We start from the raw sequence: 115343 nt of genomic DNA, 5'->3' as shown, positions 1-115343 counted from the left end.
TATAAAAAGGTTGGGGAAATTTTCATCTTCCTTATTGCTTACTAAAAGGCCGACCCTAGCGCTTCCGCCCAAATATAAATTTTTAAAGAGTTCAGCTTTTATCCCTACAACAAATTCCAGCCAAGCAGCATTCAATCCATCATATTCTTGGGCTATATCAGAGCCAGATGCAAAATCATCCTCATACCAATATCTATCGGAATTGAAATATTGATAATCGTTCAAGGTCTGACTGAAACTACTGAAGGCAAGTCTACCGCCTATAAAAATGGAATTGTCCATTCCATACCAATTTTCATAGGTGTTGTAGTCTATTCCTGCTTTCAAATAACTTCCAGAAGTCGTGAAATTATATAGATCTTCTTGTTTGGTTTTATCTTCCGTTCCCAGTTCCGCAGCTAGATAAAGTTTTTGGGAAAGCCTATAATCACCAACGATTTCCAATCCCTTATAATCGTCACTGGTTTGGGAAATTATAATCCGACTTAAATCGACACCAACCCTTAAACCGTAAGATTGTTTATGTACGACCGTATCCTTAGGTTGAAGGTCTATGGGTTCTTTTTGTGCCCATCCTGCGAATACACATAAAAGAAGACTAAGGCTAGTGAAATATCTTAACATGGGCTGAGTCTGAATTTTCAATGGAGGTGTTGACTATTTCGATACTTTGTATCCAGTTATCCGCATCTGAGGTTAAACTGTCACTAAGATTTTCGTAATTTGCGATATATCCGCAGGCACGGGAAATAAAAACGGACTTTGTTTCATGTGAGAAAGTAAGTACATCAATATTCTCGGTGTCTTCCCCTGATAATTGTCTGGATATCACAAATGAAGTGAAAGTGGAAGTGGCTCTTAATGGAAGAGCGATGGAATCCAAGTCGGCATTGTCGATGATGTCCAATGTGTCGGTTTCCGAAAGTCCCCTAACTTCAAGACTGGTAACATCTTTTAATTCGGTGGTATCCGAAGCATCATAAAACCGAATAACCAATAAAGGTTCATCACCATCTACACAGATATCATCTTTTTCACATCCTGAAAAAGAAATTACACCAATAATCAGGATTAGAACTGCAATACTTATTTTTTTCATGTGGCTATAACTTTTCCAAAAGTACAACATTTTCTACGTGATGTGTTTGCGGAAACATATCTACGGCCTGTACTTTGGTTATGGCATACATATCTTTCATTAGGGCCAAATCCCGAGCTTGTGTGGCACTATTACAACTGACATAAACTACTTTCCTCGGGGCAATGTTCAATATTTGCTGTACAACATCTTTATGCATACCATCCCTAGGAGGGTCGGTAATAATGATATCGGGCGTACCATGTTTTTCTATGAACTCAGTATTGAAAACATTTTTCATGTCACCAACATAAAAGTCCACATTTTCTATTTTGTTATTGGCTGCGTTGGCCTTCGCATCGGCTATGGCCTCTGGTACAGATTCTATACCCACAACTTTCTTTGCTTGTTTAGAAACGAATTGGGCAATGGTGCCTGTACCCGTGTAAAGGTCATAAACCAGTTCGTTTCCTGTTAGCCCGGCAAAATCCCTAGTCACTTTGTAAAGTTCATAGGCTTGTTTGGAATTGGTCTGGTAAAAGGATTTTGCATTTATCATGAACCGTAGTCCCTCCATTTCCTCTATAATATGGTCCCTTCCTTCAAAGCATATGATTTCCTGGTCATATATCGTATCATTCTGTTTCCCGTTGATTACATATTGCAATGAGGTAATTTCAGGAAACCGTTCTTTTAAATGGTTCAATAAAAGTTCTCTTTGAACCTTGTTGTCTTCGAAACACTGGAGTACGACCATGATTTCACCTGTAGAAGCGGTTCTGATCATTAGGGTGCGAAGCATTCCATGTTGATTTCGCGGATTAAAAAATGTAATGTTGTTCTTTAAGGCGAAATCTTTCACTGCCAATCGAATGGCGTTCGATGGGTCGGCCTGAAGATGACACTTTTTAATGTCCAGTATTTTGTCCCACATTCCTGGGATATGAAAACCTAAAGCATTCCTGTCTTTAATTTCAGCGTCCGATTGAATTTCTTTCAAGGATAACCAACGGCTATCCGAAAACGAGAACTCCATTTTGTTGCGATAAAAATACTGGTCCTTAGATCCTAGAATGGGGTTGGGTTCGGGCAGTTCTAAGTGACCAATACGTCTTAAATTGTTCTCAACTTCTTTGTGTTTGTAAAATAGTTGGTGTTCATAGCCCATATGTTGCCATTTACAACCACCACAAACCCCAAAATGTTCGCATTGGGGTTCGGTTCGTTTATCCGAATAGGAATGAAAGTTCGTGGCAATACCTTCGAAATATGATTTTCTTTTTTTTGTTGTTTGCACATCCACAATATCGCCCGGTACCGTATTGGTTAAAAAAATAACCCGGCCATCGGGAGCCTTGCCAATGGTTTTTCCTTTGGCCCCGGCATCGATAACTTCAACATTTTCGAAAATCTGTTTTGTTTTCTTTTTCCGCATGCAGCAAAAATACTAATAGCTTTGCATTTATTACGGGTATCTTTATTAGGATAGTAATAAAAATATCCTAAAAGATATTCCTTTCATGTTTTCCAGTGGTTTTTAGAATAATTGAACATTCCACATAACCAATATTTTCAAGCAAGGATCGGGTATGGATAAAAAAAAAGGGATTCTGAATTTCAGAATCCCCTAGGTTGCTAAATACAAATAATCTATACGATTATTATTTCTTCTGGTTGAACTTATCCAAGATACGTTCCATTTGTTTGCCGGCAGCCGCTCGCCCTCCAAGACCAAAGGAAAGAGCTATGGTAATGGCGACGGTAGCCAAGGTAATACCGAATGCCATATTTATTATTTCGTCCCCGATCCCCATAGTTTTCAGACCCATGGCCAAGAAGATGGCGAGTACACAAATCCTAAGTATGGAAGCGACAAATTGGTTGTTATTGCTCTTTGAAAGGCTTTTGTAGGCGATACCCGAAATCCAATTACCAATAATAAGGATTATCATTCCGAAAAGGATGTTGCCCGCTACACCGGCTATGTTGTTTAGTATTTCGGTTAGCTTAATGAACTCTAATTTTTCAATGGCGGTCATTAGGCCAAAAAGTACGATAAAGAAGAATGCAAGGTTACCTACCAATTTAGGAATATTGGTTTTGGCGGTTATCCCTTCGAGGTTCATACTGCTCAAAAGCTCGTTTATTTTTAGGTTTTCGAGAAGGTCACTCAATAATTGAGAAACGAAACGGCCACCGACAACGAAGAAAATCAAAATGATAACAGCGACAAGGATTCTTGGTATAGCGGCGAAAAATTGCTCTAACATTACAGTTGCCGGTTCTGAAATCGTATCCATGTTCAAGATGTTCAAAGCCGTGATCAGCATAGGAATGAAGATGAAGATGAAAACCAATTTTTTTAAAATACCCACAAGATTCAGGTTGTTGGGCAGTCTTAATTTAGGTACGAAATTCTGAATCGTATCACCTGATAGCCCGACCAATTCAGAAACGATGGTCGCTAACATGTAGCCAATGTAGCCTACAAGACCGGCACCTACGATATTGGGAACAAAGGCCAAGAAATTGTTGAGCAGATTCTTAACGGGATCCAGTACATTGGTCATGCCTAGTTTTTCAAGGGCAAGCATGAAAACGAATATCATGGCGAGAAAATACACCAGTTTTCCTATGAAACTCGAAAGTTTCATTTTGTCCGAGCTAAGCCTATCATCTATTTTGGTTCTTTTGATCAGCTTTGTAATCAATCTTTTTATAAAGCCGGCAATAAGTGAGCCTATGATAAGGATTAAAATGGCTGCAATCGTATTGGGTAAGTAATCACCAAGCGAACTGGATAAACTGTTCAAGGTGTTTTGTAGATAATTCATTAGTAGTGTTTGTTTAATGGTTACGTTTAAAATTATGATATTTGTAAAGGATTAAATCCTGATTCAAATTCGTTTAGATCCAAATCGACAATGGCCTATAAATGATCGATGAAAGGATATAATTTCTATTTTTGTTTTCTACAGTAGGATGATTTCTCTCCCAAAGAAGGAATTGCTAAAGTTTTATATTAAAAAATCAATTAACATGTCAGTCTTAGAAAAAATGAGTTCTAAAGAGGCTATCGCTTTGGAGGAAAAGTATGGAGCGCATAACTACCATCCACTACCTGTTGTGTTGAGCAAAGGGGAGGGAGTTTATGTTTGGGACGTTGAAGGAAAAAAATATTATGATTTTCTTTCCGCGTATTCTGCAGTAAATCAAGGGCATTGCCATCCTAAAATCGTTGGTGCATTAAAATCACAAGCCGAAGAATTGACCTTGACCTCAAGGGCATTTTATAATGATATGCTCGGAAAATATGAAAAGTATGTTACCGAGTATTTTGGTTTCGACAAAGTTTTACCAATGAACACAGGGGCCGAAGCGGTTGAAACCGCTATTAAATTGGCACGTAAGTGGGGGTATGAGAAAAAGGGAATACATGCGAACCAAGCGAAGATCATTGTTTGTGAAAATAACTTCCATGGTAGAACGGTTACCATTATTTCGGCATCTAACGATCCGGTGGCAACTGAGAATTTCGGACCTTTTACTCCGGGAATCGTTTCTATACGTTATAACGACATCCAGGCCTTGGAGGAAGCTTTGGAAGATGAAAATGTTGCTGCATTCTTGGTTGAACCTATACAAGGCGAGGCAGGTGTTTTTGTTCCTGATGAAAACTATCTAAGTGAAGCTTTACAATTATGTAAGTCGAAGAACGTATTGTTCATAGCAGATGAAGTGCAGACCGGGATTGCAAGAACGGGTCGGCTTTTGGCCACCTGTGGCAATTGTTCATGCACGGATAAATCATGTAGTGGCGTTCCTGAGGTTAAACCTGATGTACTTATTTTAGGTAAGGCGATTTCAGGAGGGGTATTCCCGGTTTCCGCTGTATTGGCCAATAATGATATTATGGAGGTGATACGTCCCGGCAATCATGGTTCTACCTTTGGGGGTAATCCTTTGGCCTGTGCAGTGGCCATTGCTGCCTTAGAGGTTGTGAAAGAAGAAAAACTTGCTGAAAATGCAGACCGATTGGGTAAAATTTTCAGAAGTGAAATGGAAAATTTGATCAAGCAGACCGATTTAGTATTAAAGGTTCGGGGCAAAGGTCTTTTGAATGCCATTTTGATCAATGATTCAGAAGACAGTTCCACTGCTTGGGATATTTGCATGGCCCTAAAGGAAAACGGACTTTTGGCCAAACCAACGCACGGAAACATTATTAGGTTCGCACCACCTTTGGTAATGACCGAGGAGCAATTGATGGAGTGTGTTTCAATTATCTCAAAAACAATAAAAGAATTCAAAAAGTAAAATAAAAAATCCCCTGAACATCTGTTCAGGGGATTTTTTTAAATCAAAATTGTACTTTCTATAATGCAAAATCAGATCCAGATGCGGATCCTGCAATTATTGCGGCAATTACCCCAAAATAAATGATGGTGAAGACCAATAATATCGCGGCCAATGCAATACCGATATAAGAAAGGATTCTTCCGGTTTTTACATTTTCATATCCATTATATCTATCAGGTTCAACATTGTAGATGCGTTCGGCCTTTTTAGCCTTAGATAAGGCGATAATGCCGAAAATACCCCCAAATGGGCCACAACAAAAGATAGTCAAAGCAATTGACAATATGCCAAAAGTCAATACATTCCCCGAATCGGGTAAAGTTTCTCTATTCATATTCATTATTAAATCGATTGGTTTATTGCCATTGATCCATCATGTCCTGCACTTGTTCCATATAGGCATCCCAACCACCCATTTGTTGTACGGAGTAAATGGTCCATATTAGTGAAATAACCCCTAAGACAAGTCCTATGATTGCCACGATTTTCGCTGTTTTCAGGGTGCTGAAATTACTGTAGTTTTCAGGGTTTTGCTTATAAAGGTTTTCATCTTTTTTAGTTAAGAGTAAAGCAATACCAGAAAGGATTATACCTCCGATCCCGGCACTAAAGCAGCAGCAAATAAAAGATACTATCGATAGTACTATCGATATTGTTACATTAGGTAGTTTTTGTTGTTCCATAATTTTAAGGTTTTTGGTTGTTATATAAATTTTAAAATATAGTTGCCGAGTATCAACACAACACTCGATATCATTAAGGTGATAATAATCTTATTTGCATATTTGATTGTAAAAAAACTGTCAGCCAATAAAAAACCCAACAAGGGAATAATGGTATATATGGCAGGGTACATGGCGAATGCATCAGCAAACTCTCCATGAAGCAGAAACGAGATAGCACGCTGGGCACCGCAACCAGGGCAATCGAAGCCAAATAATTTCTTGTTTAGACATGGAAGCATATAATCATCCAAAGAAATCATGAAATTCGCCAATTGCATTTTTACATTTATTATTGATTGGGAAAATTAACTATTATTTTTGGGGTATAAAACAAATTTATGCGGCTTTTTAAAGTAGGGGACAAAGTAGAGGTGTTAGATGAAATGTTAAGTGGGGTAGTGGTTTCCGTTACCGATACTGGAATCACCGTTGAATCTGAAGATGGTTTTGTCTTGCAATTTGCACCCAATGAACTGGTTAAGCGTTCCCCTGCCGATGACATACGTGTTACAAATTATGAAGTGGCCAAAGTAAAGGCTGAAAAAGAGACTGCCAAAAAGAAAAAAGCAACCATACCCAAGACAAAAGAACGCAATGCACCGAGAATGGAGGTTGATCTACATATTAACCAATTAGTAAAATCCCCAAAGGGGATGAGCAATCATGAAATGTTGAACCTACAAATGGAAACGGCCAAACGACAATTGGAATTTGCCATGCGTAAGCGCATTCAAAAGGTAGTTTTTATCCACGGTGTTGGTGAAGGTGTGTTGAAAGAGGAGCTTAACTTTCTTTTTGGAAGGTATGACAACGTTAAGTATTATGATGCCGATTATCAGAAATATGGCTTAGGGGCAACAGAGGTCTATATTTATCAAAATAGTTAAGCTATTCCACTGTTGTAGTCACTGTTCCAAAATCATTGATGCTCAAATCGGTAATACGGCTATCGTCCGAAGTAATGAAAGAAATCTCACTTAAGGTGATTGTATGGGTAAAGGTTATGGAATCTTCAGTTGTTGTATTGATCAGTACAGATCCGCTTTCAGCTTCAATTTCATCAATAACGCTTGGGGTTGCTTCCGGAATATCGCTACAAAAATAATCACTGTCCACATCATCGGAAAAAAGACGATAGGTTAGGAAGGATTCATCATTTACCTCACTGGTTATCGTAGTTTCCGAAACCTCATTTTTTAACACGTCATCGGGCAATACTAGGATCAAGGCCTCATCATCGTTAATTTTGAAAAGTACAGTGCTTTCGCCAACGGTAACATCATCACAATATTCGATATCCTCGCTGTCAAAATCTATGGTCTCTATTTGTAAATCACCGTCATTACATGATGCCAGCAGGGTGAATAGGCTTAAAACGAATAGGTTTTTCATGCGTCAAATTTAAATGAAATAAACAAGAAGTTTATCTTCTTTGGGATAGATTTTACATTTTAATCCGTTAATTTTGCCTCAATTTTAGCTTAGCGCGTACCCATGAAAAATGTTTATTTAGACAATGCGGCCACTACCCGAATACGGGAAGAGGTCATAAGGAAGATGCAAGGGGCATTGGCTGATTATTATGGTAATCCTTCATCGACCTATGGTCTTGGTCGTACGGCTAAAACGGCTGTGGAAACGGCGCGTAAGAACATTGCCAAACAATTAAAGGCACACCCATCAGAGATTATCTTCACATCTGGAGGTACCGAGGCAGATAATATGGTACTTAGGAGTGCTGTTCGTGATTTGGGGGTCGAAACCATTATAACCTCTAAAATAGAGCATCATGCAGTATTGCATACTTCACAGGCTCTGGAAACCGAATTCGGTATTGCGTTAAAGTATGTTGACTTAGACGAAAATGGGAGTCCTGAACTTTCACATTTACGGGAATTATTGCAAGCAGACGATACTAAGAAGTTAGTAAGTCTAATGATGGTGAACAATGAAATCGGAAATTTATTGCCATTAAAAGAAGTGGCGGAACTATGCAAGGCAAACTCAGCTTTATTTCATTCCGATACCGTACAGGCTGTTGGTCATTATTTGTTGGATGTTAGTGAGATACCTATAGATTTTATGGCTGCCTCGGCACATAAATTCCATGGGCCCAAAGGCGTCGGTTTTGCATTTGTCCGCAATAATTCAGGTCTTAAACCCATGATTTCGGGAGGTGGTCAGGAAAGGGGACTTAGGGCCGGTACGGAATCTGTACACAATATAGTGGGTTTGGAAGAGGCATTTAAAATCGCTTATGAAAATCTTTCTGATGAGCAATCCTATATAGAAGGACTAAAAAAATATTTTATTGATCAACTCACAGAACAAATACCGGGCGTGTTTTTTAACGGATTTTCCAAATCTTTGGGAAAAAGTACCTATACCCTGGTGAATATTGGTTTGCCCGTTGATGATGAAAAATCGAAAATGCTTTTGTTCAATTTAGACATGAAAGGGATTTCCTGTTCCAAAGGAAGTGCTTGCCAGTCTGGTAGTGATGCTGGGTCACATGTTTTGAATGAAGTACTAAGTAAGGAAGAAATGAAGAAAACGTCTATGAGATTTTCTTTTTCTAGCTATAATACCACAGAAGAATTGGATTATACGATCAATACGTTAAAACAGCTTATTGGGATTTAGGCTTTACTCTTTTTAATCTTGTCTTTTTTCTTTTCACGGTCATAGGGGAATTTACGTGTAGCAAGTTTCATCATCTTATCAATAAGGTCATAGGTGTTCTTGCCTGTTTTTTTGTCTATTTTTTTCTCATATTTCCAAAGTAATTTGCCTGAATCGCCATCACTGATCTTAATACCGATTCGCCCATAGTTGGAATCTCCCAAGAAATAATCCACAAAACTGAATTCAGTGGGTATTCCTTTCGAAAGAAGAATGTTGAGGTCAATGCTCCCACTTATCAGGCCATCAACTTGTAAAATCTCACTTAGTTGCTTCGTGGTGTAGATGTCAATATTCTCATAGGTGATGTTGTTCTGGGCCAAAATGGCATTGGTGTTCTTTGTGTTTTGGAATTCGACTGAGAATTTCTTTTTTTTCTTTCGGTTTGAGAAATAAGTTTCCAAGGCACTTTGAACGGCATAACCTTCCCTTTCTTTTAAACGCTCCAATTCTTCCTTATCGATATCATGTTTCAATTCCAAATTGGTAAGAAAAGGAAGAATGGCCAATACTTTATGGTTTTGACTCAGATAGTCGAAATTTTTATGCTCATAGATGTTTTTTTGGGCACTCGCCAACATGCCGGATAAAAAGAGCATCAATACAAATAACTTTTTCATTACTTTTATTTTTAACGGCTGCCTCATTTTTATTACATCCGCATTTTAAGTCGTAGGTTCAGTACCCGACTCGTCATATAATTGGGGACAGCAAATTCATTTTTGCTTTCCACATCCTTGACCCACGTATTGGTAATCGAGTTTTGGTTGTTGAAAAGGTTAAAGATTTCAAAACCAAGACTCAGTTCCTTTATCCTGTGTAACCAGTGATTTTTAGGATACCTTTTTTCCGCGGATACAAAAATATGGGAAATTCCTAAATCAGCACGCTTATAATCTCTTAATCTATTCTGAAAATCATATGGGTCTGCATAGCTCGGGGATCCTCCGGGAACCCCGGTATTATAGATCAGGTTGAGATACATTTTTAAATTAGGGATGGTAGGAACGTAATCTTGAAAAAGAATACCCAATTTCAGGCGCTGATCGGTTGGTCTTGGTATGTAGCCCTGATTGTCAATATTTTCCTTGGTTTGCAAATACCCCAGGCTGACCCAAGATTCCGTCCCGGGAACAAAGGCTCCGTTCAATCGAACTTCTGCCCCATAAGTATATGCCTTTGCATTGTTTTCCGCTGCGTAACGAATGCGCACATCATTCAATGTGTATGGGTTTACATTGTCCAATTTTTTATAGTACGCTTCACTGATTAGGGTAAAAGGTCGCTCCCAAAGTTCAAAGCTATATTCATTACCGATGACATAATGAATGGACTTTTGTGCTTTCACATCTGGATTTATATTTCCTGTGGCATCCCGTAATTCCCTATAAAATGGGGGTTGGTGATAAACACCTATAGATGTTCTGAAAAGCATATCCTTTTTCCATTTAGGTTTAAAAGAAAACTGTCCCCTAGGGCTGAAAACGATTTGGGAGCCATTTGATATACCTTTTCCGCCCACATGCCAATAATGTGTTCTTACCCCTATATTGTAATACATATCACCCATGTCCAAAGACTTGCTCTCACCAAATTGTGTGTAGGCTGAAAGACGATTGGTTTTTACAAAGTTCCTCGCCGATATTCCTTGATAGGGCACAAGGGGGGAAACAAAAGGGGTTTCTGGTTGGTTGTTCACGTATTCGGCAAATGGAGGGCGTACTGAGAAACCTGCGGAATCCAGAAAAACCGATTCACGTAGTTGATCCCGTATATCTTCGTGTGTGTATTTTATTCCCCATTGTAATTTCTTTTTTCCTGTAGAGAAAATACCGCTTTGTTCTAGATTGAATATCAAAGCGTCCAATTCGTTTCGTGCCCTTGAGAATTGACCCCCCACTCCGCGTGCTATGGTTACGTCACCTAGATTTTCGCTTCCCAAATCAGTATTGACCTGTCCTATGGCGTAACGGGCAACGACATCGGAGTATTCTTCTTCAGTGGTATGGTAAAGGGAGGAAATCAGTTTTAACGTTACTGATTCATTCAAGTGGTAGTTGGCTTTTATGGCACCAAGTGCCGTGGCATATCTATTGTTTTCGCTACCTGAATAACGGATTAGAAGGGTTTTTGGGTCAGAAATGGTCCCAAAATTAGTCTGTCTGTCCAACGGTTCATTTTGATAGTCGTTGATTGAAAGGTTTCCGAAAAAATCTAAATGTATTTTGTTCGATATACGATAGGTGAGATAACTCTGGACATCCGCAAATGTTGGCTTAAAATTAGTATTGGTCTGTTGACTATTGACTAATAGGCTGTTGTTCCTATATCTTATTCCCGTTACGTTGGAGATTTTTTTGTTTTTGGAAAGGGTCTCCATGGCAAGGCTTGCACCTAAAAGACTTACATCTAATTGCGCACCGAATTCGGTTGGGTTTTTATAAGTGATATCCAAAACTGAAGAAAGCTTGTCCCCATATTTTGCCTGAAAACCACCAGCGGAAAATTCTACCTTTCGCACAAGGTCGCTATTCACGATACTGAGGCCTTCTTGTTGTGCGGCCCGGATTAAAAACGGGCGATAGACTTCAATTTCGTTGATGTATACCAGATTTTCATCATAGTTGCCCCCACGTACCGAATATTGGGTGCTGAGTTCGTTATTCGATGTTACACTCGGTAAAAGTTTTAGAATATTTTCAACCCCGGCATTGGCCCCAGGAATTTTCCTGACCATTTGTGGGGAGATACTTTTTATGCCTTCTACTTTTTTTTCACCACTCGCCGAAATGGTGACCCCTTCGATTTGGGTTATTTTGGTGTTTAGAACCGGATTGAATTCGTAGATTTCATTCGAGTTAAGAATCAATCCTTCTAAAATAACCTTACCATGGCCTACGTGTGAGAAGGTAATTTTGTTCTCTTGATCGGCAACGATATGTAAGAGATAATACCCTTGTTCGTCGGTTGTTGTTCCTTGGGCGAGGCTTGTTATGTTTACGGCCGGTAAAGGGTCATTGTTTTCATCAAATACGATACCTGTTATAGTTGCTGTTTGCGCTTTGGTGTTTGCGAACAGGCAAAGGAAAAATAGCAGGAATACTGTCTTGGGACACTTCAACGTGTTATTTTCTAAAAAAGGTGACCTCGTAAGTGGTACTGTTACCTACGTTATCTTTAACATTGACCTTAAGCAAGCATTGTTTTTTATCCAAAATCTTATCGTCAAAGTTATAAGTAAGGGTTCTTGTTTTGGGTTCGTACTCCATCAATATCCATTCCCCGTTCAAAGTTGCGGAATATGTATCTATACCGCTGAGATCATCTGAAATCAGCAGGCTCAGGTATTTATAATTGGTAAGCCATTGTTTGTTCTTAAAGTTTTTTGTCCTGATTGTTGGGGCTATGGTATCCTTTGCCAGGGTGTACGTGCCGAGATAGCGGGTGCGTGTGCTGAATGTGTTGCCTCTTTTGTAAGTAGATGTATAACTAGGTTTCAAATCCTTGTCCAATCGGGCAATGAAAAGCTGTTTTCGTTCTTTAGCTGTATATTTGGTAACATCAAAGGTCAAGGTGAAATTCTTATGTGCCGGTACTCGATTATTATGAATCATTACCGTATCGGTTCCTTCCTTTAGATCCATATAGAAATTCTCATAGAAAGTATTGGCAGGGAAGTACACTTTCGCTATTCCCAAGTCAAAATTGTTGGGGCGTTTGGCAATTATGTAGTTCTCCGTTTTAGGAGTTTCGTCCTTGATCTTTAAAATTTGTTTTTTGCCCTCTACGGGAATAACCAATTTGGTCAAATTACCTTCCAGGTCATAGATCAATATTTCAACGGTATAGGATAATCCTTCATTCACTTTAATCTTACCATCATTGACCAAAGTGTTGTAAATACTTAAATGGTTTCCGGGGCTCTTGAAACATTTTTGAATACGTTGTCGATATTTACCAAAATGGTCATAATCGATCAAGGTGTTTATATAACGTGTTTCAGCAAAAGAGAAGCTTTCGAAGTCATAATCGGTATAAACTTGTCCGTTTACCAATTGCCGAACCGAATAGACACCATTTTTGTTCGCGGCCAGGTCTTGGCGGTCAAAACCGACAAAACCAAAACCAATGGTTCCTAGGGCAGTTACTTTATCAGCAAGAAAAGAACCATCTTTTTGTTTTGTAAAATTAATCTGGGTTTTAGTGGCACTTTGGTTTAATTGTGCGTTTTCGGAAAGCGGATAACCGTATAGGCCCAATAAGGTGGGATTGGTAGCATCCCTAACCTCTAGTCCATATAAAAGCGGGTTTGTGGGTTTTTCAGAAATACTGCTTCTGATTTCAAAATGTAAATGAGGTCCCGATGAACCACCGGTATTTCCACTATAGGCAATGATTTCGCCTTTCTCTAATTTGATTTCACCGTATTCGGGAAAAGCTTCTACTTCATATGATTTTTTGTTGTACTGGATCTTTTTAATGTATTCCTCGATCTTAGGGGAGAATTTTTGCAAATGGCCATACACCGATGTATAACCGTTGGGATGCGCAACGTAAAGCACTTTTCCGTATCCCCATAATGCGACTTTGATGCGGGTCACGGTACCGTCCCCTATTGCATATACCGGTAATCCTTGTCTTTGTTGGGTCTTGATGTCTATTCCGGAATGAAAGTGATTGCTTCGTAGTTCTCCGAAAGTACCGGCCAGTATTAAAGGAATGTCCAAAGGTGAACGAAATTCGTCTTGTGGGTAACGGGTATCTTGGGCAGAAATGGCCAAAGGAAAAAGTAATAGAAATATAAGAAATCTTCTGCTCATACTATTTTTTAGTTGATCATGCAGTGACCTAAATCGGCACTTACATTTTAAGAATGTGTTATTGCAAAGCGCAAATAAGCGATAAAATTAAACAGATGTATACAATTAACCGCCTTCTTCTTCAAAAAACTCTTGCGAATTCATAATGTTTCACCTTTTATGCCTCTTAATATCAGGATTTAAAGTATTACTTAAAGATTATTTTGAAAAAGTATTGCCCAGTCTTTATATCTATGTTAACTTTGTGTAATACGCATTGAGTATTGTCTATGAGTGAATTGGTTAAAATTGTTGATTCCTTGGAAAACAAAATCAGTAAGTTGTTACATCAATTGCAGATGTTACAGCATACTAACGATAAGTTGAAAGAGGAGTTGGTTTCCACAAGGAACCAAATGCATTTGACCGAGAAAACTGTTTTCGAATGGGAACAGAAATATAATTCGCTAAAGCTTGCAAACTCGATGCTTGGCAGTAATACAAATAAAACAGAAGCTAAGCTTAAGATAAATACATTAATCAGGGAGTTGGACCATTGTATAGCCCAACTTGCTGAGTAACGTTAAAAATTGGAATGTCAGAAAGGCTCAAAATCAAACTTTCAATTGCCGATAGGGTGTACCCCTTGACAATTGACCCTAGCCAAGAAGAAGGGTTACGTAAGGCAGCAAAGAATATTGAGCAACTGGCAAAGAAATTTGAACAGAATTATGCCGTTAGGGACAAACAGGACGTACTCGCAATGTGTGCTTTACAGTTTGCCTCTAAAATAGAACAACGCGGTATAGAACAATCTGAAGGTAACGAGGAAGCCACGGCGCGATTAAAAGCGTTGGATGAACTGTTATCCTCAAAGCTTGGTATAAAATAAGTTCTTTAAAATAGCATTAAGTTACTGCCCACATTGGTATTATCTTTTGACAAACTCAACATTAATTTGTTTAAAAAGGGTGAGTTTAGATTGTAAAAGCAGGCCTTACTAGTATAAGGATCCTTGATCAGTCTGTTAGCCCTAAACCTGTTTTCTGGAGTTTGTACAAAACTTCCCCAATGTGGGTTTTTTTTTACATTAAATTATTAAATTATGGACAGTACCACACTTATATTAGTTGCATTAGGAGGCCTCATCATAGGATTCATTGTGGCGAAGATCATGGAAAAAGGGAGAGCCTCTAAGACCATTTCCAACGCTAAAAAGGAAGCTAATGCTATTCTTAAAGAGGCAAATCTTGAGGGGGAGAACGTTAAGAAAGATAAGATATTACAGGCTAAGGAAAAGTTCTTGGAGCTTAAGGCAGAGCACGAAAAAGTAATTATCAACAAGGATAAAAAAATTGCCGAGGCCGAAAAGCGTACTAGGGATAAGGAGTCCCAAGTGAGCAATGAGCTTGCAAAGAATAGAAAACTGAATGAGCAGTTAGATAGAAAAATCAAGGATGTGGCCCATAGGGAGGAATTCTTCAATAAAAAACAGGAAGAGCTGGATAAGTTGCATAGCAACCAAGTACAGCAGCTGGAAGTTATTTCAGGATTGTCTGCCGAAGATGCGAAAAGCCAGTTGATGGAGTCATTGAAGGAGACTGCCAAAACAGATGCCATGGCTTATCTACAAACTACCTTGGAAGAAGCCAAGTTAACGGCCCAACAAGAAGCACGGAAAATAGTCATCAATACCATACAACGGATCGGTACGGAAGAAGCAGTGGAAAACTGTGTGTCCGTTTTCAATTTGGAATCGGATGATGTCAAAGGTCGTATAATTGGTCGTGAAGGACGTAACATACGCGCTATAGAAGCTGCCACTGGCGTAGAGATCATTGTAGATGATACACCGGAAGCCATTATTCTTTCCTGTTTTGATTCCGTTAGAAGGGAAATAGCAAGATTGTCGTTACATAAATTAGTAACTGATGGAAGGATCCATCCGGCACGTATAGAGGAAATCGTTCGTAAGACCGAAAAACAAATTGAACAGGAAATCGTAGAAATCGGGAAACGAACCGTAATCGATTTAGGTATCCATGGCCTACATCCCGAATTGATAAAGGCAGTAGGTAGAATGAAATATCGTTCCTCTTATGGTCAAAACCTATTGCAACACTCCAGGGAGGTTGCCAAACTTTGTGGGGTAATGGCGGCAGAATTAGGATTGAATCCTAAATTGGCGAAAAGGGCCGGACTCCTACATGATATAGGTAAGGTACCGAATACTGAAGCTGAGGTAGAAACACCACATGCCATTTTAGGTATGCAATGGGCAGAGAAATATGGAGAAAAACCAGATGTTTGCAACGCAATCGGAGCCCACCATGATGAAATTGAAATGAAGACATTGATCTCGCCTATCATTCAGGTTTGCGATGCGATCAGTGGTGCCAGACCAGGAGCCAGACGCCAGGTGTTGGATTCGTATATACAACGTCTTAAGGACTTGGAAGAAATAGCTTTTGCTTTTAACGGTGTTCAAAAAGCCTACGCAATACAGGCAGGTAGGGAACTTCGTGTGATTGTTGAAAGTGAGAAAGTGAGCGATGATAAGGCAGCGCAACTTTCTTTTGAGATTTCCCAAAAAATACAGACCGATATGACGTATCCTGGACAGGTTAAGGTAACCGTGATCAGGGAAACACGATCGGTAAATGTTGCCAAATAAGGCATAAAGACCATACAATATGAAAGGGGCCATTTGGCCCCTTTTTTTTGGTATACCGATGTGCAATTAGGACAAAGTATGATCTATGTCATCTTTTTATAGGGTAGATCGGTTTAAATTTGCTGGTATTTTAATTTTTTGTGATGAACCTTAAGGAAGAAATTGAAAAACTCAAGAAAGAAAAGAATGCGGTGATTTTGGCGCATTATTATCAGTATCCCGAAATTCAGGATATTGCCGATTATGTCGGTGATAGTTTAGGTTTGTCCCAAAAGGCGGCTGAAACCAATGCGGATGTTATCGTATTTGCAGGGGTGCATTTTATGGCGGAAACCGCCAAAATACTGAATCCTGAGAAACAGGTATTACTCCCAGACCTAAATGCAGGTTGCTCATTGGCAGACTCTTGTCCGCCAGATCAATTTGAAGCGTTCATCAAGGAACACCCTGGTCATACCGTAATTACATATGTCAATTGCTCGGCGGAAGTCAAGGCTCTGACAGATATTGTTTGTACCTCTTCAAATGCCTTGAAAATAGTGGAATCCTTACCTAAGGATGAACCCATTATATTCGCACCGGACAGAAATCTGGGCAAATACATACAAAAGGAAACAGGCAGGGATATGGTGCTTTGGGATGGCAGCTGTGTTGTGCACGAGGCTTTTAGTCTAGACAAATTATTGGAGTTGTATAAAAAACATCCAGATGCTTTGATCATTGCACATCCTGAATCTGAAGAACACATTTTGAAAACAGCCAATTATATTGGTTCCACTGCGGGGATGATCGATTTTGTTAAAAAGCATCCAAAGAAAAAATTCATTGTGGCCACAGAGGTTGGTATATTACATAAAATGCAACAGGAAGTCCCTGAAGCCGAACTTATTCCTGCACCCGTACAAGAAGACAATACATGTGCATGTAGTGAATGTGCCTATATGAAAGTGAACACGCTTCAAAAATTACATGATTGCTTAAAAAACGAATCTCCTGAGGTAAATGTACCTACATCTATAAGGGAGCGGGCTTTATTGCCTATAGAGCGCATGTTGAAACTTTCCTAGAATTATGGTTGAAAAGAATTTTCTGGTCATTGGATCAGGTGTGGCAGGTTTAACCTTTGCGGTAAAAATGGCCGAAAAGCATCCTGATAGGAATGTAATTATCGTCACTAAGGGCGATGAGGATGAATCTAATACGAAATATGCCCAAGGAGGTATAGCGGTAGTTTTGGATATGGAAGAGGATTCCTTTCAGAAACACATACAGGATACGCTGATCGCAGGTGATGGACTTTGCGATAGGGAAGTGGTTGAAATGGTCGTGAAAGAAGGTCCACAAAGGTTAAAGGAACTCATAGCATGGGAGGCCAATTTTGACCTGAATTCGGAAGGTGATTTTGATTTAGGCAAAGAAGGAGGCCATTCCGAATATCGTGTTGTGCATCATAAAGATGTTACCGGCTATGAAGTGGAAAGGGCTCTTTTGCAGCGTGTGCACCAATTACCTAATATAGAACTTTTATCACATCATTTTGCCATTGATTTGATAACCGATCACCATTTGAATTCCAAAAACGATAACGACATCTCTTGCTATGGTGCCTATGTATTGAATCAAAAAAATGGTGAAATACTAACGATAAAAGCCGATAACACCTTACTGGCTTCAGGAGGTATAGGTAGGGTATATGGGCATACGACCAATCCTATTATAGCTACAGGCGATGGCATTGCGATGGCCTACAGGGCGAAAGCAAAGATTAAGGATATGGAATTCATTCAATTTCATCCTACGGCATTATATAACCCGGAAGGCGGATCTTATTTTTTAATTTCTGAGGCTGTAAGGGGATTCGGGGCATATCTACGTAATAAGTCGGGGTATAGATTTATGCCCGATTATGATGATAGGGCAGAATTGGCTTCTAGGGACATTGTTTCCCAAAGTATAGATAACGAGTTGAAGAAAAGTGGGGATTCGCACGTTTTTCTTGATTGCACACATTTGGACATGGTGGCTTTTAAAAAGCATTTTCCGAATATCTATGATAAATGCAAGGAGTACCATATCGATGTCGAGAAAGATTGGATCCCTGTCGTTCCCGCTTCGCACTACCTTTGTGGAGGTATTGTCGTAGATAAGCAAGGAAAGACCTCGATAAGTAATTTATATGCCTGTGGGGAATGTTCAAAAACAGGATTGCATGGTGCCAATAGATTGGCATCGAACTCACTTTTGGAAGCCTTGGTATATGCCCATAATATTTTCAAAGCCCTTAGTGTTGATTCGCAAGAGTCGAGGCAATTGAGCATCCCCGATTGGAACGATGAAGGTACCAGTATCCCCAAGGAACATATTTTAATACAGCATAATCTAAAAGAATTGCAAGCCTTAATGCGCGATTATGTAGGTATAGTTCGCAGTAACAAGAGGTTGCACAAGGCCATTACCCGTTTGGATTTGATTTATAACGAGGTTGAAGAATTTTATAAAGAATCCAAAATAACCACTACGCTTTGTGAATTACGGAATATGGTAAACGTAGCGCATTTGATTATAAGCCAATCCTTGGAACAGAAAGAGAATAGGGGAGGTTACTTTAATTCGGACAATATATAAGGTTTTATTTATCTGAATAAAGTAAGCCCTTAACAAGTTTAGGCGTTCGGTCTATCTTGAACAGTCCCCAATGTTTCTCAAGTTCTTGTACTTCACGAGATCTTATCCAACGTTCATAGATAGCCTCAAAAACAATTGTTAGGATATCGGGCGGATACACCATTTAACCAAGTCATCGTATTAAACTATTTGATGTTCCCCACTAACATTGGTTGGACATATACCTTTTCCATTGGAAAAAAGTTGTACAACCCGCTTCGGTAATCACTACAGGTTTATCGGGATGGGTGTCCGCTACGCTATATTAATATTGTTTGTCTATTCTAGGGCTTCATGAATATTCTTGTACTCCCAATGTACTTTTTCAATAACAGATATCCTTTGGTATATTTAATCTACAACGGATAGTGGGCTTTGGTGGTCTTTTTTGCGCTTTTCCAATTTTGCCCTAATCTCATTGGCACGTTCTTCTGTAATATCATAATTACGCATAATCAGCATAGCGCCAATTGTTCCTAGTACAGGGAAAAAGCAGAAAAATGCATGTAAAATATCAACAGCGGATTCCTGTTCAGTTGTCACTAAATCCGGATTAAACCCTGCAATAGATATAAATACTCCGCTTAAGGCGCCTGCGATAGCAAAACCAACTTTTACCATCCACCAGTAAATTGCGCCGAAAATACCTTCCCTACGTTTACCGGTATTGAGTTCATCAATATCGATGACATCTGCAGTCATCGACATCATAATGGTAAATAAACTACCAATCCCGAATGAAAAAAATGGGAGAGCTATAATATACATCCACGGCTTACCTGGAACAAAAAGAAAATACATCATCGCATATCCAATAACAGAAATACCTTGACTGAGCATAAAGGCTTTTTTCTTACCTATTTTTTTTGACATTCTCGCAACAATAGGAATTACAATAAAAGTGGTTCCAAGAGCACTTAAACAGCCAAACAAAGAAACCCAAATTCCAGAAGCCTCTACATCACCATTAAATAGCTTGTATACAATGACAAACAAGGTAAGTGAAGATACTGCCATAAATGCGTTGTAGATTAAAAACGTTGCACCACAAAGTTTCCTAAATTGTTTCATTTTAAAAGCTTCGACAAAACTGTAGAGTATTTTGCCTAAACTTTTTCCAATATTGGATAAATTCATTGGTTCATAGTCATTTCCTAGGGTAGATTCACCTTTAATAAAAAAAGCAGGAACCATGGCACAAATTGCACAAACAATAGCAACCCAAATCGAAAGTTCTCTTACAGCAACATCGGCAGAAGAAAACCATTCAGGATCGTACATGATAACCCAAAACCAAGGGGCAATTACCCAAGCCCATTGTCCGATCCATTGGGATATAGCCATGATGTTAGTACGCTCGTGAAAATCATCACTCATTTCATAGCCCATAGCGACATATGGAACACTAAAAAAGGTTAGTCCTAGGTAGAAAATAATTGACCAGATAAAAAAGTACCAAAAATTATATTGTAAAGAATTTTCGGCATAGAGTTGCCACATAAAAATAAAGGCAACCCCCATTATTAGTCCGCCTAGAAGAACATACTGTTTTCGTCTTCCCCATTTTGATTTCGTATTATCCGAAATAAAACCCATGATAGGATCAGTAATGGAGTCAAAAATTCTGGGAAAAAAATAGATAAGTGACCACATCCAACCTGGAAACCCTAAATCTTGTACTAAAACAACCATGAAAATCCCTAGAATAGCAGGAAACATTTGGTTGGCGAACATACCAATTCCGAAGGCTACTTTTTGCCCGAACGGGACTTTATTGATCGTTGTTGACATGTTTATTGGTTTTTAGGTATTACTATTGTTTGTATGGCTTTTGGTGCTATAATGAATTCAACGGATTTCCCATTTAATAGTAAACCGATACTTTTTTCTTTTTCGGTTTCATTAAATATCACGACCGAAATGTTTCCATTGGGGTTTTCCGCAGCAGTAACCAATAGGTCCTTGTCTGAGTTGTCAACTCCAATTACCTTGGCGTTAGGTCTAATGAATTTACTAAAGTGCGACATCGTGAAAAAGAGTGGGGTAAAATAAACCTCATCGGCTTCAGGGTCTACGATTACAGGTGCAATGCACCAGTTTTTAAACCAATTGGGTCCCCCTTGTTTGTCAAGTACCATATTCCAATCTACCCAGCCATCGACCCTATTGTTGAGGCAACCGATTATATCCCTAGCATAGCGGTTAACGGGCGAATATTTTGGATGCAGGTGTTTATCTTTTTCAGGTGCCCAGTCCCAACCCCAATCGGTAGCTTCTTTGGACCAGTACCAATTATCATCTTGCCATACGGGGATTTCAGAATCAACACAAGCTTCTGCTTGTATTAAATATTTATTGGGCGCTTTGTTATGTGCATACTGCAACTCTTCGGGAAAAACTTCAAAGGTGCTGGCATACCAATGTATGGCCGTACCTGCGAAATATTTTGAACTTGCCTCATTTCGAAACATTTCATCTACCCATTCCTTTAGGTGTTCACGATTTTGGTCGTATCCTAGAATTTTCAGATCCCCTTTTCCATCGGCTTCCAATTTAGGTCCTAAATGGTACTCGACGAAGTCGGTCATTTCTTTTGGGCTAAAATGCATGCTTTCCCAGTTATTGCCATTGCCAAGAGGTTCATTCTCTACTGTGAAACCCCAAATATCAATCCCTTCATTTTTATAGGCGTCAACGTATTTTGAAAAAAACAATGCCCAAGTATCATAATATTCGGGAAGCAATTTGCCACCGACCCAATTGTTGTTGTCTTTCATCCAAGGAGCTGCCGTCCATGGCGATGCGAAAATTTTAAATCCATCTTCAGAGGCGGCCATTGCATCCTTGATCATTGGGATAAGGTCATCTTTATCTTCTTCTATAGAAAAGTGTTCCAATTCTTTATCTCCTTCGACAGGACTGTAAGAGTAATTGTCCAATGAAAAATCACAAGAATTCATATGGGTTCTTGTTAGGGAATAATTCGCTCCGTCCTTACTGAAATAGGCATCGATGATTTTTTTACGATTCTCTTTGCCGAGCTTGTTTAATAGGTAGGCAGAAGATTCAGTGAAAGCACCCCCAAAACCTGTTATGGTCTGAAATTGCTCATTGGGATTCAATTTTATCTGTATGGGGTTCCATACTTCCGGAAATTCCGTAATACGCTTCAATTGGTTGCCCGAAGCTGAGGTTTCATATACCTCTACCGTTAATTGTTCTTCTTTTTCGTTACAACTTACCATAACTAGGATAAGTAGGGTTAGTAGGTAGAAACTATTTTTTATCATCGTGAAGCACTTATAATTTATCAATGAAAATTGTTATTTTCGTTTAGGGTGGGTTAGGCCCGTATAGATTTTCTTTATTTCGTAAAAGGTTTCTTTTTTCTTCCTGTCAATATCGACCATACCCCAAAATTCCTCATTGGGAGTGCCGTCATAGGGCACGCCGGTACTATTCGGAGCCCAGCCACCTGGATCTTGGGTTTCCGGATTTCCTGCTTTCCACCATCCATCCGTAAAGGAGAACAGGGTTACGCCTGAGCATATATCGGTGTTGTTAAAGACCGCGTTTAAAATGCTCGTATTGGCATCGGCCTGTGCTTTTTGGTTGTTGCCCGCTTCATATCCATCTTTTGTGATGGTCATATAGCTGTCCCCACCAGCTTCGGACAAATACATGGGTTTTGGGCTAATTGCACTCCATTCGGAAAAAATAGCTGAGGGATCATCAAAACGATAGACGTTCATACCCCAAACATCGATGTTTTTAGATAGGGACAACGCTAAGGAATCGGGTAATTCGCCATGGGCGGTAGCAACCGGATGTGAAAGGTCGTTTTTATGGATAAGCTCGGCAGCATTGTCCATTGCGTAATACCAGTTCTTGACATCACCATTAAACCATTCGGGGTGGTAGTTGTATTCATTTCCCAACTCCCAGAATAATATGGCATCGTGATCTTTATATTTATTTACATAATCGATGAAAGACCCGGAGCGTATATCATAAAATCCCTTTTGGTTATACCCGAAACCAATGATGACTTTAATGCCAGCTGTTTTTAATTGGTCAAGCACAACGACATCATCTATGGGCTCATAAATCCTTATTGTATTAATACCGGCTTCTTCCATTATGGCAATATCCTGGGTTAAATTGCCAAGGTCCCTTTTTTCACTTCCTTTAGGTACAGGGTGATAACAGATTCCTTTAATTAAATATGGGGATCCATTTACTAATATCTGTCTCCCGGAAACAGTTACTTTTTCAGTTTTAGGGACACTGGAACATGAGCCAAGAAAAATTATCAGGAGCATAAAAATGCCATTTAGATAATTGGATGAATATGTTTTACTCATAATCCACTTTTTATTGAATTGCCCTTTTAATGGTATATTATTGGTTTAATGTCGTTGCGTTATTCAGGTTTTGTGATTTCACGGGCCAATGGTGGTACCATAACATCATTCATGAGGGCGTCTTTATCGCCGTTATAGGTTTTTGTTATTGGCCGTCCGTCTCGCGTCAATCCATTAAAGACACCTGCATCAACCAAATTCCATATGGGGAATTTTGCTTCACTCTTTAAATTGATCAATCCGAAATGGTTTTCCGATCCCATGGGATTTTCGGCATCTTTCCATTGTTCATCAAAACCTTCAAAATAAAAGCATGAAATACCATTGGCGTTGGTCCAATCCCGCATATGTTTATAATACAAGCCTTGTTTGTATTCATCGGTAGCCCTGGAACCGCTAGGACCATAGAATCCGTCAGACATCGTAGCCCATCCGGTTTCACCGATATGAATGGGTTTTTGCACGCCCAAACTTTTCATATATCCAGAAACACTATCGTATTGTGATTTTGCGAACTGTAGGGCACGTAGCATGGCCGCATCTATTTTTTCAATATCCGTTAGGCTTTCTTCATTTTCCGGTACGCCCCAAAAAGCTGGATTATAATGGGTATTGTGATAGGGGTAGGTGTGCATGGATATATAATCGACCGCACCGATCAATTTTTCAAGGTCTTTTGTGTGGTATTCTGAGCCGCCGCCGCCCCATGAGGAAAAATCGTCCGAACTGGTAATCCATAGATTTTTGGGTAACTTACCTTCTTTTTTTAGATTTTGAAGGTGGGTAACCCATTTCAAGATCACGGCAGGTTGCACATAATAACTGGCCGCCCATTTGACCATGGCTTCGTTCCCTACCGCGATTATCTTAACGATATCGGGATATTCGTTCGCCAACCTAACGGCTTCTTCAATCTGCCAAGTATTGGCTTTGCTTTCCTCATTGTGGTCAGGTTCTTGATCTGTCCATGCATTTTTACAATCGATCCAGGCGCCTAGCATAACATACATTTCAAAACTTGGGTCTTTTTGCTTCAATTCACTAATGGCCTTCAATAAATTGGCTGCCTGTGGTAAGTGCACTTTGTAGGTGCGCACGATTTTTATGCCCATGGCAGACAAAAGCTTCATGTCTTCTTTGAGTTCATCCAAAGTGGGCTCAATATCGTGATCTACATGCCTGTATCCACCATAGGATATGGCCAAGTATTCCGGATTTCCGAGAATATCTTTTGCATTTTTACTTGCGGTCTCTTTCACTGTTTTGATATTCGGTGTTTGCTTGGCATTCTCCTTACATGAAAAAGCCATTAGCACCAAAAGCATCATAAAGCAGAATCTAAAATATTCTTTCATCGCTTTTATTTTTTTAGGGTTACGACGATTTGTTTTATTTCACCGGTACGTTCAAAAACCATTTTACTGGTCGGAGCATCAAGGTTTCGCCCGTTTAATTCGAGAATTGAACCTTCGCTGAAATGTATGTTCAATCCTTCTTTTTCGGACAATTTGTAGATTATCGGGATTTGACAATAGGTAAAGGCCAGTGATCCTTCTTCAAGTTGTATTTTTTCAACTTCATTGTTTATATCATAATAACTAAAGACTTTTGATGCCTTTAAAAACTCCTCGACCCGAAGCAAACGGGGGTTGAAGAAGATTTTTCCGTCATTGACATAAACACCAAGTTCCCCAAATCTACTTAGTATATCTTCTTTTACCTGTCCTGTCATTCCTGGTTGCTGTGCGCCTTTTCCTGCCGGTGTATGTGAATAGGGATCAGTTGGGAACGCGCCATAGAGTTCAGGGGATTTATGAATACCTATACCTGCTTCTATTTCATAATAATGATCAAGTAAACGTCCGATAATCGATTCATCTTCCTTGTCGGCAACTGCTCTTATACAGATTTCCTGTACCGCCAACAACAATTTTGAGACCATGTGCCAATAAATTGAACCCAAACCTTCATACCCGAAGAAGGTTCCCGATCTACCGGTAAAGGCCTTATGGTTGAATACTTCTTCAAAAGTATCCAATAGCAATGGGGTGTCTTTTTCAACATAGGAGCCATATTGTTCCGGTAAATTTGCCAATGCCTTTTTAAGACTACCTGCATTGTTGAAATTTCCGTTGAAATGGTAATTTCCCAAACCATCTTTTTCAACGATTTGAGTATTGCCGTCTTTGATCAGTTGTTTTATCAAACTTGAGTTCCCGATTTTCTCGGATGGAATGTTGTTTTTATCATAGAAACGGGGAAGTTCCTTGTTCGGATAAAGTATATAGCTGTATTGATCAGGTCTGAATAAGGCACTGTTTTTTAAGGCGTCCAATAGTTCAAGAGCATCTTCACCAACGATATAACCGGAACTTAAAACGGCTACCTGCCCTTCCAGCATTTCGGAAAGGTAAGAGATGGATACTTCCGAATCATTTTCAACGGTCATTAAATTATAGGCATGATACAATTTGTCGTCCCTTTTGTTGGCCCTTATACTATGGTCCAAGTACTTTTTGGAAACTTGTAGGAAGTGCAACAGTTCATTTTTTGTAATGCGCTCCTTATTGCCCTCAAAACCATTTCCATAAATGGTGCTCCTATAGTCGCTACCTGCATTTCCCAGTCCGTCTAACACTGTTTTACGGTCTTTATCGGAAACTTTTCCGGTAAGTATATGGGCATTGCTATCGAAAGTGCCTACTACCTTATTGAAGAACACAGAAAGTTCCTTGGATATTTCACTATCTGCATGGGGCATATTTTCTATTACTCCTTCAAAGAAATCGAGGAACCTTCTTAAATAATACAGGGTAACCATTGATACACCATTGCCTACTAGGGCATTGTTCGCATCGTTCCATTCTGGTCTTTGGGTGTTCATCCAAATACCACCTTCAGGGATGAAGTTGGAAATCTTGGCCAATAGGGTTGCCAAGAGTTTTTCAGTCAGGTTGGCCTTGTAAATCAATGCGTTTTTATCGCTTAACAGCGCTCCATCTGCACCTAATTCATTTCTTTTTTGATTTATTTCAGCGTCTAGACCATCATCGAAAACGATTGTATCCTTAGGATTGGCCAGGATATCTTCATAGCTTTTTATTTTATACGGTACATTGGCGTAAACGAAAATCTCTTGGTTAAAATATGAGGCCAATCTCTTGGGATAATAGCGTTCTATGAATTCCAGGAACTTTAAAAGGTAGATGATCTGGTGATCACCCCAATAACCAATATAGGACCAAGGATCGTCCGGTTCTATGGTTTCCCAATCAAACCCGTCTTTGGTTACACGGTAAGGGTTGTAACCATCGAAGGTTGTTGCGTTCAGGAACTTATGGATCATGTTCTCGATAAACTCGGGATACGAATGTGCCAAGGCTTCCCAGTTTTGGAAAATATCGCGCCAGTTTCCTTCATAATCCAATATTTTGGAACCATCTTCATTTCTTGTGTTGATTGAAAATTTGTTCCAAGGTCTACTGGGATCTCCGTGCCTTCTGCTGAATTTCAACGGCATGTATTCAAAAGCCAGTCTAATAAAATCAGTGTCACCATCTTTGATCGAAAGGTCTTTTAGATCATTGAGTGCAAATTTTTCCGAAAGGCCGGCCAATTCCTTTTCTTTATTATTGAAAACCAATATGTTCGCTTTTTTGAGGTATTTGATGAAATCATTTTTCTCAATTTCATAATTATCATCAAAAATACCCCCTCGCATGATGTTGAAAAGGGTATTGGAAAAATGCCTTGTATTCCTCAGAGTATCCGCTGTCATTTGTAAACCGTCTGCAGCTCCGTTCAGCTCTACCAAAAGCTTAGATCCCAATTCTATATCTTCTTGAATCAATACGGCCAAATTATTCTCCTTCTTCAATAATTCGGAGACCTTGTTGATCGTTACCATCGTTTGGTTAACGTCGGCAATAATCATCCAGTTCTTCAATTCTTTTGACTGCAAGGAAATATCAGCACAGATAAAATAGGCTCCTTTTTCGGCCTTTATATCTTCTTCTTGTTTTATGGCTTTTCCTTTACGGAAAGCATCAAGCTGTTTGGAAGAAACCAAGTGTTTTGCATTTTTAATCCCTGTAGACCATGCAATGGATGCTTTCAATGCCTCACTTGGTTCGGCCTTGTCCACAATAATGGCACTTAGTCCATAGATGCCAATACCGACTTCGGTATCAAGTTCATTTCTTTTATAGGCATCTACCAAGTTACTTTGCCTATTCTGTAATTCGGATGAAACACCATAGGGAAGAATGTTTTGGATACCGTCCAAAATGGTTACGTTCTTCACTGAATCGGTATTGTTGATCAGCGTTGATTTCCTTACAAATCCAAATTTATCACTGGAACACCATTGGTACCTAAAAGTAAGTCCCAGATCTTCATTGATTTCCTCAAAAACAACTTTATTGCCATATGCATTTTTATACAGGTTTCTTTGGGTCTTGTATATGCCTGTATACCTATCGGAAAAGGGTTCCCATAAAAAGGTTTTATCATCCGTATGTACTTGGAGAATGGTTTTACTACCCGTGATATCGGCAGATTCGGTAATTTTATCATCGGTATAATATGGAAAAAGTGATGATTCACTGTTTTTTCTTCCTGCGGTTAAACCTCCATTGCTCGAAATGAACATCCAATGGTTTGAATCGCTCACAATGCTCATGAAGAAAGGTCTCATGCTGTCACTATTTGAAATTTTGTAATAACTTTCGTTATCAAAATTCACCAGTTCCCCTTTTATTTTATCGGCTTCAAAGGAAGCAATGTTTTTTCCTAAATACATGTGGTTTACTTTTATTTTATCGTCGATATTCTATGTTAAAGGCCCCTTCAAAAAAATGGAAAGGGTTTGTTTTTATTTTTTGCTCAATTTTAAGGTAGATCTTCTATAGCTACCGTTAGTTCTATTTTCGTGTCAATAATTCTTCAACTTCTTCCAATGTTCTGCCCTTGGTCTCAATAACAAATTTGTAGACAAAGAGAATGGCGCAAAAAGAGAGTAGGGCATAGATGGCAAATGTCATTGTTGGCCCAAGGTTTGATAACTCCCAAGGAAAAACCTGGGTTACCGAAAAACTTACCAATGAATTAAAAAAGCCAACTACCGATATGGCTATACCTTTGATCCTACTCGGGAAAATCTCGGATATCAATGCCCACATGACAGGCCCGAGTGAAATAGCGAATGAAGCTACATAAAGCAGTATTGCCATTAATACCAACGTGGCGTTGATTTGGATGAAATTGGTAATCTGATTACGCTTAAAGTCCAAGAACTGTTCTTGGTTCAACTTTGGTTCAATTTCAGAAAAAAGGGCAGCCTGACTGTCAAAGGAACTTCCGTTCAAGTCGGCCAAAGCAATTTTGATTTCGGTGTCGCTGATTTTGTTAAGCGTATCATCGTTAAAATTATAAGTGGCATTATTAAAGGCCATGGCGGCCATTAAAAGTGCTATGGTCATGAATGATGTTCCTATTAACAATAGTGGCTTTCTTCCCAGTTTATCGATCAACCATATAGCTACAAGTGTAAAAACCAAATTTGTGAGTCCTACCACTATAGCCTGTAGAAAGGACGAATCGGTACTGCCGCCAGCCTGTTCAAATATGGTAGGGGCATAATAGAAAATGGCATTGATACCGGTTATTTGTTGAAAGAATGCGATGCCCAATGCTATGATCATTATGGTCGCGTACTTATTTTTGAATAAATCGGATATTTTACCTTTTTCTTCTTTTTTGGCTATTCCTCTTTGAATCTCCGAAATGGTGACTTCGGCATATTCTGCGCCACCGATTTTGCTCAATGTTTTTTGTGCAGATGTTACATTGTTTAATTTTAAAATCAACCATCGTGGGCTTTTTGGAACTACCCAAAGGGACAGAAAGTAAATGGCAGCAGGTATGGCCTCAACGCCCAGCATCCATCGCCAGCTTTCACCTTCAAGGTTTACCAAAAAATAATTGGAAAAATAGGCGACCGATATACCGATAACGATATTCAATTGGTTAAAAGAAACCAAGCTGCCCCTTAATTTTGGAGGGGCAATTTCAGCAATATAAATCGGGGCGATCAAAATGGCACCTCCAATTCCTATACCGCCTATAATCCGTGCAATAATGAATTCAGTATAACCTGTGGCCATTGCCGACCAAGTGGCCGAGATGGTAAAAAATGCGGCTACTATTATGAGTATTTTTTTTCTTCCAAAAAGATCCGCCAAAGGCCCAGCCAATAAATTGCCGGCCATAGCGCCAAAAATCACACACCCGACCGCAAAGCCTAGCATGGAATCGGTCATTTCAAAATAAACCGTTATACCCTTTACCGCCCCAGAGATAACAGCACTATCGAACCCCAATAAAAAACCACCAAGAGCGACTATTAAGCTAATAAGAACGGTATAGGATTTGTTCGTTTTTGGTACTGCATCTACTTTCTGCATGGTCCTGTGATTTAGTGGTTAATTAATCTTTATTAAAGGATTTAATGTTCTATAATTTATGACTTTTATTTGGATAATAAGACCGTTTGAATGGCCTGTTTCTTATCTATTTATCTTCGCTGAATTTTATTCAATTGATAAATATATTAGCTTGGGTTCAACTGTTACGGATTCTATATTTTTCTTCTTTGTATTGGTGCGATTCACCTTGGTCAATGGTAAAAGTAGGATCTCTATGACAATGTGTAATAGACGACCTTTTTTTTAAGTTTTTCATTGTTTTGATATTTAGGATTATTTCCTGTAAAACCAAATGAATGATCTTGGCAATGCTTTGTTAAAAAAATATTAGAAGAAAAAGGTTAGTTTGGACACTAACCTTTTTCAAAACTCAAACAAAAACTCAATCTAACTATTATTGGTAAACCCTTATATAATCTACTTCCATTGTTGCTTCTGTAAAAGAAGCATCTATAGCCCCTCCGAAGTTGCCACCCATGGCAACATTCATGATAATAAACTGGTCCGCATCAAAGGGCCAAGTGTCTCCATCTTTTGTATCCGGGCTATAGGTATAGAATATCTCATCATCTACTAAGAATGAAATCTCATCTTCCGACCAGTTTACCGAATAAACATGAAATTCGGAAGTAGCATCGCTAACCGTAACTTCCCCGGTATTAACGGTGGCACCGGAACTTGAGGTATTGTGGATCGATCCATGAACGGTACCTTCCTCGTTACCCACATGCTCCATAATATCTATCTCGCCACAAGCGGGCCAGCTTACTGTTTCAAAATTGGCTCCCAACATCCAAAGCGCAGGCCATGTGCCGCCCCCTGCTGGTAATTTTGCTCGAACATCGACCCTGCCATGGGTAAACTCGAACAAGTCTTGGGTTTTCATTCTAGCGGAGGTATATTCCGATCCTTCGTAACTTTCCTTTTTGGCCGTAATCTTTAACGTACCTTCGGAAATGGTTACGTTATCGGTTCTATTGGTGTAGTATTGGGATTCATTATTGCCCCATCCATCGGAGCCTTTTCCAATATCATAGGTCCATTTGGCAGAATCCGGTTCCCCGTCGGTATCGAACTCATCTGACCAAATTAAATTGGAATACGTAACATCAACGGTAGTTTCTTCATTTGTAGGTTCATCTTCCGAAGTCAATATTCCGAACCAACCAAGACCATCATTACCAATGGTTTTGATGAACATTTCAGTATCCGTTCTTGAGATTATTTGATAGCTATGGTCACCGCCCACATAAAAACCATGGAATCCGTTACCATCGAATGTTAAGGTCTCTTGGTCGTTTGGTGCGGTTAATGACCAAGTGTCAGTGAAATCGGAAACCGGATAGTTTTCATATTCCCCGTTGGAATTTTCATCCCAAGAAGTTCCGAAATCTGCAAGTAACGGACCGGATTGACCATAAATTGTCTCATTGGTCACATACGTTACCGTACCATCGGATTTAAATGTTATCCTATCGTCATAAGCGCCTAGACCAGCCTTGTCATAAGCTCCCGCAGACCACCAATCGGCAGAAATTCCGTCAGCTGGGCCAACTCCGAAATGCCCTACAGATTCCGCTTTTATCCTCCAGGTTTTTTCACCATCACCATACAGCATCTCCAATAGATCTTCAGGTGGTTCGTAGGTTGCCAAAACTTCTATCTGGATCGTTTCCGCTGAACTTGTTCCTGCAGTGCCATAGGCCAGTACGGTAACATCATATGTATTGATTCCAACGGTTGAAAAACTTATATCCAATGCACCTAAGGGAGCTATTTCTTCCTTACCGTTATAGATGAACTTATAAGTAATGGCATTGGAAGCGGATGCGGTTAAACTTACCTTGCCCGTCCCGTCACCATAGGGGTTATCAGTGTCCAATCCTTGTATGTCTACAGTTACCTGCAGGTTCGTCGGTGCAACAATGTCACCGAATTCATACTCTTTTTCTTCGCACGAAACCATAAGAATCGTGATTATCAAGAAAATGGTTTTATAAAATGTTCTACTATTTTTCATAAGTACCTTAATTATTTAGACTTATTAGTTTTGTGAAATATCATCAACGTAGATGGTATAATTATCGGTTCCATCTCCCATGGTCCCATTATCCATTATCAATACTAAATTGTAATAGTCGATATTCGAATCTACTCCGGTGATGTTATAGGTTAATTCCTCCCAACTATTGGCTACTGTAGTGGCTACGGTAATTTCATCAGTGGCAGCGGTATCTGGCCAAGCAGCAGCATCCTCGAATTTCATCAATAAATTCAATCCTGCACGTGGTGACCATACCTTGATCTTGATCGTGGTGCCTTCTTCAATATCGAAAGGTTCTTCTACTGTAATTTTTGATCCGGCCCATGTTTGACCGGCACCTTTGACCAACTGTGCTACTGTAGTGGAAGTATTGCCAGTCGTATCTGGGTTTTCAACCGCGGATATTGACCCTCCATCAAAAGAACTCATTGCGTAATTTTCTTCAAAATCCAAGAATGTGGCAATTGAAATATCATCTACATAAATCGTATAATCACTGCTGCCGTTACCAACGGTTCCATTATCCATAATCAATACCAAATTGTAGTAATATAGACTGGAATCAACACCTGTAATGGTAAACGATAACTCTTCCCAGGCATTGGCAACTGTTGTAGTCGCAGTTATCTCACTTGTGGCAGAGGTGTCGGGCCATACGGCTTCATCCTCGAATTTCATCAATACATTCAATCCTACTCTAGGCGACCATACTTTCATGGTAACTACAGTGTTTTCCGAAATATCATACGGTTCTTCCACTGTTATTTTAGATCCAGCCCAAGTTTGACCGTCGCCTTTGATCAATTCAGCCACGTTTGCCGAGGTGTTCCCGGAAGTATCTGGATTTTCGACCGTTGCAATCGACCCACCATCAAAGGAGCTAAATACATAATCAGATTGAAAATCTATAGGAAGCGAACCACTTACCTCTGAGGTAGATGCCCTATAGAAATATAGGTTGTCTATAAAGACTGTTCCACCAGCCCATGGGTCACCTACGAATTTAAGTTGATGTATGTCGGCTACGGTTAAACCTTGGTCTGTAAAAGCTGATATTGGAATATCGATACTTGTCCATTGATCAGCGTTTAATTCCGAAACCACTGGTTTTTCACCATTGGTTAAGCTGATCAACGAGGTTTCGATGGTGGTTACATCTGCAGTCCAAACATCCATATGTAAATATTCCATTTCTGATAAGTCCTCTGCTGCGGCAAATTGGATGCCCTGATAACTCAGGTTAATGTACTGTAACATGGTATCTCCATTCAAATCGAATTCAGCATAACTGCTACCTTGCCCTGATTGTCCCCAATCCGGGTTAAAATCAACTCCAGAAATATCGGTATACTTAGAACTGTAAACAGAGATTACATCGTTGACATTTCTCGTTGGTGGGGTAGTTGCAGACGCTATAGGCTGCACAATGGCCACCGCTTCAAATTCCTGGGAATATTCTGTTGTTTCAATAGCACCACCTTTGGCAACAACTCTTATGGTGTACGTGCCAGGTTCGGTATATACATAAGAAACCGTTTCACCTATATTTCCAGAAACGGGATCGTCATTGCCTTCCTCCCCAAAATAAACATCAAAGGAAATGGCGTAATCCGCAGTAGCGGTTACATTGACCTGTTTTGAAACCGCTTCATCATTTGCAATGGTGACCTCTAAATTTTCAGGGGCCTTGAACGATACCTCTAAAGGCAATGTGATTTCCGAACTTAAACCTGTAATTCCGATAGCTTTGATCACTACATTATATGAGCCTTCAGCATATATATGGGTCGTACTTTCACCTTGTGAAACAGTTTCTGCTTCTGCGGTGTCATCACCGTATTGAACGCTATAAGAAACGGCACCTTCACTATTCGGGGTTATCGTTACGCTTCCCGTGTTGTCTTGCGTAACTCCGAACAATGCGGAAACATTTGTGGGAGCAACCGCGGATTCAACGAAATCGAGGTTGTCAAAACTATTATCCTCGCAACCCCAAGCAGTGGTCAAAAGGACAATAGCACTTAAAATATATTTTAATGTTTTCATTTTAAAGTCTTTTTGTTATTAATAACCATCGTTTTGGGTGAGATTGGAAATTTCAATTTCATTCTGTGGAATGGGGAAAAGTCCATTAGTTGCTGGGTTATATCCACTTCCTAAAACTGTAGCGGCTTGTCCCGTTCTTACTAAATCGAAGAAACGATCACCTTCCATGGCCAGTTCCAAACGTCTTTCGTTCCAAACGGCATCAACTGTGGCAGTAACCCTATGGTCAGAATCGCCGAAGGCCCTGTCACGTACTTGGTCTAAGTATCCCTGTGCTTTTGAGGCATTGGGAGAGGAGGATCTTAAATTAGCCTCCGCAGCCATTAACAATACGTCCGAGTAACGAATTATACGTTGGTTGTTTTCGTAATTCAACTCTACTTGTCCGCTTGTTTGCCCTTTTCTTGGTAAATACTTTTTATTGTATAAATCCGTGTTTTTATATGGGGCTACTTGGTAGGTTACTCCTAAATCCGGATTGTTGGTTGCATAAGCTTCGACATCAAAAGTTGTAGCATCTTTTCTTTGGTCACCATCTTCATAAGCAGCGGCAAGGTCTTGGGTTGGTAAGTTAGTGCTCCAACCTGCATTGTAAGGCATCTCTGCCGTTCCGTTCAAACCTCTTACACCGCATTGTTGTACGGCATAATTTCCTTGGCCTCTGGTTTGGCCACTCCAGTTATAATAAGGTTGACCGTTCGAATATTGTACTTCGTATATGGATTCTGGTCCGTTTTCACCTTCCAATAAAAAGATATCATCAAAATTGGAGACTAAGCTAAAGGGCCCGTTAACGACATTCTCTAACATAGAGGCAGCTTCATCAAATTTTTCCTGATATAAATAAACCTTTCCCAATAAAGCTTGGGCCGCATACTTAGTAACCCTTCCTTGTTGTGAGGCCGAAGTAGGCAAAACGCTTATGGCACTAAGCAAGTCTGTTTCGATTTGGGTATAAACATCCTCTTTCGGAGATCTTTGTAAAGTGCCGAAATCAGAAAGTCCCAGTTTATGGTCTGTAAAGAGAACAACGTCGCCGAACATCCTAACCAAGTTGAAATAGTAATATGCCCTTAAGAAATAGACTTCACCATATAGGGCTTCCTTACCATCGAACTCTACTGTTTCGCCTAGTAAGTTAACGTCTTTGTAACTAATAAGGTAATTGGTTCGGTTAACACCTTCGTAGGCCGATTTCCATAAATCTTCAAGGGTGCTGTTATTGGTTAAAATGGTGTAATCGTCTATTTGTTGCAATGCCACAACATCGGAAGCATTTTCACCACCGGCCACTGCATTGTCAGAAGCTATATCGCCGATTACCACTAATTGGTTAAGCCATTGTGTCGGCGTATAGCAGCTTACTGCCATGGTTTCATAATCAGATTCTGTTTGTAGATAATCTACTTCAGTTACTTCGTATTCATCATGCGGATCAAATTCAACCACGTCTGAACAACCGACGAAGATTGAAAGTATGATGATCAAGCTTATACTGTTTTTTATATTTTTCATACTAGTTGATTTTCGATATTAAAATTTAAGGTCTAAACCGAGTAAGATCGTTCTTGCTTGTGGATAGGCACCTCTGTCAACCCCTGTTTCCAAAATTCCGGAATTACCTGAGTTGTCTGATATTTCGGGGTCATAACCTGTGTAATCCGTTAATGTCAACAAGTTTTTGGCTTGTGCATAAATGCGGATTTTACTGAAAAAGTTATTTGATGATTCCGGTAGGGTATAGCCCAATATCAAACTTTTGATTTTTATAAAGCTTCCATCTTCAACATATCGGTCAGAAGGTCTAATGTTACTGTTGGTATCTTCAAAAGTATACCGTGGGTTATTCGCATCGTTAGTGGTACCTTCCCCGGTCCATCTGTCAAGAATATTCCTGAATTTGTTTGAGTATTGGGCATTACGTTCATAAGCCCGGTAGATGTCATTGCCTACAGAAGCATATGTGAACATGCTTAAATCGAAATTTTTATAATCGAAACCTAAATTCCAGCCAATTGTAAATTCTGGGAAAGGATCACCGATCTTCGTTTTGTCATCATCATCGATTACCCCATCATTGTTATAGTCAACAAACCGAATATCGCCCGGTTGGGCTCCATCTTGGGTGGCATGGGCATCGATTTCTGCTTGATTTTGGAATAATCCGTCTGTTTTATATCCATAAAAATATCCAGGGGTATAACCTTTTTCAAATCGAGTTATATTATGGCTTTGACCATTGAAATATGAGCCTCCAGACACAAATGCCGTACCATCGCTATTCGTTTCGGTTACTTTATTCTTAGAGGTAGTAAAGGTCACTGATGTATTGAATTTAAATTCCTGCGCCCCACTGTTCCTGTACCCTATGGTTAGATCTATACCTTCACTTTCTGTACTTCCGATGTTGGATGTTACCGGTTCAGATGTACCTGCATATAATGGGGGTGCATCTGTGAACAACAATCCATCCACTGATTTGTTAAAGTAATCTGCGGTAATGGAAATATCCTTGAACAAAGTGGCATCAAAACCCATGTTATATTGGGTCTGTTCTTCCCAGCTTAAAGTTGGGTTATCAAAAGAATTTACCGTGGCGCCGGAAACGAATTCAGTGCCAAACGTATATCCATTGCTATTTGCGGTGGAATTATAGCTTGGTCCACCAATTGTTATCTTTACATATTGAGGGTCTACTATTTCGTTACCCACCGTACCATAACTACCTCTTATTTTCAGGAAATCAATAGCATCTAGGTTATAGAAGTTTTCATTGGATACGACCCAACCCAAGGAACCTGCGTAAAAATTAGCGAACTTATTATCATCACCAAAAGCAATTGAACCATCTCTACGAGCAGAGAATGATGCTAAATACTTGCCTTCGTAATCGTAATTGATCCTGCTGAAATAAGATACGTTCCTGCGTTCCAGGTCTTGATAACTATATCCCGTATAAGCATCGGTGTTCAACTCGGTATTAACTCCAGTAGCAGCACTTATATCTGCCCATTCCCATGAATTGTCCCGAACATCCTGTCTGGTGGTACCAAAACCTTCACCTGTGGATTTACTTCTGGAAATACCCAAGACCACATCAAAGTTGTTTTTTTCCTCTATTTGAAAATTATAACTAGCAAAGGTCTCAAAAGTATAGCTGAAATTGGATACCGTACTTTCGGTAACACTATTATGAAATGAAGGAATAGTGGTAGTTGTGCCATCACCGTTGTCTACTTCCTGTGTTTTCACCGTACCATCAGAATAATAATCACTTGAAACATTATTAGGGCCGTAATAGGCAAGAGGGGTAAAGCTTTTGCTTACTTGGTCCCATTTGGTGTAACCGAAACGCGAAGTAATTTTAAGATTATCCAATAGATCGTATTGCAATTCGAATTTGCCATACAATTTATTGCCGTTGTTTTCATTATGGGTGTCTTCCAATCTTTGTACAGGATTGAATATTTCGGATAACAGTAAGTTACTGTACCCATAAGTAGCAAAATCATTCGGGTCTGTATTGTAAACAGAAACCGTTGGGTCAAAGTTCAACGCATTACCAATAATGGAGTTGAATGAATTTTCGGCAACGGTTTGACTTTTAATATTGGCATAGCTCGAATTGAGTATGAATTTCAATTTAGGTGTCAATTGGATATCAACGTTGGCCGTAAAGTTCAATCTATTAAAATTGGATTTGTCATTACCACCTACGATACCTCCTTGACTTAAATAACCAGTGGATAAGAAGTAACCTATATTATCTGAACCACCTCTGGCAGAAAGTGAATAGGAAGTAACGGATGCATCTTTGAAGACTTCATCTTGCCAATCGGTACCTTGTCCTAAAGAGGATAGGTCCGAGAAAATTAAATCACCTCCTGCGGCAACGCTACCTTCATTTATTATACCGGCATATTCAGTGGCGTTAAGAACCCCAATTTTTTTGATTACAGATTGAAAACCGGTGTAAGTGTTGAAACTGAATTCTGCCTTCTCGTTTTTCCTACCGTTTTTAGTGGTAACCACTATAACACCATTACCACCCTTAACACCATAAATGGCAGTAGAGGCAGCATCCTTTAAGATGTTCAGTGATTGAATGTCGGCTGAGTTGATAGAATTCAAATCATCTAAACTCTGGGGTACGCCATCGATAATCACTACGGGGTCTGAGCCTGAAAATGAGGGAATACCTCGAACTAATACGGTTGGTTTACTGCCTGGGGAACCACTTTGGATAACCGATACCCCAGAGGCACTACCTTGAAGGGCTTCTTCAACCCGCAACGGTTTCAGTTTTTCGATAGATTCTGACTTTACCGTAGATATTGCACCGGATACTTTGGTTACCTTTTGTGTACCATAACCGATAACCACTACTTCTTCCAAAGCTTCAGTGTCTTCTTGCAATATGACATTAAAGGTTTGGTTTCGACTGGTAACTTCGATTTCTTGGGACTGAAATCCTAAATAGGAGAAAACCAAGGTTGAATTGATAGGAACATCATTTAGGGCAAATACGCCATCAAAATCTGTTGCTGTTCCCTTTGTCGTGTTTTTCACGATAACATTCACCCCCGGAATCGGCATGTTGCCTGAATCCGAAACGGTGCCCGATACATTGGTCGATTGACCAAATGTAAACGATGTTACCAAGAACAATGTGAGAAATAAAATTTTTGACTTCATCTGTTAATTTTTGTTAGTTTTTAATTCTTCAGATGGAATTCGCATAAACAATGTTTCTTTTTGCATTGAGATAGTCGTTATGCGCATTTCATTTATGATTACTTTTTATTAAGGTAAATTTAACGGCAAGAGTTAAGGATTCCTTAAAAAATACCACTACAAAAAACATACATCTTAAAAAAAACTTCTTAAAATGCATTATCCTCACCCGTTTACCGTGTAAGATATATGGGTTAACGGGGTGTTGAAAGCTGTTGAAATACTGTTGATTACGCTATGAAATCGTTTTTGTATGGGTAATGTTGTGGTGATGAAGTACCACCTGTGTGGTCTCTAAAGATTCAGGATGTAGTCCGTTAGCCCTGATTCGTGCTGTAGTTGCATTTTTTTTCGAAGTCGGTAACGCTTTACCTCCACACTACGAACAGATATGTTCAATAAGGGGGCTATTTCTTTAGAAGAAAGGTTTAGTCTTAAGTAGGCGCAAAGTTTTAGGTCGTTTGGGGTTAATTCAGGATGTAGTTTTTTGATCTTCTTCAAGAAGTCCTTATCCGCATTATTAAAGGCCTCTTCGAAAAATGACCAATCGTCGCCATTGTTAATGTTCTGATTTATAGTTCTTATAACAGATTTTATTCCGGGATTGTCCGCATTTTCCTTCAATTGGTCCCTAATCGCACTCAAAAACTCGTTCTTTTTAATGATACTCATTGTTGAAATGGCCAATTCCCGATTTTTATTCGTTATATCTTGACGTAGTTTTTCATTTTTAATCTCTACGATCTTTCTTTGTGCCTTGAGTTTTTTTCGCTTAAGCTTTTTTGTGTTTTCTTTCAATAGGCGGGCATGTTGCTTTTTATAGTAGGCCTTGTATAGTTTATGTATTAAAAAGGAAATTAATGCTAGAAATAGAAAATAGCATAAAATGGCGCCATTTGAATAATACCAAGGTCTTTTGATTACAAATGAAAATGACGCGATATTCTTTGATAATCGATCACCTATTTTCGCCCTAACGTTAAATGTATAATCGCCAAAACTTAAATTCTCGAAAGAGATATCTGGCTGGGAGAGCCAGTTACTCCAGTTGTCATTAAGTCCATCAAGTTTGTACTGATAGCTTACTTCCGCATATTTATCATAATTAGGGACACTGTAAGAGAATTCAAGATTATTTTCTTTAAAGGCCATTTCCGGTTCAGTGTTCAATGGAATATCTGTTCTTGGGGCATTTATCGATTTTTTAAATGCTGAGGTTATTCTAATGCTATACTCTTTGGTTTTAACCTTGTCTAGGTCCAATAATGTATAACCATTTGAGTCTCCGATTAGATAGGTGTTGTCGGTTAAGTGCGAAATATTCTCAAAACCTGTAATACCTAAACTTCTCCTGAAGTTTAGGGGAATTGGAATTTTCACTACTTCAGGTAAATCACTTAATTTGCCGGGAGTGGTATAGATGATGTTTTTGTCGCCGAATCCCCAAAGTTTATTGGTTTCATTGTCGGGTATTAAAATGCCTTGCAGGTTGTCTTCAGGACCATAGAACATTTTTGATAATACCGTGTCGACTACGAAATTATGCTGGTGATGATCGTATTTTAAAATTCTTTGGTTAGAGTTTTCAGTGTAAAGTAGGGTATCGTCATGAAGAACCAAGCTTGATCCAAATCCGTTAGCCGGTTCATTTTGTATATTAGTGATAGCATCTAGATTGGGGTCTACGGTTAATTTGAAGATACCTTTATATTCGTTATTGACCATGATCTCGTTTGTATCGGTAAACTCAAAAAACCTACTTGAAAAATCAAATCCCTTTAATTTGTTCCGTAGTTGCCACTTCCCATTCCTCTTTTCAAGAACACTTAGACCCTCATAGTTGCCCTGAAGCAATAAGGAACTGTCTTTTTCGATTTTTTTGATGTTCCAAGTTCCCGGAAATTCACATATTAAACTTGCCGAATTATTTTTAACTACATAGGTTCCTTTATTATGACCGCAGAACAATGTGCCATTTAGTTCAACCAAGCACCAAACCTGACCTTGGGTACCATCGATTATTTGAAAGGAATCCAGGGAATTCACTTCTTTGTAAAAGAGGCCCTGATTGGTTCCGATATACAGAAGGCCATTGAAAATTTTAGCGGCATAAACGTTGCCGACCTCACCTTTTAAGTCATTATACTCCTTGAATTGGGAATCATAATTTATGACACTGACACCATTGTCCAGACCGAGCCAAAGATTTTTGTCCATGTCCTCGAACATGGATAATATGGTGTTGTTGTACAGCCCTTTTTCTTTATTTATTGCATTTATGGTCTTCCCTGTCTTGTCTATGCGATATAAACCGTTAGATATGGTTCCCAATGCAAAACTGCCATCGCTCAATTGAATGCTACTGAATAAGTTCATTTCGTTCAATTGTTTGTCAGCCTCGGTATTCCATTTTTTCAATCCATCTTCCTCCAAATAATAAAAACCGCCTTTCTCTAAAAGAAATAAAAGTTTCTGGTCTATCCTATAAATGGCCATAACTAGGTTTTTAGCAAGAATGGGGTCTTCGGAGACCAAAATGGGGTTTCCGTTTTTTATCTCAAAAATACCTTTGTCCGATTGTTGGAAAAACACGTTATTGTCTATATTGAAAATCTTTGCCCTTGAGGTTTCAGAATCTATAACCGTGAAGGTTTCATCTATGGTATTATAGCTGTAAATACGATCCAATGACTGGAACAATACCCAATCCCCAACTTCAAGGATATTCCAAAATTGCTCATCATCGATTAGCGGCTCTTTGAGTTTTGGAATCAAAGAGTGGTAAACAAGAAGGCCAAAATCGTTTTTTTTCCAATATCCGAACTCCATAAAACATCCTGTATAGACCAAATCATTTATGACCTTAACTGATCGTATTACGGATCGATTGGGGGAATAATATAGCTTAAAGCGGGAACCGTCAAATTCTAACAAGCCCGAATTATTGGCGATATAAATTGTTTTATCGGAGCTCTGTGAGATCATCCAGTTCTGATTGTCAGCTTGGTATTCCTCGGGAGGGTAGGTGATAATAGGTGGCAATTCTTGGGTAAACAGAAGAATGCTGTTTAGAAGAAAAATAACAAGAAGTGCTTTTGTTTTCATGCGATTAATAATGTCGTTTAAGTTAAGGCAATCTAAAAGACCCGTAAAGATACCTAATTGAAAAATATGTCCGTTGATTACAGGTGCGATATGTAATCTGTATCCCTGTTTCAGGGTCTACTGGGTGAATACTTTTTAATGGTCGTGTTACGGGATATTATAAGAGGGTTTTTGGTTTAAGTGTTTCCTACATGATTTTTATCATACTCTAATGTCTCATATCTGGTTATTTTTAAGATGGAAATTAAAATCCTCGATTATGAAGAAAGGAACTCCCATATCAGCAATAATGACCAAGAATGTTATTACACTAAGTACGTCAGATAATCTTGAAAAGGCAGAACATTTATTTCGAAAGCACCATATTAGGCATATTCCAGTGGTTTCAGGTAGTAAAATAATCGGTATGCTGAGTTATACGGATCTATTGCGAATCAGTTTTGCCGATGCCGTTTATGAGGATGAGGATTCGGTAGATTCCATGGTGTACAACATGTTCAGTATTGAACAGGTAATGGCCAAAAGTTTGTTCAGTGTATCGTCGGATACCTATGTAAAGGACGTTGCCGAAATGCTATCTAAAAAAGAGTTTCATGCCATACCCGTTGTTGATGATGGGGAACTTAAGGGAATTGTGACCACGACTGATATGATCAATTTCCTATTACAGCAATATGAGGATTAGTTGAAGTGTTTTTAATGGGGATTGTTGTTCTCTAATTTTGATAAAAGAAAAAACATGGCTTTTGCCATGTTTTTTCTTTTTGAAACCTGATTCATTTATTGGTTTGCCCAAACCATGAATATATTCATATAAGGCCTAAAATCTTATTCTTCTTCCGTTGGGTCGGTTTCTTCAGCTTCATTTTCGCCCTTTTCCAAATTATGCTGCATAATGTTCAGCTTTTTTAATTTGGCCTTCCAGGTTTCCAACGATTCCTTATTTTTTTCTACCCTTTTTATAACATCCTGAACCAAAGGATTGTCTTCGGAAGCATTCGAAAAGAATTGAAGGTTGTTTTCTAACTGACGAACTTCATTTTTACTTTCCTCTATTTTCTTTCTTATAAAAGACCGTTCATTGGCGATGGCCCTATCATTATCGGCATTGGCCAAATGTTGTATTTTGTTGCCGTACCTTAGAAGTTCCGATTCTTGTCTGTCAACATCCAATTTCTTGAAAATGGCATCCAAGATCTTATTGAATTTTTGGTTGATGTTCTTTTTGTTGAAGGGAACCCTCCCATAGGTCTTCCATTCTTCGATGAATGCTTTAATGGTGGCAAGATCAGCTTCCCGTTTTCCAGTAAGTTCGAATGCTTTTAAGCGTTCAAGACATTCGTTCTTTTTTTCGAAATTTTCGATTTCATCTTTATGGGCCTCATTTTTCGATGCATGTAAACGATCAAAATAATGATTGCAGGCTTCTTTGAACTCTTTCCAGATTTTGTCCGAATACTTACGCGGTACATGGCCTATTTTTTTCCATTCGCTTTGTATGCGCTTCATTTCAGAAGTGGCCGTATCTGTATCCTCACTGTCTTTCAGTGAAATGGCAAGGTTCAATAATTCCCGTTTTTTATCAAGGTTCGTCTGTTGTTCCTTTTTCAGGTTTTTGTAATAAGCGTTTTTATTTCTATTGAAACTTCGCACGGCTTCTTTAAATTCTGCCCATGTCTGCTCATTAACCTTTTGAGGTACTTTGCCGGCTTTGAAAAAAGCATCCCGCAATTCCTCAATCTGTTTTATTTGTTGTTGAAGGGCCCTATGGCTCGTGGCAATATTTTCGGAAATACCCTTGATGGAATTTATGATTTCCTTTTTCTTTTCAAGATTTTGTTCATGGATCTTATCTAGGTCCTTGTAATAATCCTGTCTTCTTTGGTGCAATACTTTGGTAGCATTGCTGAAACGTTCCCAAATTTCTTCACGATGTTCCTTGTCTACGGGCCCAACATCTTCTTTCCAGATTTTATGAAGGGTCTGCAATTCACGAAAGGCCTTATTCAGGTCTTCCTCTTTTTCCAAAGCCTCGGCACGTTCAACGAGCTTTATCTTTTCTTCCAGATTGTGCTTAAAATCAAGGTCGCGCAGTTCCCTGTTTATATGCAGAAAATCATAGAAAATCTCTATATGATGGTGATAGGTGCGCCAAACATCATTGTAATTGTTTCGAGGTATAGGACCGGCATTACGCCATTTTTCTTGTACCTCCTTGAAATGTTTGTATGTGGTGTTGATGTCTTCCTCGACATTCACCAAACTTTTCAGTTCCTCGATGATCGCCAGCCTGTTCGATAAATTTTCTTTTAGACTGTTTTCGAGGGATTTATAATATTGGTTTCGTTTTTCGCGATATTCGGAATATACTTCGTTGAATTGTCTTTTTGTTACCGAGTTATATCGAAAATCTATCTCATTGCCCCCGTTGCTTATAAAATCCTCCTTTTTCTCTTCAATGAATTCTTGGAATTTAAGATCGAATTCATATTTGATACCATCTACATGTTTCTTTATGGCCTGGACTTTTTCATTTTTAATCAAACGTTGCAATTCGCCCACTAAATTTTCCATGGACATGGCATGGTAGTCCAAAATAGGTATATCGTGCCTGTGATGGTTGTCCTGATCCTCCGCGTCTTCTGCATTTGATTCGTCGATTTCATTCAAGACCGAGTCATCGTCATTTTCACCTTTCTCATCTTCCGGAGCTGGTTCCGAAGAGGCAATTTCATTTTCGATACTTACGGTATCGTCGGTGGCGTCCGAATCAGTTTTTTCCGTTGTAATTTCAGGGCTTTTCTCCGAAGTTTCATTGACGGATTCGGTAGTTTCTGAAATATTTTCCCCACCTACAGTTTCTTGTAGTTCTTGATCTTTATCTTCTTGCATTGTAATTCGTGTTAGTTCTGCTTAAGAATGCTATTGTAATATACTAACAACGAAATGAATTCCAAAGCTTATACTTGTTCTTTTTTGGTTAGGCTATTTGGAATTCCAGATTTTCCAGGACTTTTCTGCCTGTAACTCTAGCATCCTTAATCCATTACGAATGGTTGCGCCTTGTTTTTCACCATCCCGTAGAAAGGCGGTTTTCTCTGGGTTGTAAATTAAATCGAACAGTAAATGTTTATCAGAGATCAATTGAAAGGGAATAGCTGGTTTTTCCTCTATATTCGGGAATGTTCCCAAAGGGGTGCAGTTGACAAGAACCTTATATTTTTTCATCGTTTTTTCGTCTAAATCGTCATATAGGAGCTGATTCTTTTTTGCGGTTCTAGACACGAATTTAAACTTTATACCCAATTCCTTAAAAACAAAGGCGACAGCTTTTGATGCTCCTCCCGTACCCAAGATCAAGGCACGTTTGTGGTGTTTCTTTAGATAAGGTTTTATCGATTTTTTGAATCCATAAATATCTGTATTATAGCCTTTTAGGCCTTTTTTGGTAAACTTTACAGTATTGACCGCACCTACTTTTCTTGCTTTTTTGTCTAGCTTGTCCAAATAGGGGATAACCGCTTCTTTATAGGGGATGGTAACATTCAGACCTTTAAGGTTCTTATCTTCACCGACCAGCTCTTTAAAATCTTCGATATGGGCCAAGTCATAGTTACGGTATGAATATCCCGATAATCCCAGTTTTTTGAATTTATCCGCAAAATAGCTTTCCGAAAATGAGTAAGAAATATTCTTGCCCACCAAGCCATAATTATTTTTTTCTATTGTTTCCATACCATTCCAATCCTAATAAAATAAATATTCCTACGATTACAAAAAATATGGCCCACCATGTTTCGCTGTTACTGAAATCCGGGAAATATCTTTGATAATTCAATATGATTTCTTTGCCGTTGGAGTCCAATAAAATCTGCCCTAGTTCATTCGTTTTGAATATTGTACGTTTCCATGGCCATACTACCCCTAAAGACCCGGTTATGAACCCGATGATCACTGCAGTGGTAATATGTTTATAATGTTTTAGCACATAAGTAAGTATATGTGATAAGGTAACCAGTCCGGTTGCTGAACCTGCGGTGAATACCGCTAGTATCATTAGGGTATCAAGGCGTTCTTCATTTTTTATAAAGCTGAAATCACCACGGATTACTTCGGACATAGAGTCATAAAGTGCATTCACCGAGTCTACAAGTAGCAAGACATAGTTACCTAATAGAATCAAGATAAAAGAACCTGAAAGTCCCGGGAGGGTCATACCGGAGACACTGATCATTCCACATAAAAAAATGAACAATAAGTTATCGTTCTCCTTGGCCGGACTTAGAAAACTGATGGAAATACCCACGATTAGGCCTAAAATACCAGCAGTCAGTGTTTTTCTGTTCCAGTGTTTAAAGTCTTTGGAAATGAAATAGATAGAACCTAAAATCATTCCAAAAAAGGCAGACCAGACAAAAAGTTCTTTACGTTCCAAGAAGTAATCTAGGATTTTGGACACACTGAAATAACTAACAAGCATACCAAAAATAAGGAGCGCCAAAAACTGGCCATTTACATAACGGTAGAAACTCTTGAACCTACCGTTGAACAAAAGTTTAAAGGCCTTTATGTTTATTTTCTGTAAGGAGTAGATGAATTCTTCATAAAATCCACCGACAAATGCCACTATACCACCAGAAACCCCGGGCACCTTATTGGCAGCCCCCATTGCAAGGCCCTTGATGACCAAAAACAATTTATCCAAAAATGTTCTAGGCTCGTACATATGGTAAAAAGATTATTTTTTCGAGGCAAGTTTCTCAAGTATAAAAATAAGGGAAAAACCAATGATCGCAGCAATAATCGCATACATTAATTGTGGATCGCCTTCAAAGCCGAAAGGGGAAACATTCTGCTCTTTAAGGGTTATGACCTTGTCGCCAATGGTCTTGGTTTCCAAGATCAATTTCCAAGGCCAAATTTTATTCAATGAACCTAGGATGAATCCGGTCAATAAAGCCAAAGTCAGGTTCTTGTAGTTACTGAACATCCATTTAAGGAGTTTTGCAAAACTGAGAAGTCCAAATATGGCCCCCAATGCAACAGTGATCACTATTTTGATGTCCCTTTCATGAACAGCGTCTAAAATGGTCTTATAAGATCCCAAGAGAACCAGGATAAAGGCACCGGATATTCCCGGAAGTATCATGGCACAAACCGCTAAGGCACCGGACATGAACAAATAGGGTAGACTTGCGGTGTTTTCAGATGCCGGAAGGGTGGTAATGAAATAAGCCAAGCCAGCTCCGAAGAATAAAATAATGACCGTAGCCAAATTCCATTTGGTTATTTCCTTTCCGACAAAGATAATACTGGCAGCTACCAACCCGAAAAAGAACGACCAAAGTAAAATCGGCTCATTTTCCAGTAACCAACTGACCAATGTGGCCAAAGAGAAAAGACTAATGAAAATGCCCAAAAACAAGGCAACCAGAAAATTACCATTGAGTTTTTGCCAAAAAACCTTGAACCCTTCGTTTTTCCAATCCGTGATCAAAGAGGGTTTAATATTGTTGATAGATGTGATCAGTTCTTCGTAAATTCCCGATATAAAAGCAATTGTGCCCCCTGAAACACCTGGGACAACATCGGCAGCACCCATGGCCATTCCTTTTAGGGTAATAAAAATATACTGAAGTAAGTTTCGATTTTCCATAAACAAAAAAGCAAAAATAGTCTATTTATCTAGAAGCTCTTTTGTTATTGGCTATTATGTTCTGGGCCCACTCTGTTTTGAAGTAATCCGGGAACTCTTCCTCGAATAGGTGAATTTTCCCTGAATTGATTTTTAAGGCATCCATTAAACGAATACGTGCATTTATCTTATCGTTGGCCAAGAGGTGAAGACCTACGGTTTTATATTGAATTTCCGCACTATCGGGATAAAACTCCAATCCTTGAGACAGAATATGGATTCCCGCTTCATAATCCTTGTTGCACCTTGCGACATCTGCCCAATTCAACCATGTGTCCAATTCGTAATTACCCAACTCAACGGCTTGTTTAAACGAAAAATCTGCTTGGTCATAGTTTTTTAAAGAAGCATTGATTCCGGCACTTTTTTTCCAATAAGTAGGGTTTTCACCATCAATGTTCAAAGCTTTGTTGATGTAATACAGGGCTTTGTCAAAATCTTCCTTACTGTAATAGAAATCGGTTATGGCCAACCAACCTTTGTCTAACAAAGGGTCTTCATGTACGGTCTGGTAGTAATAATATTTTGCCATTTCATCATTGCCCAAATGTTCGTAACACTTGCCAATGCGCAAATATGCATGTGAGGTCGGGTCCTCTATTTGTATGGTCGTCTCGTAATTCTCTATAGCCTCGCTATATTTTCCCAGTTTTTCAAGAACTTTCCCTTTCTCAAAATAAGCTCCTATAAAAGAGTCGTCTGAAATTATGGCGAAATCGAAAGCGGTCAAAGCCTCTTTGTACATGTGTTTGGCATAATATTGTTTGCCTAATTGGTGCCAAGCAACTTCACAATAGGGGTTCCTGTCCAAATATTCATTAAGATAAATAATGGCGCCCTCAAAATCTTCAAGAAAATCGAAACAATATATTACGTTGTATAATGAGGAATAATCCTGGTCATCAAAATCAACACAGCGCATAAAGCTTTCTTTGGCGAGTTTAAAATCGTCCATAAAAAGATATTCCATTCCCAATAACGAGTGAATGTCATAACCGTCATCTGAGAGTTCCAAAGCCCTTTTCAGTAACTTGACAGCAACTTCGTGATTGTCTTTTTTTGAGTAGATATTGGCTCTTTGGATAAAAATCTCTTCATTGGAACTGTCCAAGAGTTGAAGCTTGTCCAATAATTCCTCGGCCCTGTCAAGGTTGTTTTCGAACACAAGAACCTCAACATCCAACAGTTTTAACGCAATGGAGTCAGGGTGTTGTCGTAAACTTATCTTGATGGCTTTCTTTGCCAAAGCTATTTTTCCATGGTTCAGATAATGGTGTATAATGTCTTCAAAGTCTTCAGCGTCAAAGAAATAGACATCATCGGTCTTCAGCATGGATTCAAACTTGGCAATGGGCTTATTTGGCCTTTCATTGGCTTCTAACGCCATAGGTACTATTTGGTTAAACTATGGATTTAAAAGTAGTCTTTTGGGACTTAGTTTTAATCCGGAATAGGGCTATATTATTAACAAATTAGTTAACAAATTATTGTTCGTATTTGTTCAAGATCCTTAGGATTATTTCGCATCCTTCATCAATTTCACTTAATGAAATGGTAAGTGGAGGTGTTATTCTAGCTGCGTGTTTTTCAAATAATAACCAAAATAGGATAAGGTGTTCTTTAGCAGCGGTTAAAATGAGATAGTCGGCAATTTCGGGAGTTTCCAAGATCAGGGCAAGCATAAGGCCTTTCCCCCGGATTTCTTTAATATACTTATGTTTCAATACCCTTCGGATATGTTTTTCCTTGGTCAACGTATCTGCCATTATATCACTTTCGACAATATGTGATAGTGTTGCCAAAGATGCTGAAGCTATAACGGGATTACCACCGAAAGTGGTGATGTGACCCATCTTAGGGTTATCCTGTAAGGTGTTCATCATTTCGTTCGATGCGACGAATGCGCCAACGGGCAAACCTGAGGCCATACCTTTTCCTATGACAAGGATATCGGGTACGCAGTTATAATTTTCAAAGGCGAATAATTTGCCGGTACGGCCGAATCCTGGTTGAATCTCATCAAGGATCAATAAGGCACCTACTTCTGAACAACGTTCCCTTACTTTGGTCAAATAACCTGAATTGGGTTCAATGAAGCCCGCCCCACCTTGAATGGTCTCTAAAATGACCGCAGCTGTTTTTGATGTTATATTTTCGAGATCCGATATTGAATTGAAATCCATATAGGCAATATCCGGAATCAAAGGCCTGAATGGGCTTTTTCGTTCTTCGAGCCCCATGAGGCTTAAACTTCCCATGGTATTCCCATGGTAGGCTTTCTTGGCAGCTATGATCTGACTTCTTCCGGTATATCTACGTGCCAATTTCAAGGCACCTTCTATGGCTTCGGTTCCCGAATTGACCAAATACGTGGTTTCTAAAGGAGCAGGGAGCAGGGAGGCCAAAAGTTTGGCATAGGCCACAGCAGGTTCTTGAATGTATTCACCATACACCATTACGTGCATATACTTGTCTACTTGGGTTTTGATCGCATGTACGACTTTAGGGTGGCAATGGCCCAGACTACAGGCAGAAACCCCTGCAACAAAATCTAAATGGGCATTCCCTTCATTGTCGTAGATGTAAGAACCTTTAGCGTGGGATACTTGTATGGCCAAAGGATGTGGAGATGTTTGGGCCTGGAATTTTAGAAAATCATTTTTCATATTGCCTATTCATTGGCTTTCTTCTGCTTTAAATCCTTTTTGGGATTTGTAGCCTTGTCGTTCTTCGGTGGAATGTTATTCACCGGATCGCCTTCATTTGAACTTCGTTCTTCTTCTTCCGCATCTATATCGATGGGGTTGGTTATTCCTCTTATGACCGGAAGCTCTAAATTGTTGTCGTCCTCGTCGAAAATGTCATCTTTCGTTATTATACGCTCATCTCCACGCCAAATGAAACCTTTTAGCTTTCTACTATTTTCCGGTAGTTCGGTTTCCGGGAAAATATCACCGTCGGGATCCGTGATGAAGGTAAGCTCGTCAATATCATTATTCTCAAGGCTAATACGAATGGCACTGCAAATGGTCTTGTCTATACCTATAAGTTCATCATCATCATTGTACATGTAATAGATGACCTCGGTATTTTTTATCAGATCGATGAGCTTTAATTGATTTTCCTTGAATTTACCGAATAGATCTTTCCCCTTTGCTTGGTTATAACCCTCCATACTTATACTGTCGAGGGAAATGATAAACGCATTGTTGAGTACTTTAAGGGAGTCCATTTTTTCAGTCTCAAGGTCAGACTTCAAAAGGATGCTATCTCCCGTCATTTGATTGGGGCCGTTCCAAATAATTGGGTTTGTGATCAATTGGGTGATGCCCGTCTTTTGATCGGCATGAATGGAATCGCACTTGCCGCTAAGATCGGTCTTGTAGAATTTAGCGTTCCTGAAGGCCCTTAAAATCCTATGTTCCGGTTTGCCGGTCACCATAAGGGTGTCGCCATGCATATACAGTGAATCTTGCTCCATTACCGATATGGATACGGCCCGTCGGGTAGCGAATACGGAATCCTTTGCTTTAAAGACCTCTGCGTAATGCGCCTTGATCACCCCGTTGTTTACCGTGTCTATGACCTTTATGTTGTTGGTGGCCGAAGCAAATTCCCGTGCTTTGTTAAAGTAAACACTATCACCTTTAATGATGCGATTGTTATAATCGATTCTCGTGTTTTTAATAAAATAACCACTTTCGACTTTAGTGTCGTAAAAACCTCTTTCACAATAGATCTTATAGGCTTTACCAGTTATGGTCGATGGGCCGTATAAGTAAGCGTTTTTCGAAGTTTCATAATAATCCAACTGTTCGGAATCCAAAATATAATCAGGATTCACGATATGTACACTATCCAAAAACTGTAATTTTTTGTTCTCTAAAAAATAACGGCCTATTTCACTGGTCAATGTATTAACGGAGTCTACAACCGTCCCAAAATCCTTGTAATAAGCTTGTTGTTCCAATCTGTTGAAGCGAAGGGTGTCCGTTTTCAACGTCATGTTGGTACTACTGGTCAAAACAACATCTTCCCAAGCTTTGGCCATATTTTCATTACCATCATAATTGATCTTGCCACTGGTCATGTTAATGGAATCCCCTTGTTGTAAACGAATGTTCCCAATGGCCTTAAGTTTATTTTCTTTCTGATAGTAAATGGCGATATCACAGAACAGATCCGCGCCTTCATGTTCAAATTGTATCTGTCTATTGTCTTTACTGAAAATCGAGGCCCCTGGATAACGTGCCTCATCCTTAGTGAAATTTGCCCCATAAACAATATTGATCTGTTTTACGTCTTCCCTCGGTGCATCTTGTGCGGATAGGGGGAATGTAACCAATAGAAGCAGTAAGTATTTAATTTTACCTAACAACGTACATAATTTTGCCCAAAAATATGATTTTTTAATAGAGTGTAATCAATGATTGGGATAGAATTAGGAAACCGGAAGGTTTAATCTTAAAGAAGAAAAAACCATCCAGGTGTTTTTAACAAATCAAAAATCAAAATGATTCCTGAAATACCGAACATTCACGGCCAGATGGTTTTCTTTATTTCTTACGGATATTTAAAAATCCCGATAGGGTGATTCTAGATATTCATTGGCTTCTTCTTCCTTAAATTGGGCGGTATTGTTGTCCCAATGTAAGGTTTTGTTGGGGAAGCGACCTGCGATTACCCCCAATAAGATTGTTTCAGTTAGTCGTGATGCATAAGAGAAAGGGGCGCTACAATCGGCCTTCCCTAAACAGGCATCAACAAATTGGTGGTAATGTTTGGCGCCTTCGGTAGAATAATTTCGAATAGGTTTCCCCATATTGTTCGCTTTTTCCACTTCGGCGATTTCGGCGGAAATATCCACATACTTACCGTCAACGATTTTCTTTGGCAATTCCATGAAATGGGGCAACAATAAACGACCTTTTTCGCCTATGAACATGGCACCTTGTTCAGGTAGTTTGCCTTCTTTTGTCTCCTTGGTTTCCAAAGACATTTTATCCTTGACCGATTTTTCGTTTCCTTGATTGTCTTTTACCATTGAATTGTCAACAGCTCCGGGCAATATAAGATCCTCGTGCATTTTAGGTGCCCCAGGCCCATCATACCAGACCCATGTCAAGGTTTCCGCTGTATGTTCGGTTCCCGGAAACTCATAGGTAACTTTGTTGTTTTCGGGGAATCCAAATCCGTTTGGTTCCCTACATTCGGTTCGTATGGTTCTGGGAACATCCAATTTGAGGGCGTTGTACGGAGTGTCAAAAATATGAACGCCCATATCACCTAGGGTGCCACAACCAAAATCCATTAATTTTCTCCAATTACCAGGATGATATATATCTTTTTTATAAGGTCTTTCTTTAGCGGTTCCTAACCAGAGATTCCAATCCAGTGTATCAGGAACGGCATCACTACCTTCAGGTTGAGATCCGTCATAGCCCCAATTTTTAGGTGACCATGCACGTACTGTGTGTACTTTTCCGATGATTCCGGATTGTATCAAGAGGGTGGCCAGTTTATAATCATAGAATGAATGTACCTGGATGCCCATTTGGGTGATAAGATTTTTATCCTCGGCCATTTTTTTCATGGCCCTTGCTTCTGAAACATGGTGGGTAAGGGGCTTTTGGCAATAAACGGGTTTGCCCATTTCCATGGCCATCATAGAGGCAGGTGCATGGGTGTGATCGGGAGTCGAAACAATGACCGCATCAATTTCATCGGACATTTCTTTCAACATAACACGGTAGTCTGAGAATACTTTGGCGTTAGGGTGCATTTTTTTGGCTGCGGCCAAATTATTGCTATCCACATCGCATAAGGCGGTAACATCGACCAATGAATGTGATGCTATGGCCTTAAGGTCTTCATTTCCCATACCGCCAACACCGATATGTGCCGTTCTTAATCGGTTCTTTGGTCCAATTTGACCTAACAATGATGGGGCAATGGCCATTCCGAGTAAGCCTAAACTACTTTTCTTTACAAAATCCCTACGTTCCTTATTGTATGCGCACATATATCCTTTATTTATTGGTTGATAAATCCTTTATTCTAATATTTTTAAAATGAACTACATCGCCATGGCCTAGAAAACCGATATGGCCTTTATTCCTTTTTAGTCCAGGGTGATCTTTATTGTCCAAAGTACCATTTTTACTGGCATCGATAAAATCACCTTCCAAAATGGTGGTTCCGTTTAAAATAACTTTTATGGTCGATCCATTAACATATACTTCTTGTTGGTTCCATTTGCCAACTGTATTTAAAAAGCCACGTTGGGCTGGGATGATCCCATATACGGAACCATGGTATTGATATGGATGAAGGTCGGCATATTTTTCAGCGGAATTATCCAATATTTGTATTTCTTTCCCTAGATAAGCGGCATCACCTTCCAGAGGGGCATGAATACCCAACCCATTGTTCGCTCCTGGTGTTAATCGAAATTCGAACCTCAGAATAAAATCACTGAACTCTTCCTTTGTAAAAAGGTTTCCGCCGCTGCCTCCGCCATTGGGGTCAACGACTATCATACCGTCTTCTGCCCGATAAGATGAGGTATTGCCAACCCAACCGTTAAGGTTTTTGCCATTAAAAAGTGTTCTAAATCCAATTTCATCTGACTTTGTTAAGGAAACACAGGAGTTAAATAACAGTGGCAAAATCAATACAAAGGGATTCAATTTACGAGGGCGGTAGATCATTTATAGGATTTTTATATCTTCTTATTATGTAATAATGGCAAGAGGTTTCGTGTCTTTCCAATTACCTCTGGTGAAATCAGGAAATTGTTGTGGACTACCATTACTGGCTACTGAAAGCTCGCTTAATGGGGAAACGGCGCTCCATAAACAGCCCTCGTAAACGTTTTGGTCTAAAGGCAATCCTTTTTGTAGGCATTCCACGATGCGATACATCATCATGCCATCCATTCCTCCGTGTCCGGAATTTTTAGTGGCTTGGTTTAGTCTTTTGTATAATGGGTGATCATACTTTTCATAAATAGCGGCCAATTGCTCTCCCTGAACCCATGAGTGATGGTTTTCCGTAATACCTTCCACACCACCTTCTAGGGCAATTCGAGTAGGGAAACCGGCCAAAACACCTTTTGTTCCCTGAATCAGATTTAATCTGGAGTAGGGGCGGGGACTTGTTTCGTCCCACTGTACCATAACGGTTCTACCTAAATGCGTTTTAATGATGGAAGTATTCAAATCCCCACCTTTGTAATCCAATTTGTTCCATTTATGGTCAGTTGGATAATTTTTTTCTGCATATAATTTTCTTCCCAAGGCTTGGGTGGAAAAGGAAACGAGACTGTCAAAAGTATCCTCGCTCCGGGCCAGGTTCATGTATTGAGCCACAGGACCAAGGCCATGTGTAGGGTATAGATTACCATTTCTATTGGCATAGTGGTGTGTTCTCCAAGAACCCGTACCGCGTTCTTGTTCTTCCATTTGAAAACGGAGTTCGTGAATATAGGATGCCTCTGCGTGTAAAAACTCTCCGATAACACCTTGCCTACACATATTAAGGAACATTAACTCATCTCGACTGTAGTTGACATTTTCCATCATCATACAGTGTTTTTGGGTCTGTTCCGAGGTATTTACGATTTCCCACATATCTTCAAGCGTAATGGCAATAGGAACCTCGACAAAGGCATGTGCTCCTTTTTTCATGGCCTCAATGGCCATTGGGGCATGGTTCTTCCAATTCGTTGCTATAAAGACCACATCGGGTTTAACCTCCTTTAGCATTGTCTTCCATTGATTTTCATCCCCATGGTATTGCACAATGTTCTTATGCCTTATTCCATTACCGATATCTTTGGCCTCTTGGGTCCATTTTTGGGTTAGATCTTGATAAAGGTCACAAATTGCAACAACCTCCGTTCCGGGCAAGGAAGCAAAGAACTTCATGTGCTCAGGACCTCTTGCCCCAACCCCGATAAAAGCAGCTTTGATCTTCGTTAATTTCGGTGCAGCGAAATCACCCATGTATTTTGATCCGAAAGGGCGTTCGGTACTATCGAAGCCTACTTGTGCCATTGCAGGTGAAACTGCTAAGGCAGCCCCTGCCAAAGATGTTTTGCGTATAAAGTTCCTTCTGTCAATGTTATTCATGTATTTACTTTTTGGTAATTATGGCGGAGTACCCACCTCCACTGGATAATTGAAGTTCAATCTTGGTGTTTTGGTCTACGGATTCCCTTGTTATTTTATAATCTTGGGCATTTCTTGAAGCGTTTACCCCATCTTTAAATGCCTTTAAATCATAACTTCCATCACTTAAGAAAGAAAGGTCTATTTCAAAATCCCTGGCAGTCCAATCGGTCATGGCGCCCAAATACCAAGTGTCACCTTTTCTGCGGGCTACAACTATATAATCCGAAACGGCACCTTTCAGCACTTGGGTCTCGTCCCAAACCGTAGGTATTGATGTGATGAAATCAACCGTTTCTTGTTCTTTGTAGTAAATTGTTGGCGATTCACATAACATTTGAAGAGGGGCTTCATAAACCACGTACATGGCAACCTGGTGGGCCCTTGTCCCAAAACTCATGGGTCTGGTGAATAGAGGGGCAAAATTTGCAGCACCCGTTTCATAATCCACTTTGTTCATGTTGATCATTGCGCCAGGGGTATAATCCATTGGTCCGGCTGCCATTCGGATAAATGGTATGGTCACATTATGTTCCGGGGTAATTTCGTTGGTCCATTTATTGTTCTCATTGCCTCTAACCCCTTCATAATTTACAATATTAGGCCACATTCGTTCTATACCTGCAGGTTTAAAAGCGCCGTGATAATCAACCATTAGTTTATATTTTGCGGCTATTTCCGCGATCTTACCATAAGAATCAACTACATATTGGTCGCTTCTTTGCATAAAATCGACCTTAATCCCTACTGCCCCCCAGCTACTGTACAGTTTTAAGATTTCATCCGGGTTTTCATAAAGGGGTTTCCATAACACCCATAAAATGATCTCAACATTTTTCGATTTGGCGTATTGTATCAGTTCTGGGACATCGAGAAATTCGTTGTCATCCATGATCTCGGTGGTAGACTTGGTCCATCCTTCGTCCAATATGACATATTCGATATCGTTTTTCGATGCAAAATCTATATAATACTTATAGGTTTCCATATTGAGTCCAGCTTCAAAATCGACTCCATAGATATTATTTGCATTGTACCAGTCCCATGCCACCTGCCCGGGTTTTATCCAATTGGTATCGGTAATTCTTGATTTGTCGGCCAAACTGGCTACGAGATTACTTTCAACGAATGTCCTGTCATCATCACTGATAATGAAAACCCGCCATGGGAAGGAACGTTTGCCATCTATTTTGGCAATATAATCGGCTTCTTTTTCGATAATCTGGTTGCGGTCGGGATACGATTCTTGATTAGGCACGGCTTTTAAAACGTATTTGGGAAAAGTTGAAACCATGGAATTTTTATATGACTTTGCCAAAAACATCCCCGGATAATCAACCAATGCCGATTCGGTAAACAATACTTTTGCGTTTTTGGTATCAAAGAGTACGGGAAGACTGCAAAAAGCGCCTTTTTCTATTTCGTCCAATGTTTTTTTTAAGTAGTTGCGCTCATTATGGGAATAAAACGATTCTTCTTCAGGGAAATAGGATAAAGTACCCTCGGGAAAGGTCAGCGCCATTTCTTCATTGAATACCTGCTTCGATTTTTTACTGCTATCAATGAATCGGTAAGAGATCCCATCATTATAGGTTCGGAATATCAATTGGTAGTTGCCCTTGAAATCCAGTGTTAATTGATTGAATTTACTTGTGATTTCCGCATCCTTATTCGGGACTTCGAATGTTCTTTTCTCGGTTATGGATTCAATGTTCTTTTTGCGCAGTACTGGGTTTTTTCCTAAAACCCTTCCATTTCCCATATCCATAGAAATTATGGTGTTTTCAATAACTGTAAATCCTTTGAAACTGGCTTTCCATGATATTTCATCAGTTAGGTTGATCCCTACTTCCAATTTCTCATCAGGGGAACTCAATTTAATTTCTTGTTGGGCTAAAGCCCAATTACCGATGAATACCATGACAGAAAAAACAAAGAATGCTTTAATGGATCCTAAGGTGTTGGTGTTAAAATCGTTGGTTGTTTTCATTTTGTTTTTCATTTTAGTTTTCGTCTTGAAGAAAGACAGGGGTGAAGGGTTGGAATGGAATGAAAAGGAGTAGAATGGTAATTCATTTCATATAGGATGAATATTTCTACAATTTACGATAAAAGCCCCAATTTAAAAACTGAAATCACCTTGATGTTTAAAAGTGTAAAAAGGGATTTCTGTATTTGAAAATACTGGGACATAGAGCAAAAAAAAGTGCCTTACAAGTTTTTATCTTGTAAGGCACTTTAGTGTTTTAAAGTGAGATAAAAGTAGTTGTGAAACTACCTGTGTATCGTCTGGGTCCTGTCCGGTCCTACGGATACTATTTTAATAGGCACTTCCAATTCTTTCTCCAGGAAGTCTATATAGTCATTCAAAGTGCTGGGAAGTTCCTCGGCTTTTGTCATTTTGGTTAAGTCTTGGGACCAACCTTTCATTTCGGTATAAATAGGCGTTACGTTTTCAGCTTCAATATTGTAAGGCAAATGTGAAATGATCTCCCCTTTGTAATTGTAAGCGGTACAGACTTTAAGTTTTTCGAAACCACTTAGGACATCACCTTTCATCATCATTAATTCAGTGACCCCGTTTACCCTGACCGCATATTTCAATGCAACCAAATCTAACCAACCACATCTTCTGGGTCTACCGGTCGTGGCGCCGAATTCATTGCCCACACTGGCCATGGTCTTACCATCTTCGTCGAAAAGTTCAGTTGGGAAAGGTCCGCTACCTACACGTGTGGTATAGGCCTTGAAAATTCCTTTTACATCGCCAATCTGGTTGGGTGCGACACCTAAGCCCGTACAAGCCCCTGCCGCAGTGGTGTTGCTTGATGTTACGAACGGATAGGTACCGAAATCAATATCCAACAATGATCCTTGTGCGCCTTCTGCGAGTATTTTTTTACCATCCTTTTGGGCTTGGTACAAATATTCCTCACTATCTATAAAGGTAAGTGCTTTAAGTGTTTTTATGGCATTGAAGAATTCGGCCTCAAGTTCTTCAAGGTTATATTGGATGTCAACATTGTAAAAACCGATCATGGCTTCATGTTTATCGGCCAAGGCACGATATTTTTCTTTCCAATCCGATAGCTCCAAATCTCCTACGCGCATTCCGTTTCTACCTGTCTTGTCCATATAAGTAGGACCGATCCCTTTTAGGGTGGATCCGATTTTCGCCTTTCCTTTAGAAGTCTCTGAAGCAGCATCCAATAAACGGTGGGTAGGTAAAATCAAATGAGCCTTTCTGCTGATGAATAGTTTTGATTTTACATCAATCTTAAAAACATCCAAGGCATCAAGTTCTTTTTTAAAGATCACCGGGTCGATAACCACCCCGTTGCCGACAACATTTATTGCTTTTTTATGGAATATGCCTGAGGGAATAGTATGTAGAACATGTTTTATTCCGTCAAATTCCAAGGTGTGTCCGGCATTCGGACCTCCTTGAAAACGTGCTATAATATCATAATTTTTAGTGAGTACATCAACGATTTTACCTTTTCCTTCGTCTCCCCACTGTAGTCCCAACAATAAATCTACTGCCATTATTTAGTTTGGTTAGTTGTTTGTATTACCTTCTTTGTTTTTGGTTCCGTAAAAGTATAATGAGTGATTGGTGATCTTTATGTCAAAAACCTCTTCAATGGTCTTTTTGATGGATTGGATCCGAGGATCGCAGAACTCCATTACTTCACCTGTGTCGGTTAAGATCACATGATCGTGTTGACGATCAAAATATGATTTTTCGTATTGTGCCTGATTTTTGCCGAACTGGTGCTTACGAACCAGTTTGCACTCTAACAAGAGTTCTATGGTATTGTATAAAGTTGCCCGGCTTACCCGATAGTTTTTGTTTTTCATATTGATGTAGAGTGATTCTATATCAAAATGTTCTTCACTATCGTATATTTCTTGTAGAATGGCGTAGCGCTCGGGTGTTTTCCTATGTCCTTTTTCTTCTAAAAAGGTGGTGAATACGTTTTTTACTATTTCCTGGTTTTTGTTAGGAGGCATAACAATATATCACTGCATTAATGTACAAATGTACGGCTAAATTTTTATGTAAGTTCTATACTCGTGTGACTTTATCGATACCATTGACCAGCTTAAGGTTTTCTATCAATTTTTGAAGAATGTTGTTATTCTTTACCACAACGGTGATCCTTCCTGTAAATGTGCCCCCTTCTGTACTGAAATTCAGGTTTCGCATGTTTACGTTCATATGGGTGGAAATGATCTCGGTAATCTCACTGATCAATCCCACATTATCGATTCCAGTCAATTGTATCTCTGAACGGAACTCCTGTTGCGAAGAATCTATCCATTTGGCACTTATGATCCTATAGGCATAGTTGGATTGCAATGAAATGGCATTAGGACAATTCTTCTTATGCACTTTTATGCCTTCACTCACACTGATAAACCCAAAAACAGGGTCTCCTGGTATAGGGTTGCAACATTGTGAAAGGGTATAGTCCAATTTTTCTTCTTCCTTGCCGAAAACGAGCATATCATATTTTGCCGTAATCTCATCCTTATCTATGTTTTCGGGAACTGGGGTTCTTCTGATCTTACTCTTAAAGAAACTTATAAATGCATTGCTATATGAAGAGGCAAAGTCCTTTATTTTTTGGTTGTCGATGGCCCCAATACCAACGCGATAGAATAGATCCAAACTGGTCTTTAACTTAAAGTAAACGACCATTTTGTTAATGGTATCCTCGTTAAGGGATATTTTTTGCGATTTAAGCTTTCTGCGCAATATTTCCTTGCCCTCGTTGGCAACGACTTTCTTTTCTTCCCTTAGCGATGATTTTATTTTTGCCCTTGCCCTTGCCGTGGCGGCATAATCGAGCCAGTTTTGGTTTGGCTTGGCTTGTTCAGAAGTAATAATTTCTACTTGGTCCCCACTTTTCAAAGTAGTGTTCAAGGGAACTAGTTTGCCGTTTACTTTTGCCCCGCGCGTATGCATGCCCACTTCGGTATGGATGTTGAAAGCAAAATCGAGTGGGGTGGCCCCTTTTGGCATCGATTTTAATTCCCCTAAGGGTGTAAAGACAAAGATTTCCTTGGAATACAGGTTGAGTTTAAACTCCTCAACAAAGTCGACCGCACTGGTATTCGAGTTTTCCAATGCTTCCTGCAGTTTATTCAGCCAAACTTCAATACCTTGCTCTTTTTGGTCCCCGTGTTTGTATTTAAAATGGGCGGCATATCCCTTTTCCGCGATTTCATGCATTCGCTCACTTCGGATCTGCACTTCCACCCATTTACCCATAGGCCCCATTACCGTTATGTGCAAGGCTTCATATCCTGTGGATTTTGGGGAGGATATCCAATCGCGCAAGCGAACGGGGTTCGGTGTAAAGTGATCCGTAACGATTGAATATATTTTCCATGCAAGGAATTTCTCATTGGCCCGATCGGATCGGTATATGATACGGATCGCGAATTTGTCGTAAATCTGGTCAAAGGAAACATTTTGGACTTTCATCTTCTTCCTTATGGAAAAGATGGATTTCATTCTGCCTTTTATGTAATAACTTAGACCTTCTTTATCCAATGAATCCCTAATAATTCCGGTAAAATCATCGATATATTTTTGTTGTTCCTCCGTAGATTCCTCGATCTTGTCCAAAATGTCATTGTAGACTTCCGGTTCGGTGTATTTTAAACTGAGGTCTTCCAGTTCGGTTTTTATATTGTACAACCCAATACGGTGCGCCAAAGGGGCATAGATGTATAGGGTCTCCGATGCCATTTTTACCTGCTTGTGTTCGGGCATTGCATCCAGGGTAAGCATATTGTGGTACCTGTCCGCAATTTTTATTATGATAACGCGCACATCATCATGAAGGGTCAACAACATCTTACGGAAATTCTCCGCTTGCTGCGAAATGTTCATGTCCTTTTTTAGGTGCGAAATTTTTGTGAGTCCGTCCACGATTCGGGCCACTGTTTCCCCGAACATACGTTCAATGTCGTCAAGGGTATAATCCGTGTCTTCTACAACATCATGTAATAAGGCAGAGGCAATGGATACTGCATCCAGGCCAATTTCGGACGCTACGATCTTGGCAACCGCAATAGGGTGAAAAATATAGGCCTCTCCCGATTTTCTCCTTTGGTCCTTGTGGGCATCAACGGCAATTTCAAAAGCATGCCGAATCAAAGCCTTATCATCATCAGACAGGGTCTGGTAGCTTATTTTAAGCAATTCTTTGTATTGCTTGGCAATTTCCTTATTCTCTTTTTCTATAGCTGCTTGCGTCATACCCAAATAAAGTTAAACAATCCCATTTAATCCACAACAAAAATTATGCCTTTAAATTCTTTACACGTGCGATTAAAGGCGGATGCGAATAATGCATAAAAACGTAGGCAGGATGGGGGGTGAGGTTACTTAAACTGTTCTTCGACAGTTTTTTAAGCGAGGATATCAGGGGTTTTGCGGCAAAGGTGTATTTGGCAAAATCATCGGCCTGGTATTCGAATTTTCGGGACAGGTAGTTCATGATCAATCCCGTTACTTCCGAAATAGGGCTATATAAAAGGCCAAAACCTATCAGTGCCGCATGGAAACTGGGCTGGGTAACGCCAATTGCTTTTGAAACTTCAGGATTATTGATGAACAATGATAAAAGAAAAAGTGTGAACCCTGTCATTAAAATAGAGATGACGAGATTAAAAATGATATGATTGCGTTTGTAGTGTCCTACTTCATGGGCAAGAACGGCGACGATTTCATCTTCTTCCAGATCGTTGATCAAGGTGTCGTACAGCGTTATTCTTTTTTCTTTTCCAAAACCCGAAAAATAAGCATTTGCCTTTGTTGATCGTTTGGAGCCGTCGATGACAAAAATATTCTTGATTTCAAAACCAACTTTCTTGGCATACCCTTCAATCTTATTTTTAAGACTACCTTCTTCCAATGGTTTCTGTTTGTTGAATAGCGGTACGATCAACCTACTATAGAACAAGTTCATGAACAGGGTAAAAACTGCAACAAGGGCCCACGCGTATATCCAAAAACCGGTTCCTGCCCATTCAAAAAACCAAATGATTAGTGCCAAAAGTCCTCCTCCGATTGTGGCCATCATGGCATATCCCTTTAATTTATCGAGCAAAAATGTGGTTTTGGTCATTTTGTTGAAACCGAATTTTTCCTCTATGACAAAGGTCTTGTAATAAGAAAATGGTGTTGTGATGATATCACTACCGATCATGATACACCCAAAGAATACCATGGCTATTATAATATTGTTGTCAGAAACCGCCCTTGCGATGGTGTCTATCCATTCAAAACCTCCGAATAAAAGAAAGCACAACGTTAATATTAAGGAAAATGAGGAGGTAAAAAGTCCGAATTTATAATTGATCTTCTTGTAATCCTGTGATTTTTGGTATTCCGTGACATCATAAACATCTTCCAAATCCTGGGGAATAGGATCCTTGTAGCGTTTTGAATTCAGATAGTCCAATGTAGTTTCGATAATGAATTCGATGACCAAAATGGCTATGATAGAATAAAACAAAGTAGTATGCGTCATATTAAATTTTTGGTTGGGTCTAATGTGGCGGCAAACTTTCACCTATGCCGATCGTTGCCGTTTTGCCTCAAATATAAGTATTGCAGCCGATACGGAAACGTTCATGGAATCTATTTCGCCTTCCATAGGGATTATTATATTCTTTGTTGATGCATTTAGCCATTCTTTTGAAAGTCCTATTGCTTCCGTACCCACAACAATGGCCGAAGATTCGGTAAAGTCTGTTTGCGTATAGTTTTCCGAGACCGATGATAATGCAGCACAATAGATGTTTATTTTCCTGTCTTTCAAAAATTCCAAAATTTCAGCGGTTGTACCAACACCAATAGAATTGGTAAATAGGCACCCTACACTGGATCGAATGATATTGGGATTGTAAAGGTCCCCTTTTGGATTGGCGATCAGTACCGCATCTAGATTAGCGGCATCTGCAGTTCGTAATAATGCACCGATATTTCCGGGTTTTTCCGGGGCTTCAGCAACAAGAATCAATACTTTGCCATGTTTAAGGGCAAGGTCTTTTAAGTCATGCTTTTTGGATCGAACGATTGCCACCACACCTTCGGTAGAACCACGGTAGGTCATTTTTTGATAAACAGCTTCCGATACTTCTATGAATTCGGGTGGCTTTTGAGAATCCTTTGTAATATTCACTACTTCCTCATGCGATATGATTTCGGGATCATAAAGCAAGGACTTTACATCATACCCAGCTTTTATGGCCAATGATAATTCCCTCTGCCCCTCCAAAATGAATAATCCTTGTTTTCTTCTTTCGCGGGATTTTTCCTGAAGAAGAACAATCTGTTTGATCAATGGATTTTGTAAGCTGCTAATTTGTTTCGGTGTACCCATGTATGCAAAAATAGTCGAAAGCCTTAAATTTAGGGACGTTTTTAGTTTAAAGTGATGTACATAAATAAAGGTTAAAAGCAATTACACTGAAAATTACCAATGATATTTTGATTAATTTAGATTAAATTGAAATTTGTATGTTGTACCATTGTGATATTTCTTTTGATAAAAGGGTATGATCCTTTACAAAAGTAAATGGTGCCATGAACGATTTTTGATAAAGAATCTGTACTTTGGGATATGGAAATAATCTTATTTGGAATTACTAAGGATATTGTGGGAAAATCCTCATTGAATGTTTCTGATTTGAACCAAAAACCTCGGTCGGTCGGTGAGCTGATAAGTTCGTTGAATGCTGCTTATCCGGAGTTCACAAAATTGTCCTCTTTCGCTGTTGCCGTTAATGGGGAGTATGCTTCCCAGGAGGTCGATTTAAAAGAAAATGATGAAATTGCAATAATTCCACCTGTAAGCGGAGGCTGATGAACGAACCAATTATAGAGATAGTAGAAAATATTGATACCGCCAAGGTATATACTGAATTGTCAGATTCCAAAAGTGGGGGAATTTGTGTTTTCGTGGGTACGGTACGGGATTTTACCAACAATGAACCCGTTATTTCGTTAGAGTTTGAAGCTTACAAATCAATGGCGATTAAGGAAATGGCGAAGATCATTGATCAAGCAGCGGAAAAGTGGCCATTGAACAGGGTGGTCATGCGCCATGCCGTTGGCCTAAAGAAGGTGAAAGAGCCGGTTGTGGTCATTGGCGTTTCAAGCGCACATAGAGAGGCATGCTTTGAGGCTTGTAGATATATGATAGATACGTTAAAGGAAACCGTTCCTATTTGGAAAAAGGAAATGTTCAAGGATAAATCAGTTTGGGTTTCTGCCCACCCTTAAGAATATGTTGATAGACAATCATAATAGGAAAATCAATTATTTACGTTTAGCGGTTACCGATCGATGTAATCTTCGCTGTAATTATTGTATGCCCGAAAGTGGGATAGATTTTTCGAAGAAAGATACCCTGTTCACCCTTGAGGAGTTGTCACGATTGAGCAGTATTCTGGTGTCCCAAGGAATTGATAAAATAAGGATTACAGGAGGAGAGCCTTTTGTGCGCAAGGATCTGATGGTTTTAATACGGAACCTATCGAACATGAAAGGTCTCAAAGATATATCCATTACCACGAATGCCACATTGATTGGCCCTTATATAACAGAACTTAAGGCTCTGGGTATTAAAAACATCAATGTGAGTATGGATGCCATAAACCGGGAAACCTTTAAAAAGATCACTCGAAGGGATGAATACAACATCGTTTATGACAACATCATACGAATGATCAATGAGGGTTTTAATGTACGTATCAATTTTATCGCATTGACAGGACAAAACACCCAGGATATACTTCCAATGTTGGCACTCGCCAAGAATTATAATGTATGTGTTCGTTACTTGGAAGAAATGCCGTTTAATGGTGGGTCTCGACATTTTGAAGGCAATACATGGGATTATAAACGTATTCTGTCGCATATCAAGGAGGCATATCCCGATTATGAAGAAATTCCGTCTGAGGCAACATCGACCTCCATGAATTATAAGATCCCCGGGTTTAAAGGTACTTTTGGGATTATACCGTCGTTTAGTCGTACTTTTTGCGGTAGTTGCAACAGATTGCGAATTACGGCAACCGGAGATGTGATTACTTGCTTGTATGCCCAGCCGAGTATGAATATCAGGGAAATATTACGAGGGGAATCATCTGAGGAAAAGGTAAAGCAACAAATATTGAAGGCAATAGGGAATAGGGCCAAAACAGGTTTTGAGGCCCAAAAACTACAAAAGGGAACATATACGAATTCAATGACCACAATCGGAGGATAAATGAAAAAAGAACTTTCACATATAGATGATAGGGGTAACGCTTCGATGGTTGATGTGTCTAACAAAGATGTTTCATCCCGAATGGCAACAGCCACAGGGCAGGTAAATTTTCCAAAGGATGTTTTCGAGACCTTGAAAGCGCAAGATTTCTTGGGAAAGAAAGGCAGTATTCTTCAAACAGCCATAATTGCAGGAATACAAGGGGTAAAGAAAACCTCGGAACTTATTCCGCTCTGCCATCAAATAAATCTATCTAAAGTGCATATCGATATACTGCCCAAAGAAAATACCTTACTGGTTACCTGCATGGTAAAATGTACAGAAAGGACAGGTGTTGAAATGGAGGCTTTGACCGGTGTATCGGTTAGTGCCCTGACAATTTACGATATGTGTAAAGCATTGTCGCACGATATCAAGATTTCGAATATTCAATTAGAACATAAATCGGGAGGTAAACATGACTTCAACCGTTAAATTATATGGTTTGGTCCTCTCTGGAGGACAGAGCAGACGTATGGGTAAGGATAAAGGTCTTATCGCCTATCATGGAATGCCCCAACGCGATTATTTATATCGATTGTTAGAGCAAGTGTGCGATAAGGCCTTTATGAGTATTCGAAAGGAACAGGCCACGGAAATACATGCAGATTTTAAGACCATTGTCGATGAGGATATTTTTAAAGGTCCCTTTAACGGAATCCTTACTGCCCACAAAGAATTTCCGGAAGTGGCATGGTTGGTATTGGCATGTGATCTTCCGCTGATCGATGAAAAAGCACTGCGTTACCTCATGGAACGCCGCAAACCTGATTCCTTCGCTACGGCCTATGCCTTAAAGGAAAACCCTTTACCAGAACCTTTATGTGCCATTTGGGAACCGAACGGACTTAAAAATGCAGTTTTATATATGCAGGAAGGTAAGAATGGGTCTTGTCCACGTAAATTCCTGATCAATAATGATACCCATTTGGTTCACCCTGAAAATGAGAATGTATTGATGAACGCGAATTCGGAATCGGATTATAAAGAAGCCTTGACGAAATTGGAATAAGTATGAATGGTGAACGATATTCCAGACAAACGCAACTGAAGGATTTTGGCCCAGAAGCCCAAACCCGATTGGCAAGTGCCAAATTATTGGTAGTAGGTGCAGGTGGTTTGGGTGTTCCGGTACTAATGTATTTGAATGCTATGGGTGTAGGTACCTTGGGCATTGTTGAGGAAGATGAGGTTTCACTTTCCAATCTACATCGGCAGGTTTTATATTCAGCCGATGAAGTGGGTTACGCCAAATTAGACGTTGCCATCGAAAGATTAAAAGCACAAAATTCTGATACCCATTTAATACCCTATTACGAGTTTCTAACCCTGGAAAATGCCCTGTCGATAATCGAGGGGTATGATCTGGTAATCGATGCTACGGATAATTTCCCGACCCGTTATCTGATCAATGATGCTTGTGTTATCCTGAAAAAACCTTTTGTTTATGGTGCATTACATGGCTTTGAAGGGCAGGTAAGCGTGTTCAATTATAAAAATGGCCCAACCTATCGATGTCTTTTTCCGAAAATGCCTACAGCCAAAGAAGTTCCCAATTGTAATGAGCATGGTGTACTTGGTGTTATTCCGGGAATAGTCGGAAACCTTCAGGCATTGGAAGCTGTTAAGGTACTAACGGGAATAGGGGAGGTGTTGTCCGGTAAATTGCTATTGTTCAATGGCCTGGACCAATCCTTTAGAAAAATAAAATTTGATAAGATCCCCTCGAACTTGGCTATTGAAGCACTGCAAGAAACCTATGGTTTTGAATGCACTCCCGAAAGTGATTCAATTGAGGCAACCGAATTCGAAAAGTTGTTGTCAGACGAAAGTATTCAGATCATAGATGTGCGAACGGTAGGGGAGTTCGAGGAATTCCATCTAAAAAATTCCGTAAACCTACCTTTGGATAAAATCGAGGATTGGAAACATAAATTAGACTATGATCGGGCTGTTTATGTTTTGTGCCATAGTGGTTCGCGGAGTCTGGAGGCGCAATCCATTCTTGTATCCTATAAAAATGGGTCCAAGGTCATTAACGTGAACGGAGGAATAGAGCAATTGAAAAAGTATGCTGTTAAGTATTGAAGGCTTGGTCCTACTATGTCTGGGTTTCTTTGTGGTCTCCACCTTATATTCCTCCGTTGGTTTCGGTGGTGGTTCTAGCTATTTAGCCTTATTGACCCTTGTACTGGTTAATTTTTTCGCCATTCGTTCCATTGCTTTGGTCTGTAATTTAGTCGTGGTTTCAGGAAGTACTTTTCTTTATCTAAAGCATGGGCATACACGGTTAAAGGACTTTCTGTCATTTGTTATAACCAGTATTCCCATGGCATTTATTGGCGCTTCTTTTAGATTGAAGGAAGAAGTGTTCTTCATTATCCTAGGGGCCGCTTTGATTATTTCATCCGTATCATTGCTCTATCAGACTTCTGGTATTCGCTGGAACGAACCCACGAAGGTTTATCCAAAATATTTAAGTTATATCATCGGGGGTACTATTGGGTTATTGTCGGGATTGGTAGGAATCGGTGGGGGTATTTTTTTGGCCCCTATCCTAAATCATATCAATTGGAATAAATCGGTTAAAATTGCGGCCCTGGCGAGCTTTTTTATTTTGGTGAATTCCATATCCGGTTTGGTAGGGCTCTTGGTCGCAGGTACAATTCAACTCCCATGGGTCGAGACCGTGGCACTTGGGGTTACGGTAGTGATTGGCGGACAATTGGGAGTAAGGCTAAGCCTTAAAAGATTGTCCGCCAATGGTATTAAAAGAATAACTGCGATTCTTGTGTTAATTGTTGGTTTACGGGTGTTATTGGTAAACGGATTAGGGTTGTTTTAATTGATCAGTCCCTTCTGTTATTCGGGCATCTCATAATTCTCGACAACAAAATCAAGGTCTTTGTCACCTCTACCGCTTAAATTCACCAATATCGATTTTTGTGGATTTTCCTGTGCCAGTTTAAAGGCATAGGCAACAGCATGTGCACTTTCAAGGGCAGGGATAATGCCTTCCAAACGACTTAGTTCAAAGAAAGCATCAATGGTTTCCTTGTCCGAAACTACATCGTAGTTTACTTTCTTCAAATCTTTCAGCATACTATGTTCAGGGCCTACACCAGGGTAATCCAAACCACTTGCCACTGAATACACTGGACTCGGTTCCCCATTTTCATCCTGTAAAGTGTAGCATTTGAATCCGTGGATAATACCGGGTTTCCCCAAGGTCATGGTAGCGGCATGTTCTCCATGTTCCAAGGAACGTCCTCCTGGTTCAACACCATAGAGACTGCATTCACTGTCATCCAAAAAGGCAGAAAAAATACCCATGGCATTACTACCTCCACCAACGCAGGCCACGACATTATCAGGTAATTCACCCGTCATGTCAAAGAACTGTTCCTTTGCCTCAATACCTACGACACGTTGAAAATCGCGTACCATCATAGGAAATGGGTGTGGGCCTACTACGGATCCAATGCAATAAATGGTATTGATCGGGTCTTTCATATAAGCTTCAAAGGCGGAGTCAACGGCTTCTTTCAAAGTTTTCAGCCCGTGGGTAACCGGTACTACTTTAGCGCCAAGGATACGCATACGCACTACATTGGGCCGTTCCTTTGCCATATCTACTTCTCCCATATGAATTTCACATTCCAGGCCAAAATAAGCGGCGGCAGTTGCTAAGGCAACCCCATGTTGCCCCGCTCCGGTTTCGGCAATCAATTTCTTTTTGCCCAAGTGTTTGGCTAAAAGTGCCTCTCCCATACAATGGTTCAATTTATGGGCCCCTGTATGGTTTAGGTCCTCCCTTTTCAAATAGATCCTTCCGCCATATTTGTCAGACAGGCGATTACAGTAATAAACAGGGGTAGGACGACCTTGATAGTGTTTTCTAATACTTCTAAGTTCCGAGATAAAACTGTGCGATTTACTGATGGCATAATACGCATCGGTAATTTTTTTCATCTCCTCTTCTAGCATGGGGGGTATAAATGCTCCGCCATATTCATTGAAAAATCCTTCTTTGTTCGGGTAAGTCTTAAAATAATTCTCGGTCATAATCTGATTTCTTGGGTCAATTGAAACTAAAATTTTATCGTAAGTTAAAATTACGGATTTTGCTTTTTATAATCGATGTGCATAAGTGGCCTTTTTTTATGATATGTTCTTTAATAGTAGACCATGTTTTAGGTAGTGATGCTATACTTATTTCTATCTTTGGGGTTAAGTGCTCATTTTTAATGGTTTTTGGTATGATAAATTTTAATGATGCGTATTCAAAGGTGTTGGAACATACTTTGGATTTGGGGGCTGGGATAGTGGCTTTGGAGCAAAGTGAAGGCAGGATTCTTGCAGAGGATATTTTGGCGGATAGGGATTTTCCTCCTTTTGACCGTGCTACCAAAGACGGAATTGCCATTAATTCAAAAGCCTTAAAAGAAGGAATAAATTCTTTTAAGATCGAAGCAATTGCCAGTGCCGGAATGCCCCAGCAAAAACTGAGTGACATCCATAATTGTATTGAGATAATGACCGGTGCAGTAGTACCTAAAAATGCCGATACGGTGGTGATGTACGAACATTTGGAAATCAAAAATGGGCACGCCACTTTATTGAAAGATGCAATTGCAGGCCAAGATGTACACCCAAAAGGGAGCGATGTTGTATCCGGAACTGTACTATTACATAAAAATACGCGTATCGGGCCTGCGGAAATAGGGGTTTTGGCTTCTGTGGGTAAATCTGGGCTTAAGGTGAAAAAGCTACCAAAAGTGTGTGTGATTTCTACAGGAAATGAGTTGGTAGAGGTTTCGGAAATACCCTTGCCCCATCAAATACGAAAATCGAACGTACTTTCACTTTGTGCTGCTTTACAGAGAGAAGGGATCGTCGCCAATCCAATACATCTTAAAGATGATAAATCAGATATTCGAAAAGAACTGTCCCATATTTTGGAAACCTACGATACGGTTTTATTGAGTGGTGGTGTGTCTAAAGGAAAGTTCGATTTTATTCCTGAAGTTATGGCAGATCTTAAGGTGGGGAAAGTGTTTCATAGAGTGGCCCAAAAGCCAGGAAAACCTTTTTGGTTCGGTGTGCAGCCAGATCTTAAAACCGTTGTTTTTTCATTTCCGGGCAATCCTGTTTCCACTTTTGCCAATTATCATGTGTACTTTCTCCCATGGTTGTATAGCTCATTAGGTCTTGAGATAAGGAATGAGCAGGTTTTTTTGAACGGCCCAGTGATAGCGAAACCGCCATTGACCCGTTTTGTACAGGTGAAAACCGATAATAGGAAAGGAAGTCTTTGGGTGAATCCCGTACGTGAGAATGGGTCGGGCGATTTAACCAGTTTGGTGCACTCTGACGGATTTATATGTTTGGCCCCAAGGGAAGAAGCTTATGGGGTAGGGGAGCTTGTGAACTATATAGCGACTAAGTAGAACCTGTTTTATATTTTTGGCCGTTATCTCAATAAGTGGGGTAAGGATTTAGTTGATCAGCACTTCTTGGAGATTTTGGTTCTTTTCGATTACTTTTTTTGCATATGAACAAAGTGGTTCTATTTTTAAACCGTTTTCCTTGGCAAATTCCACAGCTTGAATGACCAATAATTTACCGAAGCCTTTTCCTCCGAAATTTGGGTCAACAGTTGTGTGGTCGATACTGAATGTTGTTTTGGCTTTCCAAGTATAAATCATTTCACCGGCAAAAATATCATTTTCGAAGAGGACAAATCGTCCATTTTCCATACCGTCTTCCTGTACGATCCTTGTTGCATCTTTTCTGTTCATAGGGCTGTTATTTGTGAATTTTTACTTTAAGCCGATAGTTCCAATTATTAAAAGTAATAAGATTTTAAATAGGGGTCTTATCTATATGTTGCCAAGTATATTAAAGAAATGAAAAAATGCCCAATGTAAATCACATTGGGCATTAATGAATCAGCTCTTGGGAGACAATAGGATATTGATGTTGGTGGCCCATTTTTGCATTGCATGCAGCTCACCATTTATTTGATAGCTGATGTCCGCATTAAAAAACTCCCATTTGATTTCCGGTTGGTCTTTTGCCTTTGGAATAAATCCCAGTTCCAGTTTATCGATTATTGTTTTGGTTCCGTTCTTATCGCCATTTTTGTTTCTGAACGTTCTACCTGTATTGATGACCTCACATTTTTTGATGTTGGAAAGATCAACAAATTGTTCTTCCTCTTTTTCTTTTGTACTTCTAGTGAAGAACAATGCATTATGTTCCTTGTCCATGCCTATTGCGAAAGTACCGAATACCTCTTGTTGGTTTATCTGGCAATTGTGCTTGTTCGCATTGTTCTGAAGTGCTTGAATAAATTGTTTTTCCTTTTTCTTTCTGCTCCTTCCAATCATTATAAAAGGTAGCATACATATCGTGATAATAATAGCACCTACTATGGCGCTTCCTAAATCCATGTTCATTTTAGTTATTTTTTAAATTTATAAGTAGTTGATCGGGCCAAATGCATTGCAAGGCCTAACGGAATAAAACCTGTCATTCGAAGAGGTCTGACAGTTTATAAATGAATCACCAAAAATAATGGAAAGGGAAAATGATATCGGTGGCCCTAAGCTGAATGGGGGCACCTTTTAAAAAATTGCGATATTGGGTGTAAACAGCGTTTAATAATTGCTCACTACCCTTTGTTGAAGACCATATTTTCGCAATCGGATTTTCGCAATTAGGTTCGGGTAGAAAGTTGAAACTTTCTATGGAACTTTCAAAGACAGAAAAATGGCCGTATAAGTTGTTCGTTACAAAGGTGTGCTGCTTACCTAAATCCGTAGTGGTGCTTTTTGTTACATCAGGAATGAAGGTGTTTGTCCTAACAACATGTATTGCTATACAGTAAATGGCCATTAAGACGGTTACACAGAAAATCCTGATACTATTTTTCATGCTGCAAATTTAATTGAATTGTTTTTTCGTGATAAAGAACAATCATACATTTTTTCAATTCAATGTCATTTTAAGGGCATTGTAAACATTGTTCATGATTTCCGGTCTCTCGGCAAGAACGATCAGTGTATCCTGAGACTCGATTATAGTGGCACCGTTCGGGGTTACATAACTATCATCCCTTTTTATCATTGCGATTATGGCGTTTCTGGGAAAACCTAATTCAACGATTTTCTTATTCACTGCAAAACTATCTGGAGGTATGAAGATTTCTTTCATTTCCGTTTTCGGGTTTTCTGCAAGTAATAAGTCGGTCGGTGATGGTTTTTTGGTTTCACCCGGCATTGCCACATTCAGCCATTTAGCCACTAGGGACAACGTAGTGCCTTGGATCAAAACCGAAGTAACGGATATGAAGAATACGATATTGAATATCATATTTGCCTTATCTATACCTGCCAATAGGGGATAGGTCGCAAATACGATTGGGGCTGCCCCACGTAAACCTACCCATGAAATATAGAAGCGTCTTCTAAGTTTCATCCTAAAAGGTAATAGACTAATGAAAACCCCAACAGGACGAGCCACTACAATCAGGAAAACCGAGATGAGAAGACCTATTCCCATAATGGGCAGTATTTGTGATGGGAAAACCAATAGGCCCAACGTAAGGAACAAAACGATCTGCATTAGCCAAGCCAATCCATCATACATTTTAAGAATGGTTTTTTTATGTATCAAGTCTTGGTTGCCAAGGTAAACGGCACACATATAAATGGCCAGGAACCCATTACCTCCGACAAAATCTGTTGCCGAGAACGTTATGAACATAAGGGTAATGACCAATACGGGATAAAGTCCTTCGAAATCGAGTTTTATTTTATTGATGATGAACTTACTGAGACGACCAAATCCCAAACCGGCAAGTCCGCCTATGACCATCTGTTTTAGAAATAGGGGGATGATCGAGGTAATGCCAAGATCCTGGTTGATGACCAAAGACAAAAATGCGATGGTCAATACATAGGCCATGGGGTCGTTACTTCCGCTTTCCAACTCCAATGTTGGTCTTAGATTGGTCCTAAGGGCAAGGTTCTTAGAACGCAGTATAGAGAATACGGCAGCTGCATCCGTTGAGGAAACAATGGATCCCAATAGCATACTTTCATAAATGGTCAACCCTGTAAACTGCCAAACGAAAACACCAAGGGTAAGGGCAGTCAACAAAACACCTACCGTTGATAGGGCAATACCTTCCCATAGGATGGGTTTTATCGCTGGCCAGCTGGTATCGAGGCCACCTGAAAAAAGAATGAAGTTGAGCGATACAATACCGATGAACTGGGTTATTTTGGGATTGTCAAAATGAATACCGCCGATTCCGTCAGATCCAGCTAACATCCCTATGGCCAAAAATAACAAAAGGGTAGGTACACCGAACTTATAAGATGTCTTACCGGCAAATATGCTGATCAGCAGTAGTAAGGACCCGACCAATAAGATGTTTTCGATGGTTAAATTCATTCTCTAGTTTCTGTTTTTCCTAAAGTCTACAAAGGTATGGTATTGTTGGTTTTCTTGTTTTTTTCAACTGTTGATACTGCTCAATTTTAATAAAGATTTAATAGTATAAGTTGTTTATGGTAAAAGATGGATAAGTATTTGAAAAAAAATAGCCATAGCAAATTTGGACTATGGCTTATTGGATCTTAGGTAATTTTGTTAAATCAATCAGATTAAATCAATAGGGTTTCAAAGCATTGATTCCATGATTTTTTTTACATCCGGGTTTTTATAGATTTCCTGAACCTTTTCAGTATATGAAGTCGCAAACCTTTTGTTCTTGGCAAGGTCTCCGAATAGGGACTCTTGCTTTATGAATGCCAATGGGTCGGTTATGGTCCGTTTTGCGGCTTCATGTAGTTCATTGGCCATAACATCTATGATTTCAATAGGTTGCCCGTTTTTATCTTTTCCTTTATCACTGTAGTAACACCATGCGGCAATGACCAAGGTTGTTAATTCAATACTGCCATTGTTCGTTAAGTTCTCATCTAAGGTTTCAATCAGGAATTTCGGTAGTTTGGCAGAAGTTTCGGAACAAATGCGGCTGACACTATCCTTAATGTTGGGGTTTGCAAAGCGTTCTTGAAGACTGTCTTTATATTTGTCAAGATCAATACCTTGTACTTTATCCAAAGTTGGGGTGGCCTCGGTATCCATGAACTTTCTTAAGTACTTGGAGAATACTTCATCCTCAATACAAGAGTTGATGGTTTTATGGCCATGGATGGCACCTAATAAACCTAAAACGGAATGACCTGCGTTGAGCAACCGTAGTTTCATTTTCTCATAAGGCTTTACATCGGGTACGAACTGTGCACCTACCTTTTCATACCCTGGTCTACCATTTGAAAATTTATCCTCTATAACCCATTGAAGAAAAGGCTCGCAGGTAACGGGCCATTCATCTTTTAAGCCGTAGGTTTTTTCCAAATAATCAATATCCGATTGCGTGGTAACCGGTGTTATGCGGTCTACCATACTATTGGGGAAACTAACTTCTTTTTCAATCCATTCGGCCAATTCCGAATCCTGTTTCTTCGCGAAAGTTAGGAGCATGTTCCGTGCAACATCTCCATTGTGCTGAATGTTGTCACAGGACATTATGGTGAAAGCGGGTATGCCTGCTTCACGACGTTTTCTCAAAGCGGCGGTTAAATAACCGTAAACTGTTTTTGGGCGCTCAGGATGCTTCAATTCGTGTTGAATGTCAGGGTTCTCAAAATTGAATTCCCCTGTTGCGGGATTGAAGTTATACCCTCCTTCGGTAATGGTTAGTGAAACGATTTTGGTATGAGGGTTTGCCATACGTTCAATAACTGGATTAGGGTCGTCTGCGCCTAATAAGAAATCGACCAGCGAGCCTATAACCTGTGGTTTTACCTCACCATCAGGATGTTTTACCATTAGGGTGTAGAGTCCGTTTTGTTTTGTAAGTACATCATGTATTTTTCGGTCAGCTTCACGTATACCAATGCCGCAGATGCCCCACTGTTTTCCAGAGCTATTGAATTTTTCAAGAAGGTTATGGGTGTATAATGCTTGGTGGGCCCTATGAAAACCACCGACACCGATATGTATTATGCCTATTTCAATTTCATTTCTATCGAAGTCGGGGCAGGGGATACGTTTTTGGATCTCTGCCAAATTACCGTTATTGAGGTAGAGGATATTTTCCATATTCTATTAATTGGTGTTTTTTTGTTTTTTACGTCTGAGTGCCCAATATGCCGTTACAAAATATATTAGGGTACAAATAAATCCGTATTGATAAAAATTCTCACGATTGGCGAAATAGGCATTTTCATCCATGCTATTGAACATGGTTATGCCGGCCAATATCAGTGTTATGGCCAATGCCAGGATGGCGATACTCCTCAGGAGTTTACTGAAGTTAGAATCGTCTTTCACTGTTTTTGGTTCCAGTGCCGCTTTTTGTTCTTGGAACCTTTCAATATTTTCATTTCGAATTTCATCCTCTTTTTGAGCCTCAGGGTATTTATCTTTTGCGCCATAACGGGAAGCCAAAAAGGTGTAGATCAAAATGGTGAAAATCCAAGTGGGGATGAAAAGATAAAAGAAAGACATAACGTTCAGGGCATTAAGTCCAAAACCGAACAATAGGCCCAATGCCCAAGCAGCAATGGCCGGCGTACTGAACGTTAGTTTGCGGTAGGAAGACCAGTAACGGGTATATCCTATTCTTGGAAATATTTGGTGCTCTGCAAAAACGATGCCCCCGACCGGTACTACCAAAAGTCCGGCATATGTTAATAAGGGGAGTATTTGTGAAAACACAAAAGGGAAACAGGCTACGATTACCGTAATCAGACCTACGGTAAGTGTGGTGGTTTTTCGGGAATGATTATGGAAAATGGCTTGGGCCGCCAACCCTGCCCTGTAGAGGTTTGTTATAGCCGTTGTCCATCCGGCAACGATGACGATAACGAAACCTGACCACCCCAGTGCGTAGTAGGCAACATCACCTGGATCTAATTCCACTATGCTTTTACCCAAGATCACGGCGGCACCTGCGCCCATGATTCCCGCAGCGATCCATGCCACATAATGGCCGAACATCATTCCGGTACTTGTCGCCAATCCATAAATTTTCTTCTTGGCGAAACGTAATAAGGCCATGTCTATTAGTCCAAAATGGGTAATGGTATTGGCTGCCCATGCGAAACCTATGACCTCGACCAAACCAATGCCGGGTTCGCCTTCACTGTTAATCCCTGTCCAAATGGATTGATTGCCAATGCTTATAAAATCGCTCCAGCCATTAGGTAAAGTCTTGCCCAATACGTCTAAGGATAGGGCAGGCAAAAGAACTAGGGCGCCACTGGTGAACATTACGAACAACCATGGGGCGCAAATTCCCGAAAATTCAGATACCGCATTAAATCCGTATATGGCTATGGATACTACTACCATACCCACAACAAAGACGATTAATAAAAACCATACATTGGTCGGATACCAATTCAATTGGGCAGGTATGTCAAAAGCAAAACGTACCGCTGTGGCCGAAACGGTTACCATGGCCGCGGAAATTACCGTAAAGATGATGACGTTCGCCCAATTGTAGAGTTTTGTCATTGAGTCGCCCGCAATCTTGTTAAGGTATGTGTAAAGGCTTAATCTTGTATCTACCGCAATGGGTGAGGTAATGAACGTCCAGCTAAGAACAGCTAAGATGTTACCGATCAAAAGCCCCAATAGAATATCCATCGTTTTTGCACCGAGGGCAACAAAGGTCGCACCTATGACAAATTCGGTCGCGGCAACATGTTCCGCAGCATATAGTCCCGCAAAATGGGTCCAATCATGTAATTTGTTCTTAGGAACCGGTAATTGTTCTTCGGCAAGGTTTTCGAACTGTTCAAAATCTTTTGGTCTATCCATAGGTAAGGTTGGTGAAGGGAATAGGGATCCCTGAAATTAGGTTGCTGAGGTTTTATACATTTTCAAATAAAGTCAGGACCTATTGTTTAAGGTCTTAAAAGGTAAAAATATTCGAATTCTATATCAGGAATCAATCGACGGGTTCATACCCTAAATTTAAGGTTTTCAAATTAATTAAACCATTTAACCCAATGTTAATTGAATAGATGAATTCAAATTAAAAAATATGGCTTCCTTCTTGGATTTCTTTTAATAGATTTTTATCCAAATGAACATATTCGTTATTTTTCGGAAGCATTACATATACAGGGTCTTTACAATTGAAACCTTCTTTTTTCAAATCGAATTTTTTGATTTTATGGGTGTGGGTGAAATCGATATCACCCTTTATTCGAATGAAGATCGGTATGGCATATTTAGGGAGTTCTTTGTGTAATTTCCCGGTCAAGGATGTCATATCGAAATTTTCAACCTTATGTTTTACAATAGTTGCCATACCTGCCCTACCGTCGTTATTAGGTATCTGTACGCCATAGACGGCACACATTTCAACTCCTTTGACCTGACCGATTATTCCCTCAACTTCTGCAGTGGCAACGTTTTCGCCTTTCCAACGAAATGTATCCCCGATCCTGTCCACAAAGCGGGCGTGTCGAAAACCGATATCTTGTAAAAGGTCACCGCTGTTGAACCACATGTCCCCGGTTTTCAGTACGTTTCGAAGAATTTTGTCCTCATTACGTTTCTTGTTCACATAGCCATCGAAAGCTGATTTTTCACTGATTTCGGAAATCAATAATCCGGTTTCCCCTTTTTTGACCGGAATGCAAAAACCGTTGTCGCTCTTCAAGGGGGTGTCATTTTCCACATCATATTTTATGATCTTGTAATTTTGAGGGCACCATCCGATGGTACAATCAAAATTCAAGGTATTGGTAAAACTGGTATTACCATCGGCAGCGCCATAAAACTCGTAGATGTTTTTAATTTGGAAACGTTCCTTAAACTGGTGCCAAATATCAGGCCGTAACCCGTTGCCCATTATTTTTGTGATTCTGTGTTTTTTCTCCAAGTCAGAAGGTGGGGCATTCAATAAATAACGACACAATTCCCCAATGTAAATAAAGGCCGAGACATTGTATTTGGCAACGTCTTCCCAAAAATGTGTGACCGAGAACTTCCTTCTCATAACCATGGTACAAGAAGCCGCAAGTGCCGTAGGCCAGCCAACGATAATTGAGTTTGTGTGGTAAAAGGGTAGGGGAACGTACATAACATCGTCGGTGTTGAGGTTCATGTTCACCTTGCCGAACCAATAGTATGTCGCCATCCACTTTCTGTTCGTTTGTCTCGATGCTTTGGGTAACCCTGTAGTTCCTGACGTAAATACATTGGCGTAAATCTGACTGGCCTTTATTTGTGATGTTGTGTTAGGGTTGGTCGTATCAACTTTTGTCAGTTCCATTTTAAGATCAATGTAGTTCTTGGGACAGGATCCTTTACCTTGATCACTTAGCCAATAATAACTAGGGTCGGCCAGGTTATTAATGATTTCCTTAACGTCTTCGAATTCAGGTACGAGCTCCTCACCGATGATCAGGTGTTTGGATTTTGTCAACTCTATGGCATGTATTAACGTCTGTTCCCTTTGATTGGGGTTGATAAGGGATATAATAGCCCCGATTTTTGCGCAAGCCGCGATCAAAAAGAGCAGTTCAGGTCTGTTTTCCAAGAAAACGATGACCGTTTCACCATTTTGAACCCCTTTCTTTAAAAGGTAGTTGGCATATTGGTTTATGGTTTCGTTGAATTCGGTATAGGTATAACTTTGGTCCTCGAACCTAAGGGCGACTATATTCCCATGTTTGGCGGCATTGGATTCTATGATCCTGCCAATGGAAGCATAACTGTTAGGGCTGATACCCTTGGCTTTTTTTACATTCTGTATGATTCTGGGGAATTGAGGGGCAAGTTTTAATAATTTTCCAACCATCCTTATTAAGGTCGGGTTGTGGTTTTGATAATTTTTGGCCATTGATCAAGATCCTACGATAGTAATTTAATTCTAGTTCCCAAAAGTTCAGTTAGCTGTTATTTTGGGAAAGAAAAGATAGTGATTTCGAACAATAGTAAATGGGAAATCGGGAATAATAATTAAAAGGGGGTAGTAAAGGTAAAGGAGGTGAACCTGCCAAAACCTATACTTGTTGGCATAGGGGAAAACGGAATCTTTAAAAAGATCCCGTTTATCAGTTGCCTTATTTGTGGAATTTCCTTTGTTGGTCCACCGTAGTTAGAATGTGCGTTTAGCGATTCGTTTTATGACGAATAAGCGCCCGAAGAATATGTTAGTTCATAGCTATGGGTATAGATTTCGAAAACAATCCCGAAGGGATCTTCCACATAACACATTCTGTAAGGTTTGTCTTCAGGGTAATAGGCCCTAATGGGCATACGCTGTTTACCACCAAACGCCACGATTTTATCTATCAATCCTTCTATATCGGGATCTTGTACCGAGAAATGAAATAGTCCGGTATTAAAAGGGTTGAATTCGGGAGCTTCTTTTACGCCGTGGGGAAAGGAAAACAATTCAATACCAATACCATCTGAAGTGGCTAAATGCGCGATTTCGAATTCTTCCCAGTCATCGCCAAAAACGTCGATACACATTTGTCCTATAGCGGTTTCATTTTCTTTTTTCACTTTGGATGGCTCCATGATTACATACCATCCCATCACGTTTGAATAGAATTTTACGGCCTTTTCAATATCAGGGACCGTAATCCCGATGTGTGAGAATGATTTTGGATAATTTTTATCTGATGTCATAGCTATTTGTTTAAATAAGTTACAAAATAAGCATATATTTATCCTTTGGGCAATAACTTACTTAAAAGTCCTATAGTTACCTAAAGGAGTAAAATGCTGTAAATCAGATTTATAAGTTTTTATAATGGATAAAAATAATTGCTGTCCGCTCAATTATACCATGGGTTTAATTGGGACCAAATGGAAACCATTGGTATTGTTCCATTTATTGGAAGGACCACTGCGTTCGGGAATATTACAAAAGAAAGTTCCGGGGATTTCGAATAAAATGTTTACCCAAACCTTACGGGAATTGGAAAAGGACGGACTTATTTATAGGAAAGTCTTTCCTGTTGTTCCCCCAAAGGTGGAATATGGATTAAGTGAACGTGGGAAAACCCTTGAAGATATCCTAAGAAGTTTGGATCAGTGGGGTGTCTCGGATAGTCAAAAGTCTTAGAAAAAAAACAATAGGTGAAATACTAGTGAATTGTTGCCTATATATGTGTTTTTAAACCTTCGATTATTAATGGTCTTTCTGCTCTTTGGGCACGTCTTCTTTTTGAATTAAAAAATGCATCAATCAGTCTGCATTAGTTCATTTTGAAAACTTTGCAGGCTTATACCCGATTCTATTGGCTGCCCTAATTCCAATAAAGCGCATTCCAAAGCACTTAATACCGCCACTAGGTCGTTTGGTGAGACGGAGCCCATATGTCCGATTCGGAAGTATGAGGTCTTTATTTCTGCGAGCAATCCTCCTGCAACGATTACATTTTTTTCGGCAATTTTAGCACGAAGGGCGGCACCATCAATCCCTTTTGGGTAGTAAGCAGCAGTTAAGGTATTGGCCGCAACCTGATTTGATTTCGGTAAGATCTCCAGATTTAAAGAAGCTAGTGCGGCTCTAAAGGCCTTGGCTAAATTTTGATGCCTTTTGACCCTATTGTCCATACCTTCTTTACAAATGATCTTTAAACTGGTTTCCAGCGCTACGATTAAGTTGACCGCAGGTGTTCCGAAGTAAGAAGGTTTTCTTTCTTCGTACGCCTTCATTATCGGCAGCCAATTGCCCCAATCTGAATAATAACTAGCTACAGGTGTCTGCCTGTTTTTAAAAACATCAATCGCTTTTTGCGAAGCCATTAAAAGAGCAAGACCTGGTGGTACCCCGATCGCTTTCTGTGAGCCCGTTAAAACCATATCGATTCCCCATTCGTCTTGTTTTATTTCTTCCCCTGCCACGGAACATACGCCATCGAGAATGGTTAGTACCCCATATTTTTTTGCTAACTGTGCTATAGGTTTGGGGTGCATTAAAATGCCTGTTGAGGTATCTACATGGGTTATGGTCAGCGCTTTATATTTTCCGGTTTTCAATTCGTTTTCAATAGCTTCAACCGAAACGATTTCACCAATAGGTGCTTCTAAAATAGTGGTGTTGGCTCCGTAACGATCTAGGATGTCCTTAAAACGTTTGCCAAAATATCCAGAGGAAATAACTAGTACATGGTCGCCTTGTTCAATAAGGTTGGCTGCTGCCATGTCCATAGCCAATGTTCCTGTTCCTGCAACGATAAAGGGCTGCCCTGTCGGCGATTGCCAAACCTCCCTCATCAATTCAAGACTGTTTCCGAAAACCTCTATAAAGTTCGGGGCTATATGGCTGGTTGTTGCCATGCCCATTGCACGTAAGACTTCCGGCTCAAACTCAATTGGACCAGGGATCATAAGTAATTTTCTTCCTTTCATGCTATTTCAATAAATTATGTTCGCTAATAAGAATGCCATCATGGTCTACATAAATATATTCACTTGGTATAAAGGTAACACCTCCGAACGTAATTGGAATGTCGACCTCGCCAATATTTCGTTTAATGCTTTTTACCGGGCAAGTATTGATTGCCCTAATACCAATGTCCATTGAATTGATCAGATGACTGTCGCGAAGACAGCCGTATATGATAATGCCGTTCCAGTTGTTCCTAATGGCTAGAGCGGCCAATTGGTCACCGACCAAAGCACAACGTAAGGAGCCACCGCCATCAATGACCAGAACCTTTCCTTTACCGTCGGTTTCGAGTTTCTTTCTTACCAAGGAATTGTCTTCGAACAATTTAAGGGTCGATATTTTCCCTGAAAAAACCTTTTTCTTTCCGTAGGGGCGGAATATGGGTTCTACGCAATTTAATTGAGCTTTGTACTCGTCATAAAGGTCAGCTGTTGTGAACATATCTGTTGGATGTTGTGAGGGAAATCAATGGAATTATTAAAAAAAAAAGGCAAAGGCGACAATCGTACATCGCCTTTACCCAGGAATCGGATTGGAAATTATTTCGTAAGAATAAGTTCTATCGTTTCCTCTTTCTCATTCAGTTCAAACTGATTGCTTGTGTTCTTCTCGCCACCTGCTTTCAAAGCTTTTTCACCGGCAAAGAAGGTCTTGTGGTCATCGCCCAAGTCAGAACCTGCCATACGTTGGTGTTTAACACAAGAAACACCTTTTCTGATTTCTTGACGTTGGACGGCATCTACATAGGCCAACATACCTTTATCACCGAAATAGCCCTCTACAAGATCGTTCATGTGCAATGCCGTAGTATGATAGGTAGGCAAGGTGATCAAATGGTGGAATACACCGGCATGTTCAGCGGCATCTTCCTGGAAGGTCCGGATCATTTCGTCTGCTTTTCGTGATAAGGCCGTACCATCGTATTTGGCGTCCATTAAATTCTCACGAGTATAGTCTGATACATCCTCTCCTGCCTCTTTCATGGCATCATAAGCTTGTTGGCGGAAATTGATCGTCCAGTTAAAAGAAGGTGAATTGTTATACACCAGTTTCGCGTTTGGCACCTGCTCTTTAACCCTGTTCACCATATGGGCAATTTGTTTCACGTTTGGTGTCGGGGTTTCGATCCAAAGTAAGTCGGCCCCGTTTTTTAAGCTGGTAACGCAGTCAAGCACAACGCGATCTATATTGGAATTTTCCTTGAACTTGTACAATCCGTTCGGCATGCGTAATGGGCGTACCAATTTCCCGTTCCGTTTAAAAAGGACATCGTTCTCATTAACATCTTCCATAGAAACCTCTTCGGCCTCTACAAAATCCATGTATTGGGAAGCCAAATCACCTTCTTCCTGGGAAACCGGTAGTTTTTGGGTTAAACCGGCTCCTTCCGAATCGGTTCTTGCTACGATGATCCCTTCCTCGATCCCCAATTCCAAAAAAGCATATCTAAGCGCATTTATTTTTGCGATGAAATCTTCGTGGGGTACGGTTACCTTACCGTCTTGATGCCCGCATTGCTTGGCATCGGAAACCTGATTTTCTATTTGAAGTGCACAAGCACCGGCCTCGATCATTTTTTTTGCTAAAAGATAGGTTGCTTCTTCATTTCCAAAACCTGCATCGATATCGGCGATGATGGGAACTATGTGTGTTTCAAAATTATCTATTTCCGATTGCACGTCTTCACCGGCATCCAAACGACGGAAAAGATCGTTCAATTCTACAGCGTCTGCCTGTTTTAAAAAGGTGTATATTTCTTCTATCAACTTTGGAACGGCGGTTTTTTCGTGCATGGATTGATCAGGCAAAGGGCCTAATTCGGAACGCAAGGCGGCTACCATCCAACCGGAAAGGTATAGGTATTTTTTGTTCGTTGTGCCATGATGTTTTTTAATGGCGATCATTTTTTGTTGGGCAACAAAACCATGCCAGCAACCTAAAGATTGGGTGTATTGGGAGGAATCCGCGTCATAATCTGCCATGTCCTTACGCATGATGCCTGCCGTGTATTCGGCAATGTCCAGTCCTGTTTTAAACCTATTCTGTATTGCAATACGTGCTGCGTTTTCCGGACTTATACTTGCCCAGGTGTTTCCGTGTTTCGCTTTTAAGTTTCGTATTACGTCTATGGCGTTATTATACTGTATCATAATCAAAAGGTTTAAAGTTTAATGTAAATGGATGTGTTAGAACTTAATGTTGAGGGTGTCTTTTGGGCGCTGTAATCAACCGTGTTGCTGATTGCCCAATTTGTTACGAGTGTTCGTGTTTTCTCCAGATTTTCCATAGTTTTGTAATATGTTATTATTAGTAATAATTAGATCCTGTTGATTGTGTCCGCAATCGCAGGATTGTTTTTTTTCTATATGTATTGATACGCAGTTAGCGTTAAGAATTCTTCAAACTCTTCGGAAAGTACCAATTGGTCAAATAGTTCGAATGCCAGTTTGAATTTGGTGTTCTTCAGGTTGTCTTCCCCATATTCGGTAATGATCTTTTCGATTTCACTATCAAAAAGTTCGGCATAAAGCGCAATGTTGAATTTTCGTCCATCCTCTAGTTTAACCTCGTTCTTAAGCCATTGCCACACTTGGGTCCTGGATATTTCCGCAGTGGCGGCATCCTCCATTAAATTATAGAGGGCAACGGCGCCATATCCGCGTAGCCATGCTTCTAGGTATAGAATACCGACATTGATGTTTTTTCTGATGCCGGCTTCGGTAACGGTACCTTGAGGTATTTCTACCAATTCCGCTTCGGTAATCTGTATATCTTCCCTGGTAACATGCAACTGGTTTGGTGTGGGCATGTACTTATCAAATTCTGACATTGCAACTGCCACTAAGGCCGGGTGGGCTACCCAAGTGCCGTCGTGACCGTTCTTAACTTCGCGATTCTTGTCCTTTCTTACTTTTTCCAAAGCTTCTGCATTTGCGGATGGGTTGTTCTTGATCGGAATTTGGGCCGCCATACCACCTATGGCCAATATTCCCCTTTTATGACATCGTTGGATCACCAATTTCGAATATGCATCCATAAAAGGTGAGGTCATCGTTACTTGATCACGGTTGGGGACGACGAAATTCGGGTGGTTCCTGAATTTTTTGATGTATGAGAATATGTAATCCCATCGGCCACAGTTCAACCCCACGATATGATCTTTTAGTTCGTAGATGATTTCATCTAACTGAAAACTTGCGGTTATCGTTTCTATTAAAACCGTTGCTTTGAACGTACCGTTGGGTACATCAAGGTATTCTTCGGCGAATGTGAATACATCGTTCCACCAACGTGCTTCTGTATAGTGTTCCAATTTAGGCAGATAGAAGTAGGGTGCTGTGTTCTGTTCCATAAGTGTTTTTGTGTTATGGAATACGTAAAGACCAAAATCCATTAAACTGCCAGATAGTTCCTCACCTTTTATGATGATATGTCTTTCGTTCAAGTGCAGTCCTCTGGGTCTTACCAATAGAACAGCGGTTTCTGGATTTAAAGAATAGGATTTGCCATTATCGGGATGAACAAAAGAGATGGTTTTTTTATTGGCATCAATCAGGTTCTGTTGCCCTTCAATTGCGTTTTCCCATGTAGGGGCGGTACTGTCTTCCAAGTCGGCCATAAAGGTTTTGGCACCTGAATTCAATGCGTTAATGATCATCTTCCTGTCTACCGGCCCTGTAATTTCTACACGCCTGTCCTGTAGGTCATGGGGAATGTTGCCGGCTTTCCATTCGCCATTGCGAACTTCCATTGTTTCATTCGGGAATTTTGGAAAACCGCCTGCATCGAAGAATTTCTGCTGATTTAGCCGTTCTTCCAAAAGCGATAACCTTCGGTTATTGAACTTCTGGTGTAATGCGAATAGGAAGGCCAAAGCCTCTTCGGTGAGGATTTCGGGATAGTGATTATCTACCTCTTTTGAGAAGATAATATTCGATTTTTTTAATAGTGTGTTTTCCATGGTGCTAATGAATTTAGACAACAATGATAAAACAAAGATTTAAAAAAAACAAGCGAACGTTCGCTAAAAATGTTTTTTCGCAAAAAAATACATGTTCGCAAAAAGCTTTATATTTGTAATTATGGAAGAGGGTTATATAAAATTGATATTTGGGCTAAAGCTAAAGCAGATAAGGACTGACAGGAATTTATCCTTGTTCGGATTATCTAAACTTTCGGGTCTTTCAAAATCGTATTTGAACGAAATTGAAAATGGAAAAAAATATCCGAAACCTGACAAAATCGCTATTCTTTCCGAGAAATTGGACGTGCCATATGACCAAATGGTGTCCTTGAAGTTGGATAAAAACCTAGCTCCGATCGGGAATTTATTAAAGTCCAAGATCTTGAAAGAGATTCCTTTAGAGCTTTTCGGGATCAAAGAAAGTAACCTGATAGATATTGTGGCCAATGCCCCCGTAAAGGTGAATGCCTTTATAAGTACGATTATTGAGATCGCGCAAAACTATAATTTCAGTAGGGAGAGTTTTTACCTTGCATCGGTTCGTTCGTTCCAAGAGGCAAACAACAATTATTTTGACGATTTGGAACAAAGTGTACTTAAATTTTCCAAAGCTTACCAGATTGATCTGGATAGCAGGTTGTCTTCCAAAGAACTCGAAGAAATTTTGATAGAGGAATTTGGATATAAGATCAATGAAAACGAATTGTTGAAGTATGAGGCCTTGGGTAGTTTACGTTCCGTCTTGGTACCAAAAACGAAAACGTTATTGCTTACCAATGAAATCGATGAGGCCCAACGAACCTTTATTTATGCCAAGGAACTTGCTTATAATTTTTTAGGGATAAAGGAACGTCTGTATACTTTTCCGTGGATTAAGTTCGATACCTTCGATCAAGTACTGAACAACTTTTATGCTTCTTATTTTGCAGGTGCCTTGGTAATACCCAAAGCTAGGCTTACTGAGCAATTGAGTAGTGTTTTTGCAAAAAACACTTTTGATACGGCCTTGTTCTTACAAGCCATTAACTCTTTTAATGCTTCTCCGGAATCATTTTATCAACGTCTCACCAATATTTTACCCAAGGAATTCAATATTCAAAATCTTTTTTTCTTGCGATTTACACATAAGGCTAAAAGTGATCAATTCCATTTAAAAAAGGAATTGCATTTGTCCCATCAGCATTCACCACATGCAAATGAAACCAATGAGCATTATTGTAGAAGGTGGGTGTCCATAAAGATGTTGAAAGATATTCGTAAGAGTAAAAATGAACACGAATTCGATATTCAGATTTCCAATTACGAGGACGACGGAATGAAATATTTGGTATTTTCTTCAGCCACGAAAGATCCCTTTAAGCAAGATTATTATCGCAGCATAACCATTGGTTTGCTTTTGAACAAACAGTTAGAGCGAAAAGTTAAGTTTTTGGACGACCCTAAGATCAAAACACAAAATGTGGGGGTCACCTGTGAACGATGTGCCATAAAGGATTGTAAGGTTAGAAAAGCACCGGCAATTGCGTTGGAGAAAAAGGCCAAAAACATAAAAATTGAGAAAATAGTGGAAGAATTGAACCAAAGGTTCGGTTCGTGAAAATCGTTAAAAAGAGGGTGTAGGCTTGTTGTTTTCTTTTCGGGTTCCCATCCTAGGTTTATAGGGTAGGGTTTGTGTAATAAATGCATTTTTCAACAAATGGGTTAACTCATGCATTTTAATGGCCATTTTGGGTCTTGGCTTGTTGTAGGGAGCATTGACCATAAAACCCATTTTTGTAAAACAGAAAAAACCCTTTAAGATCGCCAATCTGATAAAAAGGAGTAGGAATTAATTATTTATATACAAAAGTGTAGGTTAAAATAAGTCCCGTTGAAAAGGTTGCTGATATTAGGCTTATCTTAGGATGTACTGAAAATTCAACTTCCAAATGGCATTAAAAGTAGTTATCGCCCATAAAACGGTTTACAAATATGATCGCAGGGTAAATCTTTCTCCCCATATTTTTAGGCTTAGGCCAGCGCCCCACTGTAGAACGCCAATAGGTGCTTACTCAATAAAAATTAAGCCGGAAAACCATTTTTTCAATTGGCAACAAGACCCTTTCGGAAATTACTTGGCCCGTATTGTTTTTCCGGATAAAACTGAGGAACTATCGGTAGAGGTAGAGATCATCGCTGATTTAAAAACCATAAACCCTTTTGATTTTTTCGTTGAGGAAGCTGTCGAGGAATTTCCCTTCGCTTATTCCAATGACCTGAAAAAGGAACTTATGCCTTATCTGGAAGTCACCGAAGACGGTCCTTTGTTAAAAGAATGGATAAGTAAGCTAGATCTAACCCCAGTACGGACCATCGATTTTCTTACCGGCCTGAACCATAAAATATATGAGTATCTGGATTATACTATACGTATGGAACCTGGGGTGCAGAGCTCAGAGGAGACATTGGAACGTAGGTTGGGGTCCTGTAGGGATTTTGCCTGGTTGTTGGTGCAGACCCTAAGACATTTAGGGTTGGCAGCTCGTTTTGTTTCAGGATATTTGGTACAGTTAAAATCGGACGAAAAATCTTTGGACGGACCTTCAGGGCCAGAGGAGGATTTTACCGATTTGCACGCATGGGCCGAGGTATATATTCCTGGTGCAGGTTGGATCGGTTTGGATGCCACTTCCGGACTTTTGGCAGGGGAAGGGCATATTCCCTTGGCCTGCACCCCTTCGTTTGAAAGTGCAGCCCCTGTTTATGGTCTTACGGATCCTTGTGAGACCGAATTCGAATTCGATAATTCGGTTACCCGGATATTTGAATCACCACGTGTTACCAAACCTTATACAGAAGATCAATGGAAGGCCATATATGATCTTGGGTTCGCAGTGGAAGAGGAGCTTCAAGCCAATGATGTTAGACTTACAATGGGCGGTGAGCCCACTTTCGTTTCCATCGATGATATGGAAGGTGAAGAATGGAATACCGAGGCTGATGGGGAACATAAAAGGGAATTGGCAAGTTCCCTTTCCTTACGATTGCTGAATTCTTTCGGTAAAGGGGGAATGTTACACCATGCCCAAGGCAAATGGTATCCGGGAGAACCCTTACCGCGCTGGCTAATCGGAATTCACTGGAGAAAGGATGGTGAAGCGATTTGGAAAGACCCCAAATGGTTAGCTTCTTTTACGGAAACCTATACGTTGCCCGAAGATATAACAAGTACCTTTCTACATACCTTGACAAATAAATTAGCTTGCCCGAATGATTCCATTATTCCGGCCTTTGAAGATGGCTTCTATTTCTTATGGGAAGAAGGTAAACTTCCCGTAGATGTCAATCCAAAAGAATACAATAAGAAAGATACGGCCTTAAGGCGAAAGCTGGGGGAAGTAATGGAACAAGGTTTAGGCAAAACCGTAGGCCATATTTTACCTTTGGCCAAAAGTAATGGATATTGGATTACCAATAAATGGGAATTTAGGGGTGGTTACCTTTATTTAACGCCAGGAAATTCGCCGGTAGGATTGCGATTGCCTTTGGAATCCTTACCTAAAGATCCTGAAGTACCCTCAGAACCAACAGCGGAACCCGAGTTGTTCGAACCCAAACCTGACTTAAAGGCCTATGGGGAAGAACTGCAAAAAAGATTGGAGGCGAAAGCGCCCATAACCACTTTGGAAAAACAGCCTTATGTACGAACCGCTTTATGTGCTGAGGTAAGGGATGATAAGTTGTTCCTTTTCTTACCGCCTTTGGACAGTGCAGAGGACTTTCTCGATTTGGTGGCAAGTATTGAAGCAACGGCAAAGGAATTGGAAGTGCCCGTAATTATCGAAGGGTACGAACCATCAAGGGACAACCGATTGGAAGTGCTTAAGATCACTCCGGATCCCGGGGTTATCGAAGTAAATGTTCACCCGGCAAAGAATTGGAGTGAACTGACCTCCAATACTTTCACATTGTATGAGGAAGCGAAAAAATCACGATTGGGAACAGAAAAGTTTATGCTTGATGGTAAGCATACGGGAACGGGAGGGGGCAATCACGTAACTTTGGGAGGTATTACTCCAGCCGATAGTCCTTTACTTCGTAACCCACAACTACTTCGTAGTCTTCTAACTTTTTGGCAACATCATCCCGGACTTTCGTATTTGTTCTCGGGTGCTTTTATTGGGCCAACAAGTCAGGCGCCACGTGTAGACGAGGCAAGACTCGAGAATCTTTATGAACTTGAAATCGCATTTTCCCAGATTCCAGATGATGGAGAAGTGCCTTTTTGGTTGACCGATCGTTTGTTCCGTCATTTACTTACCGATATTACGGGGAATACCCATAGGGCGGAATTCTGCATCGATAAATTATATTCCCCGGATTCTTCCTCTGGGCGGCTCGGTATATTGGAATTGCGTGCATTCGACATGCCCCCACATGCCCAGATGAGTCTTATGCAGATGCTATTGGTGCGTACTTTGGTGTCTTGGTTTTGGAAGAAACCCTATAAGCACGACTTGGTGAGATGGGGTACGGAGCTGCACGATAAGTTTCTATTGGAGCATTATGTAAAAGAGGATATCAAAGATATTGTCATGCAATTGAACGATGCCGGTTATCCGTTTAAATTAGATTGGTTCGATCCGTTTTTTGAATTCAGGTTCCCATTATATGGACAGGTAGAAATCAATTCCATGCAAATTGAACTACGTATGGCCATTGAGCCATGGAATGTGTTGGGCGAGGAAATGTCAGGAAGGGGAACCGCACGTTATGTCGATTCTTCTTTGGAAAGGGTGCAGATAAAAGTCAACAACTTTACCGCAGAAAGATATAGTTTAACCTGTAATGGGGTTAAGATAGAACTGAGTCCAACAGGTGTAAAAGGGGAGTATGTTGCAGGGATCCGCTATAAAGCATGGGAGCCTTGGTCTGCATTGCATCCTACTATAGGGGTAGATGTTCCTCTGGTATTCGATGTTGTGGATATGTGGAATAAGAAATCCATTGGTGGTTGTACCTATTTTGTAGCCCATCCTGGAGGTCGTTCCTATGATACCTATCCTGTAAACAGTTATGAGGCGGAGTCTAGAAGGATCAATCGCTTTTGGGATTTTGGACATTCACAAGGGGAAGTGACACCTATGGAAATGGGACCTACAACAAATTTTACAGGTCGAATGGTGGAACCTAAGGATGCATCCAATACTTTTGTGTTCAAAGAAGTACCTAAAAACCCGGAGTATCCACATGTACTGGATTTACGAAAGAAGTAACTCATAATCTATATGCCGATAACAAGTACCAGCTGGTTAAGTAATTATATTACAGAGTATAAGAACGATGAAATGTTCACCCCTGATAACGGTATAAAACCTTATTGGAATAAATTACTTACCGAATTTGATAAACTAGGTGTCAACGGGTTGATGGCACGTCAAAAAGATATTGATTGGTTACTTTCTGAAAATGGGGTTACCTACAATGTCTATAACGATCCCAAGGGAATGCATCGCCCATGGAATTTGAACGTAGTTCCTTTTTTATTGCATCAGAACGAATGGTCAACCATTGAAACCGGTTTAAAACAACGGGCAGAATTGTTGAATCTGGTATTAAAGGATATTTATGGGGAACGAAACCTTATCAAAAACGGTATTGTACCCTACGAAGTCATTTATGGCCATCGTGGGTTTCTTAGGCAATGTGCGGGAATTGAATACCCGACCGATAAATTTTTGTCTATGTATGCCGCAGAACTGGCACGTGGCACCGATGGTCGGTTATGGATCGTGAACGATAGGGCAGAAGCACCTTCAGGAATGGGGTATGCCCTTGAAAATAGGTCTACCACAAGTAGGATATTACCAGAGATGTATGGCAAAATGAACGTGAAGCGCCTTTCAGGTTTCTTTAAAGATCTGAATAAGATGTTGATCAATGCTTCACCAGTAAAGAAAGAGAACCCTCATATCGTTATTTTAACCCCTGGCTCACGTAATGAAACCTATTTTGAGCATGCCTATTTGTCTTCATTTTTAGGATATCCTTTGGTGCAAGGTAACGATCTAGTGGTTAGGGATGGTTTCCTATGGATGAAATCATTACAAGGACTAAAACGAATAGATGTAGTTTTGAGAAGGGTCGATGATGCCTATACGGATCCTCTTGAACTTCGGGAAGATTCCCATTTGGGCGTTGCCGGTTTATTGGATGTTGTTAGAAGAAAGAATGTTTCAATAATAAACCCGGTAGGTAGTGGGGTTATCGAAAATCCTGGTTTAATTCCTTTTATGCCGGGCATAGCAAAGTATTTTCTCAATGAGAGTTTGATCTTGCCACAAATTGCTTCATGGTGGTGCGGGCAGGAACAGGAAAAGAAATATGTTCTCGATAATTTATCCCAATTGGTGATCAAGAAAATAGACCGTACCAATAGGGAGAGTATCCACTTTGCGGAATTCATGACCTCCTCTGAATTGAATGATTTAAAGAAAGAGATAGAGCGGAGTCCTTATAGTTATGTGGCCCAGGAAAAAATTAGTTTTTCCACAGCCCCGAATTTGGTCCAAGGAACAATAGAATCCAGAAATTTGGTTACCCGAGCATTTTGTATAGCTTCCGATAAGGGTTATAGTGTAATGCCAGGCGGACTCGTTCGTGTGGCGCCGGATAGTAAGACCGTTAGGGTATCTAACCAAAGAGGTGGAACAAGCAAGGACTTTTGGATTTTGGAAGACCATCCCATAAAGGAAGATAAAAATAGGCAGTGGCAGAATAGGAGTCCAATAGCAATATCTGGTCTTAACGATTTACCTAGTCTTACGGCAGAAAACCTTTATTGGGCAGGCCGCTATGTTGGGCGTACATTGGTCATATCACGTTTTATACGCATGGTCATGCGACAAATAGCATTGGTACAGAACAGGAATGAAAAACCGGATTCGGTCAAGCTTCAAGTATTGTTCAAGGCCGTAACCCATTTAACTGGTACGTATCCTGGCTTTGCGGAGAAAACGACAGAAGGTAAATTGGCCATGGAGAATCCTATGGAAGAAATGCTTTCGGTTATATTGGATAAAAATAGGCCCGGGAGTTTGGCACATACTATTGAAATGTTCGGTAATTCTTATTATGCTATTCGTAATCTTTGGTCTTCGGATATGTGGCGGGTGTTCGAGAACATCCAAAAACTATGGCAAAATTTCCAGGATGATAAAGATCGTTCCGTAAATAAGATTTTAAAAGTGCTTAACCAGTTGATTACCCGTTTAATTGCATTTATGGGGTTGATAGAGGAGAGTATTTTGGTTCAACAGGGATTGTTGCTTTACTTTATCGGACTACAGTTGGAGCAAAGTATGCTGACCATTTCCAAATGTCGCTCCTTACTTACTATCAAATATGAAGAACAGGTAGAATATGATCTATTGGAATATTTGTTGACCAGTCATGAAAGCCTTAATATTTATAGGTACAGCTATCGTTCTTTTATTCAATTGGAAAATGTATTGGATCTAGTGGTTTTGGATCTGGAGTATCCTCGATCTTTGACATTCATGTTGAATAGGATCCAGAAAGATATTGCCCGTTTACCACATTCCCAAGAAGACCACTCGTTGAGTAACTATCAAAAGTATATTTTTGAAGCCTTCTCCAAGTTACGTTTGGCAGAATCCTCAAAGCTGGCTAAAACAAAATCCGAGTCCGATTTCTTTAGGGAAGACTTAGATACGTTATTGGAAGAATTATCCGATCTTTTGTATAAAACATCGCAAACCATAACGAGTACTTATTTTAACCATACCGATAAACAAAATCAATTGGTCATGCAATCATTTCCTATTTAATATGGTTTTCAACGTTACACATACCACCACGTACGAATATAATGCTCCAGTAAATTATTGCCATAACATAGCCACCCTAAGGCCAAGGGAGTCAAAAGGACAATCATTGTTGGATTATAAGATACTTATTTCCCCTGAACCAGCGGAAATATCGGAGCGTATTGATTTTTTTGGAAACTATATCACACGGTTCTCCATTCAAACAGAGCATAAGGTGCTTAAGGTGACTACAAAAAGTAAAATAGTTCGCGATTATGCTCAATTTCAGGATTCTTTTGCGTCAGAAACCTGTAGGGGAGTCACTATGAATGAAGCACTTTTTGCCTTACAAGGTAACGATATGGGGGTTTTGGACGCCAAACAATATATTTTAGAATCTATTTTCATAAAACGAACAGATGAACGGATAAGGGAATATGCTGAGGTTTCTTTCAAGGGAAATCGTTCGGTATTCGATGCGGCTTTTGAACTCATGCAACGCATCTATACCGATTTTAAGTTTGTATCCGGATTTACCAGTATAGCTACACCCATTACTGAAGTAATGAAAGAAAAGAAAGGGGTTTGCCAGGATTTTGCCCAAATAGCCATTGCCTGTATACGTTCTGTAGGCTTGCCTGCAAGGTATATTAGCGGTTATATAGAAACCGTACCGCCAAAGGGCAAGGAAAAATTAGTTGGTGCAGATGCTTCCCATGCTTGGTTCGCAATTTTTATCCCAGGCTTCGGTTGGGTTGATTTTGATCCCACCAATAATATGATACCTGCCGATCAACATCTTGTAGTAGGATGGGGTAGGGACTATTATGATGTGCCCCCTTTAAAAGGTGTGGTTTACGGTAGTGGAAAAAGTAAGCTAAAAGTGGCTGTAGATATTACTGCATTAGGGTAAAGTCAACACTTGGATTAAGAGTTGTCCGTTTTTAAAATCATTTTTTTTGTCTTTCACTTTATCCGAAAAATAGTTGGTGAAGATATCTGCCAGGCGTAAAGGTAAAGCCTCCGGCTATAAGGATTGCCCCAAAATACAATAGTACCATTTTGCGTTTATGTGATTTTACATTGCCTTTCTTTATGGCCCTGTATGCGGTAGGTACGGTATAGATGGTTAGAAAACTAAAGCTATGTATATATCCGAAGTGATTTAAGAACCTGGGGCCTACTTCGGCAGGCATAAAAAGGGTTATAACAGCAGTAATGACCATTAGTATCATATATATTCTGCCAAAATTTATATGTATGTAGGTTCCTTTTTTAATTAGCAGTAGCATTGTACCTATGAAAAAGCATGGCACAACGGTTACTAGATGAAGGTACATTAAATATTTATAATCCATATGTTATTTGCGACTTATTGAAACTCCTTTGGTAGTAAATGAAATTCCCTGTTGCCCATTGGTAGAGATCATGATGCCCTCGAAAATAGGGGCTACATCTTTGTTATTGGCACTCCATGTAATTACAAAATTCGCACCTGTACCCCCCGAAGTGTCGTTCTCTTCTATAACATATTCCACCGACTGCATGGCCTTTAGAACAATAGGTTTGTTCAGGTATTCTTTTATTTTCTTTCCGGAAGAATTGTAATATTCTATGGAAGTAATGTAGATGCTGTGGTTTAAACTCGTATTTCTTAAACTTAAGGTTGCCGTTAAGTTGAATCGCGTGTCTTTTGTTTCATTATAGATATCTGAATAGATAGGTACGTAGGTCGTGTCATTCAATACTAAATTTTCAGGTATCTTCTCTAATTCCAGGGCAGAGAATTTATCTTCCCCTGCGAAATTAAGATTCTGGTTCTTCTCTATACAAGACGTAAGAAGAATCGTTAGAAACAGGATGGTGAGTATTGTCGTTTTTTTCATTTCATTGCTTATTTAGGGGCATTGGATCGGTCATTCCTTGATTACTTCATTAATTTTAATCCACTTATTGCGGCTACAGCGCCAATAACAGCTCCTGAAATTCCCATAATAAATTGTCCTAAGAACATTAAGGCAATTCCTCCTAAAACAGCTAGAATTCCAAAAGCAATGTTCACTTTCGCATAATTTATTTTCTTCTTTTCCATATTTCTAATTACGATATTAGGGGATACACCCTTTTTATTTTGTTTGTCCTATTTTTTAGAAAAGGGGATGGGTAATGGTTTTTTATAGACCCAAAGTTAGTGAATAGGCGGTAATTATACGGTATGTCTTTTATAGGGTAAGAAGGGTTGGGGTTTCCTTCAAAGAACTAGGTACATTCAACTCTTGTTCAAGAGCATTTTCTTTAAAAGTACGATTTGCCCAAGATGATAGTAACTGTGTTCTATCATTCCGTTAATGTTTCTAAGGTATGTACCGTATTTTTTATCTACAAAAACGTGGTTCAATGAATCTTCCGGTAGTTCTTTTATCAGTTTGATAAGTTGTTCGGTATCATTCCAAAATCGGTTCAGGAAGTTTTTCCATTCATTTTGAGATGAAATAGGAGGGAAGTCAAAACTGTATTTATCGCTTATATCAAGTGTACCTCCTTTAAAAACTTCTAAAATACCTTTGGTATAATAATGAATGTGCTGTGCCAGAATTGCAATTGAATTCAGTGATTCGATTTTGGTCGTCGCTGTTTTCCAGTCCAAATCATTCAATTGGTCTTTATAATTGGTATTCGCGACCCAGGTGCCATTAAGAATGGTTTCTTCCAACCGATCGGCCAATTGTTGTGCACTTTTCATTGAATGTACGATTTTCAGTAATGTTAAATGACTATGGATTATTTTCTGTCGGATTCATCCCAGGACCCACCGTGCCTTCTTTGAACCAGACTTCGGTATAGCATCCATTGGCATATTGTTTTGCAATATCACCATTGTAGGTCTCAGATCCCGTATTCCAAACAATATTCTCTTCCGGGACTTTTCCATTGGTTTGGTTATAAGCTCCCTGTTTAAAATTTTGTAACTCCCCGGCATATGCATTCTCTCGCTCTATGCCATCACGACCTATTGCGGCATACAAGGTTAAGATTTGTTGTGGAATATCCGATTTTTCCGCAAATTCCGATTTTACGAGGCTTTTGGTGAATTTCTTGGTCTCATGGCCTTCGCTTGAAAAAGTGAGATACATAATACCGTTGTAAACATTAACCTCATAATTGAATTCCTCCCCTAGTTCTATTCCATCCTCTGGTTCTTCAGGGTATGTTGTTGGCTCAGAACCGACCACTGACATGTCATAACCCCAAACCGCAGTTGAATAATCCCATCTTTTGGAGTTGTCACCTTTTGTGTTGATCTCATAATTCCAGTAAACAGAACCTTTTTTGTGCCCAGGGAATTTTTTGTAAAAAATCTTTAAAGGCTCATTTTCGTGGCCTTCATTACCGTGAATTTGACCCACAACTACGGAATATGAAGCCGCGACCCTTGCGTCACCAGAAGTTGAAACATGCATAACCTTAAGGGTTCCTGTTAATTTACCACCGGTTTCTGTTTTCCAGTGCTTCTTTTGGCCTAATTCCGTTCGTGTATTATTGGAGGTTTTCGAGGTGATGCCAGAGTTGGGGGATTTGTAAACGACCCAATCGGTTTTTCCATCATTCGTGACATAAAAGAAATCTTTGTGTTCAAATTCTTTTAATTCCTTAGCACTAGTGCCATCACCACAGAGGATATTCCATTGGTCCATAAACGGTATTACATCACTGGGGTAAGTAGTGGTTTCCTCAGTTTTTATCTTAGAGCTTTTAATCTTCTCCAAACAACTGTTGAACAATAATGCGATACAGATAATAGATATGGGCCGTAATAACGTTCTAACAAATTTGGTGTTCATTTATTTCTTTTTGGGTTGTTTTACCTTTAACTAAATGATTTGACCCATATAAATTTCCATTGGAATCGATGGCTATTTGGTCAAGGCTTAAAGTTAAGGATTTCCTTGCATTCCCCTATGCTATGGCCTATTTAAAATGAACTATCCTTTGTTGATTATATAAGTTCTTACTTAGGGTGTGGTTTTTTAAAAAACACCAATGAAAATAAAAACATAGTAGACACCTGTGATGATGAAAACCACTCCGGCAACGGTACGCATGACCTTTTCGATTTTTGTAATGGTATTAAAGAAAACACCGACCTTGGCCAAGGCAAAAGCCATTAAATATGTAAAAAGTATAACGGGAAGCCCCGTTCCGAAAGCAAATATAATGGGTAAAAAAAGTCCGTCCGCAGAGGAAATCGTCATGGGAATCAACATGCCAAAAAATAGGGCACCACTGTAGGGGCAAAAGGCCAAGACAAAGACCACACCGATTAGAAAAGAACCTAAAAGCCCTTTATCCTTGAACCTGTCTGATAATTTCTCTTGAAAATTAGAAGTACCCAAGAAATTCAATTTTATGATATTCAGCATGATCAATCCGATCACTATTAAAAGTGGCCCCAAGTATTTTTCCCCATTTTGGTTAAAAAATCTGGCAATATGGAATTTGCTGGCCCCAAAATATAGGATAAGACCTATTACGGTGTAGCTAAACCCCCTACCCAACGAATACAAGATTCCGCTAAGGAACACCTTTCGTTTGCTTGAGATGTTTTTCGAGATAAAAGCGGTTGCTGTAATATTGGTTGCCAAAGGACACGGACTAATGGCTGTCATTAGTCCGAGTACAAATGCTGATAAAACGGGTATGTTGTATTGTTCTAAAAAGGATTGTAAATAATCCATTTAAAGCGTTTTAAGTTCCGATTCTATTTTTGCTTTCAACTCTTTGGAAAATGCCTCTTGGTCATTTCCTTTCATAAAGGCAAAATCGGTCATATCAATCTGTTTTTCTTTTCCGTTTTTAATTACGTTCAGGAATAATGATGTGCCGGCGGCTTGGAATTTTTCGGCTATTGCCTCATTTTCTTCCTTATCTACGTTAATTACCTGGAACGTTATCTTGCTTTCTTTTAATTCATTGGGGAAATACGTGTTCAAAGTAAAATTGGTATTGGCCTCGATCGCATTGCATGTCATGCATCTATGTGTAGAATGAAAGTCCAGTACCTCTATTTTTGAAATTGCTTGGTCACTAGCTGTTGTTTTGCTTTCATTTTGGCCTTTACAAGAAGTGAATGCCAGAATAATGGCCATTGCTGTTAAGAATTTGATTGTTTTCATGTTGATGGAGTTTTTAATTATTGACATTTTGATTTGTTTTTATTTAGGATATCTATTTTTGTATCGTCGTTTCTTAATTGGGGTTTCCAATCGAAATTGGATATTTCTGTTATTTCAAAAATTATTTTTGGATTGGATGATAATAGTTTCCCGGAAAATTTGTCCTCAAGGTTTTTGAGTTTGTCCAAATCACAGGGTGATAACTCCCCTTTTACCGCTTTTGCACCCAATTCATCTATTTCCAATGGTTTTACACCTTTTTTCAATTTAATTTTCACGGTTTTATTATTGTCTTTTCTCTGAAGGATATAAAATGCATCCTGAATCGAATCATCAACATAAAATGAATTGTACTGATATCTGCCACCTGTAATATATATGGCAACATCTGTTAAACAAGGTGAACTGTTACTAATGATTCTGGTGTTTGTTCGGTCAATGATCCCGGACGGATAAAGCAATTTTAAACCCTCTTGTATTCCTAAAAAACCTTGAATGAGTCCGTCGCATAAATGACCATGGAATTTTTCTAGGTCTTCCAAGGTTATTTTATGTTCCAGTGTTAATCTTCCTTTGGAAAAATCGGTATCCAAAACCTTAATGGCCTTGGCGTTATGGGTGGTATTGAGCGTATCTTTTGTTGTATTGCAACTAACTGTCAAGAATAATAAGAGAATGTACTTTATCGATTTCATAAGATAATGTTGAATATATAGCCTGAAATGATGATACAAAGGGTTACGACTCCAAAGAAAATTCCTATAAGCTTTAAGGTCATTACTTTTTTCAAGAGCATGGCTTCTGGCAACGATAGGCCTACGACGCCCATCATAAAGGCAATTGCAGTTCCTATAGGGATGCCTTTGGATACCAGAACTTGAATTACCGGGAGTATACCGGATGCATTCGAGTACATGGGAACGGCCAATATTGTGGCTATCGGCACCGCGAACAGGTTATCTTTGGCCATGTACTTTTCAAAAAAACCTTTTGGAATGTAACCGTGCATCAATCCGCCAATAGCAATTCCCACGATTACATAAGGAACGATTCCTTTAAGAATTTTAAGTACTTCGGCCCAAATTATGGGTAATCTGGCCCTTAAGGATGATTTGTCGGCTATAAAAGCATCTTGTTCTTTTTGGGCATTGGCCAAAATGTCTTTAACCCAAGGAGTTAAATAGGATTCCAATTTTAATTTTTGAAGGACCATTCCGGAAATAGTGCCGAGCAAAACACCACTGAATACATAGATCAGGGTCATTTTAACTCCGAAAAGTCCAATAAATAAGCCAACGGCCACTTCATTAACAAGGGGAGAGGTAATCAAGAAAGCGAAAGTAACCCCAAGGGGAATTCCACCACTTACGAAACCAATGAACAAGGGAACCGAGGAACAGGAACAAAAAGGTGTAACTGTACCGAAAAGACTTGCCATAAGATATTCCGATCCGTATAATTTATTTCTGGATAGATAATTTTTGACCTTATCTATGGGAAAGTAACTATTTACTATTCCCATAAAAAATATAACCACGAAAAGTAAGATCAAAATCTTGATGGTGTCATAAATGAAAAAGTTCAAGGCCTCGGATAAATGTTCCCCTTGGCCTAACTTCAATACATCATAGACAAACCAATCTGCCAAATGTTGTACCCAATCAAACATGTTAAATGGATTTACGAATAATAAGATTTACAATGGTTTTACCCTTTAGTTCAATAGGGCCAGTACTTCATCTTTTGAGGGTATACGTCCTTTGATGGTGACCACATCATCAATCACCAAAGCAGGGGTCGACATTACATTGTATTTCATGATATCCATGATATCCTCAACTTTTTCAATAGTGGCGTCAATGTTGTTTTCATTTACCACTTCTTTAACTACACCGGTCAAAGATTGACATTTAGGGCAACCTGTACCTAGGATTTTAATTACTTTACTCATGACTTAAAATTTAGTTTATCGCAAATAGACGATAGGATTATTAAAAAATTATCGTTCAAAAAAATCTTTGAACATAGTTTTGGCTGTCTGCCAGTTCTCTTGGTTTATACAATATTTAATTTTTGGCGGTTTTAATTCACCTTGGATAAGACCAGCGTTTTTCAACTCTTTAAGGTGCTGGGAAATAGTTGATTGGGCCAATGGGAATACATCGACCAAATCCCCTGTAAAACAGCATGATTGATTTTCTAGATGTTTTAAAATCGCTATTCGGGTAGGATGCCCTAAGGCTTTGGCGAATTTCGCCAAAGCTTCTGTATCTTTTCCGTAGGTAATATGTTCTAAACTTCTTTTCACCTATTTTTATCTGGTAATGAAAATTTGCCAAAATGTACTTTTTTCGGTTTTGTATTTCGGCCCATTTCAAATTTCTTATCGCAAATATACGATAGGTTTTGTGCTTGAAAAGTGACATTTGTCACATTTTGGGCTTTTGTTTAATTATTTTTCATATTTCTTATTTTTTGTACTGATGTAGTATTTGGATTTGAAATAATGCTCAACGGTAATTAAGCTAACATATCGCTAATAAAACACCCTCTAATTAACCCGGACTAATCAAGGTTCTTTAGAGGGTATTATTTAATAACCAGTGTTATGCCATAATTAATGAGGGTTGCCAATTTTTTATAGAACTTATAAATACTTAAGCCCAATGAAGACAACATTCCCGTGAATGGCGATTACATATTGTAGACGCCACCATTGATATCGAGCGTAGCACCAGTAATAAAACCGTCGTATTCAGAGGCTAGATATACTACTGCCCGTGCCACATCATTAGCGTTACCAGCTCTTTTGATAGGTATGCCGGCCGTTGTTTCGTCGGCAGATTCTTTTGTTGTATGTGTGTTATGAAATGAGGTGCCTAGAATAAGTCCCGGAGCAACAGCGTTGACCCTTACACCTTGGGGGCCCAATTCTGAGGACAGTGCCCTGGTGAATGTGAGGATGGCTCCCTTACTGGTAGAATAAGCTAAAGAACCTGGATGGCCTCCTTTTCGCCCGGCGAGTGAAGCCAAATTAACAATGCTACTATTTTCATTTTGAGTTAAATAAGGAGATGCTGCCCGAGTTACGAACATCATGGATGTTAGGTTAATGTCCATTACCTTGTGCCAGAAATCAGCCTCCATCTCACTGAGTAATTTACGGGAAACAAGTGAGCCTGCGTTATTTATCAATATGTCCAATCCACCTAAAGACGCTACGGTATCTTCAATTAATGCATTCGCATCTGTTTCTTTTGTTAGGTCACCACCTATGGCAACCGCTTTTTGTCCTTTACTAATAGCGTATTCGGTTAATTGATTCGCAGTTTCGGCACTGGAAAAATAGTGAATGGCGACATTGGCTCCACTATCGATGAAATGTTTTGTTATGGATTCACCTATTCCTTGGGCCCCAGCTGTTATTAGGACATTTTTACCGACTAATTTATTAATGTTTTTCATGTTTTTTATTCGTTTTTAATGGTCACTTGTAACCTACAATCCGTCATATTTTGGTTCATGTAAATTTATTCTTAGGGTTTTAAGATATTTTAAATTAATTGACATGGTCATTTTTATTAAAATAGCCTTCATTTGAAACTGCATTTTTATTTATGGAAATTTCCCCTGTTTTAAACCATACTTCAGCATAGTTTCCGTCTTCATATTGCTTTTGAATATCTCCCCCATGTGTTTCTGCACCAGAACACCAATTCCTATTTACTTCCGGCGATTTTCCATTTGTTTGATTGTATGCACCTAGTTTAAAAAACAAACCTTCTTCTGTGTACGCTTCTTTAAGTTCAACCCCATCTTGACCAATTGGCACAAATAATTTTTTTGTTTGCTCTGGAATATCCGCGGTCGTAATATATTCTGATTCGATCAAATTTTTTGTGAACGTTTTTGTTTCGTGGCCTTCACTCATAAATTCCAAGGTCATGATACCATCCTTAACTTCGATATTATAGGTAAATTCCTCACCTAAGGCAATACCGTCTTTTGGCTCAGGAGGGTAAGTGTTCGCTTCTGTGCCAACAACTGAAAAGTCATTGCCCCAAACAGCAGTGGAGTAATCCCATCTTTTAGAATTATCATCACCTTTTGTGTTGATTTCATAGTGCCAAAAAACGGATCCTTTGGTATGGCCCGGAAATTTCTTGTAGAATATTTTAAGTGGTTCGTTTTCATGCTTATCTGCACTATGGATTTGGCCAACCACTACAGCGTGAGAGGCTGCGACACGGGCGTCACCCGTAGCCGATACATTCATGACTTTAAGTGTAGCGGTCAATTTATCGTTAGCGGTTTTTGGGTACCATTTTTTAACTTGTGCCAATTCTGTTCTAGTGTTGTTCGAGGTTCCGTGTGTCTCACCACTATTTGGTGCTTTGAAAACTACCCAATTTATACTATCTTCATTAACGGTGTAAAAGAAATCCTTGTTCTCATAATTTATTGCATAACCTACATTGGAGCCGTCACCTAAAATCAATTTCCAATGATTGAAAAAAGGAATAACGTCGCTAGCGTACACGGTTTTGTCACTTTCTTTATTACTCGATTTTTTAGGAGTGGTGTTGCAACCAATATGTATTAGAAACAAACTTAATAGGAGTAATTTTGATGTTGTTTTAATGATTTTTTTATCCATGATTTTTTCGCTTTATAATTTTAAGTAGTACTTCTATTCTATGTATTTTGATAATTTGAAAAAGTGATCTTTCATCATTTCCTCAGCAAGTTGAGGATCCTTATTGGCAATAGCAGAGTAAATATTTTCATGCTTTTTGATTTCAGATTCGATTTTATCGCCCTCACAGACTTTATCCCTTTCGTAAGTTGAAAGAATCGGTGGTGTAATTAAAAGCATTAATGTCAAAAGGGTTTTGTTCTTACTGGCCTTAGCGATTGCTAAATGAAACAATAAATCTTCCTCTAAATAATCTTGGCCTTCAATGATTCGGGCTTTATAGGCGTTTAGGGAATCTTTTATCTTCTTTAAATCCGCATCGGTCCTTCTCTCTGAAGCAAGAAAAACCGTTTTTAATTCCAACGAAATCCTAGTTTCTACCAATTCATCAAAAGATGGGGGGTCTAGGGAAATAATTTCATCTACCATACCATTGAACCCCGTTAATCCAATAGCGAGAATAGTACCGCTTTGCGCCATAGATTTCAGAACCCCGTAAAACTCCAACTTCCTTATTGCTTCCCTAATATGATTTCTTTTGATATTGAATTTTTCGGACATGATTCTTTCAGAAGGCAATTTATCTCCATATTCTAAATTTCTAATATTGATCAAATCGCGAATTTTACAGATCACATCATTTTGGAACAACCTATTCGCATTCTTATCTACTAAACTAATCTTCACGGAAATTAAATGTTTTAAATTGTTGGTCTTAAATAATTAATAAGGGTTTGAATCAGGATATGGTGATATTTTAATAAGGCATTAGAATAAAATCCTAAACGGAATATTCCAAAAGTGCCAATATACCATTGAACGAAATAATCAAAGAAAAGAACAATGCTGCATACAAACCTATATAAACACCTGTACTTGTCTTATAACCCTTCATAACTTTTTTATTGCTTAGCATTAATATGATTCCGAGAACCACTATTGGTAAAACAAATACATTGAATACCTGAGACAAAATTTGAATTTCTATGGGATTCGCCCCAAATGCCGGACCGATCAAAGCAACTAAACATGCTAAGGCGGTTATGATTCTAAATTGTCTGGACGAAGTATCTAACTTTCCGGATTGGTAGTCTGCGATTAAGAGAGGTGCGATTAATAGGCAAGGGAAAATAGATGATAACCCGGCGCTCAAGGCGCCAAAAAAGAATATACTAACCGCCCATTTTCCTGCAACAGGTTCCAATGTATTGGCCATATCCAAAACTTCAGTTACTACTTTACCTTGATGAAATAGTGCTCCACATGCAACTGCCATTATGGTACCGCTTATTATGAATATTAAAATCGCCGCGGTTATGGAGTCTTTCTTTTGTTCTTTCAAATTATTGGCATTCCATCCTTTTCCTTTAACGAAGAGTGGACGGGATAAAAAAGTAGCTGCTGCCATGGTTGTACCTACAAAAGCGGCCACTAACATTTTGCCTCCAGGAACTTTGGGTATTGTAGGTATCAATCCTTTAACAACATCTATTGGAAGTGGTTGGACAAAGAACAAGGAAAGTATGAACGAGAAGCCCATTATGGTGACGAAAATGACCAAAATCTTCTCAAAAAAAGTATATTTTCCAACCAGCATAAGTAAATAGAAAACGACTATGATTATTATGGCTGTAATTAAGACTATTTCGTATTTAAGGGGTACCAAGCCTTCGAAATTAACGGCTAATATTTCGAAGATTATATTGGCGGAAATACCTAAGATCCCCATTAAGGAGTTCCATTGCCCGAACGTAATTCCAATAATTATCAAAATTGCTAAGGTCTTTCCGAATTTTAAATGTTTTTTAAAACCGTAAAGTGCGGTTTCTCCTGTGAGCAAAGCGTAATTTCCATAAGCAAACATTAAGACTCCCGAAAACAAACAGCTTACCAAAAGCACCCATAATAACTGCATTCCAAATTTACTTCCGGCTACGATCATAGACGTTACACTTCCTGTGCCGATGGTGTAGCCTATAGCAAAGATTCCAGGACCAAAGCCTAATATGATGGCAATGATTTTTTTTAATATGGATGTTTTATTTTGGGATATTGGCATTGGGTTTTAGTTTAAGTTAGTCTGTTATATCCAGTTTGTATGATAAAATTTATTAGATTTATCATCTATTCTTTGATAAGTATGGGCTCCAAAATAATCACGTTGGGCTTGTATTAAATTTGCTGATGAATTTGCTGTTGTAAAACAATTTAAAAAGTTAATCGATTCACTTAAGTTCGGGATTGGCAACTCGTTTAAAACACCTTGGGAAACTACTTTTTTAATACTCGGTTTTAAAGACTTAAGCTGTTGAATTATTATATCACTGGTCAATAAATTGTCGGTTGATTTAAAAACTTCGACCAGATTTACCATAAGGTCAGATCTGATTATACAACCATTGGTCCAAATTCTAGACAATTCACTTAAATTCAATTCCCATTTATAACTATTGGATGCTTCTATGATTAATTTAAAACCTTGATAATGATTCATTATTCTTGCAAATTGATAGGCTTTTAAAATATCGGTATTGGTTATATTAGGTTTAGAGTTATCTTTTGCTTCAAAATTTATACTTGCTGCTGTCCTTTCATCTTTGTAAAAAGAAGTATAACGTGAAAATAGGGCAGAAGCGATCATGGTACTGGGTACCCCTAATTGGGCGGTTGTAATAGTTGTCCAGTTTCCTGTGCCTTTATTGCCAGCTTTATCCATTATTTTATGGATCAACCAATCATCACCTTCTTTTTTTCTAAGGATATCAATCGTAATTTCCAATAAATAACTGTTCGTTTCTTTCCAAGACTCTAAAATATCTGCCATTTGATCGGGATTATTTCCCAATGCTTTTAGTAATGTATATACTTCGGCCAATAATTGCATTTCTACATATTCAATTCCGTTATGTACCATTTTCACAAAATGACCGCTCCCTTCAGGTCCAATGTAGGAGCAACAGGGTAAATTGTTTTCACCTTTGGCCGCTATCGCCTCAAAAAATGGCTTCACTTTTTCATAAACCTCTTTATCACCTCCCGGCATTATGGATGGGCCTTTTAAAGCTCCTTGTTCACCACCGGAAACTCCTGTACCTATAAAATGAATATTTTTAGATTTTAAATAATCAAACCGTTCCTTGGTTTTATTGTAATTAGAATTACCCCCGTCTATTAAAATATCTTCTGCGGACAAAAATGGCAAGATGTCTTCGATAACCAAGTCTATTGTTTTACCAGCATTCACCATCAACATGATTTTTCGTGGTGTCTGTAAAGAATTTACAAAAAATTCAATGTCATCAAAGGCAAGTGCTGTAGATAATTCTTCGAATTCGTTCTTGAAATTTACCGCAACGTCCACTTCCTTACTTTCAACATGCCTATTGAACATCGATATTCTAAAATTTTTACTTGCTAAGTTGCGGCATAGACTTTTGCCCATAACCCCTAATCCAAAGAGACCAAATTGTGATTTGGATATTATCTCGTTTTTTATTATTTCCACAATGTTATTGGGTGTTTGATTGATATTTATTTCAATGGCATTTTTAGGGATTTCTAAAGTTTCAAATTGTGATTTTAGCAAATGTGCAGGCATAAAATGACCCTTTCGATTTTTTATTCTTTCGAGTATATGTTCAAAAGAACCATTGAGAAAAACCCATTTTGATTTACTTTCAATAGAATAAGCTAATATTTCCCGATATTTTTCTTTTAAGGCGGAACAAACTATTATACAACTGTTGGTTTTTAATTGATTTACGGCGAGCCGGTTCAAAGTTCGTAGCCAATCCAGTCTGTCCTTGTCATTTAAAGGTTCTCCTTTAGACATTTTTAAAATATTACTCTCAGGATGGTAATCATCCCCATCGAAAAAAGGAATACCTAATTTTTTTGACAATAAGGAGCCTATAGTGCTTTTACCAACACCAGATACTCCCATAATAAAAATAATATTTGCTTCGATTTTAGTTATGATTAATTGGTTATCCAGATTGGGTGCCCAAATTGGGTAACCAAATATAATGTAATTATTATTAAAATAATAACTAAATGCTAAAATTATTATGGGATTGTTATTTACATAGATAATTTAACTCTTAAAAATAAACGGTATAAAAAGGGTTGTCGTTTCTGCACATAATTGACTGATCTAAGTAACCTTTCTAAAGGGCGTGTCAGATTGAAGTCCGTTTGCGTGAACAAACCCAAATATCCTTTCGATTCTAGCAAATTGTAATTAGTAGCCAATGTCTACAAAAAGGCTGTTACTACACCGTTGATACTTTAGATAAACCGATTAATTCTGATTCGTTAAAAAATATTGAACGTTTATAAGTTCAATATCATTGATTAAACCTAAATCCAAAGAGCTTTCCTGGTCATAGGATAGTGTACAACTGGAATTGGCCCCAAGTTCAAAGCAAGGCACGGTTGTTTTATCCGAATAACTTTGACTCGTTGTTAGCTCTCCTATCCTTACGGTCAATATAGGCAACCCTGTAACTTTATAATCATTTGGGTTGTTCAATTGAATTTCAAATCGCCAACGAGAAGTATTATTGCCGGTGTCGGGTATAAACTCATAAAATAAGATATCGTAAGTAAAACCATCTAACTCAGGTGGGTCAATTTGATTTAACGGTTCCGGATCAGGAAAACTACAGGGTAGTTCAATGGTTCTATCTAGGTAGTATTGTTGGTTGTTCAAGAAGTAAGTATCTCTCACAACTGCAGTTTTTGTGCAATCTTCATCTTTAGAATCACAGCTCATGTTAAGGATAAAGCTGTTAAAAGAGATAAATAGGAATATTTTAGAAAATGTGCGTGGTGAACGCTCAATGCTATTTTTCATAAATGATATATTATAGTTTAAGATTCTTGTTTTTGATTTTCGAAAGGTCAAACCTCACTCGGGGCGAGAATTCGAAAATCGGGTAAGGAAGAAAATCTTAACTACATATCTTTTGTATTAGCGATGTCAAATGTATTTAAAATTTTAAAACGAATGCTTTTTTATATCCTTGATTTATTGCTTTTTTCGTTTTTTGGGACATTGAAAACAACCCATTGCTATGTGAAGTCCGTATTACTTTATTTCAGTCAAAATTTGAGTCCAAATTGTATTTTTAAAACGTTCTTTAAATATTCCAAAATGCCCGATTTTATTGGCTTGAAAGTCAATAGGATTTAAATGTATTGATTTTCTATTTGCATTCTTGTATTTCTCTGTCATCCATTGTACTGCTTCTTTCGGGGCAAAGGTGTCGTCATCTATACTATATGCGGTCATATCGACCTTGATGGTTTCGTAGAAGGTGTTTTTGATAGATTTATCACTAAAAATATAGTCTCTGTTCTTACCCCAATTTCGCCATTGTTCAGCTACATTTTTCGGTAAGTTTTCCATGCCGCTAATTCTCTTTGATTTCAAATAGCCGAAAACCCCAAGAATAAGCGGAAAAAGAATATACCAATTGAACCACATTTTCATCCTTCTAAATCCCTTCCAGTGTTTCCAATAACCGGATTGTGCCGCTACTAGAATAATTTTGTCTAATTTGTTACAAGATTCGGCAAGTCCAATTAGCTGTCCTCCAATACTATGTCCAAGAATTACTTTCTTTGATTTTGGGTAGTTTTTTATGGCGAATTGTATTATACTTTCTATATCATTACTACCCCAATCTGCAGCATTTATGTTTAGTTTTTCAATAGGTTTTTTTAGAGAACTACCTATTCCGTTATAATCAAATGTGATTACGGTTACATCCTTACATTCGGCATATTTGGCAAATTCATAGTAGTACTTTTGTTTTACACCTGTAGCTGAAGCAATAATTAAAATGGTCTTGTTGCTAGTATTGTCAAATAAAGTTGCGGATAATGTTCCTGAATTATATGGTATCTCTATTTCTTTCATTTTCAGTTCTAATGTCTTATCCTGAAATATGCTTATAGGTTAAAATTGATTTTATGCTGTTTTTAAATATACCATTTTTATTACTCTTTAATCTATAGATAAATGTAATCTGATGATTTTACGTAGGTACAAATCGGTTATGAGTGCCAGGAAGAAAAACCCTTGTAAATGATATTAAAAAGGAAGAAGGTGGTTTAAGGCAAAAAGAAAACAGTGGCTAACTCTAGAGAACTGGATTAGGGCTTTTCATGGGAGCCATTGTTGTGTGTAGTTATTTAATTTTAACCGTTATTTTTGGAGATTTTTAATTCGAGCTTTTTAACCATTCTTCATAAGGTTTTTAATATACGCTCGACTCAATAATATTTATTGTTATCGCTTTTTAATAAATCTTTTCTTTTAGTGTAGAATATCATCATCATCAGAACCGACAAGTATAGAATAAACAACCAAAATGTATTCATACTTCCAGTAAATTCTGGCAAAATTAGTAGATAATTAAAGGCCGCATTAGCACTAATATGAGCCAGTATCGAGGTCAACACACTTTTGGTATAGTAATAAATCCAACTTATAAAAAGTGTTCCCAAAATTACCCATAATAAAAACACTGTAAAGTCCATTTGCAATGGCACCCCTGTTCCAATCAGATATGCTGGAAAATGCCAGATTCCCCATATCAAACCAAGTATTATACTTGAATATAACAGATTAAATTTATCCATCAATCTGGGAAGTAAAAAACCTCTCCATCCATATTCCTCACCTACTGCAATTAATACAATAACAACAATCTGTGGCAGCAGTTGAGTAGTTCTTAAATCGAATCTGGAAATATCGAAGCCCAAGGAAGTGAGCATGGCCAAAGATACAAGGACCGGAATTCCAATCATTGAAATAAGAAGCCATTTTAAACCTGTTTTCTTCACCGTCTGTTTAATGAACAACTCATAGAGACCTTTCTTCCCATTTGTGATGGCAGTAAAAATCAGTGCAACTATTGATGGTGCGAAAACAGTTAATATTGAGACATTTGGATCATCTAATTTATAAGAGATAAAACATATTACCGAACTCAAGGCTATAACAATTACCGAGAATATAATGATTTCCCTTTTTCCATTTGGATTCAAATTTTTCATAGTTGAACATAATTTGGTTTGTGGGTAGTGTTTGGCATTAGTAATCTTCCAAATTTTTAATTCATTTAGTTCAATGCCTTTACATGAAGACTCTTCAAAAGGATAAATGTTACATCTGGTTGGAAATTACACACAACGCAGCGCTATGTGAAGTCCATGTTATTCGTCTATCACCTCTCATCCTATCCCGATAGCGATCTGTCATAGCGCTGCGATGATGTAGCATTTCCGAAAGACCGGGCGACATTTGCGAGAGCAGTGTGCGGGAGGGAGTGGGGGCAAAATGTGATGAAGGGATTTTGGTCTACGCAGGCGTCACGAGCGCAGCGAACACAGGAATACCTTTAAAAATCAGTGAAAATGATATGAATAATGCTACATCATCGTGTTTGTTTATGAAAAGTTGCGCGGTTTAGCACTTATTATGCACATGTTTTATTTTATTATTGGTAATTCTAAAAAAGATATGTTTGTTTTATTCCTGTAAATACTCAAAGTTGGTATTCCTTCGGTCGGAACCTTATCAAATGTATCTTTATCTGCCCCAGAAATTGCAATTCTTATAGCATGTCCTTTCTTGATGAGAATGGATGTAGGATGTAATTTAAAGCTCACTTCTTCAATCTTATCAATAGGCATTGGTGATGCATCTGATTTTCTGAATGAATGATACGGTATCTTATCATACATAGCATTCGTAGATAATTTTCGATGTGTTAGCAAAAGCCCGCCTTCTGTGATATATCTACTTTTTCCATCTGGGTCAACATCTTCTAAGTAGACAAAAATCCCCCCTTCTTTGTGTGTAGTCGACAGATTGAGGGAAATTACAGGTGTTCCCGTGATTTGAAGCGGTTCTGCAAGAGGTGTGGTTGTATACGTTAGCATTAAAGAATCGGCAGCATTGCGATTATTGAGGTTAAGAACGGGTTTTCCCATTTGGGTTGTCCATCGATTGTTTGTACCGGTACTTACCGAAAAGTCAACTAGATATTCATCCATACCCTGAGGTTCATCTGATGATGAAGTAATTAATTTTCCGTTGGTATCTAAATAATACTTAATTCTTTCTTGCCCTTTGGGTGGCCAAATATCAGAATGTTTAAATGATTCTTCTCCAAAATTATAGTACTTAATGGTTGGCCAATCTTCAACTTCTTTGTCAATCCCCTTTATGTACTGGTCAAAGAAGTTAAGTTGTAGTCTAAGTTGTTCAGTAACAGAAGGAATAGGTTCAACGATACTGTCAGAAACAACAAATGGGCTGGCATGTGAACGTCCGCCATGAGAAGTTGGCATCATGACAACTTTCTGCGGATTATCAAAATGTTGTAATCGTAATAAAGTACCTTCTGCCGTGCCGGCATCCAACCAACTTGTAAGAACAAGCATGGGTACATTTGATTCCGAAATTTCCTTTTTCCAATGCAAGGGGTCGAGTTCTTCGGATTTGAAATCTCCAAATTTGGAATCTTTATAAGGTGCTTTAGATAGAGCTTCCAATACGATTGTGTTGTTTTCATGTTCTTTGATTGCATCCATCGGAAAATCTTTACCGACACGCCTCACACTTGCCCCCAGATTCTCAACTGAATTTTGGTCTAGCCAATCAACATATTGACTCCATACCGCTATAAAACTTGTTGCAAGCATTCCATAAGGCCGCGAAGGACTTTCATAAACGTCAAAATCTGACCAACCAGGTATTACAGCTTCAATGGCCGGGTGCTGGGTAGCACATAAAAGCTCTGCCGTTGTCCCGGAGTATGAAGTGCCATAGGCTCCTACTTTACCATTAGACCACGGTTGGTTCACGACCCAATCAACAATGTACCAAGCATCTTTCACCTCCGTAGGCGAATATTCTGCTGTACGAACACCGTAGGAAGCACCTGTTCCCCTAACATCAACTTTTGCAAGGATGTAATCATGGTCAAGAAAATATTTATCTCGTTTTTTGAGTGAAGGAATTGGCTCACCTGTTTTCGGGTCTTCTTTGCCCCTCCAATAACGGGTAAACTCAAACAGTACAGGGAGTTTTTGATTTTTATAATCTTCTGGGAAGTACACATCCATAGCCAATTTGGTTCCATTGACAGCAGGGATGTAATAAGACTCAACATTATTTGCTTGCGAGAAACCGAATTGATAGGTTAAAAGAAAAAAGAGTATAAATAAAAATTTTTTAGCTGTCATTTTCTAGTTGGGTTAATTTGTGCATAATGCCCGTTTTAATGGCGTTTATTTATTATGCCTGTTTCACAAGTTAAGAAAAAAGTCATTGCGAATCTTTGTCGATGGGGAAAGGATCGTAACTTTAGGTATGCAGGGAAAAAAGGATAATCAGGAAAAACTGTTCGCGAGTTTCCAGTTGGCGAGCGTCTATAACCTGATGAAGTACCTGAAATTTGAACAAAAACGAATAAAAAAAGGGGCAGGGCAACTTGCTTTTAAAGTCTTTATGAGAAGTGTTATCCGTGACTTGTTTTTAGCTTTACTAAGACATCTAAAATTGACTTTTCAATACGGATTAAACTAGAAAAAAGCCCCTTAAAGAGGCTTGTAATGATTTATTTTTTACTGCTTGGGTTACTTGTGCAACGGTTACCGGTGTTGTGCTTTCGTTATATTTTCAATTCCTTATTAATAAGAATTTCAATTTCTTCCATATCAGATAGAATTTTCTTAAAACTTATAAGGCTTCCTTGTTCCGATTTAGCCTTCATATGTTGGCACCTTTCGAAGTTAATAAGAAGCTCTATTAAGTTTTTTTCTTCAAATACCCGTTCCCGCAGTTTGGGTTGATTTTGTATGTTTTTATAGGCAAATTCTGGACTCCCATATCTATTAGCTGCCGTTGCACCCGCTTTACCAGCTTCACCATTATTGTATTCAGAAGCCTCTTCTGTCGCTTCTTTATATTTATCTAAACGGATTACTTGTTCCCTAATGGTTGGTGGTATTAATTTGATGTCACCAGTATTCTGTAACGTATTTACCGTATTAGTTTTGAATTGAACATTATAAAGTTGCCAATCTAACTTTCCAGTTTCAGAAACTATTTCAATTATTGGTAAGTTTGGTTGATTATAGATTTCTTTAAAGGCTCTAATTTTTACCATATTTGAATCTATGGCTAAAGATGTCTTCTCTATATATGCTTTGTCATTCTCAAAATCTTGTAATAATTGTTTATAATAAACTTGCCTTAAATTTTCGGTTTTCCGTTCATCATTGAGGTTGTTAAGTTGTAGGGCAATTAAAATCCCTAGAACAACAAGTATAATTTCACCAATTGCATATTTAAGGTATTTTCCAATGTTGCCTTCTAAAAGCAAGTTTTGTCTAATTTTTCTAAAGAATTTTATCATTGATTAGCGGTTTGTCATAATGAAGCACAACGGTTAGGCTATGATCTCTTTGCAGAAAAATCCGTTTGGATTTTTCCGTCTGGTACCACGCCATTGCCTAAAGTTAAGGATTTCCGTTTAGGAAATCCGTCGCAATGGATTATAGGTATTATGCCTGTTGCACAAGTTAAGAAAAAAGTCATTGTGGATCATTGCCGATCGGGAAATGGATCGTAACTTTAGGTATGCAAGGCAAGAAGGACTATCAGGAAAAACTGTTCGCCCATTTTTAATTGACGATCGCATACAACCTGAAGAAGTACCTGAAATTCATCGAAAAACGCTCAAAAATCGGGGCAGGGCAACTTGCTTTATCACTTTCTGTAAAAACCGAACCTTACAAGCTCGAAAGGTTGTTTTTAAGCCCGGCAAAAACAATGGGATATTTGGTCACCTAAAAAATAAGACAGCCCTAAAAATCGGTTGTGGAAGTCATTATTCCAATAATTATAGGCTTGTGCAACGGTTACCGGTGTTGTGGTGCAGTTTTTATTCGGTTAATCTGTTTTTCAAATCCATACGCTCGTGTAAAATTCTCGTTATTTCGATTGGATTTAATTTTGATTTTCGATAAAATATTACGTGTCGATTTGCTTTTAGCCCGAAAAGGTCAGATTTAATTCCGTCATAATTTTTTCCAAGTTCTGTATTGTCAGCAATGTCTTGGCAAATATCCAGAAGCATGTCGTAATATCTGTCAGCTTGATTTTCAGACCAATTCTCGAGTGTATATTCCCAAATTCCGTTTAAGTCAGCT

96 protein-coding genes and 1 other RNA gene (1 of these 97 running past the window's edge) are annotated in these 115343 nt (G+C 39.2%); 23 read left to right on the top strand and 74 right to left on the bottom strand.

Annotated elements, in window-relative coordinates; genetic code table 11:
* The 4 genes from GJ691_RS16260 to GJ691_RS16245 all read right to left on the bottom strand — a co-directional run.
* Positions 1–624, bottom strand: partial view of a DUF6048 family protein gene (locus GJ691_RS16260; protein WP_154368800.1) — the 5' portion only. It extends 171 nt beyond the left edge of the window; only the first 624 of its 795 coding nucleotides appear in the window; it begins with the start codon at positions 622–624; the stop codon falls past the left edge of the window.
* Positions 605–1099, bottom strand: a complete 495-nt coding sequence (locus tag GJ691_RS16255; RefSeq protein WP_154368799.1) for a DUF6452 family protein — start codon at positions 1097–1099, stop codon at positions 605–607. Before GJ691_RS16255 ends, GJ691_RS16260 begins: the two co-directional genes overlap by 20 nt.
* 4 nt (positions 1100–1103) lie before the next feature.
* Positions 1104–2513 (bottom strand): 23S rRNA (uracil(1939)-C(5))-methyltransferase RlmD, encoded by a 1410-nt coding sequence (gene rlmD, locus GJ691_RS16250; RefSeq protein WP_154368797.1) that lies wholly within the window; start codon positions 2511–2513, stop codon positions 1104–1106.
* 226 nt (positions 2514–2739) lie between these two features.
* A complete protein-coding gene (locus GJ691_RS16245) occupies positions 2740–3912 on the bottom strand; it encodes a mechanosensitive ion channel (RefSeq protein ID WP_154368795.1) in 1173 nt (390 codons plus the stop codon).
* A gap of 205 nt (positions 3913–4117) precedes the next feature.
* Here GJ691_RS16245 and rocD point away from each other — a divergent pair, with 205 nt between their 5' ends.
* Positions 4118–5395, top strand: coding sequence for an ornithine--oxo-acid transaminase (gene rocD, locus GJ691_RS16240; protein ID WP_154368793.1), 1278 nt, complete (start codon positions 4118–4120; stop codon positions 5393–5395).
* Between the two features lie 58 nt (positions 5396–5453).
* On the opposite strand, the gene GJ691_RS16235 is transcribed toward rocD, so the two are convergent.
* Genes GJ691_RS16235 through GJ691_RS16225 form a run of 3 tightly spaced genes read right to left on the bottom strand, consistent with a single transcriptional unit; the run spans position 5454 to position 6401 of the window.
* Positions 5454–5777 (bottom strand): CCC motif membrane protein, encoded by a 324-nt coding sequence (locus GJ691_RS16235; RefSeq protein WP_317666071.1) that lies wholly within the window; start codon positions 5775–5777, stop codon positions 5454–5456.
* A gap of 16 nt (positions 5778–5793) precedes the next feature.
* A complete protein-coding gene (locus tag GJ691_RS16230; protein WP_154368791.1) occupies positions 5794–6120 on the bottom strand; it encodes a CCC motif membrane protein in 327 nt (108 codons plus the stop codon).
* 20 nt (positions 6121–6140) lie between these two features.
* Complete coding sequence (locus GJ691_RS16225; RefSeq protein ID WP_343033491.1) at positions 6141–6401, bottom strand: DUF2752 domain-containing protein; 261 nt, start codon at positions 6399–6401, stop codon at positions 6141–6143.
* A 99-nt stretch (positions 6402–6500) separates the two neighbouring features.
* On the opposite strand from GJ691_RS16225, the gene GJ691_RS16220 reads away from it, so the two are divergent.
* Entirely contained in the window at positions 6501–7049 is a 549-nt protein-coding gene (locus GJ691_RS16220) for a Smr/MutS family protein (RefSeq protein ID WP_154368787.1), read from the top strand.
* Position 7050: 1 nt separating this feature from the next.
* Here the strand turns inward: GJ691_RS16220 and GJ691_RS16215 are convergent, their stop codons facing one another.
* On the bottom strand, positions 7051–7554 hold the full coding sequence (locus GJ691_RS16215; RefSeq protein ID WP_154368785.1) for a hypothetical protein: 504 nt from the start codon (positions 7552–7554) through the stop codon (positions 7051–7053).
* 102 nt (positions 7555–7656) lie between these two features.
* Here GJ691_RS16215 and GJ691_RS16210 point away from each other — a divergent pair, with 102 nt between their 5' ends.
* Positions 7657–8805 carry a cysteine desulfurase family protein gene (locus GJ691_RS16210; protein WP_154368783.1) on the top strand — a complete coding sequence of 383 codons (1149 nt, stop codon included), beginning with the start codon at positions 7657–7659 and terminating at the stop codon, positions 8803–8805.
* On the opposite strand, the gene GJ691_RS16205 is transcribed toward GJ691_RS16210, so the two are convergent.
* The 3 genes from GJ691_RS16205 to GJ691_RS16195 are packed head-to-tail and all read right to left on the bottom strand — an operon-like array spanning position 8802 to position 13664.
* Positions 8802–9464: a hypothetical protein gene (locus tag GJ691_RS16205; protein ID WP_154368781.1), complete on the bottom strand. Its 663-nt coding sequence runs from the start codon at positions 9462–9464 to the stop codon at positions 8802–8804. The genes GJ691_RS16210 and GJ691_RS16205 overlap by 4 nt on opposite strands.
* Before the next feature lie 32 nt (positions 9465–9496).
* Positions 9497–11965 carry a carboxypeptidase-like regulatory domain-containing protein gene (locus tag GJ691_RS16200; RefSeq protein WP_246200210.1) on the bottom strand — a complete coding sequence of 823 codons (2469 nt, stop codon included), beginning with the start codon at positions 11963–11965 and terminating at the stop codon, positions 9497–9499.
* Between the two features lie 4 nt (positions 11966–11969).
* Positions 11970–13664 carry a M23 family metallopeptidase gene (locus GJ691_RS16195; RefSeq protein WP_154368779.1) on the bottom strand — a complete coding sequence of 565 codons (1695 nt, stop codon included), beginning with the start codon at positions 13662–13664 and terminating at the stop codon, positions 11970–11972.
* Between the two features lie 269 nt (positions 13665–13933).
* On the opposite strand from GJ691_RS16195, the gene GJ691_RS16190 reads away from it, so the two are divergent.
* The 6 genes from GJ691_RS16190 to nadB all read left to right on the top strand — a co-directional run bounded on the left by GJ691_RS16190 (position 13934) and on the right by nadB (position 18942).
* Positions 13934–14224 (top strand): hypothetical protein, encoded by a 291-nt coding sequence (locus GJ691_RS16190; protein WP_154368777.1) that lies wholly within the window; start codon positions 13934–13936, stop codon positions 14222–14224.
* 14 nt (positions 14225–14238) lie between these two features.
* Positions 14239–14535, top strand: coding sequence for a cell division protein ZapA (locus GJ691_RS16185; protein WP_154368775.1), 297 nt, complete (start codon positions 14239–14241; stop codon positions 14533–14535).
* Between the two features lie 53 nt (positions 14536–14588).
* A non-coding RNA gene (ssrS, locus tag GJ691_RS16180) (6S RNA) lies at positions 14589–14698 on the top strand.
* 50 nt (positions 14699–14748) lie between these two features.
* The gene (gene rny / locus GJ691_RS16175; protein WP_154368773.1) at positions 14749–16317 is read left to right on the top strand and encodes a ribonuclease Y; all 1569 of its coding nucleotides are present in this window, start codon (positions 14749–14751) and stop codon (positions 16315–16317) included.
* 143 nt (positions 16318–16460) lie between these two features.
* The gene (nadA, locus tag GJ691_RS16170; RefSeq protein ID WP_154368770.1) at positions 16461–17384 is read left to right on the top strand and encodes a quinolinate synthase NadA; all 924 of its coding nucleotides are present in this window, start codon (positions 16461–16463) and stop codon (positions 17382–17384) included.
* 4 nt (positions 17385–17388) lie between these two features.
* On the top strand, positions 17389–18942 hold the full coding sequence (gene nadB, locus GJ691_RS16165; protein ID WP_154368768.1) for an L-aspartate oxidase: 1554 nt from the start codon (positions 17389–17391) through the stop codon (positions 18940–18942).
* 390 nt (positions 18943–19332) lie between these two features.
* On the opposite strand, the gene GJ691_RS16160 is transcribed toward nadB, so the two are convergent.
* The 11 genes from GJ691_RS16160 to GJ691_RS16110 form a co-directional block, all read right to left on the bottom strand.
* Positions 19333–20772 carry an MFS transporter gene (locus GJ691_RS16160; RefSeq protein ID WP_154368766.1) on the bottom strand — a complete coding sequence of 480 codons (1440 nt, stop codon included), beginning with the start codon at positions 20770–20772 and terminating at the stop codon, positions 19333–19335.
* Positions 20773–20774: 2 nt separating this feature from the next.
* Complete coding sequence (locus GJ691_RS16155; protein WP_154368764.1) at positions 20775–22271, bottom strand: glycoside hydrolase family 30 protein; 1497 nt, start codon at positions 22269–22271, stop codon at positions 20775–20777.
* A gap of 33 nt (positions 22272–22304) precedes the next feature.
* Complete coding sequence (locus tag GJ691_RS16150) at positions 22305–23345, bottom strand: glycoside hydrolase 5 family protein (RefSeq protein WP_246200209.1); 1041 nt, start codon at positions 23343–23345, stop codon at positions 22305–22307.
* 59 nt (positions 23346–23404) lie between these two features.
* Positions 23405–24700 carry a glycoside hydrolase family 17 protein gene (locus GJ691_RS16145; RefSeq protein WP_154368762.1) on the bottom strand — a complete coding sequence of 432 codons (1296 nt, stop codon included), beginning with the start codon at positions 24698–24700 and terminating at the stop codon, positions 23405–23407.
* Positions 24701–24705: 5 nt separating this feature from the next.
* Entirely contained in the window at positions 24706–28146 is a 3441-nt protein-coding gene (locus tag GJ691_RS16140; protein WP_154368760.1) for a hypothetical protein, read from the bottom strand.
* 121 nt (positions 28147–28267) lie between these two features.
* Positions 28268–29809, bottom strand: coding sequence for a sugar porter family MFS transporter (locus tag GJ691_RS16135; RefSeq protein ID WP_154368758.1), 1542 nt, complete (start codon positions 29807–29809; stop codon positions 28268–28270).
* A 415-nt stretch (positions 29810–30224) separates the two neighbouring features.
* Positions 30225–31850: a glycoside hydrolase family 16 protein gene (locus GJ691_RS16130; RefSeq protein WP_154368756.1), complete on the bottom strand. Its 1626-nt coding sequence runs from the start codon at positions 31848–31850 to the stop codon at positions 30225–30227.
* Between the two features lie 24 nt (positions 31851–31874).
* Positions 31875–33920: a PKD domain-containing protein gene (locus GJ691_RS16125; RefSeq protein ID WP_179955152.1), complete on the bottom strand. Its 2046-nt coding sequence runs from the start codon at positions 33918–33920 to the stop codon at positions 31875–31877.
* 18 nt (positions 33921–33938) lie between these two features.
* Positions 33939–35435, bottom strand: a complete 1497-nt coding sequence (locus GJ691_RS16120) for a RagB/SusD family nutrient uptake outer membrane protein (protein ID WP_154368754.1) — start codon at positions 35433–35435, stop codon at positions 33939–33941.
* Between the two features lie 18 nt (positions 35436–35453).
* Positions 35454–38615, bottom strand: coding sequence for a SusC/RagA family TonB-linked outer membrane protein (locus GJ691_RS16115; RefSeq protein ID WP_154368753.1), 3162 nt, complete (start codon positions 38613–38615; stop codon positions 35454–35456).
* A 333-nt stretch (positions 38616–38948) separates the two neighbouring features.
* On the bottom strand, positions 38949–41759 hold the full coding sequence (locus GJ691_RS16110; protein WP_154368751.1) for a helix-turn-helix and ligand-binding sensor domain-containing protein: 2811 nt from the start codon (positions 41757–41759) through the stop codon (positions 38949–38951).
* Between the two features lie 259 nt (positions 41760–42018).
* On the opposite strand from GJ691_RS16110, the gene GJ691_RS16105 reads away from it, so the two are divergent.
* A complete protein-coding gene (locus tag GJ691_RS16105) occupies positions 42019–42444 on the top strand; it encodes a CBS domain-containing protein (RefSeq protein WP_154368749.1) in 426 nt (141 codons plus the stop codon).
* A 143-nt stretch (positions 42445–42587) separates the two neighbouring features.
* On the opposite strand, the gene GJ691_RS16100 is transcribed toward GJ691_RS16105, so the two are convergent.
* The 16 genes from GJ691_RS16100 to GJ691_RS16025 all read right to left on the bottom strand — a co-directional run bounded on the left by GJ691_RS16100 (position 42588) and on the right by GJ691_RS16025 (position 64030).
* Positions 42588–44651 carry a DUF349 domain-containing protein gene (locus GJ691_RS16100; protein ID WP_154368747.1) on the bottom strand — a complete coding sequence of 688 codons (2064 nt, stop codon included), beginning with the start codon at positions 44649–44651 and terminating at the stop codon, positions 42588–42590.
* Between the two features lie 93 nt (positions 44652–44744).
* Positions 44745–45494: a shikimate dehydrogenase family protein gene (locus GJ691_RS16095; protein WP_154368745.1), complete on the bottom strand. Its 750-nt coding sequence runs from the start codon at positions 45492–45494 to the stop codon at positions 44745–44747.
* Positions 45472–46485 (bottom strand): DUF368 domain-containing protein, encoded by a 1014-nt coding sequence (locus tag GJ691_RS16090; protein ID WP_154368743.1) that lies wholly within the window; start codon positions 46483–46485, stop codon positions 45472–45474. Before GJ691_RS16090 ends, GJ691_RS16095 begins: the two co-directional genes overlap by 23 nt.
* A gap of 12 nt (positions 46486–46497) precedes the next feature.
* Positions 46498–47415 (bottom strand): polyprenyl-phosphate transporter, encoded by a 918-nt coding sequence (locus tag GJ691_RS16085; protein WP_154368741.1) that lies wholly within the window; start codon positions 47413–47415, stop codon positions 46498–46500.
* A 25-nt stretch (positions 47416–47440) separates the two neighbouring features.
* Complete coding sequence (locus tag GJ691_RS16080) at positions 47441–48841, bottom strand: tetratricopeptide repeat protein (protein ID WP_154368739.1); 1401 nt, start codon at positions 48839–48841, stop codon at positions 47441–47443.
* 97 nt (positions 48842–48938) lie between these two features.
* Complete coding sequence (locus GJ691_RS16075; RefSeq protein ID WP_154368737.1) at positions 48939–50120, bottom strand: aspartate aminotransferase family protein; 1182 nt, start codon at positions 50118–50120, stop codon at positions 48939–48941.
* Between the two features lie 5 nt (positions 50121–50125).
* On the bottom strand, positions 50126–51832 hold the full coding sequence (locus GJ691_RS16070; RefSeq protein WP_154368735.1) for an OstA-like protein: 1707 nt from the start codon (positions 51830–51832) through the stop codon (positions 50126–50128).
* Between the two features lie 195 nt (positions 51833–52027).
* Complete coding sequence (locus tag GJ691_RS16065; RefSeq protein WP_154368733.1) at positions 52028–53476, bottom strand: Gfo/Idh/MocA family protein; 1449 nt, start codon at positions 53474–53476, stop codon at positions 52028–52030.
* A gap of 7 nt (positions 53477–53483) precedes the next feature.
* Positions 53484–54164: a 3-keto-disaccharide hydrolase gene (locus tag GJ691_RS16060; protein ID WP_154368731.1), complete on the bottom strand. Its 681-nt coding sequence runs from the start codon at positions 54162–54164 to the stop codon at positions 53484–53486.
* Between the two features lie 24 nt (positions 54165–54188).
* Positions 54189–55586 (bottom strand): Gfo/Idh/MocA family protein, encoded by a 1398-nt coding sequence (locus GJ691_RS16055; protein WP_154368729.1) that lies wholly within the window; start codon positions 55584–55586, stop codon positions 54189–54191.
* 4 nt (positions 55587–55590) lie between these two features.
* Positions 55591–57615 carry a glycoside hydrolase family 97 protein gene (locus tag GJ691_RS16050; RefSeq protein WP_246200208.1) on the bottom strand — a complete coding sequence of 675 codons (2025 nt, stop codon included), beginning with the start codon at positions 57613–57615 and terminating at the stop codon, positions 55591–55593.
* Positions 57616–57899: 284 nt separating this feature from the next.
* On the bottom strand, positions 57900–59171 hold the full coding sequence (locus tag GJ691_RS16045) for an adenylosuccinate synthase (RefSeq protein ID WP_154368727.1): 1272 nt from the start codon (positions 59169–59171) through the stop codon (positions 57900–57902).
* A gap of 12 nt (positions 59172–59183) precedes the next feature.
* Entirely contained in the window at positions 59184–59639 is a 456-nt protein-coding gene (locus GJ691_RS16040) for a Fur family transcriptional regulator (RefSeq protein WP_154368726.1), read from the bottom strand.
* 55 nt (positions 59640–59694) lie between these two features.
* Complete coding sequence (locus GJ691_RS16035; RefSeq protein WP_154368724.1) at positions 59695–61899, bottom strand: RelA/SpoT family protein; 2205 nt, start codon at positions 61897–61899, stop codon at positions 59695–59697.
* A 43-nt stretch (positions 61900–61942) separates the two neighbouring features.
* Positions 61943–63175, bottom strand: a complete 1233-nt coding sequence (locus tag GJ691_RS16030) for a M48 family metallopeptidase (RefSeq protein ID WP_154368722.1) — start codon at positions 63173–63175, stop codon at positions 61943–61945.
* 42 nt (positions 63176–63217) lie between these two features.
* Complete coding sequence (locus GJ691_RS16025; protein ID WP_154368720.1) at positions 63218–64030, bottom strand: TrmH family RNA methyltransferase; 813 nt, start codon at positions 64028–64030, stop codon at positions 63218–63220.
* 240 nt (positions 64031–64270) lie between these two features.
* On the opposite strand from GJ691_RS16025, the gene GJ691_RS16020 reads away from it, so the two are divergent.
* The 7 genes from GJ691_RS16020 to GJ691_RS15990 are packed head-to-tail and all read left to right on the top strand — an operon-like array spanning position 64271 to position 68804.
* Positions 64271–64513: a MoaD/ThiS family protein gene (locus GJ691_RS16020; protein WP_154368718.1), complete on the top strand. Its 243-nt coding sequence runs from the start codon at positions 64271–64273 to the stop codon at positions 64511–64513.
* On the top strand, positions 64513–64932 hold the full coding sequence (locus GJ691_RS16015) for a molybdenum cofactor biosynthesis protein MoaE (RefSeq protein ID WP_154368716.1): 420 nt from the start codon (positions 64513–64515) through the stop codon (positions 64930–64932). The genes GJ691_RS16020 and GJ691_RS16015 overlap by 1 nt, the downstream gene beginning before the upstream one ends.
* A 4-nt stretch (positions 64933–64936) precedes the next feature.
* Positions 64937–65920, top strand: coding sequence for a GTP 3',8-cyclase MoaA (gene moaA / locus GJ691_RS16010; protein ID WP_154368714.1), 984 nt, complete (start codon positions 64937–64939; stop codon positions 65918–65920).
* A complete protein-coding gene (moaC, locus tag GJ691_RS16005) occupies positions 65921–66394 on the top strand; it encodes a cyclic pyranopterin monophosphate synthase MoaC (RefSeq protein WP_154368712.1) in 474 nt (157 codons plus the stop codon). It begins immediately after the preceding gene.
* A complete protein-coding gene (locus GJ691_RS16000; protein WP_154368710.1) occupies positions 66378–66971 on the top strand; it encodes an NTP transferase domain-containing protein in 594 nt (197 codons plus the stop codon). The genes moaC and GJ691_RS16000 overlap by 17 nt, the downstream gene beginning before the upstream one ends.
* A 2-nt stretch (positions 66972–66973) precedes the next feature.
* Positions 66974–68047, top strand: a complete 1074-nt coding sequence (locus GJ691_RS15995; protein ID WP_154368708.1) for a HesA/MoeB/ThiF family protein — start codon at positions 66974–66976, stop codon at positions 68045–68047.
* Positions 68031–68804, top strand: coding sequence for a sulfite exporter TauE/SafE family protein (locus tag GJ691_RS15990; RefSeq protein WP_154368706.1), 774 nt, complete (start codon positions 68031–68033; stop codon positions 68802–68804). The genes GJ691_RS15995 and GJ691_RS15990 overlap by 17 nt, the downstream gene beginning before the upstream one ends.
* Before the next feature lie 17 nt (positions 68805–68821).
* On the opposite strand, the gene trpB is transcribed toward GJ691_RS15990, so the two are convergent.
* Entirely contained in the window at positions 68822–70024 is a 1203-nt protein-coding gene (trpB, locus tag GJ691_RS15985; RefSeq protein WP_154368704.1) for a tryptophan synthase subunit beta, read from the bottom strand.
* A gap of 194 nt (positions 70025–70218) precedes the next feature.
* On the opposite strand from trpB, the gene GJ691_RS15980 reads away from it, so the two are divergent.
* On the top strand, positions 70219–71409 hold the full coding sequence (locus GJ691_RS15980) for a molybdopterin molybdotransferase MoeA (protein WP_154368702.1): 1191 nt from the start codon (positions 70219–70221) through the stop codon (positions 71407–71409).
* Between the two features lie 48 nt (positions 71410–71457).
* On the opposite strand, the gene GJ691_RS15975 is transcribed toward GJ691_RS15980, so the two are convergent.
* The 8 genes from GJ691_RS15975 to GJ691_RS15940 all read right to left on the bottom strand — a co-directional run bounded on the left by GJ691_RS15975 (position 71458) and on the right by GJ691_RS15940 (position 80698).
* Positions 71458–71760 carry a GNAT family N-acetyltransferase gene (locus GJ691_RS15975; RefSeq protein WP_154368699.1) on the bottom strand — a complete coding sequence of 101 codons (303 nt, stop codon included), beginning with the start codon at positions 71758–71760 and terminating at the stop codon, positions 71458–71460.
* A 150-nt stretch (positions 71761–71910) separates the two neighbouring features.
* Positions 71911–72420 (bottom strand): hypothetical protein, encoded by a 510-nt coding sequence (locus GJ691_RS15970; RefSeq protein WP_154368698.1) that lies wholly within the window; start codon positions 72418–72420, stop codon positions 71911–71913.
* A 106-nt stretch (positions 72421–72526) separates the two neighbouring features.
* Positions 72527–72898: a hypothetical protein gene (locus GJ691_RS15965; protein ID WP_154368696.1), complete on the bottom strand. Its 372-nt coding sequence runs from the start codon at positions 72896–72898 to the stop codon at positions 72527–72529.
* A 54-nt stretch (positions 72899–72952) separates the two neighbouring features.
* A complete protein-coding gene (locus GJ691_RS15960) occupies positions 72953–74422 on the bottom strand; it encodes a potassium/proton antiporter (protein WP_154368694.1) in 1470 nt (489 codons plus the stop codon).
* 228 nt (positions 74423–74650) lie between these two features.
* Positions 74651–76141, bottom strand: coding sequence for a mannitol dehydrogenase family protein (locus GJ691_RS15955; RefSeq protein ID WP_154368692.1), 1491 nt, complete (start codon positions 76139–76141; stop codon positions 74651–74653).
* A gap of 6 nt (positions 76142–76147) precedes the next feature.
* Positions 76148–77866: a purine-cytosine permease family protein gene (locus GJ691_RS15950; RefSeq protein ID WP_154368690.1), complete on the bottom strand. Its 1719-nt coding sequence runs from the start codon at positions 77864–77866 to the stop codon at positions 76148–76150.
* Between the two features lie 217 nt (positions 77867–78083).
* The gene (locus tag GJ691_RS15945) at positions 78084–79901 is read right to left on the bottom strand and encodes a long-chain-acyl-CoA synthetase (protein ID WP_154368689.1); all 1818 of its coding nucleotides are present in this window, start codon (positions 79899–79901) and stop codon (positions 78084–78086) included.
* A 284-nt stretch (positions 79902–80185) separates the two neighbouring features.
* A complete protein-coding gene (locus tag GJ691_RS15940; RefSeq protein ID WP_154368687.1) occupies positions 80186–80698 on the bottom strand; it encodes a VOC family protein in 513 nt (170 codons plus the stop codon).
* A gap of 124 nt (positions 80699–80822) precedes the next feature.
* On the opposite strand from GJ691_RS15940, the gene GJ691_RS15935 reads away from it, so the two are divergent.
* Positions 80823–81137 (top strand): winged helix-turn-helix transcriptional regulator, encoded by a 315-nt coding sequence (locus GJ691_RS15935; protein WP_154368685.1) that lies wholly within the window; start codon positions 80823–80825, stop codon positions 81135–81137.
* Between the two features lie 119 nt (positions 81138–81256).
* Here the strand turns inward: GJ691_RS15935 and GJ691_RS15930 are convergent, their stop codons facing one another.
* The 4 genes from GJ691_RS15930 to aceB form a co-directional block, all read right to left on the bottom strand.
* Entirely contained in the window at positions 81257–82429 is a 1173-nt protein-coding gene (locus GJ691_RS15930) for a pyridoxal-phosphate-dependent aminotransferase family protein (RefSeq protein WP_154368683.1), read from the bottom strand.
* Position 82430: 1 nt separating this feature from the next.
* Positions 82431–82910, bottom strand: coding sequence for a ribonuclease E activity regulator RraA (rraA, locus tag GJ691_RS15925; RefSeq protein WP_154368681.1), 480 nt, complete (start codon positions 82908–82910; stop codon positions 82431–82433).
* Between the two features lie 98 nt (positions 82911–83008).
* A complete protein-coding gene (locus GJ691_RS15920) occupies positions 83009–84619 on the bottom strand; it encodes an isocitrate lyase (protein WP_154368679.1) in 1611 nt (536 codons plus the stop codon).
* Positions 84620–84831: 212 nt separating this feature from the next.
* On the bottom strand, positions 84832–86430 hold the full coding sequence (gene aceB, locus GJ691_RS15915) for a malate synthase A (protein WP_154368677.1): 1599 nt from the start codon (positions 86428–86430) through the stop codon (positions 84832–84834).
* A 121-nt stretch (positions 86431–86551) separates the two neighbouring features.
* On the opposite strand from aceB, the gene GJ691_RS15910 reads away from it, so the two are divergent.
* Positions 86552–88030 carry a helix-turn-helix domain-containing protein gene (locus tag GJ691_RS15910; RefSeq protein ID WP_154368674.1) on the top strand — a complete coding sequence of 493 codons (1479 nt, stop codon included), beginning with the start codon at positions 86552–86554 and terminating at the stop codon, positions 88028–88030.
* A gap of 6 nt (positions 88031–88036) precedes the next feature.
* On the opposite strand, the gene GJ691_RS19595 is transcribed toward GJ691_RS15910, so the two are convergent.
* Positions 88037–88195 carry a hypothetical protein gene (locus GJ691_RS19595; RefSeq protein ID WP_179955150.1) on the bottom strand — a complete coding sequence of 53 codons (159 nt, stop codon included), beginning with the start codon at positions 88193–88195 and terminating at the stop codon, positions 88037–88039.
* 166 nt (positions 88196–88361) lie between these two features.
* Between GJ691_RS19595 and GJ691_RS15905 the strand changes: the two genes are divergently transcribed.
* The 3 genes from GJ691_RS15905 to GJ691_RS15895 are packed head-to-tail and all read left to right on the top strand — an operon-like array spanning position 88362 to position 95154.
* Positions 88362–91688, top strand: coding sequence for a transglutaminase family protein (locus tag GJ691_RS15905; protein ID WP_154368672.1), 3327 nt, complete (start codon positions 88362–88364; stop codon positions 91686–91688).
* 12 nt (positions 91689–91700) lie between these two features.
* Complete coding sequence (locus GJ691_RS15900; RefSeq protein ID WP_154368670.1) at positions 91701–94262, top strand: circularly permuted type 2 ATP-grasp protein; 2562 nt, start codon at positions 91701–91703, stop codon at positions 94260–94262.
* Between the two features lies 1 nt (position 94263).
* Entirely contained in the window at positions 94264–95154 is an 891-nt protein-coding gene (locus tag GJ691_RS15895; RefSeq protein ID WP_154368668.1) for a transglutaminase family protein, read from the top strand.
* 58 nt (positions 95155–95212) lie between these two features.
* Here the strand turns inward: GJ691_RS15895 and GJ691_RS15890 are convergent, their stop codons facing one another.
* The 22 genes from GJ691_RS15890 to GJ691_RS15785 form a co-directional block, all read right to left on the bottom strand.
* Entirely contained in the window at positions 95213–95581 is a 369-nt protein-coding gene (locus GJ691_RS15890) for a DUF2306 domain-containing protein (RefSeq protein WP_281351270.1), read from the bottom strand.
* A 21-nt stretch (positions 95582–95602) separates the two neighbouring features.
* Entirely contained in the window at positions 95603–96127 is a 525-nt protein-coding gene (locus GJ691_RS15885; protein ID WP_154368664.1) for a DUF3124 domain-containing protein, read from the bottom strand.
* 41 nt (positions 96128–96168) lie between these two features.
* Positions 96169–96333: a hypothetical protein gene (locus tag GJ691_RS15880; RefSeq protein ID WP_154368662.1), complete on the bottom strand. Its 165-nt coding sequence runs from the start codon at positions 96331–96333 to the stop codon at positions 96169–96171.
* A 177-nt stretch (positions 96334–96510) separates the two neighbouring features.
* Entirely contained in the window at positions 96511–96984 is a 474-nt protein-coding gene (locus GJ691_RS15875; protein WP_154368660.1) for a DUF1572 family protein, read from the bottom strand.
* Positions 96985–97015: 31 nt separating this feature from the next.
* Positions 97016–98083 (bottom strand): polysaccharide lyase family 7 protein, encoded by a 1068-nt coding sequence (locus tag GJ691_RS15870; RefSeq protein ID WP_154368658.1) that lies wholly within the window; start codon positions 98081–98083, stop codon positions 97016–97018.
* Positions 98084–98269: 186 nt separating this feature from the next.
* Positions 98270–98977: an aromatic aminobenezylarsenical efflux permease ArsG family transporter gene (locus GJ691_RS15865; RefSeq protein WP_154368656.1), complete on the bottom strand. Its 708-nt coding sequence runs from the start codon at positions 98975–98977 to the stop codon at positions 98270–98272.
* Entirely contained in the window at positions 98978–99415 is a 438-nt protein-coding gene (locus tag GJ691_RS15860) for a nitrophenyl compound nitroreductase subunit ArsF family protein (protein ID WP_154368654.1), read from the bottom strand.
* Between the two features lie 17 nt (positions 99416–99432).
* The gene (locus tag GJ691_RS15855) at positions 99433–100110 is read right to left on the bottom strand and encodes a formylmethanofuran dehydrogenase subunit E family protein (protein ID WP_154368652.1); all 678 of its coding nucleotides are present in this window, start codon (positions 100108–100110) and stop codon (positions 99433–99435) included.
* A complete protein-coding gene (locus GJ691_RS15850) occupies positions 100107–101084 on the bottom strand; it encodes a permease (RefSeq protein ID WP_154368651.1) in 978 nt (325 codons plus the stop codon). The genes GJ691_RS15855 and GJ691_RS15850 overlap by 4 nt, the downstream gene beginning before the upstream one ends.
* A 45-nt stretch (positions 101085–101129) precedes the next feature.
* Positions 101130–101366, bottom strand: coding sequence for a thioredoxin family protein (locus GJ691_RS15845; RefSeq protein WP_154368649.1), 237 nt, complete (start codon positions 101364–101366; stop codon positions 101130–101132).
* Positions 101367–101414: 48 nt separating this feature from the next.
* A complete protein-coding gene (locus GJ691_RS15840) occupies positions 101415–101723 on the bottom strand; it encodes an ArsR/SmtB family transcription factor (protein ID WP_179955149.1) in 309 nt (102 codons plus the stop codon).
* Positions 101724–102109: 386 nt separating this feature from the next.
* Entirely contained in the window at positions 102110–102880 is a 771-nt protein-coding gene (locus tag GJ691_RS15835) for an SDR family NAD(P)-dependent oxidoreductase (RefSeq protein ID WP_154368647.1), read from the bottom strand.
* A 94-nt stretch (positions 102881–102974) separates the two neighbouring features.
* Complete coding sequence (locus GJ691_RS15830) at positions 102975–104072, bottom strand: polysaccharide lyase family 7 protein (protein ID WP_154368645.1); 1098 nt, start codon at positions 104070–104072, stop codon at positions 102975–102977.
* Between the two features lie 33 nt (positions 104073–104105).
* Complete coding sequence (locus tag GJ691_RS15825; protein WP_179955148.1) at positions 104106–104798, bottom strand: FadR/GntR family transcriptional regulator; 693 nt, start codon at positions 104796–104798, stop codon at positions 104106–104108.
* A 94-nt stretch (positions 104799–104892) separates the two neighbouring features.
* Positions 104893–106170 carry an Nramp family divalent metal transporter gene (locus GJ691_RS15820; RefSeq protein ID WP_154368643.1) on the bottom strand — a complete coding sequence of 426 codons (1278 nt, stop codon included), beginning with the start codon at positions 106168–106170 and terminating at the stop codon, positions 104893–104895.
* A gap of 24 nt (positions 106171–106194) precedes the next feature.
* Positions 106195–108054, bottom strand: coding sequence for an NADP-dependent phosphogluconate dehydrogenase (gene gndA / locus GJ691_RS15815; RefSeq protein WP_154368641.1), 1860 nt, complete (start codon positions 108052–108054; stop codon positions 106195–106197).
* 357 nt (positions 108055–108411) lie between these two features.
* Positions 108412–108966 carry a hypothetical protein gene (locus tag GJ691_RS15810; RefSeq protein ID WP_154368639.1) on the bottom strand — a complete coding sequence of 185 codons (555 nt, stop codon included), beginning with the start codon at positions 108964–108966 and terminating at the stop codon, positions 108412–108414.
* Positions 108967–109200: 234 nt separating this feature from the next.
* Positions 109201–110034 (bottom strand): alpha/beta hydrolase family protein, encoded by an 834-nt coding sequence (locus GJ691_RS15805; protein ID WP_154368637.1) that lies wholly within the window; start codon positions 110032–110034, stop codon positions 109201–109203.
* Between the two features lie 356 nt (positions 110035–110390).
* Entirely contained in the window at positions 110391–111176 is a 786-nt protein-coding gene (locus tag GJ691_RS15800; protein ID WP_154368636.1) for a CPBP family intramembrane glutamic endopeptidase, read from the bottom strand.
* 435 nt (positions 111177–111611) lie between these two features.
* The gene (locus GJ691_RS15795; RefSeq protein WP_154368634.1) at positions 111612–113372 is read right to left on the bottom strand and encodes a CocE/NonD family hydrolase; all 1761 of its coding nucleotides are present in this window, start codon (positions 113370–113372) and stop codon (positions 111612–111614) included.
* Between the two features lie 428 nt (positions 113373–113800).
* Positions 113801–114547, bottom strand: coding sequence for a DUF6090 family protein (locus GJ691_RS15790; protein ID WP_154368632.1), 747 nt, complete (start codon positions 114545–114547; stop codon positions 113801–113803).
* A gap of 528 nt (positions 114548–115075) precedes the next feature.
* A partial coding sequence (locus tag GJ691_RS15785; protein WP_154368630.1) for a type II toxin-antitoxin system RelE/ParE family toxin occupies positions 115076–115343 on the bottom strand: 268 nt, incomplete at its 5' end.

This window comes from Maribacter luteus, from assembly GCF_009674825.1.
Lineage (GTDB): Bacteria > Bacteroidota > Bacteroidia > Flavobacteriales > Flavobacteriaceae > Maribacter_A > Maribacter_A luteus.
Note: the sequence above shows the minus strand (reverse complement) of the source record. Positions and strands in the feature narration are given on the sequence as shown.

Bases quoted from the DNA above. Each gene is read 5' to 3' on its own strand.
- GJ691_RS16115 (WP_154368753.1), bottom strand. From the start codon at position 38,615: ATGAAGTCAAAAATTTTATTTCTCACATTGTTCTTGGTAACATCGTTT.
- GJ691_RS16030 (WP_154368722.1), bottom strand. From the start codon at position 63,175: ATGACGCATACTACTTTGTTTTATTCTATCATAGCCATTTTGGTCATC.
- GJ691_RS16095 (WP_154368745.1), bottom strand. From the start codon at position 45,494: ATGGAAACAATAGAAAAAAATAATTATGGCTTGGTGGGCAAGAATATT.
- GJ691_RS16110 (WP_154368751.1), bottom strand. From the start codon at position 41,759: ATGAAAACAAAAGCACTTCTTGTTATTTTTCTTCTAAACAGCATTCTT.
- GJ691_RS16130 (WP_154368756.1), bottom strand. From the start codon at position 31,850: ATGAAAAATAGTAGAACATTTTATAAAACCATTTTCTTGATAATCACG.
- GJ691_RS15960 (WP_154368694.1), bottom strand. From the start codon at position 74,422: ATGAATTTAACCATCGAAAACATCTTATTGGTCGGGTCCTTACTACTG.
- GJ691_RS16040 (WP_154368726.1), bottom strand. From the start codon at position 59,639: ATGCCTCCTAACAAAAACCAGGAAATAGTAAAAAACGTATTCACCACC.
- rocD (WP_154368793.1), top strand. From the start codon at position 4,118: ATGTCAGTCTTAGAAAAAATGAGTTCTAAAGAGGCTATCGCTTTGGAG.
- GJ691_RS16050 (WP_246200208.1), bottom strand. From the start codon at position 57,615: ATGAAAACAACCAACGATTTTAACACCAACACCTTAGGATCCATTAAA.
- GJ691_RS16150 (WP_246200209.1), bottom strand. From the start codon at position 23,345: ATGAGTAAAACATATTCATCCAATTATCTAAATGGCATTTTTATGCTC.
- GJ691_RS15805 (WP_154368637.1), bottom strand. From the start codon at position 110,034: ATGAAAGAAATAGAGATACCATATAATTCAGGAACATTATCCGCAACT.
- GJ691_RS16220 (WP_154368787.1), top strand. From the start codon at position 6,501: ATGCGGCTTTTTAAAGTAGGGGACAAAGTAGAGGTGTTAGATGAAATG.
- GJ691_RS16120 (WP_154368754.1), bottom strand. From the start codon at position 35,435: ATGAAAAATATAAAAAACAGTATAAGCTTGATCATCATACTTTCAATC.
- GJ691_RS16145 (WP_154368762.1), bottom strand. From the start codon at position 24,700: ATGAAAGAATATTTTAGATTCTGCTTTATGATGCTTTTGGTGCTAATG.
- moaC (WP_154368712.1), top strand. From the start codon at position 65,921: ATGAAAAAAGAACTTTCACATATAGATGATAGGGGTAACGCTTCGATG.
- GJ691_RS15870 (WP_154368658.1), bottom strand. From the start codon at position 98,083: ATGAACACCAAATTTGTTAGAACGTTATTACGGCCCATATCTATTATC.
- rraA (WP_154368681.1), bottom strand. From the start codon at position 82,910: ATGTTCACAACAGCTGACCTTTATGACGAGTACAAAGCTCAATTAAAT.
- gndA (WP_154368641.1), bottom strand. From the start codon at position 108,054: ATGGGAGTATCTGGTGTTGGTAAAAGCACTATAGGCTCCTTATTGTCA.
- GJ691_RS16015 (WP_154368716.1), top strand. From the start codon at position 64,513: ATGAACGAACCAATTATAGAGATAGTAGAAAATATTGATACCGCCAAG.
- aceB (WP_154368677.1), bottom strand. From the start codon at position 86,430: ATGGAAAACACACTATTAAAAAAATCGAATATTATCTTCTCAAAAGAG.
- GJ691_RS15830 (WP_154368645.1), bottom strand. From the start codon at position 104,072: ATGGATAAAAAAATCATTAAAACAACATCAAAATTACTCCTATTAAGT.
- GJ691_RS15835 (WP_154368647.1), bottom strand. From the start codon at position 102,880: ATGAAAAACATTAATAAATTAGTCGGTAAAAATGTCCTAATAACAGCT.
- GJ691_RS16230 (WP_154368791.1), bottom strand. From the start codon at position 6,120: ATGGAACAACAAAAACTACCTAATGTAACAATATCGATAGTACTATCG.
- GJ691_RS15910 (WP_154368674.1), top strand. From the start codon at position 86,552: ATGGAAGAGGGTTATATAAAATTGATATTTGGGCTAAAGCTAAAGCAG.
- GJ691_RS16045 (WP_154368727.1), bottom strand. From the start codon at position 59,171: ATGGCAGTAGATTTATTGTTGGGACTACAGTGGGGAGACGAAGGAAAA.
- GJ691_RS16255 (WP_154368799.1), bottom strand. From the start codon at position 1,099: ATGAAAAAAATAAGTATTGCAGTTCTAATCCTGATTATTGGTGTAATT.
- GJ691_RS15990 (WP_154368706.1), top strand. From the start codon at position 68,031: ATGCTGTTAAGTATTGAAGGCTTGGTCCTACTATGTCTGGGTTTCTTT.
- GJ691_RS15795 (WP_154368634.1), bottom strand. From the start codon at position 113,372: ATGACAGCTAAAAAATTTTTATTTATACTCTTTTTTCTTTTAACCTAT.
- GJ691_RS15930 (WP_154368683.1), bottom strand. From the start codon at position 82,429: ATGAAAGGAAGAAAATTACTTATGATCCCTGGTCCAATTGAGTTTGAG.
- rlmD (WP_154368797.1), bottom strand. From the start codon at position 2,513: ATGCGGAAAAAGAAAACAAAACAGATTTTCGAAAATGTTGAAGTTATC.
- trpB (WP_154368704.1), bottom strand. From the start codon at position 70,024: ATGACCGAGAATTATTTTAAGACTTACCCGAACAAAGAAGGATTTTTC.
- GJ691_RS15890 (WP_281351270.1), bottom strand. From the start codon at position 95,581: ATGTACCTTCATCTAGTAACCGTTGTGCCATGCTTTTTCATAGGTACA.
- GJ691_RS16215 (WP_154368785.1), bottom strand. From the start codon at position 7,554: ATGAAAAACCTATTCGTTTTAAGCCTATTCACCCTGCTGGCATCATGT.
- GJ691_RS15845 (WP_154368649.1), bottom strand. From the start codon at position 101,366: ATGAGTAAAGTAATTAAAATCCTAGGTACAGGTTGCCCTAAATGTCAA.
- GJ691_RS15980 (WP_154368702.1), top strand. From the start codon at position 70,219: ATGATAAATTTTAATGATGCGTATTCAAAGGTGTTGGAACATACTTTG.
- GJ691_RS16020 (WP_154368718.1), top strand. From the start codon at position 64,271: ATGGAAATAATCTTATTTGGAATTACTAAGGATATTGTGGGAAAATCC.
- GJ691_RS15945 (WP_154368689.1), bottom strand. From the start codon at position 79,901: ATGGCCAAAAATTATCAAAACCACAACCCGACCTTAATAAGGATGGTT.
- GJ691_RS15995 (WP_154368708.1), top strand. From the start codon at position 66,974: ATGAATGGTGAACGATATTCCAGACAAACGCAACTGAAGGATTTTGGC.
- GJ691_RS15975 (WP_154368699.1), bottom strand. From the start codon at position 71,760: ATGAACAGAAAAGATGCAACAAGGATCGTACAGGAAGACGGTATGGAA.
- GJ691_RS16105 (WP_154368749.1), top strand. From the start codon at position 42,019: ATGAAGAAAGGAACTCCCATATCAGCAATAATGACCAAGAATGTTATT.
- GJ691_RS16060 (WP_154368731.1), bottom strand. From the start codon at position 54,164: ATGATCTACCGCCCTCGTAAATTGAATCCCTTTGTATTGATTTTGCCA.
- GJ691_RS15920 (WP_154368679.1), bottom strand. From the start codon at position 84,619: ATGATACAGTATAATAACGCCATAGACGTAATACGAAACTTAAAAGCG.
- GJ691_RS16205 (WP_154368781.1), bottom strand. From the start codon at position 9,464: ATGAAAAAGTTATTTGTATTGATGCTCTTTTTATCCGGCATGTTGGCG.
- GJ691_RS15860 (WP_154368654.1), bottom strand. From the start codon at position 99,415: ATGAAAACAATCAAATTCTTAACAGCAATGGCCATTATTCTGGCATTC.
- GJ691_RS15820 (WP_154368643.1), bottom strand. From the start codon at position 106,170: ATGCCAATATCCCAAAATAAAACATCCATATTAAAAAAAATCATTGCC.
- GJ691_RS16225 (WP_343033491.1), bottom strand. From the start codon at position 6,401: ATGCTTCCATGTCTAAACAAGAAATTATTTGGCTTCGATTGCCCTGGT.
- GJ691_RS16075 (WP_154368737.1), bottom strand. From the start codon at position 50,120: ATGAAAAATGATTTTCTAAAATTCCAGGCCCAAACATCTCCACATCCT.
- GJ691_RS15800 (WP_154368636.1), bottom strand. From the start codon at position 111,176: ATGAAAAATTTGAATCCAAATGGAAAAAGGGAAATCATTATATTCTCG.
- GJ691_RS16025 (WP_154368720.1), bottom strand. From the start codon at position 64,030: ATGGGTACACCGAAACAAATTAGCAGCTTACAAAATCCATTGATCAAA.
- GJ691_RS16190 (WP_154368777.1), top strand. From the start codon at position 13,934: ATGAGTGAATTGGTTAAAATTGTTGATTCCTTGGAAAACAAAATCAGT.
- GJ691_RS16080 (WP_154368739.1), bottom strand. From the start codon at position 48,841: ATGGCGTTAGAAGCCAATGAAAGGCCAAATAAGCCCATTGCCAAGTTT.
- GJ691_RS16065 (WP_154368733.1), bottom strand. From the start codon at position 53,476: ATGTGCGCATACAATAAGGAACGTAGGGATTTTGTAAAGAAAAGTAGT.
- GJ691_RS15900 (WP_154368670.1), top strand. From the start codon at position 91,701: ATGCCGATAACAAGTACCAGCTGGTTAAGTAATTATATTACAGAGTAT.
- GJ691_RS15895 (WP_154368668.1), top strand. From the start codon at position 94,264: ATGGTTTTCAACGTTACACATACCACCACGTACGAATATAATGCTCCA.
- GJ691_RS15970 (WP_154368698.1), bottom strand. From the start codon at position 72,420: ATGAACATGGATTTAGGAAGCGCCATAGTAGGTGCTATTATTATCACG.
- nadB (WP_154368768.1), top strand. From the start codon at position 17,389: ATGGTTGAAAAGAATTTTCTGGTCATTGGATCAGGTGTGGCAGGTTTA.
- GJ691_RS16085 (WP_154368741.1), bottom strand. From the start codon at position 47,415: ATGGAAAATCGAAACTTACTTCAGTATATTTTTATTACCCTAAAAGGA.
- GJ691_RS15950 (WP_154368690.1), bottom strand. From the start codon at position 77,866: ATGGATAGACCAAAAGATTTTGAACAGTTCGAAAACCTTGCCGAAGAA.
- GJ691_RS19595 (WP_179955150.1), bottom strand. From the start codon at position 88,195: ATGGTCAATGCTCCCTACAACAAGCCAAGACCCAAAATGGCCATTAAA.
- GJ691_RS15850 (WP_154368651.1), bottom strand. From the start codon at position 101,084: ATGTTTGATTGGGTACAACATTTGGCAGATTGGTTTGTCTATGATGTA.
- GJ691_RS16185 (WP_154368775.1), top strand. From the start codon at position 14,239: ATGTCAGAAAGGCTCAAAATCAAACTTTCAATTGCCGATAGGGTGTAC.
- GJ691_RS16035 (WP_154368724.1), bottom strand. From the start codon at position 61,899: ATGACGCAAGCAGCTATAGAAAAAGAGAATAAGGAAATTGCCAAGCAA.
- GJ691_RS16235 (WP_317666071.1), bottom strand. From the start codon at position 5,777: ATGAATATGAATAGAGAAACTTTACCCGATTCGGGGAATGTATTGACT.
- GJ691_RS15875 (WP_154368660.1), bottom strand. From the start codon at position 96,984: ATGAAAAGTGCACAACAATTGGCCGATCGGTTGGAAGAAACCATTCTT.
- GJ691_RS16090 (WP_154368743.1), bottom strand. From the start codon at position 46,485: ATGTACGAGCCTAGAACATTTTTGGATAAATTGTTTTTGGTCATCAAG.
- GJ691_RS16210 (WP_154368783.1), top strand. From the start codon at position 7,657: ATGAAAAATGTTTATTTAGACAATGCGGCCACTACCCGAATACGGGAA.
- GJ691_RS16125 (WP_179955152.1), bottom strand. From the start codon at position 33,920: ATGAAAACATTAAAATATATTTTAAGTGCTATTGTCCTTTTGACCACT.
- rny (WP_154368773.1), top strand. From the start codon at position 14,749: ATGGACAGTACCACACTTATATTAGTTGCATTAGGAGGCCTCATCATA.
- GJ691_RS15865 (WP_154368656.1), bottom strand. From the start codon at position 98,977: ATGGATTATTTACAATCCTTTTTAGAACAATACAACATACCCGTTTTA.
- GJ691_RS16155 (WP_154368764.1), bottom strand. From the start codon at position 22,271: ATGATAAAAAATAGTTTCTACCTACTAACCCTACTTATCCTAGTTATG.
- GJ691_RS15810 (WP_154368639.1), bottom strand. From the start codon at position 108,966: ATGAAAAATAGCATTGAGCGTTCACCACGCACATTTTCTAAAATATTC.
- GJ691_RS15905 (WP_154368672.1), top strand. From the start codon at position 88,362: ATGGCATTAAAAGTAGTTATCGCCCATAAAACGGTTTACAAATATGAT.
- GJ691_RS15965 (WP_154368696.1), bottom strand. From the start codon at position 72,898: ATGAAAAATAGTATCAGGATTTTCTGTGTAACCGTCTTAATGGCCATT.
- GJ691_RS15855 (WP_154368652.1), bottom strand. From the start codon at position 100,110: ATGAAATCGATAAAGTACATTCTCTTATTATTCTTGACAGTTAGTTGC.
- GJ691_RS15955 (WP_154368692.1), bottom strand. From the start codon at position 76,141: ATGGAAAATATCCTCTACCTCAATAACGGTAATTTGGCAGAGATCCAA.
- GJ691_RS15880 (WP_154368662.1), bottom strand. From the start codon at position 96,333: ATGGAAAAGAAGAAAATAAATTATGCGAAAGTGAACATTGCTTTTGGA.
- GJ691_RS15940 (WP_154368687.1), bottom strand. From the start codon at position 80,698: ATGACATCAGATAAAAATTATCCAAAATCATTCTCACACATCGGGATT.
- GJ691_RS16160 (WP_154368766.1), bottom strand. From the start codon at position 20,772: ATGTCAACAACGATCAATAAAGTCCCGTTCGGGCAAAAAGTAGCCTTC.
- GJ691_RS16140 (WP_154368760.1), bottom strand. From the start codon at position 28,146: ATGTATTTAGGAAAAAACATTGCTTCCTTTGAAGCCGATAAAATAAAA.
- GJ691_RS16195 (WP_154368779.1), bottom strand. From the start codon at position 13,664: ATGAGCAGAAGATTTCTTATATTTCTATTACTTTTTCCTTTGGCCATT.
- GJ691_RS16135 (WP_154368758.1), bottom strand. From the start codon at position 29,809: ATGCAGAAAGTAGATGCAGTACCAAAAACGAACAAATCCTATACCGTT.
- GJ691_RS16245 (WP_154368795.1), bottom strand. From the start codon at position 3,912: ATGAATTATCTACAAAACACCTTGAACAGTTTATCCAGTTCGCTTGGT.
- GJ691_RS15885 (WP_154368664.1), bottom strand. From the start codon at position 96,127: ATGAAAAAAACGACAATACTCACCATCCTGTTTCTAACGATTCTTCTT.
- GJ691_RS16100 (WP_154368747.1), bottom strand. From the start codon at position 44,651: ATGCAAGAAGATAAAGATCAAGAACTACAAGAAACTGTAGGTGGGGAA.
- GJ691_RS15790 (WP_154368632.1), bottom strand. From the start codon at position 114,547: ATGATAAAATTCTTTAGAAAAATTAGACAAAACTTGCTTTTAGAAGGC.
- GJ691_RS16055 (WP_154368729.1), bottom strand. From the start codon at position 55,586: ATGAATAACATTGACAGAAGGAACTTTATACGCAAAACATCTTTGGCA.
- moaA (WP_154368714.1), top strand. From the start codon at position 64,937: ATGTTGATAGACAATCATAATAGGAAAATCAATTATTTACGTTTAGCG.
- GJ691_RS15935 (WP_154368685.1), top strand. From the start codon at position 80,823: ATGGATAAAAATAATTGCTGTCCGCTCAATTATACCATGGGTTTAATT.
- GJ691_RS16000 (WP_154368710.1), top strand. From the start codon at position 66,378: ATGACTTCAACCGTTAAATTATATGGTTTGGTCCTCTCTGGAGGACAG.
- nadA (WP_154368770.1), top strand. From the start codon at position 16,461: ATGAACCTTAAGGAAGAAATTGAAAAACTCAAGAAAGAAAAGAATGCG.